Source organism: Nonomuraea sp. NPDC048901 (genome assembly GCF_040649695.1).
Classification (GTDB): domain Bacteria; phylum Actinomycetota; class Actinomycetes; order Streptosporangiales; family Streptosporangiaceae; genus Nonomuraea.
This window is the reverse complement of sequence record NZ_JBEZFW010000013.1, coordinates 171,283-286,625: the sequence shown is the minus strand read 5'-3', so window position 1 is coordinate 286,625 and position 115,343 is coordinate 171,283. Positions and strand designations below refer to the sequence as shown.

Annotated in this window: 97 protein-coding genes (2 of these 97 only partly in view); 49 read left to right on the top strand and 48 right to left on the bottom strand. The window is 70.5% G+C overall.

What is annotated here, in order from left to right; genetic code table 11:
• The 5 genes from AB0C30_RS38495 to AB0C30_RS38475 all read left to right on the top strand — a co-directional run.
• Positions 1–463, top strand: the end of a protein-coding gene (locus AB0C30_RS38495) for a PQQ-dependent sugar dehydrogenase (protein WP_357953309.1). 1,961 nt of this gene lie to the left of the window's left edge; the window shows 463 of its 2,424 coding nt (coding positions 1,962–2,424); the start codon falls outside the window, past its left edge; the stop codon is at positions 461–463.
• An 89-nt stretch (positions 464–552) separates the two neighbouring features.
• Positions 553–3,636, top strand: a complete 3,084-nt coding sequence (locus AB0C30_RS38490; RefSeq protein ID WP_357953307.1) for a carbohydrate-binding protein — start codon at positions 553–555, stop codon at positions 3,634–3,636.
• A 6-nt stretch (positions 3,637–3,642) separates the two neighbouring features.
• A complete protein-coding gene (locus AB0C30_RS38485) occupies positions 3,643–4,812 on the top strand; it encodes a carbohydrate-binding protein (RefSeq protein WP_357953306.1) in 1,170 nt (389 codons plus the stop codon).
• A 10-nt stretch (positions 4,813–4,822) separates the two neighbouring features.
• Positions 4,823–7,360 (top strand): carbohydrate-binding protein, encoded by a 2,538-nt coding sequence (locus AB0C30_RS38480; protein ID WP_357953305.1) that lies wholly within the window; start codon positions 4,823–4,825, stop codon positions 7,358–7,360.
• Positions 7,361–7,546: 186 nt separating this feature from the next.
• On the top strand, positions 7,547–9,640 hold the full coding sequence (locus tag AB0C30_RS38475; RefSeq protein WP_357953303.1) for a carbohydrate-binding protein: 2,094 nt from the start codon (positions 7,547–7,549) through the stop codon (positions 9,638–9,640).
• Positions 9,641–9,788: 148 nt separating this feature from the next.
• Here AB0C30_RS38475 and AB0C30_RS38470 read toward each other — a convergent pair whose 3' ends face one another.
• From AB0C30_RS38470 to AB0C30_RS38460, 3 genes are all read right to left on the bottom strand, one after another.
• On the bottom strand, positions 9,789–10,928 hold the full coding sequence (locus AB0C30_RS38470) for a monooxygenase (RefSeq protein ID WP_357953301.1): 1,140 nt from the start codon (positions 10,926–10,928) through the stop codon (positions 9,789–9,791).
• A 177-nt stretch (positions 10,929–11,105) separates the two neighbouring features.
• Positions 11,106–12,524 (bottom strand): aspartate aminotransferase family protein, encoded by a 1,419-nt coding sequence (locus AB0C30_RS38465; protein ID WP_357953299.1) that lies wholly within the window; start codon positions 12,522–12,524, stop codon positions 11,106–11,108.
• Between the two features lie 31 nt (positions 12,525–12,555).
• Entirely contained in the window at positions 12,556–13,179 is a 624-nt protein-coding gene (locus tag AB0C30_RS38460; RefSeq protein WP_357953297.1) for a TetR/AcrR family transcriptional regulator, read from the bottom strand.
• 115 nt (positions 13,180–13,294) lie between these two features.
• On the opposite strand from AB0C30_RS38460, the gene AB0C30_RS38455 reads away from it, so the two are divergent.
• Genes AB0C30_RS38455 through AB0C30_RS38445 form a run of 3 tightly spaced genes read left to right on the top strand, consistent with a single transcriptional unit; the run spans position 13,295 to position 15,087 of the window.
• Positions 13,295–13,939, top strand: a complete 645-nt coding sequence (locus AB0C30_RS38455; protein WP_357953295.1) for an HNH endonuclease family protein — start codon at positions 13,295–13,297, stop codon at positions 13,937–13,939.
• A gap of 21 nt (positions 13,940–13,960) precedes the next feature.
• Positions 13,961–14,179 carry a hypothetical protein gene (locus AB0C30_RS38450; protein WP_357953293.1) on the top strand — a complete coding sequence of 73 codons (219 nt, stop codon included), beginning with the start codon at positions 13,961–13,963 and terminating at the stop codon, positions 14,177–14,179.
• Between the two features lie 41 nt (positions 14,180–14,220).
• Positions 14,221–15,087 carry an SMP-30/gluconolactonase/LRE family protein gene (locus AB0C30_RS38445; RefSeq protein ID WP_357953291.1) on the top strand — a complete coding sequence of 289 codons (867 nt, stop codon included), beginning with the start codon at positions 14,221–14,223 and terminating at the stop codon, positions 15,085–15,087.
• A gap of 47 nt (positions 15,088–15,134) precedes the next feature.
• On the opposite strand, the gene AB0C30_RS38440 is transcribed toward AB0C30_RS38445, so the two are convergent.
• A complete protein-coding gene (locus AB0C30_RS38440; protein WP_357953290.1) occupies positions 15,135–17,621 on the bottom strand; it encodes an AAA family ATPase in 2,487 nt (828 codons plus the stop codon).
• Positions 17,622–17,738: 117 nt separating this feature from the next.
• On the opposite strand from AB0C30_RS38440, the gene AB0C30_RS38435 reads away from it, so the two are divergent.
• On the top strand, positions 17,739–19,544 hold the full coding sequence (locus tag AB0C30_RS38435; protein ID WP_357953288.1) for a GMC oxidoreductase: 1,806 nt from the start codon (positions 17,739–17,741) through the stop codon (positions 19,542–19,544).
• A 3-nt stretch (positions 19,545–19,547) separates the two neighbouring features.
• On the opposite strand, the gene AB0C30_RS38430 is transcribed toward AB0C30_RS38435, so the two are convergent.
• Complete coding sequence (locus tag AB0C30_RS38430; RefSeq protein ID WP_357953286.1) at positions 19,548–21,584, bottom strand: alpha-amylase family glycosyl hydrolase; 2,037 nt, start codon at positions 21,582–21,584, stop codon at positions 19,548–19,550.
• Between the two features lie 85 nt (positions 21,585–21,669).
• Between AB0C30_RS38430 and fxsT the strand changes: the two genes are divergently transcribed.
• The 6 genes from fxsT to AB0C30_RS38400 all read left to right on the top strand — a co-directional run bounded on the left by fxsT (position 21,670) and on the right by AB0C30_RS38400 (position 30,923).
• The gene (gene fxsT, locus AB0C30_RS38425) at positions 21,670–24,711 is read left to right on the top strand and encodes an FxSxx-COOH system tetratricopeptide repeat protein (RefSeq protein ID WP_357953285.1); all 3,042 of its coding nucleotides are present in this window, start codon (positions 21,670–21,672) and stop codon (positions 24,709–24,711) included.
• Between the two features lie 91 nt (positions 24,712–24,802).
• Positions 24,803–25,057, top strand: coding sequence for a hypothetical protein (locus AB0C30_RS38420; RefSeq protein ID WP_357953283.1), 255 nt, complete (start codon positions 24,803–24,805; stop codon positions 25,055–25,057).
• Between the two features lie 27 nt (positions 25,058–25,084).
• Positions 25,085–26,551, top strand: coding sequence for a S8 family serine peptidase (locus AB0C30_RS38415; RefSeq protein WP_357953281.1), 1,467 nt, complete (start codon positions 25,085–25,087; stop codon positions 26,549–26,551).
• Positions 26,552–26,785: 234 nt separating this feature from the next.
• Complete coding sequence (locus AB0C30_RS38410) at positions 26,786–27,946, top strand: FAD-dependent oxidoreductase (protein ID WP_357953280.1); 1,161 nt, start codon at positions 26,786–26,788, stop codon at positions 27,944–27,946.
• A gap of 166 nt (positions 27,947–28,112) precedes the next feature.
• The gene (locus tag AB0C30_RS38405) at positions 28,113–29,780 is read left to right on the top strand and encodes a protein kinase (protein WP_357953278.1); all 1,668 of its coding nucleotides are present in this window, start codon (positions 28,113–28,115) and stop codon (positions 29,778–29,780) included.
• 132 nt (positions 29,781–29,912) lie between these two features.
• Positions 29,913–30,923, top strand: coding sequence for a hypothetical protein (locus tag AB0C30_RS38400; protein WP_357953276.1), 1,011 nt, complete (start codon positions 29,913–29,915; stop codon positions 30,921–30,923).
• A 38-nt stretch (positions 30,924–30,961) separates the two neighbouring features.
• Here the strand turns inward: AB0C30_RS38400 and AB0C30_RS38395 are convergent, their stop codons facing one another.
• The 4 genes from AB0C30_RS38395 to AB0C30_RS38380 form a co-directional block, all read right to left on the bottom strand.
• Positions 30,962–31,576, bottom strand: coding sequence for a dTDP-4-dehydrorhamnose 3,5-epimerase family protein (locus AB0C30_RS38395; protein ID WP_357953274.1), 615 nt, complete (start codon positions 31,574–31,576; stop codon positions 30,962–30,964).
• Between the two features lie 331 nt (positions 31,577–31,907).
• Positions 31,908–33,068: an MAB_1171c family putative transporter gene (locus AB0C30_RS38390; protein WP_357953423.1), complete on the bottom strand. Its 1,161-nt coding sequence runs from the start codon at positions 33,066–33,068 to the stop codon at positions 31,908–31,910.
• 10 nt (positions 33,069–33,078) lie between these two features.
• Positions 33,079–33,591 carry a hypothetical protein gene (locus tag AB0C30_RS38385; protein WP_357953273.1) on the bottom strand — a complete coding sequence of 171 codons (513 nt, stop codon included), beginning with the start codon at positions 33,589–33,591 and terminating at the stop codon, positions 33,079–33,081.
• Positions 33,592–33,722: 131 nt separating this feature from the next.
• Positions 33,723–34,172 (bottom strand): XRE family transcriptional regulator, encoded by a 450-nt coding sequence (locus AB0C30_RS38380; protein ID WP_357953271.1) that lies wholly within the window; start codon positions 34,170–34,172, stop codon positions 33,723–33,725.
• A gap of 323 nt (positions 34,173–34,495) precedes the next feature.
• Here AB0C30_RS38380 and AB0C30_RS38375 point away from each other — a divergent pair, with 323 nt between their 5' ends.
• Entirely contained in the window at positions 34,496–35,338 is an 843-nt protein-coding gene (locus AB0C30_RS38375; protein WP_357953269.1) for a methyltransferase domain-containing protein, read from the top strand.
• Here the strand turns inward: AB0C30_RS38375 and AB0C30_RS38370 are convergent.
• Together AB0C30_RS38370 and AB0C30_RS38365 are read right to left on the bottom strand one after the other, a co-directional pair.
• A complete protein-coding gene (locus AB0C30_RS38370; RefSeq protein WP_357953268.1) occupies positions 35,335–36,825 on the bottom strand; it encodes a sugar ABC transporter ATP-binding protein in 1,491 nt (496 codons plus the stop codon). The genes AB0C30_RS38375 and AB0C30_RS38370 overlap by 4 nt on opposite strands.
• Before the next feature lie 65 nt (positions 36,826–36,890).
• A complete protein-coding gene (locus tag AB0C30_RS38365) occupies positions 36,891–37,691 on the bottom strand; it encodes a DeoR/GlpR family DNA-binding transcription regulator (protein ID WP_357953266.1) in 801 nt (266 codons plus the stop codon).
• A gap of 151 nt (positions 37,692–37,842) precedes the next feature.
• Between AB0C30_RS38365 and AB0C30_RS38360 the strand changes: the two genes are divergently transcribed.
• The 7 genes from AB0C30_RS38360 (at position 37,843) to AB0C30_RS38330 (ending at position 48,754) form a co-directional block, all read left to right on the top strand.
• The gene (locus AB0C30_RS38360) at positions 37,843–40,650 is read left to right on the top strand and encodes a PA14 domain-containing protein (RefSeq protein WP_357953264.1); all 2,808 of its coding nucleotides are present in this window, start codon (positions 37,843–37,845) and stop codon (positions 40,648–40,650) included.
• A gap of 11 nt (positions 40,651–40,661) precedes the next feature.
• The gene (locus AB0C30_RS38355) at positions 40,662–43,172 is read left to right on the top strand and encodes a PA14 domain-containing protein (protein ID WP_357953262.1); all 2,511 of its coding nucleotides are present in this window, start codon (positions 40,662–40,664) and stop codon (positions 43,170–43,172) included.
• A gap of 16 nt (positions 43,173–43,188) precedes the next feature.
• Positions 43,189–44,250 carry an ABC transporter substrate-binding protein gene (locus AB0C30_RS38350; protein WP_357953260.1) on the top strand — a complete coding sequence of 354 codons (1,062 nt, stop codon included), beginning with the start codon at positions 43,189–43,191 and terminating at the stop codon, positions 44,248–44,250.
• Entirely contained in the window at positions 44,237–45,799 is a 1,563-nt protein-coding gene (locus AB0C30_RS38345) for a sugar ABC transporter ATP-binding protein (protein WP_357953258.1), read from the top strand. Before AB0C30_RS38350 ends, AB0C30_RS38345 begins: the two co-directional genes overlap by 14 nt.
• A 41-nt stretch (positions 45,800–45,840) precedes the next feature.
• The gene (locus tag AB0C30_RS38340; RefSeq protein ID WP_357953257.1) at positions 45,841–46,779 is read left to right on the top strand and encodes an ABC transporter permease; all 939 of its coding nucleotides are present in this window, start codon (positions 45,841–45,843) and stop codon (positions 46,777–46,779) included.
• A 53-nt stretch (positions 46,780–46,832) separates the two neighbouring features.
• Complete coding sequence (locus AB0C30_RS38335) at positions 46,833–47,762, top strand: ABC transporter permease (protein ID WP_357953255.1); 930 nt, start codon at positions 46,833–46,835, stop codon at positions 47,760–47,762.
• Positions 47,763–48,109: 347 nt separating this feature from the next.
• Complete coding sequence (locus tag AB0C30_RS38330) at positions 48,110–48,754, top strand: hypothetical protein (protein WP_357953253.1); 645 nt, start codon at positions 48,110–48,112, stop codon at positions 48,752–48,754.
• A 333-nt stretch (positions 48,755–49,087) separates the two neighbouring features.
• Here AB0C30_RS38330 and AB0C30_RS38325 read toward each other — a convergent pair whose 3' ends face one another.
• On the bottom strand, positions 49,088–49,663 hold the full coding sequence (locus AB0C30_RS38325; RefSeq protein ID WP_357953251.1) for a hypothetical protein: 576 nt from the start codon (positions 49,661–49,663) through the stop codon (positions 49,088–49,090).
• A gap of 38 nt (positions 49,664–49,701) precedes the next feature.
• The gene (locus tag AB0C30_RS38320; RefSeq protein WP_357953250.1) at positions 49,702–51,171 is read right to left on the bottom strand and encodes an MFS transporter; all 1,470 of its coding nucleotides are present in this window, start codon (positions 51,169–51,171) and stop codon (positions 49,702–49,704) included.
• 136 nt (positions 51,172–51,307) lie between these two features.
• Between AB0C30_RS38320 and AB0C30_RS38315 the strand changes: the two genes are divergently transcribed.
• Positions 51,308–52,450, top strand: coding sequence for an Lrp/AsnC family transcriptional regulator (locus AB0C30_RS38315; protein WP_357953421.1), 1,143 nt, complete (start codon positions 51,308–51,310; stop codon positions 52,448–52,450).
• A gap of 61 nt (positions 52,451–52,511) precedes the next feature.
• The gene (locus AB0C30_RS38310; protein ID WP_357953248.1) at positions 52,512–54,911 is read left to right on the top strand and encodes a protein kinase; all 2,400 of its coding nucleotides are present in this window, start codon (positions 52,512–52,514) and stop codon (positions 54,909–54,911) included.
• 165 nt (positions 54,912–55,076) lie between these two features.
• Here the strand turns inward: AB0C30_RS38310 and AB0C30_RS38305 are convergent, their stop codons facing one another.
• From AB0C30_RS38305 to AB0C30_RS38290, 4 genes are all read right to left on the bottom strand, one after another.
• Positions 55,077–55,991 carry a pirin family protein gene (locus AB0C30_RS38305; RefSeq protein WP_357953246.1) on the bottom strand — a complete coding sequence of 305 codons (915 nt, stop codon included), beginning with the start codon at positions 55,989–55,991 and terminating at the stop codon, positions 55,077–55,079.
• 158 nt (positions 55,992–56,149) lie between these two features.
• Positions 56,150–57,421, bottom strand: coding sequence for an MFS transporter (locus tag AB0C30_RS38300; RefSeq protein ID WP_357953245.1), 1,272 nt, complete (start codon positions 57,419–57,421; stop codon positions 56,150–56,152).
• Positions 57,403–58,524, bottom strand: coding sequence for an MBL fold metallo-hydrolase (locus AB0C30_RS38295; RefSeq protein ID WP_357953243.1), 1,122 nt, complete (start codon positions 58,522–58,524; stop codon positions 57,403–57,405). Before AB0C30_RS38295 ends, AB0C30_RS38300 begins: the two co-directional genes overlap by 19 nt.
• Before the next feature lie 90 nt (positions 58,525–58,614).
• A complete protein-coding gene (locus AB0C30_RS38290; protein ID WP_357953241.1) occupies positions 58,615–59,403 on the bottom strand; it encodes an SDR family oxidoreductase in 789 nt (262 codons plus the stop codon).
• 94 nt (positions 59,404–59,497) lie between these two features.
• Here AB0C30_RS38290 and AB0C30_RS38285 point away from each other — a divergent pair, with 94 nt between their 5' ends.
• Positions 59,498–60,076 (top strand): helix-turn-helix domain-containing protein, encoded by a 579-nt coding sequence (locus AB0C30_RS38285; protein ID WP_357953239.1) that lies wholly within the window; start codon positions 59,498–59,500, stop codon positions 60,074–60,076.
• Positions 60,077–60,268: 192 nt separating this feature from the next.
• Here AB0C30_RS38285 and AB0C30_RS38280 read toward each other — a convergent pair whose 3' ends face one another.
• The 4 genes from AB0C30_RS38280 to AB0C30_RS38265 all read right to left on the bottom strand — a co-directional run bounded on the left by AB0C30_RS38280 (position 60,269) and on the right by AB0C30_RS38265 (position 64,361).
• Complete coding sequence (locus AB0C30_RS38280; protein WP_357953237.1) at positions 60,269–61,480, bottom strand: cytochrome P450; 1,212 nt, start codon at positions 61,478–61,480, stop codon at positions 60,269–60,271.
• A gap of 198 nt (positions 61,481–61,678) precedes the next feature.
• Positions 61,679–62,896 carry an FAD-dependent oxidoreductase gene (locus AB0C30_RS38275; RefSeq protein ID WP_357953235.1) on the bottom strand — a complete coding sequence of 406 codons (1,218 nt, stop codon included), beginning with the start codon at positions 62,894–62,896 and terminating at the stop codon, positions 61,679–61,681.
• 41 nt (positions 62,897–62,937) lie between these two features.
• Positions 62,938–63,369, bottom strand: a complete 432-nt coding sequence (locus AB0C30_RS38270) for a type II toxin-antitoxin system PemK/MazF family toxin (protein ID WP_357953234.1) — start codon at positions 63,367–63,369, stop codon at positions 62,938–62,940.
• Between the two features lie 149 nt (positions 63,370–63,518).
• The gene (locus AB0C30_RS38265) at positions 63,519–64,361 is read right to left on the bottom strand and encodes an AraC family transcriptional regulator (RefSeq protein ID WP_357953232.1); all 843 of its coding nucleotides are present in this window, start codon (positions 64,359–64,361) and stop codon (positions 63,519–63,521) included.
• A gap of 214 nt (positions 64,362–64,575) precedes the next feature.
• On the opposite strand from AB0C30_RS38265, the gene AB0C30_RS38260 reads away from it, so the two are divergent.
• Positions 64,576–64,935 (top strand): VOC family protein, encoded by a 360-nt coding sequence (locus AB0C30_RS38260; protein WP_357953229.1) that lies wholly within the window; start codon positions 64,576–64,578, stop codon positions 64,933–64,935.
• Between the two features lie 4 nt (positions 64,936–64,939).
• The gene (locus AB0C30_RS38255; protein ID WP_357953227.1) at positions 64,940–65,356 is read left to right on the top strand and encodes an SRPBCC family protein; all 417 of its coding nucleotides are present in this window, start codon (positions 64,940–64,942) and stop codon (positions 65,354–65,356) included.
• Here AB0C30_RS38255 and AB0C30_RS38250 read toward each other — a convergent pair.
• On the bottom strand, positions 65,254–66,378 hold the full coding sequence (locus AB0C30_RS38250) for an epoxide hydrolase family protein (RefSeq protein ID WP_357953225.1): 1,125 nt from the start codon (positions 66,376–66,378) through the stop codon (positions 65,254–65,256). The genes AB0C30_RS38255 and AB0C30_RS38250 overlap by 103 nt on opposite strands.
• Before the next feature lie 51 nt (positions 66,379–66,429).
• Between AB0C30_RS38250 and AB0C30_RS38245 the strand changes: the two genes are divergently transcribed.
• Both AB0C30_RS38245 and AB0C30_RS38240 read left to right on the top strand, forming a co-directional pair.
• Entirely contained in the window at positions 66,430–67,368 is a 939-nt protein-coding gene (locus AB0C30_RS38245; protein ID WP_357953224.1) for a YafY family protein, read from the top strand.
• Positions 67,369–67,379: 11 nt separating this feature from the next.
• Positions 67,380–68,150 (top strand): acyl-CoA thioesterase domain-containing protein, encoded by a 771-nt coding sequence (locus AB0C30_RS38240; RefSeq protein ID WP_357953222.1) that lies wholly within the window; start codon positions 67,380–67,382, stop codon positions 68,148–68,150.
• A 55-nt stretch (positions 68,151–68,205) separates the two neighbouring features.
• Here the strand turns inward: AB0C30_RS38240 and gndA are convergent, their stop codons facing one another.
• Complete coding sequence (gndA, locus tag AB0C30_RS38235) at positions 68,206–69,630, bottom strand: NADP-dependent phosphogluconate dehydrogenase (RefSeq protein ID WP_357953220.1); 1,425 nt, start codon at positions 69,628–69,630, stop codon at positions 68,206–68,208.
• 66 nt (positions 69,631–69,696) lie between these two features.
• Positions 69,697–70,389: an HAD family hydrolase gene (locus AB0C30_RS38230; RefSeq protein WP_357953218.1), complete on the bottom strand. Its 693-nt coding sequence runs from the start codon at positions 70,387–70,389 to the stop codon at positions 69,697–69,699.
• A gap of 85 nt (positions 70,390–70,474) precedes the next feature.
• Here AB0C30_RS38230 and AB0C30_RS38225 point away from each other — a divergent pair, with 85 nt between their 5' ends.
• Positions 70,475–71,509 carry an aldo/keto reductase gene (locus AB0C30_RS38225; protein WP_357953216.1) on the top strand — a complete coding sequence of 345 codons (1,035 nt, stop codon included), beginning with the start codon at positions 70,475–70,477 and terminating at the stop codon, positions 71,507–71,509.
• Positions 71,510–71,512: 3 nt separating this feature from the next.
• On the opposite strand, the gene ptsP is transcribed toward AB0C30_RS38225, so the two are convergent.
• The 8 genes from ptsP to AB0C30_RS38185 all read right to left on the bottom strand — a co-directional run bounded on the left by ptsP (position 71,513) and on the right by AB0C30_RS38185 (position 78,144).
• Positions 71,513–73,129 (bottom strand): phosphoenolpyruvate--protein phosphotransferase, encoded by a 1,617-nt coding sequence (ptsP, locus tag AB0C30_RS38220; protein WP_357953214.1) that lies wholly within the window; start codon positions 73,127–73,129, stop codon positions 71,513–71,515.
• Positions 73,122–73,403, bottom strand: coding sequence for an HPr family phosphocarrier protein (locus AB0C30_RS38215; RefSeq protein WP_225292945.1), 282 nt, complete (start codon positions 73,401–73,403; stop codon positions 73,122–73,124). Before AB0C30_RS38215 ends, ptsP begins: the two co-directional genes overlap by 8 nt.
• 11 nt (positions 73,404–73,414) lie before the next feature.
• Positions 73,415–74,419 (bottom strand): zinc-dependent dehydrogenase, encoded by a 1,005-nt coding sequence (locus AB0C30_RS38210; protein WP_357953212.1) that lies wholly within the window; start codon positions 74,417–74,419, stop codon positions 73,415–73,417.
• Positions 74,416–74,856 carry a PTS sugar transporter subunit IIA gene (locus AB0C30_RS38205; RefSeq protein WP_357953210.1) on the bottom strand — a complete coding sequence of 147 codons (441 nt, stop codon included), beginning with the start codon at positions 74,854–74,856 and terminating at the stop codon, positions 74,416–74,418. Before AB0C30_RS38205 ends, AB0C30_RS38210 begins: the two co-directional genes overlap by 4 nt.
• On the bottom strand, positions 74,837–75,145 hold the full coding sequence (locus AB0C30_RS38200; RefSeq protein ID WP_357953209.1) for a PTS lactose transporter subunit IIB: 309 nt from the start codon (positions 75,143–75,145) through the stop codon (positions 74,837–74,839). Before AB0C30_RS38200 ends, AB0C30_RS38205 begins: the two co-directional genes overlap by 20 nt.
• 3 nt (positions 75,146–75,148) lie before the next feature.
• Complete coding sequence (locus AB0C30_RS38195; protein ID WP_357953207.1) at positions 75,149–76,321, bottom strand: PTS mannitol transporter subunit IICB; 1,173 nt, start codon at positions 76,319–76,321, stop codon at positions 75,149–75,151.
• Between the two features lie 76 nt (positions 76,322–76,397).
• A complete protein-coding gene (gene pfkB, locus AB0C30_RS38190; protein WP_357953206.1) occupies positions 76,398–77,348 on the bottom strand; it encodes a 1-phosphofructokinase in 951 nt (316 codons plus the stop codon).
• Positions 77,349–77,382: 34 nt separating this feature from the next.
• Complete coding sequence (locus AB0C30_RS38185; RefSeq protein ID WP_357953205.1) at positions 77,383–78,144, bottom strand: DeoR/GlpR family DNA-binding transcription regulator; 762 nt, start codon at positions 78,142–78,144, stop codon at positions 77,383–77,385.
• A gap of 88 nt (positions 78,145–78,232) precedes the next feature.
• Between AB0C30_RS38185 and AB0C30_RS38180 the strand changes: the two genes are divergently transcribed.
• Positions 78,233–79,141, top strand: a complete 909-nt coding sequence (locus tag AB0C30_RS38180; protein ID WP_357953203.1) for a hypothetical protein — start codon at positions 78,233–78,235, stop codon at positions 79,139–79,141.
• Between the two features lie 15 nt (positions 79,142–79,156).
• Here the strand turns inward: AB0C30_RS38180 and AB0C30_RS38175 are convergent, their stop codons facing one another.
• Positions 79,157–79,762 carry an SAM-dependent methyltransferase gene (locus AB0C30_RS38175; protein WP_357953201.1) on the bottom strand — a complete coding sequence of 202 codons (606 nt, stop codon included), beginning with the start codon at positions 79,760–79,762 and terminating at the stop codon, positions 79,157–79,159.
• A gap of 21 nt (positions 79,763–79,783) precedes the next feature.
• Between AB0C30_RS38175 and AB0C30_RS38170 the strand changes: the two genes are divergently transcribed.
• Positions 79,784–80,647 (top strand): hypothetical protein, encoded by an 864-nt coding sequence (locus AB0C30_RS38170; protein WP_357953199.1) that lies wholly within the window; start codon positions 79,784–79,786, stop codon positions 80,645–80,647.
• Here the strand turns inward: AB0C30_RS38170 and AB0C30_RS38165 are convergent.
• The gene (locus AB0C30_RS38165) at positions 80,616–80,978 is read right to left on the bottom strand and encodes an MmcQ/YjbR family DNA-binding protein (protein ID WP_357953198.1); all 363 of its coding nucleotides are present in this window, start codon (positions 80,976–80,978) and stop codon (positions 80,616–80,618) included. The genes AB0C30_RS38170 and AB0C30_RS38165 overlap by 32 nt on opposite strands.
• A gap of 97 nt (positions 80,979–81,075) precedes the next feature.
• On the bottom strand, positions 81,076–81,615 hold the full coding sequence (gene def / locus AB0C30_RS38160) for a peptide deformylase (RefSeq protein WP_357953196.1): 540 nt from the start codon (positions 81,613–81,615) through the stop codon (positions 81,076–81,078).
• Positions 81,616–81,755: 140 nt separating this feature from the next.
• Here def and AB0C30_RS38155 point away from each other — a divergent pair, with 140 nt between their 5' ends.
• Positions 81,756–82,550: a methyltransferase domain-containing protein gene (locus AB0C30_RS38155; protein WP_357953194.1), complete on the top strand. Its 795-nt coding sequence runs from the start codon at positions 81,756–81,758 to the stop codon at positions 82,548–82,550.
• 128 nt (positions 82,551–82,678) lie between these two features.
• Here the strand turns inward: AB0C30_RS38155 and AB0C30_RS38150 are convergent, their stop codons facing one another.
• The gene (locus tag AB0C30_RS38150) at positions 82,679–83,224 is read right to left on the bottom strand and encodes a hypothetical protein (protein WP_357953192.1); all 546 of its coding nucleotides are present in this window, start codon (positions 83,222–83,224) and stop codon (positions 82,679–82,681) included.
• 11 nt (positions 83,225–83,235) lie between these two features.
• A complete protein-coding gene (locus AB0C30_RS38145; protein WP_357953190.1) occupies positions 83,236–84,210 on the bottom strand; it encodes a hypothetical protein in 975 nt (324 codons plus the stop codon).
• A gap of 142 nt (positions 84,211–84,352) precedes the next feature.
• Between AB0C30_RS38145 and AB0C30_RS38140 the strand changes: the two genes are divergently transcribed.
• Both AB0C30_RS38140 and AB0C30_RS38135 read left to right on the top strand, forming a co-directional pair.
• Positions 84,353–85,297, top strand: coding sequence for a GNAT family N-acetyltransferase (locus AB0C30_RS38140; protein WP_357953189.1), 945 nt, complete (start codon positions 84,353–84,355; stop codon positions 85,295–85,297).
• A gap of 116 nt (positions 85,298–85,413) precedes the next feature.
• On the top strand, positions 85,414–86,196 hold the full coding sequence (locus AB0C30_RS38135; RefSeq protein WP_357953187.1) for an arylamine N-acetyltransferase: 783 nt from the start codon (positions 85,414–85,416) through the stop codon (positions 86,194–86,196).
• A 63-nt stretch (positions 86,197–86,259) separates the two neighbouring features.
• On the opposite strand, the gene AB0C30_RS38130 is transcribed toward AB0C30_RS38135, so the two are convergent.
• From AB0C30_RS38130 to AB0C30_RS38110, 5 genes are read right to left on the bottom strand one after another with little or no spacing between them, the layout of a single operon-like run.
• On the bottom strand, positions 86,260–86,436 hold the full coding sequence (locus tag AB0C30_RS38130; RefSeq protein ID WP_357953185.1) for a helix-turn-helix transcriptional regulator: 177 nt from the start codon (positions 86,434–86,436) through the stop codon (positions 86,260–86,262).
• Positions 86,437–86,453: 17 nt separating this feature from the next.
• Positions 86,454–88,805, bottom strand: a complete 2,352-nt coding sequence (locus AB0C30_RS38125; protein ID WP_357953183.1) for an AAA family ATPase — start codon at positions 88,803–88,805, stop codon at positions 86,454–86,456.
• 43 nt (positions 88,806–88,848) lie between these two features.
• On the bottom strand, positions 88,849–89,586 hold the full coding sequence (locus tag AB0C30_RS38120; RefSeq protein ID WP_357953181.1) for a nucleotidyltransferase domain-containing protein: 738 nt from the start codon (positions 89,584–89,586) through the stop codon (positions 88,849–88,851).
• The gene (locus AB0C30_RS38115) at positions 89,583–90,236 is read right to left on the bottom strand and encodes a nucleotidyltransferase domain-containing protein (RefSeq protein ID WP_357953179.1); all 654 of its coding nucleotides are present in this window, start codon (positions 90,234–90,236) and stop codon (positions 89,583–89,585) included. Before AB0C30_RS38115 ends, AB0C30_RS38120 begins: the two co-directional genes overlap by 4 nt.
• Positions 90,233–92,866, bottom strand: a complete 2,634-nt coding sequence (locus tag AB0C30_RS38110) for an MXAN_6230/SCO0854 family RING domain-containing protein (RefSeq protein WP_357953177.1) — start codon at positions 92,864–92,866, stop codon at positions 90,233–90,235. Before AB0C30_RS38110 ends, AB0C30_RS38115 begins: the two co-directional genes overlap by 4 nt.
• A 300-nt stretch (positions 92,867–93,166) precedes the next feature.
• Between AB0C30_RS38110 and AB0C30_RS38105 the strand changes: the two genes are divergently transcribed.
• From AB0C30_RS38105 to AB0C30_RS38090, 4 genes are all read left to right on the top strand, one after another.
• The gene (locus AB0C30_RS38105; protein WP_357953419.1) at positions 93,167–95,041 is read left to right on the top strand and encodes an amino acid transporter; all 1,875 of its coding nucleotides are present in this window, start codon (positions 93,167–93,169) and stop codon (positions 95,039–95,041) included.
• Positions 95,042–95,209: 168 nt separating this feature from the next.
• Positions 95,210–97,066: a propionyl-CoA synthetase gene (locus AB0C30_RS38100; protein ID WP_357953175.1), complete on the top strand. Its 1,857-nt coding sequence runs from the start codon at positions 95,210–95,212 to the stop codon at positions 97,064–97,066.
• A 327-nt stretch (positions 97,067–97,393) separates the two neighbouring features.
• Positions 97,394–98,536, top strand: coding sequence for a transposase (locus tag AB0C30_RS38095; RefSeq protein ID WP_357953173.1), 1,143 nt, complete (start codon positions 97,394–97,396; stop codon positions 98,534–98,536).
• Between the two features lie 95 nt (positions 98,537–98,631).
• Positions 98,632–101,727, top strand: a complete 3,096-nt coding sequence (locus AB0C30_RS38090) for an AAA family ATPase (RefSeq protein WP_357953171.1) — start codon at positions 98,632–98,634, stop codon at positions 101,725–101,727.
• Between the two features lie 14 nt (positions 101,728–101,741).
• Here the strand turns inward: AB0C30_RS38090 and AB0C30_RS38085 are convergent, their stop codons facing one another.
• Both AB0C30_RS38085 and AB0C30_RS38080 read right to left on the bottom strand, forming a co-directional pair.
• Positions 101,742–102,899, bottom strand: coding sequence for a HAMP domain-containing sensor histidine kinase (locus tag AB0C30_RS38085; protein WP_357953169.1), 1,158 nt, complete (start codon positions 102,897–102,899; stop codon positions 101,742–101,744).
• Complete coding sequence (locus AB0C30_RS38080; protein WP_357953167.1) at positions 102,896–103,552, bottom strand: response regulator transcription factor; 657 nt, start codon at positions 103,550–103,552, stop codon at positions 102,896–102,898. Before AB0C30_RS38080 ends, AB0C30_RS38085 begins: the two co-directional genes overlap by 4 nt.
• Before the next feature lie 155 nt (positions 103,553–103,707).
• Between AB0C30_RS38080 and AB0C30_RS38075 the strand changes: the two genes are divergently transcribed.
• Both AB0C30_RS38075 and AB0C30_RS38070 read left to right on the top strand, forming a co-directional pair.
• Positions 103,708–105,129, top strand: a complete 1,422-nt coding sequence (locus tag AB0C30_RS38075) for a hypothetical protein (RefSeq protein WP_357953165.1) — start codon at positions 103,708–103,710, stop codon at positions 105,127–105,129.
• Entirely contained in the window at positions 105,126–105,731 is a 606-nt protein-coding gene (locus tag AB0C30_RS38070; protein ID WP_357953163.1) for a response regulator transcription factor, read from the top strand. The genes AB0C30_RS38075 and AB0C30_RS38070 overlap by 4 nt, the downstream gene beginning before the upstream one ends.
• On the opposite strand, the gene AB0C30_RS38065 is transcribed toward AB0C30_RS38070, so the two are convergent.
• A complete protein-coding gene (locus AB0C30_RS38065; protein WP_357953161.1) occupies positions 105,657–107,678 on the bottom strand; it encodes a histidine kinase in 2,022 nt (673 codons plus the stop codon). The two genes, AB0C30_RS38070 and AB0C30_RS38065, sit on opposite strands and share 75 nt — an antisense overlap.
• Before the next feature lie 153 nt (positions 107,679–107,831).
• Here AB0C30_RS38065 and AB0C30_RS38060 point away from each other — a divergent pair, with 153 nt between their 5' ends.
• From AB0C30_RS38060 to AB0C30_RS38045, 4 genes are all read left to right on the top strand, one after another.
• Positions 107,832–108,236, top strand: a complete 405-nt coding sequence (locus tag AB0C30_RS38060) for a hypothetical protein (protein WP_357953159.1) — start codon at positions 107,832–107,834, stop codon at positions 108,234–108,236.
• A gap of 26 nt (positions 108,237–108,262) precedes the next feature.
• A complete protein-coding gene (locus tag AB0C30_RS38055) occupies positions 108,263–109,096 on the top strand; it encodes an NAD(P)H-binding protein (protein ID WP_357953157.1) in 834 nt (277 codons plus the stop codon).
• Positions 109,097–109,257: 161 nt separating this feature from the next.
• The gene (locus tag AB0C30_RS38050; protein ID WP_357953155.1) at positions 109,258–110,157 is read left to right on the top strand and encodes a hypothetical protein; all 900 of its coding nucleotides are present in this window, start codon (positions 109,258–109,260) and stop codon (positions 110,155–110,157) included.
• 91 nt (positions 110,158–110,248) lie between these two features.
• Positions 110,249–111,136, top strand: coding sequence for a hypothetical protein (locus tag AB0C30_RS38045; protein ID WP_357953153.1), 888 nt, complete (start codon positions 110,249–110,251; stop codon positions 111,134–111,136).
• 13 nt (positions 111,137–111,149) lie between these two features.
• Here the strand turns inward: AB0C30_RS38045 and AB0C30_RS38040 are convergent, their stop codons facing one another.
• Positions 111,150–112,280 carry a UDP-N-acetylglucosamine--N-acetylmuramyl-(pentapeptide) pyrophosphoryl-undecaprenol N-acetylglucosamine transferase gene (locus tag AB0C30_RS38040; protein WP_357953151.1) on the bottom strand — a complete coding sequence of 377 codons (1,131 nt, stop codon included), beginning with the start codon at positions 112,278–112,280 and terminating at the stop codon, positions 111,150–111,152.
• 98 nt (positions 112,281–112,378) lie between these two features.
• On the opposite strand from AB0C30_RS38040, the gene AB0C30_RS38035 reads away from it, so the two are divergent.
• The gene (locus AB0C30_RS38035) at positions 112,379–113,329 is read left to right on the top strand and encodes a Ppx/GppA phosphatase family protein (protein WP_357953149.1); all 951 of its coding nucleotides are present in this window, start codon (positions 112,379–112,381) and stop codon (positions 113,327–113,329) included.
• Positions 113,330–113,385: 56 nt separating this feature from the next.
• A complete protein-coding gene (locus AB0C30_RS38030; RefSeq protein ID WP_357953147.1) occupies positions 113,386–113,622 on the top strand; it encodes a hypothetical protein in 237 nt (78 codons plus the stop codon).
• A 27-nt stretch (positions 113,623–113,649) separates the two neighbouring features.
• Here AB0C30_RS38030 and AB0C30_RS38025 read toward each other — a convergent pair whose 3' ends face one another.
• Positions 113,650–114,084 (bottom strand): ATP-binding protein, encoded by a 435-nt coding sequence (locus AB0C30_RS38025; RefSeq protein ID WP_357953146.1) that lies wholly within the window; start codon positions 114,082–114,084, stop codon positions 113,650–113,652.
• A gap of 73 nt (positions 114,085–114,157) precedes the next feature.
• Positions 114,158–114,703, bottom strand: coding sequence for a helix-turn-helix domain-containing protein (locus AB0C30_RS38020; RefSeq protein ID WP_357953144.1), 546 nt, complete (start codon positions 114,701–114,703; stop codon positions 114,158–114,160).
• A 109-nt stretch (positions 114,704–114,812) separates the two neighbouring features.
• Here AB0C30_RS38020 and AB0C30_RS38015 point away from each other — a divergent pair, with 109 nt between their 5' ends.
• On the top strand, positions 114,813–115,343 hold the 5' end (the start) of the coding sequence (locus tag AB0C30_RS38015) for an MDR family MFS transporter (RefSeq protein WP_357953142.1). The gene runs 1,041 nt beyond the window's last position; only the first 531 of its 1,572 coding nucleotides appear in the window; it begins with the start codon at positions 114,813–114,815; the stop codon falls past the right edge of the window.

Sequence of the window (115,343 nt, the reverse complement as noted above, 5' to 3'; positions counted from 1 at the left end):
CAACACCCGCGTCTACAGCTACGGCCACCGCAACCCGCAGGGCCTGGCGTGGGACTCGGCCGGGCGGCTGTGGGAGTCGGAGCTGGGCAACTCCTCCAGGGACGAGCTCAACCTGATCCAGCCGGGCAAGAACTACGGCTGGCCCACCTGTGAGGGCACCTGCAGCACCTCCGGCATGACCAATCCCAAGTACACGTGGAGTGTCTCGGAGGCCTCGCCCAGCGGCATCGCCATCGTCAACAACACCGTGTTCATGGCGGCGCTGCGCGGCCAGCGGCTGTGGCGGATCGTGCTCAACGGCGAGAACGTCTCGACGGTCAACTCCTACTTCAACGGGACGTACGGCCGGCTCCGCGCGGTGGAGAAGGTGCCGAACGCCAGCGCCATCTGGTTCGGCTCCACCAACTCCGACAACAACGGCAACGGTGACGCCGACGTGATCAGGCGCTCCAACATCCAGTGACGTACGCCCCCTCACCAGGCGGCCGCGCTTCGGCGCGGCCGCCTGCCCCCCGGAGCACACCCCCCACAGCAGCTGGAGAACCTCGCGTGATGGAACCTGACGACAGTGAGAGTAAGCCGACGCGCCGGGTGGTGCTGGGCGGCGCCTTCGGCACTCTGGCCACGGCGGCGCTGAGCGGCGCCACCGCCATCCCCGCTCGTGCCGAGGCGCGGTCGGCGCCCTGGACGCTCGACGTCCGGATGACCTCGGACGCCCAGTGGGCCGCGTTCCTGCGGGAGCAGGACCTGCTGTGGGGCAAGCTGCCCACGCTCTGGCACGAGGGCCCGTTCCTGGGCGACGGCCTGCTCGGCAGCATGATCTACAAGGAGCCGGACGCCAACAAGATCCGCTTCACCACCCAGCACGGGCGCGTCCAGGACCACCGGCCGGAGTTCGGCAGCGGGTTCGGCACCTGCCGGCTGCCCGTGGGCCATCTCACGCTCGACCCCGTCGGCACGATCACCGCCGTCGACTGGCGGCTGAGCCTGTGGGACGCCGAGCTGACCGGCACCGTCACCACCTCGTCGGGGAAGATCACGTTCACCGCGTTCATCCATGACGAGACGTTCGTGGCCAGCGCCTCGGTCACGGGTAGTGAGCAGGTCCGGTGGACCTTCCACCCGGAGGTGGCCGACAGCCCCAGGCAGGCGTCGGAGGACCCGCCGTCCGGCTACACGCACAACCCGGCCTACACGACCAAGACCACCGGCGACGTCAAGCAGGTGCTCCAGGGGCTGGCCGGGGGAGGGCAGACCGCCACCGCCTACCGGCAGAGCGGCAACCTCCTGCTGCTGTCGGTCGCCCACAGCTTCCCGTCCAACACCGCGGCCGAGACGGCCTCGCTCGGCCGGATCCAGAACGCGGGCACCTACGACACGCTGCGGGCGGCGCACCGGACCTGGTGGCACGCCTTCTACCGCAAGAGCTTCGTGTCCTTCCCAGACCAGCGGCTGCAGAGCTTCCACTGGATCCAGCTGTACAAGGTGGCCTCCGCCACCCGCGCCGGCGCGCCGGTGATGGCGACGACCGGCCCGTGGCTGGAGCCCACCCCGTGGCCCGGCGTGTGGTGGAACCTCAACGTGCAGCTGGAGTACTGGCTCATCCACGGCTCCAACCATCTGGAGCTCGACTCGGTCACCAGCACGCTCGACCAGAACCGGGCGCAGCTGACCGCCAACGTGGGCAGCGCGTACCGCAGCGACTCCTCGGGCGTGGGCCGCAGCTCGGACATGTTCGCCACCCGGAGCGTCGGCACGCCCGGCAGCGGCGCCGAGGTCGGCGACCTGACCTGGGCGCTGCACAACGTGTGGCTGTCCTACCGGCACACGATGGACGACGGGCTGCTCAGGGACACGCTGTTCCCGCTGCTGCGCCGGGCGATCAACTACTACCTGCACTTCCTGGCCAGCGGCAGTGACGGCAAGCTGCACCTGCCGAGCACGCTGTCGCCCGAGTACCCGACCGTCCCGCCGCAGGACACCAACTACGACCTGGCCCTGATCAGGTGGGGCTGTCAGACGCTGCTCGACTCGGCGGCCCGCCTGGGCGTCGACGACCCGCTGAAGACCAAGTGGCAGCAGGTGCTCAGCACACTCGTGTCGTACCCGACGGACACGAACGGCTACATGATCGGCGGTAGCACGCCGTACGCGCAGTCCCACCGCCACTACTCCCACCTTTTGATGATTTATCCCCTCTACCTGGTCAACTGGGATCAGACGGGCAATCGCTCGCTGATCGAGAAGTCGATCGTCCGGTGGCACGCCCTGACCGGTGCGCACCGGGGCTACAGCTACACCGGCGCCGCCTCCATGTACGCCATGATGCGGCGGGGCGACACGGCGCTGTCGTACCTGCTGAAGTTCTTCGACCCCTCGACGTCGTATCCGTGCCGGGCCAACACCCACTACACCGAGGCCGGACCGGTCATCGAAACGCCGCTGTCGGCCTCGCAGTCGATCCACGACCTGCTCTGCCAGAGCTGGGGCGGCGTCGTCCGCGTCTTCCCCGCGATCCCGGGCTCGTGGCCCGACGTCACGCTGCACGACTTCCGTACGCAGGGCGCCTTCCTCGTCTCCGCCGTACGGCAGGCAGGTACGACCCGCTTCGTCCGGGTCAGGAGCCTGGCGGGTGAGCCGCTCAAGCTCGACCACGGCCTGACCGGCACGGTCACCGCGGTGCTCGACGACGGCACTCCCGCCACGGTCTCGGACCTGGGCGGCGGCGTCCTGGGCATCACCCTGCCCAAGAACCGTGAGGTGCTCGTCTACGCGGGCGCGGTCCCGGACCTGGTCATCGCGCCGGTGCCGATCGCCACGCCGGGCGCCGCCTGGGGCCTGCCGGGCGCGAGCACACCGCCGCCGCCGGGCCGCTACGAGGCGGAGGACGCGACGATCTCGCAGGGCATCTTCGAGAACTCCCACACCGGTTACAGCGGCACGGGCTACGTCAACGGCGACAACGCGGCGGGCGCCTTCATCGAGTGGGCCTTCGAGGCGGCAGCGGCCGGCACGGCGACGATCAAGTTCCGGTACGCCAACGGCACCACGACCAACCGGCCGTCGGCGATCGCCGTCAACGGCACGACGGTGTTCGCCACTCGTGACTACGCGAGCACCGGCACGTGGGACACCTGGGTCACCGACACCTTCACGGTCCCGGTCAACGCCGGGGCCAACACGCTGCGGGCCACCGCCACCACGGCCAACGGCAACCCGAACATCGACTACATCGACGTGGCGACCGCCTCGGGGGGCGGCACCGACTACCAGGCAGAGGACGCCACGATCTCCCAGGGCGTCGTGGAGTCCAACCACACCGGCTTCACCGGCACCGGCTTCGTCAACCTCGACAACGTCACCGGTTCGTACGTCGAGTTCGCCGTCACCGCCGCGGCCGCGGGGCCCGCCACGCTGACGATCCGCTACGCCAACGGCACCACGGTCAACCGGCCGATGGCCATCGCGGTCAACGGCGGCACAGCCGTGAACCGCGACTTCGCCGGCACCGGGAACTGGGACACCTGGCAGACCGCCACGCTCACCGTCCAGCTCACGGCGGGGGCCAACACGATCAGGACGACCGCCACGACGGCCAACGGGGGCCCCAACCTCGACAAGATCACAATCGGATAGGAAGCCATGGACATCACCCGACGCCAGCTGGGGACCCTCGTAGGCGCCGCGCTCCTCACCCCGTACCTGCCCGCCCGCCCGGCCGCGGCGGCGGTCGCCTGGCAGCTCATGTGGGCGCCGGAGGCGTCGTCGGTCGGGCTCGGCGCGTTCGAGACGATCGAGGACGACCGCGCCGACTCCCACCCCGCCGGTCAGCCGCACATCTTCGCCGAAGGCAACAACTTCCGCTTCAACATGCACACGGTCGACCGCGACACGATGACCGACCGGCAGCGGCAGGAGGTGACCGGCACCCGTAACCCCAGCGGCTACCTGCAGTGGCTGAAGGGCGAGACGTGGCGGGTCACGTACTCGATGTTCATCCCGAGCTCGCTGAAGGCGACCACGACCTTCACCCACATCAGCCAGACGAAGATGCCGGGCACCGGAACGCTGCCCATCACCACCACCTCGCTGCGCCGGGTGAATGGCGTGCAGACCATCGAGCACACGATCTACGAGCAGGGCATCCTGGTCGGCCGGACGAACCTGGAGCCGCTGCAGGACAAGTGGATCGACGCCGAGTACGAGATCAAGATCGGCGACGGCAGCGCGGGCTCGGTCCGCTGGGTGCTGCGCGACGGGAGCACCACGCTGGTCGACGCCACCAAGACCGGCGACACGTTCCTGGGCGACCGGGTCCGCCCCAAGTGGGGCATCTACCGCTCGCTCGGCGACACCTCGGGCTCGCTGCAGAACTGCTACATGCTGCTCACCAACATGCGGGCCTACAAGCAGGTGCAGGTCACCGCGACCCGCCTGGAGGCGGAGAACGCGACGATCTCGCAGGGCGTGGTCGAGTCCAACCACGCCGGCTTCTCCGGCACCGGCTTCGTCAACTCCGACAACGTGGCGGGCGCGTACACCCAGTGGGAGTTCCAGCAGGGCACCGCGGGCCCCGCGACCCTCACCATCCGGTACGCCAACGGCACCTCCGCCAACCGGCCCATGGACGTCACGGTCAACGGCACCGTCGTCGCCTCGGGCCTGAGCTTCGCGGGCACCGGCGCCTGGACCACGTGGGCGAGCAAGACCGTCAACGCCAACCTGGTCGCCGGCGCGAACACGGTCAGGCTCACCGCCACCACCGCCAACGGCTGCCCGAACCTCGACTACCTCGACATCACCGGACCCTAGGAGCACGCATATGTCCCGTGTGTCGCGTACGGCGGTCTTCGCCGTACTCGCCCTCCTGCTCGGCCTGCTCACCGCACTGCCCGCCCGGGCCGACCTGCAACACCCGCGCCAGGCGTTCCTGCGCAACTCGATCGCCGGCCTCTTCCTGCACTGGGGCGAGCGCACCTCGCCGCAGCACACCAGCTGCAGCGGCTGGGAGGCCGACGTGACCAACGGCGGCTGGAGCGCCTCCTACTGGGTCAACGAGGCCAAGAAGCTGCACGCCCAGTACATCGTCCTGGCCACCTTCCACAGCAGGCTCGGCTACGCCCGGCCGTACCCGTCGTCGATCCCGGGCTCGTGCCGCACCACGCGGGACTTCCTGGGCGAGCTGATCGACGCCGCCGATGCGCAGGGGCTGAAGGTCATCAACTACATGACCGACGACCCGCAGTGGCACAACGAGGGGCTCAGCTCCGGCGACTGGCTCAACTCCTCGGCCTTCTCCAGCTACGTCGGCCACAACGTGGACCTGACCACCCGTGACGGGTTCGGGGAGTTCAGCTACCTGCAGTTCTTCGAGCAGATGCAGCGCTATCCGAAGCTGGCCGGGTTCTGGATCGACAACGACAACGCCTACTGGGAGAGCAACAACCTCTACGCCAAGATCTACCAGCAGCGCCCGGACATGACGATCTCGAACAACAACGAAGACACGCCGATCATGGACATGATCAGCAACGAGCAGAAGACCGGCATGTCGCCCTCCTACGACTACCCGCAGGCGGTCTACACGGCGCTGCCGAGGCTGATCGAGGCCGACTTCAAGCTGCCGACCGGCGGCCCCTGGTGGTACGGCGGGTCGGACGAGGCGGTGGACCGCAAGCTCACGCTGGGCCGGCTCATCACCAACGCCGGATCGTCGGTGAAGGCGCTGATGGCCGAGACAGCGATGGTCAACGGCAAGTTCCCCGCCCAGCAGGTGAGCTTCAACAACTTCGCCAACACCTACCTGGAGGATATCTGGGAGTCGCTCGGCGGCACCGAGGGCGGCGGCTACATGTTCGGCGGGCTCAAACCGGGCTTCTGGAACAACGGCGCCCACGGCGTGACCACGATCTCCAAGACCGATCCCAACCGGCACTACATCCACGTCATCACGCCGCCGTCCGGCAGCACGCTGTCCGTGCGTGACAACGGCTACCGGATCAGCTCGGTGACGAACCTGCGTACCGGCTCGCCGGTGACGTTCACGCAGGCCAACGGGACGCTGACGCTGAGCGGCATCTCCTCCTGGGACCAGTACGACACGGTCTTCAAGGTGATCTCCAGCGGCCGTGAGGGCATCTACAGCGGCGTCTCGCTCTCGGCGAGCTCCTCCACCAGCGGGCACGGCGCCTCGGCCGCGGGTGACGGCGACTACCTCACCTACTGGGACAGCAACGCCGCCGAGCCCGCTTCCCTGACGTTCGACCTGGGCTCGGCCAAGCGGATCCAATACCTGGCGTTCAACCAGCGGGAGGACTCGACCGTCTATCCGTCGTCCGGGTCGGCCCGCATCTCCGGCTACCAGGTGCACGTCAGCAACGACGGGTCGAGCTGGGGGAGCGCGGTCAAGACCGGCACCGTGCCGAACGCGCGCGGCGTGCAGTTCATCGACCTGACCGCCACCACCGCCCGCTACGTCCGGCTCACCAAGACCGGCCACCACGGCGTCTCCCGCTGGCGGGTGGACGAGGCGTGGGTCGGCGGCCAGTACGCGGCCGGCGGCGGCACGACACCTCCGCCGGGCCGCTACGAGGCGGAGGACGCGACGATCTCGCAGGGCATCTTCGAGAACTCCCACACCGGTTACAGCGGCACGGGCTACGTCAACGGCGACAACGCCGCCGGGTCCTACCTGCAGTGGTCCATCACCGCAGCTGCCGCCGGCACCGCGACGATCAAGTTCCGGTACGCCAACGGCACCACCACCAACCGGCCGTCGGCGATAGCCGTCAACGGCACGACGGTTTTCGCCACTCGTGACTACGCGAGCACCGGCACGTGGGACACCTGGGCCACCGACACCTTCACGGTCCCGGTCAACGCCGGGACCAACACGATCCGCGCCACCGCCACCACGGCCAACGGCAACCCGAACATCGACTACATCGACGTGGACGTGACACCGGGCGGCGGCGGAACCACCACCGACTACCAGGCCGAGGACGCCACGATCTCCCAGGGCGTCGCCGAGTCCAACCACACCGGCTTCACCGGGACCGGGTTCGTCAACTACGACAACCTCGTCGGCTCCTACGTCGAGTTCACGGCGAACGCCGAGTCGGCCGGGAACGCCACGCTGACGCTGAGGTTCGCCAACGGCACCGCGGCCAACCGGCCGATGGACGTCACGGTCAACGGCACCCTCGTCTCCGACGAGCTCGCCTTCGACCCGACGGCGAACTGGGACACCTGGACGACCAAGTCGATCACGGTCCCGCTGAACGCGGGCGCCAACACCATCCGCGCCACCGCCACCACGGCCGGCGGCGGTCCGAACCTCGATCGCGTCACGATCGGTTGAACCCCGGCCGCCGTGCGGGCGCGGACGCTTCGCACGGCGGCCGGCACCAACGGCGGCCATGGCCAAGAAGGCGCACGTAGCGGCGGCGCGCCGGCTCCACCGGAGGAGCGTTCCCCTGGACAGTCCCCGGCCCCGTACGGCGCTTGGCGCCCACCGGGCCGGCCGTACGAGCAAAGGAGAGATCCCGTGAGAGGGAGAGGGATAGTCACGGCGGTGGCGGTGCTCTTAGCGGGCTTGTTCGCAGGCCTTCAGCCCGCGGCCGCGTCCGACAACGGCCTGTCGATCAGGCCCGCCATGGGGTGGAGCAGCTGGAGCTTCGTGCGGCGCTGGCCCGATGAGACCAAGATGAAGGCTCAGGCCGACGCGCTGGTCAGCAGTGGCCTGGCCGCGCACGGCTACGTCTACGTCAACCTCGACGACTTCTACCAGAAGTGCGACTCCAACGGCTTCCAGGTCGACGGCTTCGGGCGGTGGGCCGTCGACACCGCCAAGTTCCCCAGCGGGATCAAGGCGCTGGCCGACTACGTGCACGCCAAGGGGCTGAAGTTCGGCTTCTACGTCACGCCCGGCATCGCCAAGAACGCCGTCACCGCCAACAAGCCCGTCGAGGGCACCTCGTACCACGCGCAGGACATCGCCGACACCTCGCAGACGCACAAGAACTACAACTGCAAGAACATGTACCGGCTGAACTACTCCCACCCCGGCGCGCAGCTGTTCATCAACTCCTGGGCGAACCAGATGGCCTCGTGGGGCGTCGACTACCTGAAGATCGACGGCGTGGACGCGACGACGGTCGCCGACGTCGAAGCCTGGGACAAGGCGCTGCGCCAGACCGGCCGGCCGATCAACTTCGCGCTGTCCAACAACCTGCCCATCGCCCAGGCCACCACCTGGAAGCGGCTGGCCAACAGCTGGCGTACCCAGGGCGACGTCGAGTGCTACTGCGGTCCCGGCGCCAACGGGAGCGGGTTCCCCCTCACCGACTGGTCGCACGTGTCCAGCCGGTTCACCTCGGCCGCCAGCTGGCAGCAGTACGCCGGTCCCGGCGGCTGGAACGACTACGACTCCCTGGAGGTCGGCAACGGCGACCAGGTCGGTCTCACCGCCGACCAGCGGCGTACGCACATGACGCACTGGGCCATGATCTCCAGCCCGCTGCTGCTCGGCACCGACCTGACCGCGCTCACCTCGACCGACCTGGCCATGCTGACCAACGACCGGCTCATCGCCGTAGACCAGGACGGCGTCGCGGCCGGCCGGGTTGTGAACAGTGGTGTCAACCAGGTGTGGCGTAAACGGGAATCGAACGGCGACTACATCGTGGCGCTCTACAACACCGGTACGTCCGGCAACTCCACGGTCAGCGTCACCTGGTCGCAAGTGGGCTTCACCGGCCCGGCCGAGGTCACGAACCTGTGGTCCGGCGGCTCAGAGGGCACCGTCGCCTCCTCCTACAGCGCCACCCTGCGCCCCGGCGAGACCCGTCTCATCCGCGCCCGGCCCACCGCCGTGACCCCCCACTACGAGGCGGAGAACGCGACGATCTCGCAGGGCGTCGTCGAGTCCAACCACGCGGGCTACTCCGGCACCGGCTTCGTCAACTACGACAACGTCGTCGGCTCGTACGTCGAGTACACCGTCAACGCCACCGCGGCCGGCAACGCCAACGTCACCCTCAGGTACGCCAACGGCACGACGGTCAACCGCCCGATGACCATCACCGCCAACGGCACCACGCTGACCCGCGACTTCCCCAGCACCGGTGACTGGGACACCTGGGCGACGGCCACGTTCACGCTGCCGCTGACCGCCGGGGCCAACACCATCCGCGCGACGGCCACCACCGCGAACGGCGGCCCGAACGCGGACTACATCGACGTCTCGGCCGCCACCCCGACCGGCACCGAGTACCAGGCGGAGAGCGCGACGATCTCACAGGGCGTGGCCGAGTCCAACCACACCGGCTTCACCGGGACCGGCTTCGTCAACTACGACAACCTCGTGGGCTCCTACGTCGAGTTCGCCGTCAACGCCGCCGCCGCGGGCCCCACGCCCCTGACGATCCGGTACGCCAACGGGACGGCGGTGGACCGGCCGATGGAGGTCGCGGTGAACGGCACGGCGGTGACCACCCGGTCCTTCCCCGCCACCACGAACTGGGACACCTGGGCCGACGGCACGGTCACGGTAGACCTCCAGGCGGGGGCCAACACGATCCGCCTCACGGCCACGACCGCGGGCGGCGGCCCCAACCTGGACCGGGTCACGCTGGGCTGACACCCCGACCGCGGGCGGCGGCCCCCGGCCTGGATCACGTCATGCTCGGCTGACCCGACCACGGGCGCACGCACACCGGCCTGGCGGTGTGCGTGCGCCCTACCCCCCTGCGCCCCGCTTGCGTGCGCTACGCCCCCTGGCGGGTGCTTCATGTGGCCTTCGACCAGATGGCCAGGCCCAGGCACATCTCGTCGCTGGTCCCCTCGCCCCAGACCACGTAACGCGGCTGCAGCTTGCGCAACTGCGGCAGCCGCGCGCGCAGCCCGGCGTCATGCGTACAGGTCACCCGCAGCATGTCGCCCTTCTTGAGCGTGACCGGCTTGGCCAGCACACGAAGCGCCTGGTCGTCGAAGTCGTAGTTCGGGACGTTCAGCAGCGTCCGCGCCTTGGGCGTGCCGGGGTTGAGCTCGACCTTGATGGAGCGCCCGAGCAGGTGCATGTGCCCGGCCATCGCGTGCAGCGTGATGGGCCCCGGGACAGGCCGGTCGCAGTGCTGCGTCGGCCCCGGCTTGAGCGGCCCGCACATCTTGGCCAGCTGGTCGGCCTGCTCCTCGGACCCCGGCCCGAACCTGCGCGCCACGTCCTTGACGGCGGCGGCCCGGTCGCACAGCGCGCCGGACTCCTGCGGCGTGCACGGCAGCTCCACCGGCCCCGGGAGCAGCGCGGTCTCCAACGGCTCCAGGGTCTTGTCGGTGAGCCGCAGCCGGATGCCCGACTTGTCGGACCCGGGGGTGCCTTCCACGTTCAGCGTGTTGTAGTGGATCTGCATGATGAGCTTGCTGCCGGGCGGCAACGCGTAGCCGTAGCGCGCGTCCAGCAGCGTCTCGTTGGTGCCCGGCGCCCAGTGCGCCACCCACGAGGCGTCGTCCACGCCGGCGTCACCGAAGCACGTCCACCCCTGACCGGGGGTGCTGTCGTCGAGCGTCTTCGCCTTGGCGGCCTGCCGGGGGTCTACCCGGAAGAAGATCGCGTGGTGCACGATGTCGGCGTTCTGCGGCTGGAACTGGGCTCCGGTCAGGAACGCCTGTTTCGTCAGCTTGGGGTCGATGACGAAGCACCGGTAGTCGTCGGTGCCGCCGTTGGGGGCGTGCGGCGTGTAGGGCTCCGCCATCGTCAGGGACTCGAACCGCTCGCCGTCGCGTAAGGGGGCGGCCACCGGCGCGACCTTGGCCCCATGTCCCCCGGCATGGCTCGGGTGGGCCGCCGGGGTGGCCGTGGTGGCCGTCCCGCACGAGGCGAGCAGGGCGACCACGGCGCACGAGGCGGCGATACGGGCTAGTCGAATCATGCTTCCACGGTCCCGCGTGACCCGGCGCGGGGCATCCTTCCGTAGGACGTTCCGTGTCCTTCCTTGGAATGACGGCCGGGGTCCGCCTCCCGAATACGCGGGACTGCGACGTTAGTCGCAGATCGCCGGCTCGTCAGCGGTAGATCACCGGCATGCGAGCCGCGGATCACCGGCTTGTCAGCTGTAGATCACTGACAGGAAGCGCACCAGCACCGCCTCCCGCCGGGGCGCGGGCAGCGCGTCCAGGACCGCGTTGACCAGCGCCATCTCCGGCTGCCCCGCGCCGGGCCGCAGGTCCACGCCGACCGCCGCGGCCAGCTCCGCGAAGGCCGCGTCGTCCAGTGCCTCCAGGTCGAGGTCCACGACCAGGTCGATCAGCCCGTCGGGGAGTACGGCCGGGCCGCGCGTCCGGGCGGCCGCCGCCGACTCGCCGATGACCTTCAGCAGCGCCTCGATCCCCGAGAGCGTCACCCCGGTGACCGTGATGTGCAGGTTGGCCGGGATGCCCGCGTACGACAGCTGCGGCTGCAGGTACCAGCCGCGCCGCCGCGCCTCGTCGGCCAGGACGAACACGTCGAGCTCCGACGAGGTGAACGCCACCAGCGAGCTCTCCGGATCGCCCAGCACCCGCAGCCCCGGGATCGCCGCGAGGCCCGCGCGTAATCTGGCCGTCGCCTCCAGCGTGGTCCGGCCCAGGGCCAGGTAACCGTCGCGGCCCAGAGCCTGAAGCGTGGCCCATGCCCCGCCGAGCGACCCCGCCGACCTGGAGCTCTGCACGGTGGCGTTGATGACGGTGTAGCCCGGCCAGGCGGCCGAGGCGAAGTACGCCTTCCGGCGCGTCGCCGGGTCGGCGAACAGCACGACCGAGGCGCCCTTCGGGGCGTACCCGAACTTGTGCAGGTCACAGGAGAGCGAGGTGACCCCCGGCACCGACAGGTCGAACGGCGGGATCGCCGCGCCGGCCGCCCGCAGCCACGGCAGTAACCACCCGCCCACGCACGCGTCCACATGGCAGCCGACTCCAGCGGCGGCGGCCACGGCCGCGATCTCCTCGACCGGGTCGATCACGCCCTGGGGGTACGACGGCGCCGAGGCCACGACCAGGACGGTGCCGTCGTCCATCGCCGCCGCCACGGCCCGCGCGCCGGCCTTGAACGTGACCGGATCGACCGGCACCGGCCTGACCTCGAGCCCGAGGTAGTGCGCCGCCTTGTGGAAGGCCGGATGGGCGGTGACGGGGAGCACCAGGTTGGGCCGGTCGCGCCCGGCCGCGTCGCGGGCGGCCTTCACCGCCAGCATGATCGACTCGGTGCCGCCGCTGGTGAAGATGCCGTGGCCGCCGCCCAGCAGGTCGGCGACGGCGCCGACGACCTGCCTCTCCATCTCCACCACGCTGGGGAAGGCCGTCGGGTCGAGGCAGTTGACCTCCAGCATCTCCGCGTAGGCGCGGGCCGCCGCCTCGTGAACGCCGTCCCGGCCGCTGTCGTAGACATAGGCGGTCACCTGGCCGCCCCTGACCGGCAGATCGTGCTCCTTGAGCCGGGCCACCTCGGCCAGCAGCTCGTCGGCGGTCCTCCCGGTGTCGGGCAGGTTCACACGCTCTCCTCGCATCATGGCGCCGCCGTGGTCACGGGGTTTCGCCGGGCAGTCCGAGCATGCGGTGCACGGTCAGGTGCAGGTGGGCGCGGAAGCGGCGCAGCGCCACCGTGTCGCTCCCGCCCCTGCGGTGGCCCTCCTCGTCCAGCACGCCGCCCTTGGCGAACCCGTGCACGCACCAGATCACCGACCACATGGCGTACTCCAGGTCGACCGCGTTGTCGATCACCCCGGCCGCGACCGAGGGACGCAGGGCGTCGGTCACCATGACCACCAGCGGCTGGACGTAGTGGCGTTCGAGCTCGGTGAGGTCGCTGGCGTCGGAGAGCCAGCGGTGCATCCACAGCGCCGGCACCTCGGGATGGACCACGCAGAAGTCCAGGTAGTCGTCGATCAATCGGTGAATCCCGGTGACCGGGTCGTCGCCGCCCAGGCGGCCCAGCGCCCCCTCCAGGGCGGCGCGCTCGGCTTGGTGGGCGCGCTCCATCACGGCGAGGTAGAGCTCCCGCTTGCCGCCGACGTGGTAGTTGACGGTGGCGATGTTCAGGCCCGCCGCGTCGGCGATCTGCCTGGTGGAGGTGCCGTCGAAGCCGAGTGCCGCGAAGAGCTGCGTCGCGACTTTCATGATCACGGTGACCTGGTCACTGTCTCTCATGGAACGAAACTAATTCGGCTTCCGCTACTCCGTCAATCACTTGATGGAGTCACTTTAGGTGCCATCTCAATTACTTTTCGTGACATTCCTTTGGGGTGGCTGTTACTGGTAATCCATGACCATCTTCTCAGGGCGGTTCGTGGTCCCCTTCCTCGCGACACTCCTGCTCGTCCCGCCGGCCGGCGCCGCCGCGATTGCGCGCGCGATGCCCGTCCCGATCTCGGTGGGCGAAGCCCGTACGGCGCTCGACGGCCTGACCGTCGGCGAGAGGGGCACACTCCACGGCTACAGCCACACCCGCTTCATGCCCGAATGGGCCCCGCAGCGGGGCGCGTGCGACACCCGAGAGATCGTCCTGAACCGTGACGGACAGGCCGTCCGGCGCGACGCGTCCTGCCGTGTCCTGGCCGGCACCTGGTACAGCCGCTACGACGGCAAGCTGCTCACCAGCGAGGCGAACATCGACGTCGACCACCTCGTCCCCCTGGCCAACGCCTGGCGTTCGGGCGCCGACACCTGGACCGACGCCCAGCGCCACGCCTTCGCCAACGACCTGATCCGCCCCGAACTGGTCACCGTCAGCGCCACCGCCAACATCGACAAGGGCGGCAGCACGCCGATCACCTGGCGGCCGCCGGTCATCGGCTATTGGTGCACGTACGCCCGGTCGTGGATCACCGTCAAGCGGCACTACGCGCTGCGGATCACGAAGGCGGAGAAGGCCGCGCTGCATGAGATGCTCAACACCTGCTCGGCCTGATCACCGAGATAGGGCCGGGTGATGTTCACCCGGGAGCGCCGCCACCAGGTGCGGGCCCAGCTGATCGAGCGGGCCCGCGTGGACGGCCGGATCATCGGCGCCGCGCTCACCGGCTCGGCCGCGCGCGCCCTGCTGCGTGAGCTGGCCAAGTCCCTGGCGGACGCCCGCGCGGAGGGACCCGACGTGGTGAACCTGCCGACGGGCCAGAGGCGGACCTACCCGGCGGTCAGCCGTTCGTGATCGACAATGGGGAGGTCTGAGACCAGCTGGAGGAGATCGGCATGACCATCGCCGCGTACACCGTGACCGCACCCGTCGCCGAGCACGGGGAGGGCCCCGTGTGGTCCGCTCGCTGGGGCGGTCTCCGGTTCGTCGACATGATGGCCGGCGACGTGCTGGCGCTCGACCCGGACGGCTCGGTCCGCCGCCGCCACGTCGGCGCGGTCGCGGCGACGATCCGCCCGCGCGCCGCTGGCGCGGGCTATGTGGTCGCGGCCGAGCGGGAGCTGCTGCTGGCCGACTCCGACGACCTGGACGCGCCGCTGCGCTCGCTCGGCGAGGCGTGGAGCGATTCGTCGGTACGCATGAACGACGGCGGCTGCGACCCCGACGGCCGCTTCTACATCGGCAGCATGGCCTACGACGAGACCCCGGGCCGCGGCTCCCTCTACGTGGCCGAGGCCGGCGGCGGGCTGCGCGTGGTGCTGCCGGAGGTCACGATCTCCAACGGCCTGGACTTCAGCCCCGCCGGCGACCTCGCCTACTACGCCGACACGACCACCGGGCGGGTCGACGTGCTGGACTATGACCGGGAGAGCGGGCTCACCGGGCGGCGGCCGTTCGCGGTCGTGGACCCGGCCGACGGCGCCCCCGACGGGCTCACGGTCGACTCCGAGGGCGGCGTGTGGGTGGCGCTGTGGGGCGGCGCCGCCGTACACCGCTACAGCCCTGAGGGCCGTCTCGAGGCCGTCGTCCGCCTCCCGGTACGCAAGGTCACCGCGGTCGCCTTCGGCGGCGACAACCTCGACCAGCTGTTCATCACCACCTCGGCCCTCGACGTCGACCGGGTGGAACAGCCGGCCGCGGGCGCCCTCTTCGCCGCCGAGCCGGGTGTGCGCGGCCGGCCCGTTCTGGAGTGCGCGCTCTGAACGGACGCAGTGTGCGGCCGACTCACTGCGCGGCTCTGAACGGCCCCTCAGCTTGATGAGCCCGCGCGGGCGCGGACGCCGTTGGCCAGGGCGACGCGGGACGACACGCCCAGGCGGGCGTACACCTGGCTGATGTGGTACTCGACCGTCTTGACGCTCAGCAGCAGCTCGCGGGCGATCTGCCGGTTGGTCAGCCCGGTGGCCACCAACTGGGCCACGGCGTCCTGCTGCGGCGTCAGGCCGAGGGGGGAGACCGCGTGCTGCTGCCCGCACGCCGCCAGCTCGATCTCGCAGCGTTGCGCGTAGGGCACCGCCTCCAGGCGTTCCAGCTCCCGCAGTGCCTCCTTGAGCTGTTCGGCCGCCGCTGCCCGGCGGCCGAGCCTGCGCAGGAACGACCCGTACGCCAGCAGGGTCCTGGCCCGGTCGAACGGCTCCCCGGTCTCCGCGCACGCCGCCTCGAACGCCGTCGTGGCCGCCTCGGTCTCGTGCCCCGCCGCCAGCAGCCGAGCCCGGACACCGGGAGACCCGGCCCGTACGTCACCGGCCCGGCGCAGGTCGCCCTCCGTGATGAGCGCGTCCAACAGCAGATCGCCCCACGGCAGCAGCCCACGCTCGGCGGATGCGGGCTCGGTGCCGTTGAGCAGGTCGAGTAGCGGTTTCAGCAGGGCGATCACCTCGTCCGGCCGGTTCCGGGCGGCGGCCAGGTGGGCCGCGGCGTACGCGGGGCCGATGACCGCCACCGGCGCCGTCGCGTCCCTGGCCAGCCGCCGGGCCGCCTCGGCGTGCTGTCCGGCGCGCTGCCAGTCGCCCCTGGCCGCGGGCACGAGAGACGCCACGGCGTGGGCGTGCGCCGACATCCAGCAGGGGCCGAGTTCGTCGGCGACCGCGGCGGCGAGCTGCCCCAGGGCCGCGGCCTCGTCCCACTGCCCCTGGTGGAAGTCGGCCAGGCTGCCCATCACAGCGGTGAGCAGCCTGGCCGGTGGCGAGCCCCCCAGCCCGCCGGAGTGACGCATCAGGCGCAGATAGTCGCCGGGCTCGGGGCGGCAGCTCCAGGCGTCGATCCTGGCGAGCAGCACGGGCCGCGCGCACCGCTCCCGCGCCTCGGCCAGCGCCGCCACCGCCTCATCGGTACGGCCGGCGTAGTGCGCGAGCACCCCTCGCGCGAAACGACCGTCCGCCGTGTCGACCCTGAGGGCCGTCGAGGAGCCCGCACCAGGGTCAGCATCCGACGGAGCCGTCCAGGAGGGTTCGGTGGCCGTCTCTAAGGGAGCCGTCGCAGAGGTACCTGACCGGGTGGTCGGCTCGTTGGCGCCCAGCCGTACCGCCAGAGCGTGGGCCTCAGCCGGGCGGCCGTCGAACAGGAGGGCCTCGACGGCGTCGGCGCCCGGCTCCCGGTCCAGCCGGGCCGCCTGCGCGAGCAGCCGTGCCGCCGGCCCCCACTCGCCCGCCGCGGCCCTGCGTCGCCCCGCCGCCGCGATGTCCCGCACGAGCTCCGGGCCGGGACGTTCGGCGGCCCGCAGCAGGTGCTCCAGCCGGGTGGTCTCATCCTCGGTCAGCGTCGCCGCCGCGGCGTGCAGCCGCAGCCGCTTGGTCGGGCCCATGTGCTGATAGACCGCCCCCTTGAGCAGCGGGTATGAGAAGCGGATCAGGATCCCGGCACCTGTCGGCCGCTCCACGAGCAGCCCGGCCCCCAGCGCCTCCTCCAGCGCCGAGAGCGGCGCCCCGACGCCCGCCAGCTTGGCGGCCGCACCGAGCGAAACCTCGCCCGCCGTCCGCCCGCCGCCGCCCGCCGCGATGTCGCAGGCCAGGACCGCCGCCGCCTCGACCAGCGACCGGGCGGGCTCGCTGCACCAGGCCAGCCGGGCCAGGGCGTCGCGGGCGTGCTGCCCCGGCACCGGCAGCGGGATCTGCGGGTCGGCCAGCTCGTCGAGGTCCGTCTCCTCCAGGACCTGCAGGATGTGCCGGGGGTTGCCACCCGTGTGCTCGCACAGCCGCCCGGCCGCCTGCTCGGTCAGGGGCAGGTGGGTCAGCGCGCGCACCTGCCGGGCGCCGATGCCGGTCAGCGCCAGCCGTACCGACATCTCACGGGTGAGCAGCGGCTGGAGCGAGGCGGGCTGGTACGGGTCCGGGCTGGTCAGCACGGCCAGGACGCGGGCGGGCCGCAGCCGTCGCCAGGCGAACGCGAGCGCGGTGAGCGAGACGGAGTCGGCCCAGTGCGCGTCGTCGACGGCGATCACCACCGGCCGGGCCTCCTGCAGCTCGTCGAGCCGGTCGCGGAGCCGGGCCCCCGCCTCGAACGGGTCCGCGGGCTGCAGACCGGCGATCCTGGTGAGCACGCCGTACGGCAGGACCGACTCGCTCTCCACGGCGTCGGCGGCGATCACGTGCGCCTGGTCGTCGAGGGTGGCCAGGAACCGGCGCAGCAGGGTGCTCTTCCCGATGCCGGCGGGGCCGTGGATCAGGACCAGCCCCGGCTCACCCCGGCGGGCCAGCTCGAAGCGGTCCGTCAGCGATTCCAGCTCTCGTTCTCGCATGCGCACACAGTGCTCTTGCGCGCTCGCATCTCCCTTGTCGCCGACTGCAAGCGAAGGTTAAGCGGCGCGAGCTATACCAGCATCGGGAGATTTAGCGCGACATGCGAGGGGGCTTGCATGGCTGGGGAGACGTTCACGATCGTGCTGAGGGGCGGGGCGATTCGTCCCGACGCGAGGCTGGGGGTGTTCAGCAGCCTCGACGGCTGGCGGGCCCGCGTGCCCTGCCGCTACGTGGAGGGTGCGGACGAGTGGCGGGTGGAGCTCGACAGGCCGCCCGCCGGGACGGCCGTGGAGTTCAAGTTCCACTGTGACGGGGCGTGGGAGGCGCTGGACGGCAACCGTACCGCCTGGCCGGCGGACATCGCGGCGGGCGAGCGGATCGAGACGATGACCGGCACCCAGTCGGAGCTGTTCCCGACCCGTGACGACATCATCGTCACCAACCCGCTCCCGGCCCGCCGTCACTTCGCCCCCAAGCTGGACGAGGACGCGGTGTACGACTACATCCTGGTCGGCAGCGGCATGGGCGGCGGCGTGCTGGCCCATGAGCTGACGAGGATGGCCGCGGCCAAGGGCGGGCGGATGCCGCAGATCCTCGTGCTGGAGGCCGGCGGGTACCTGTTCTCGACCCACGTCGGCAACATGCCCAGGCTGCAGAGCTCCGGCGCGGAGGCCAACCGGACCGTCTGGGGCCTGTGGTACCAGTACCGGTCGGCGCGCTACCGGACGAGTTCGTCCGGGATGCAGGTCGCCGAGGCGTTCTGCCTGGGCGGCAAGTCGGTCTTCTGGGGGGCGCTGATCCCGAAGATGGACGGGCGGGAGTTCGAGTCGTGGCCGCGCGGCGTCCGCGAGGAGCTGCGTACCGAGTGGTACGACGAGGCCACCGACCTGATGCACGGCACGCCCCCGACGCTCAGCGACTACCGCAGGACGATCAAGGAGCTGCTCCGCACCCAGATGAAGCGCTTCCGCCAGCACGAGGTGCAGGTGGCGGCCGAGAACTCGGTGGCGCACCGGCTGGGCATCCCCTCAGGGATCTTCTCGACGGCGGCGCTGCTGATGGAGGACCGCCTGCGCGACGGGTGGAACAAGAGCCTGCACGTCAACCTCAACCACGAGGTCGTCGGGTTCGGGTGGGACCGCTCGGGCGGCCGGACCAGGGTGGCGGCCGTGCGGGCCCGTGACCTGATCGCCGGGAAGGACCGGGTGTTCCGGGTGGCGGACGGCGGGCGTGTGATCATGGCGGCCGGCACCGTGGGCAGCGCCGTGCTGGCCCGCCGGGCGCAGGTCGACAACGAGTGGGTCGGCAAGGGGATCACCGACCACCCCACGTACGTCTGGAAGTTCACGCTGCCGAGCGACGCGCCCGGATACGCCGCGCACGACTCGGTCAAAATCCTGCTGCGCGGCTCGGTCGGCGCGATGCCGCTCAACGTGGTGGTGGAGATGGGTGTGGGGCTCAACCAGTACCGAGTGGACGAGGACGCCGTCCCGGCGCACGCGGACGTCTCCAGGATGGACTGCGAGATCGTCTTCTTCCCTTCGGTGCCGCTGCTCGACGGCAACACCGTCGAGCTGGACCCGGACACCGGCCGGCCGGTGATCACGATGAAACCGGTCGAGATCCCCGGTTACCTCGCCGCGGTGCGGGAGATCGGCGGCCGGATCATCCGGATCATGGGCGGCGACCCGGCGGCCTCGGAGCCGTTCGCGGCCGATCTCGGGGCGGTCGGTCACGAGGTCGGCACGCTGCGGATGAGCGAGGATCCCGGCATGGGCGTGGTCGACCCCGACCTGAAGGCGTGGGGGCACGACAACCTCTACGTCTGCGACCTGTCGGTCTTCCCGACATCGCCGGCCGCGAACCCCTCGCTGACGCTCACGGCCTTGGCGATGCGGTTGGCGGACCACCTTTCTGGTTGACCCTTAGTTGACCGGCTGGTTCGTCAGGACCAGCGCGGACGCGGGAGGCAGATCCTGCAGCTCGATGTGGCGCGAGGCACCCGGGCCGGGCAGCACGGTCACGGCCGACCTGAGCGGGTGCTTCGTCACCCCGCCGATCTCGGCCGTGTTGGCGACCACGGTGAGCTCCTGCGTGCGGGCGTTGAGGGCGCCGTCGATCTCGACGAGGGCGCCGCGCGTCTCGGTCAGGCTCGGATTGACCACGCAGACCACCTCGGTCCCGGCCAGTACGCGCGACCAGCACAGCACGTCGCCGGGCCGGGGGAGCGCGTAGCCGCCGTCGGCCCGGCCGAGCCTGCGCAGGTACTGCCGCCCGGCCCGCAGCGCCCGGTGGGCCGCCCGCGCGGCCAGCAGCATCCTGACCCGCTGGTAGACCTCGTTGTCCTGGTCGAAGACGTGGTGGCTCGTAGTGCCGTACGGGCCGAAACCCGGCAACTCCGTGTCGAACAGGTGCGCCGCGGTCGGCGACCCGCCGTCGGCGGGCCGCCCGGCGGCGCCCGCTTTGCGCGGATGCTCGGGCCCGAACATGGCCTCCCTCAGATACCGATCCCCCGACAGCTCGCGGCGGCCCCAGCCCTCACCCATGAGCCATCCCCGCTCGCTCTCCTCCGGGCCCGTCAGCCCCTGCTCGATGCCGTAGTAGAGGCACGGGATGCCCAGCGAGTACAGCAGCAGTGCCACCCCGACCGTGACCTGGCGGGGATCGGGCTCACTGTGGCCCGGCGGCGTCAGCGCGCCGAACCGGAGCTGGGGATCGATCGACAGATCGTCGTGATCGTCCACCATCGAGACGTAGACGGAACCGAGAGAGCGATGAGAGACCCCCTGTGTGGCGAACCTGCGGAAGAACTCCTCGACGGCGTCGGGGAAGGGGAAGCCCTCCCGCCCGAGCGCGACATCGCGCAGGAGCCGCCGCGTCTCGCCGGTCTCCAGGACGGCGCTCAGGTTGCGCCCGATCAGGTCCAGGTACCGCTCCTCGATCGTGTCGCCGCCGCCGACCTCTCCCACGATGAGGAAGTTCGCCTTCCCCAGCCCGTCGGCGAACTCCCTGAGCGCCCCGCAGAACAACGTGGCGTCGCGCGGCGGCACGTGCTTGAGCGTGTCGATGCGTACCCCGTCGATGTCGGTGAGCGCCATCCAGTAGGTCCAGACACGGATGATCGTCTGCAGCTCTTTGGACTGGTCGAGGTCCCGGCTGAACCAGTCGGCCCGCCGGTAGGGCGCGTCCGGCTCGTCGTCGCCGCCCTGGCCCCAGCCGAGCCCGTCGCCGCCCGCCCTGGTGTAGGCGTCGGGGTCGTGCAGCTCGCTCGGCCACACGCCGTGGTCGGGCTCGGTGGGCGCGGTGCCGTGCGGCAGGCGCCCCCCGGTGCCGTCACGCCAGGCGCCGAACGGCAGTTTCCCGTCCCGGCCGGCGTACGGCGGGCGGACCACGTACTGGGGGGAGCCGGGGGCGCCGAGGTCGTAGTCCCAGTTCTCGCCGGTGTGGTTGATGAGGATGTCGAGGATGACGCGGATGCCGTGCTCATGGGCCTTGCCGACCAGCTCCACCAGGTCCTCGCGGGTGCCGAATCTGCGGTCGACGTCCAGGAAGTGCTGGATGGAGTAGCCGTGGGGGTCGTCCGGCGCGGGGACGCCGTCCACGGTCGTGACGGGCCGCTGCTTCCACACGGGCGCGATCCACAGCGCGGTCACGCCGAGGTCGCGCAGGTAGCCGAGCTTGGAGATGACCCCCCGCAGGGTGCCGCCCTGGAAGCGGTCCCGGCCGGAGGCCGCCCACTGGTTCCACATCCACCCGGCCGGACGGGAGTTCGCCGGCCGGGCCCGGTCGACGAGCTCGCGCCCGTGCTCGCGGCCGTCGCTGAACCTGTCGGGCAGCAGGAAATAGATGACCTCGTCCCGCCAGTCGGACGGCGACGGGTGGTAGCTCTCACGCTGGGGCCAGACGGCCTCCCAAATGCTTCGGGGCGGGGCTTGGCCGATGATCTCGTCGATGTTCGCCACGGCGCCGGGCTCCTTGGCTGTGTATTCCTGCCTGTCTGCCCAATCTGAACCGGGTTACAGTCGCAGGCAAGAGGAGAGGAGAGGCGTGGACATCCGGATTCTGGGCACGTTCGACGTCCTGATCGAGGGCGACTCCGTCGCGCTCGGCGGACCGCAGCGGATGGCCATTCTCGCAGTCCTCCTCCTCCACCAGGGTGAGGTCCTCAGCTCTGACCAGCTCATCGAGTACGTCTGGAGCGGGACACCGCCCAAGAGCGCCCTGAGCGCGCTGCACGCGCACGTGTCACGACTGCGCAAGGCGCTCAACGGGGCCGACATCCTGCAGTCCTACGGCTCCGGCTACCGCGTCGTCGTCGAGCCGGACAAGGTCGACGCCTTCCGCTTCGAGCGGCTGGTCGAGCAGGGCGCCCGCGCGCTGGCGCAGCAGGACTGGGCGGGGGCCGTGGCGCTGTACAGCCAGGCGCTGGAATTGTGGCGCGGTCCCGCGCTGACGGAGTTCGCCACCGAGCCGTGGGCGCAGTGCGACGCCATCAGGCTCGAGGAGTTACGCTTCAGCGCCGAGGAGGGCAGGACCGACGCCGAGCTGGCCCTGGGACGGCACGCCGAGGCGCTGCCGCGGCTGGAGCAGCGCGTCAGTGAGCATCCGCTGCGCGAGAGGTCCGTCGCCCAGCTCATGCGCTCGCTCTACCGGTGCGGGCGGCAGGGCGACGCGCTGAACGTCTACGACCGGGTCCGCCGGATCCTGGCCGAGGAGCTCGGCGTGGACCCCGCCCCGGCGCTGCAGGCCACCCACCAGGCGATCCTGCTGCACGATCCGGGACTCGACGGCAGCCCCGCCCCGCCGCCGCGCCAGGACGCGCCGCCGCGGCGGATCATCAATCTGCCCTCGCGCAACCACGTGTTCTCCGGCCGCCAGACGATCCTGGCCGAGATCGAGGGCGCGCTGACCGAGCCGACGACGCGTCCGCCGCCCCGGGTGGTGGCGCTGCACGGGCTCGGCGGCACCGGCAAGACGCAGATCGCCCTGGAGTACGCGCACCGGCACGCCGCCGACTACGACGTGGTCTGGGAGGCCCCGGCCGCCGAGCCCGTGGCCTTCTGGAGCGTGCTGGCGGAGCTGGCGCTGCGTCTTGGCGTACGTCAGCAGGCCGACCGCGGCGAGATCCTCGCCGCGCTGGCCGAGCGCCTGGCCGGGATGGACCGCTGGCTGCTCATCCTCGACGACGTCGAGGACGGCACGCTGATCGAGGCGTTCCTGTCGTCCCTGCGGGCCGGGCACGTCATCGTGACCTCGCGCAACCCCGCCTGGGGCCAGCTGGCCGTGGGCGTGCGCGTGGGCTCCTTCTCCCGGGCCGAGTCAGTCGATTTCCTGTCCACGCGCGTGGCCAGGACCAGCGGTGCCTGGGCGCTGGCCGAACAGCTCGGTGACCTGCCCTTCGCGCTGGAGCAGGCCGCCGCCTACAGCGAGCAGACCGGTATGAAGCTGGATGAGTACGGCGATCTGTTCCGCCGCCGCGCGGATCAGCTGCTGACCCGCGACAAGGCGTTCGCCACGGTCTGGCAGCTCGCCTTCGAGCGGGTCGCGCAGGCCTCGCCGGTCGCCATCGAGCTGCTGCACCTGTGCGCGACGCTGGGCCCCGGCGGCGTCTCGCTCGACCTGCTGGACTCCATGCCCGGCGTGCTGCCGCCCGCGCTCAGGGACGCGGTCGAGGACGAGCTGGCCCTGCAGGACGCCATCGCCCACCTGCTGCGCCACTCGCTCGTCGAGCGGGACAGGGGACGGCTGCGCATGCATCCGCTCGTCAAGGCGGCGGTCTGGGCCAGGCTGCCCGACGAGGAGCGGCGTACCTGGGTGACCTGCGCCGTCCAAATCCTGAGCTCGGTCGTGCCCGCCGACGCCGAGAACCCCACCACCTGGCGTACCTGGGACAGCGTCATCCCCGACGTCATCCACCTCGGCCAGGAGGCCGACGGCGCGGACATCGCCGTGCCCGGCCTGCCGCGCATGCTCTGCGGCTCCGGCCACTACCTCACGGTACGGGCGGCGTTCGAGCGGGCCCAGGAGCTGTTCGAGCTGGCGCTGCGGCTCGTCAGGCGGCAGCCGGGCGCCGACGCCGACCTGGCGGCCGTACTGTCCGACCACGGCAACCTGCTGGAGCTCACCGGCGACGTCAACGGCGCCCGCGCCGCCCAGGAACAGGCACTGGTGCTGGCCGAACGCGCCCTGGGCGGCGACGACCCGGCCGTGGCGCGGGTCCTGCGACGGCTCGGCAACGTGCTGGTCTGCCAGCGCCGCCTGCCCGAGGCCAGGCGTACCCTCGAACGCGCCCTGGCCATCCTGACCGCCCGGCACGAGCCGGACCGCAGGGAGATCGCCCGCGTCAGCCGGGAGCTGGGCTTCGCCGCCTGGACGGCGGGCGACCTGCGCGCCGGCCAGGAATGGCTGACCAAGGCGCTGGCCACCGCGCGGACGATCCTCGGCCCCGACCACCCGGACGTCGCGCACACCCTGTCCGGGCTGGGGCTGATAGTCCAGGACACCGGCCGCCCGCAGCGGGCCGTCAAGCTGCAGGAGCAGGCCGCGTCCATGCTCACCGCCGTGTACGGCGACGAGCACCCCGAGGTCGCCCACACACTCGACAAGCTCGGGTACGCGCTGCGCCTGTCGGGCCACTTCGAGGAGGCCAGGGTCAGCCACGAGCGGGCACTGTCGATCCTGGAGTTCTGCTACGGCCCCGGCCACGGCGAGGTGGGCATGCCGCTGACCAACCTCGGCCTGGTCTACCTGGACACCGGCGAGCCGAAGCTGGCCAGGGACCACCAGGAGCGGGCGATCCAGGTGTTCAGGAACGCCTACGGCGACGACCACGCCCACGTCCACCTCGGCGTGCGCCGGCTGGGCCAGGCCATGCTGGCCGACGGCCGGGCCGCCGAGGCGCGGGACCTGCTGCGCAGCGCGCTCACGGGCACCGAGCGGGTGCTGGGGGGCGGCCATCCCGACGTCGCGGGCACCCTGCTCGACCTCGCTGAGGCGTACGAGGTGCTGGGGGAACAGGAGCCGGCCGACGCCTGCCGGGCGAGGGCCGAGCGGATTCTGGCCCGTGGCAGGAGCCCCATTCAGGGTTAGCCCTCCCATTCAGGGTTAGCCCTCCGCATTGAGGGTTAGCCCTCAGCCGTCACCTGAGGCCGGATCCGCTCACGGACCCGACTCTGGGGACATGCCGGATTTCGCGTCCCCGGGGCGCCGGGTCATCTCCGCCGAGGTGGAGCCGGTGCCGGGACGACGGCACCAGGCGGCGGCCGTGTTGAGCCGGCTCGGCCTGCGCGTTCTGCACCTCGGCCCGACGATCAGCGTGAGCGCCCCGGAAGAGGTCTGGGAGCGGACGTTCGGCCTGCCTGAGCCCGCCATCCCCCGCGAACTGCGGGGACTTGTCACAGGGATCCATCTCGCCGGGCCTCCCGACCTGCACTGACCCACTGACATGCCCCGAGGGGGAAGCATGACCACGATCATCGAACGCCGCGAGTCCACCGTCCACTTCGAGGCAGTGGTGCGGCCGCCGGGCCGGGCCTCGATGTTCGCCGAGTCGTCGGCCGTACAGGCGGCGAGTCTTGACGACCTCAGGCCGCCGCCGGACCGGGCCGCGCAGACCGCGCTCGCGTTGCAGCGCAGGGGGTTCGTCGTCCGGCATGTCGGGACGTTCTCCATCAGCGCGGAGGGCCCGCGCCGGCTGTGGGAGGAGACGTTCAACACCCGCGTGGCCGTCCGGCCGCACACCCTGCGCGGCGCGCCGGCCGCCGAGCCGGGCGATGAAGTCTCCTATCTGTCGCATGTGTCCGGGGTCCCGTTCACGCTGCCCGCCGACCTGGAGCCGCTGGTCGAACGGGCCTACCCGCAGGCGCCGCCGCAGTTCTACGGCTCGCCGCTGCCGCCCAGGGTCTCCTATCACCACCTGCGCGTGCCGGACGACGTCGGGCTCCTCCTGCGCGCCTGCCACGTGCACGAGCGGGGGGTGACCGGCCGGGGGGTGTTCGTGGCCATGGTCGACACAGGCTTCTACAAGCATCCCTTCTATCCGCATCACGGCTACAACTACAACGCCACCCTCGCGCCGGACGCCGCCCGCGTGGACCACGACGAGTACGGCCACGGCACGGCCGAGGCGGCCAACATCTTCGCCTGCGCGCGCGACGTGGACTTCGTCGGCGTGAAGATGGGCGGCAACGCCACGCTCGCGTTCAAGACCGCCGCCGACCTGTCGCCCGCTGTTCTGACCAACAGCTGGGGCTACGACCTCAACGGGCTCACCGGGCTGCCGAACTTCCTGCGGCCGCTGGAGTTAGCGGTGCTGGAGGCCGTACGGGTGCGCGGCATCACGGTCTGCTTCTCCGCGGGCAACGGCCACATCTCCTTCCCCGCGATGATGCCCGACGTCATCGCCGCGGGCGGCGTGTACGTGGAGGAGACGCAGGTCAACGGGGAGTTCAAGATGGAGGCGTCCGACTATGCGAGCAGCTTCGACAGCCTCATCTACCCGGGCCGGCACGTGCCCGACGTCTGCGGACTGGTCGGCCGGCAGCCCAGGGCGCTCTACATCATGCTGCCGACCGAGCCCGGCGACGTCATCGACTCCTCGCTGGCCGGTCCCGGCTACCCGGTCAAGGACGGCACCGCGCCCGACGACGGCTGGAGCGTGATCAGCGGCACCAGCGCCGCCGCGCCCCAGATCGCCGGGGTGTGCGCGCTGCTCAAGCAGGTCCAGCCGGGATTGTCTCCCGACCTGGTGAAGGCGCTGCTCAGGGCCTCGGCACGGGACGTCGTCGACGGCAAGAGCGGGACGGGGGAGCTCGCGGGGGAGGGCTTCGACGGGGCGACCGGGGCGGGGCTCGTGGACGCCGCGGCGGCGTACCGGCTGGCGCGCTCGGTCACGCCGCGCAGCCTGCACACCGTCCCACCGCCCGTCTGACAGACCACCCGTGACGGACCGCTTGTGACGGACCGCCCGTGACAGACCGCCCGTCCGACGGGTCGACTGTCTGACGGGCTCACCGACTGCCGGGCGGCCCTGCCGAGGGGCGGGTTCGACCGGTGGGGGCCGCGGCGGTGACGCGGGGGCGGCCGCCGCGGCCCCGATCGCTCTTCCCGGGACGCTGCGCTCGTCCCGGGAAGAGCACCGGGGCTTCGCCGGTTGCATCCGTACGTGGACGAGATCGACGTCGTGGTGATCGGGGCCGGGCAGGCCGGGCTGTCGAGCGCGTACTTCCTGCGCCGGTTCGGCTTCGAGCCGCTGGTGCTGGACGCGGGCGACGGGCCGGGCGGGGCGTGGCGGCACCGGTCGCCGTCGCTGACCATGGACAAGGTGCACGGCATCTTCGACCTTCCCGGTGTGCGGCGCTCCGATCCACCGGTGGGCACCCCGCCTGGAGCAGGTCAGGCCGCCCCGTCTGGAGCCGGTCGAGCTGACATGCCTGGGGCTGGTCGTGCTGATCTGTCCGGGGCCGATGGGCGGCGGCCCGCCGCTGTGGTCGTCCCCGAGTACTTCGCGGACTACGAACGGGAACTCGGGCTCGCCGTACTGCGGCCGGTCAAGGTGACGGCCGTGGCGCCGGGGGAGGGCGGGCGGCTCGTCGTCACCTCCGGGGCGGGGGAGTGGGCGGCGCGGGCCGTGGTCAACGCCACGGGCACCTGGACCCGTCCATACTGGCCGTACTATCCGGGCGCGCGTTCCTTCCGCGGCCGTCAGCTGCACTACGCGACGTACCGGGGACCGGAGGAGTTCGCCGGTCGGCGGGTGGTCGTCGTGGGCGGCGGGACCTCGGCCGCGCACGTGCTCTCCGAGATCGCCGGCGTCGCCGCGAGCACCCTCTGGGTCACCCGCCGGCCGCCCGTGTTCCGCCCGCTGGACGACTTCGGCGAGGACACGCGCCGCGACGCCGTCGCCCTGGTCGAGGCACGGGTACGCGCCGGGCTGCCGCCGCAGAGCGTGGTCGCCGTGACCGGGCTCGGGTACACGCCGGTCGTCCGGGAGGCGCTGGCCAAGGGAGCGCTGGAGCGGCTGCCGATGTTCGGCCGCATCACCGCCGGCGGGGTGAGCTGGGATGATGGACGGTACGTGGAAGCGGACACGATCATCTGGGCCACCGGATTCCGCTCGGCACTCGACCACCTCGCCCCGCTGCGGCTGCGCGAGCCCGGGGGCGGGATCAGGGTGGACGGCACTGAGGTGATCGCCGAGCCGCGCCTGCAACTCGTCGGCTACGGCCCTTCGGCGAGCACGATCGGCGCCAACCGCGCGGGCCGCACCGCCGCCCGGAACATCCGCCGCCTCCTCGCCCAGGCCCCCTCCGTTCCGGCGGCCTGACCTATTAACGTCCGCCGCGCCCACTCCATTACAGCTGCCGGACCTACTATGAGAAGTAGTAAAAATACCGATTGAGGCCAGTGGCCGGTAGCACTCTCGACACGGGGCGTTACCACGGGATAGCGTCGGGTTAAAGGATCTTTATCCGTCTCTGGAGGTCCCCCCGATGGATGTTCCCGGCTACACCGAAATTCGGGAACTCGGACACGGCGGGACCGGGCGGGTGATGCTCGCTTTACGCACGTCCGACGGGACGCCCGTGGCGATCAAGCATCTTGCCGCGCGATTACGCGACGACGAGCTGTTCGTCGAACGCTTCCGCGCCGAGGCCGGGCTGATCCGCGAGCTCGACAGCCCGCACACGGCCCGCCTGCTCGACTACGTCGAAGGCCACGACGACGCCTGCATCGTGATGGAGCTGGTGGACGGCATCACCCTGCGCCGCCTGTTACAGCACGCGGGCGCCACCGGCCCCGAGGCGGCGCTGGCCGTACTGAAGGGCGCCCTGCTCGGGCTGGCCGAGGCGCACCGGCACGGCGTCGTACACCGTGACTTCAAGCCCGAGAACGTGATCGTCTCGCAGGACGGCCAGAGCAAGCTCGTCGACTTCGGCGTCGCCGCCCACTCCGGCGAGAACGCCCCACTCGCCGGGACCCCCTCCTACATGGCCCCCGAGCAGTGGGCGGACGCCCCGGCGGGGACGGCGTCGGATGTGTACGCGGCGGCCGTGGTGTTCTTCGAGTGCCTGTCCGGGCACCGGCCGTTCATCGCGGACAACTTCGCCGCCCTCGCCTACCAGCACCAGCACGCCGAGCCTCCGCTGGAGGACATCGAGGAGCCGATGCGGGCACTGGTCGGGCACGGCCTGGCCAAGGACCCCGCCGAACGGCCGGAGTCGGCCGAGGCGTTCCTGGCGGAGCTGGAGGAGGTCGCCGACACCGCTTATGGCACCGGCTGGGAGGTACGCGGCCGGGCCGGGCTCGGCCTGCTGACCGTCCCGCTCGCCTCTTTGCTACCTCTGTCGCGGCCGCTGCCCACGTCGGGGAACGGCGGCACGAGCCTGTTCAGCAGCGCGCTCGCGCCGGTGACCAAGTTCGCGGTGACGGGCGGCCTGGTGGTCGCGACCGCCGCCGCGGTGGCGTCGGCGTTCGTGATCTGGAACGACGCACCGCCGGACCGCCTCGCCGGGCTCCCGCCGGTCAGCGCGCCCGCCGAGTCGGCCCTGATCCCCACGCCATCCGGTACGGCGGAGCCGTCCATCCTCACCCCGGAGCCCAGCGACCTCGCCAGCCCTCCGCCCAGCACCGACGCCGCGGATCCGGTGGTCACCGAGGACCAGACCGAGCCCACCGGTACCCATGCGCAGGAGCCCATCCGCACCCGCTCGCAGGAGCCCACCCGTGGGGCGGAGCCGACGCGGACCACGCGCCCGGCCACCTCCGCACCCGCCACTTCCAAACCGGCCACCTCCAAACCGGCCACCCAGCCGCCCACCAAGCAGGCGTCGACGACGAAGCCCGCCACCAGTGAGCCCAAGCCGTCCGCCCGTCCGGCCACCACCAGCCCCCCGGACACCCAGGCCTCCGCCCCGACCAAGGCCGCCGGGCCGCTGGTCTCGGTGTCGGTCAAGGTGTCGATCGACGTACCCGTGCTCAAGGGCAAGGACGGCCTGCTCGACGTCGACCTCGGCCTCGGGCTCGGGAGTGGCCTGCTCGGCTCCGTACTGGTCCCCGGTTCCGCGCTGCTCGGCCGCCACTGGGCCGTCCGCAGAGCCAGGAGGGCCCGCTCCTCGCACACGTCGTCCTGTCCTCCACCGGACATCGACAAGCCGTGACCCGCGCCACCGTCGGACATTTCGCCCATACCAAAATTTGCTGATTTGCCGACCGATACAGGTGATCCCCTACTATCTAGCCTCGGATAGGGGGCGTACTTCTGGGCCCCGCAGTTCGGGCGAAGGAGAAGTGTGGCGGTTGCATGCCCCGCCGACCGGCGGCGCCGTCCGATCCTCACCAAAGCGCTCACCGCGATGATCACAGCGGTGTTCCTGTTAGTGAGCCTGGCCACGCCCGGACACGCGGCCCCCAAGCCGACGATCAAGCAGCTCAAGAAGGAGCTGGCCGCCCTGGGGAAGCAGTCGGACAAGCTGATCACCGAGTACTACAACGGCCGCATCGCCCACCAGAAGGCCGAGAAGGCGGAGAAGGCCGCCCAGGACAAGCTGGCCGCCGCCCAGGCGGTCTACGACCGAGAGTCGGCCGAGCTCAGGCTGATGGCCGTCGCCCAGTACACCAACGGCGGCCCCCCGAGTCCCGCCACCATGCTCTCGGCGAACGAGGACCCCTCCGCGCTCATGAGCCGCCTCGCGCTCTCCAACCACCTGGTCGATCAGCAGAGCGCCAGGCTAAGCGGCTTCGCCAAGGTCAGGGACGACCGCAAGCAGGCCGAGGAGGAGGCGGCCGCCCGCGCCAAGGAACTCGGCGACCAGGTCGCGGACCTCGGCAAACGCAAGGACAAGGCCGAGCAGCTGATCAAGAAGATCAAGGACAAGATCGACAAGCTCTACCAGGCGCCCGGTGTCCGGCGGTCGGACGGCACCTGGGTCCCGCAGCTTCCCGGGGGCTCCGACAACATCACTCCCCGGATGCGCCTGGTCAAGACCCTGGTGAAGGAGCGCTTCGCCGTACCCAATGGAATCGGCTGCTACCGGGCGATCCAGGACGGCGGCGAGCACCCGCTCGGGAGGGCGTGCGACTTCATGCTGAGTCGCGGCGGCTCGATGCCGACGGCCGCCGAGGTGGCGCGCGGCAACGAGATCGCCGCCTGGGCGATCAAGAACTCCAAGCGGCTGGGCATCATGTACATCATCTACCGCCAGCGGATCTGGCACGCCAGGACCGGCGCTTGGCGCACGATGTCAGACCGCGGTGGCACCACGGCCAACCACTACGACCACCCGCACATCTCGGTGTACTGAACGGCGCGTCCGCTGAGGATGGGTCCGGATGTCGAGAATCATGGACAAGCATCGGCCGTCGCGTTGAGTTCCGCGTATCGGGCCTGGCAATCGCGATAGAGCGGAAGCAGCCCGCGTTCCTCGGCTTCGCGCAGGGAAGGAGCGGTTCTGTCCATGTCGGAGAGAATGAATTCGTGCTCCCGCGGCCAGGGCACGTTGAGCTCTGGGTCCAGCGGGTTGATGGACACGGTCGTGCTCGGCGAATAGAGGCTGGAGCAGAGATACCAGACGGTCACCTCCTTCGTCAGCGCGAGGAATCCGGCGGCGAGCCCTTCCGCGACGTAAAGGGCCCTCCTGCTCTCGGCGGTCAGCTCAACCGCGATGTGCTCGCCGTAGGTGGGCGAGCCGATCCTGGTGTCGAGTACGACGCAGAGCATGGCCCCATGCGCGCAGTTGAAGTAGCGCGCTTGGCCCGGCAGGCCCACCACATGGAGGCCGCGTATCGTGCCGCGATAGGACCAGGAGCAGTTGACCTGCGCCACCCAGAGTGGATGACCCACTGCTTTACGGAACGCCGGCTGGCTGAATGGTTCCAGGAAAATCCCGCGCATGTCTGGATAGATTTTCTGGTCGATCACGAAGGAGTCCGCTACGTCAAGTTCTTCGATGTGCATGCCGAAAACCTCTCCCGTAGACATGTTTCTCTGTCATGGCAATTCAAGACTTTCAGCGCGGCATTTAGCGGGCAACCCCCTAAAGCTCCCCCTAGTGCCCCTGTCCATCCTTAATGCGAGCGTATTAGCCGACCTGATCAAATGCCAATGTGTTGTCCTGTGTGCGGCTTTTCTGTGCTCATGAAGACATGCGTGGCGCATCGAAATAAGACGGCTCACTACTAATGGCGGCTGATGGCATGCCGCTATTAGTGAAATTCCGCTCCCCGCGATATTCATGAGCGCGACGGGGGTCGGAAAATAACGGCACAAGGCCGCGCATGCTCTTCGTTCAGAGCCGGGCGAAAGCCCGTGAAAGCTGGGTCAGGTGCGTCAGCTCGTCCTTCATGGCCGGTAATCCGGGGCTGAGCACCGGGTCGCCGGACGTGGCCTCACGGGTGACCGCGGGTTTCACATCACCCGCCGAAGCAGGGGAAAGGCCTGGCGCCGCCGCGGTTCTCTTCGTGGCCGCGAACGTATGGAGGGCCTGGACCACGGTTTGGGCGTGCAGGGCCGGGGTCATGCCGTCATGAAACGGCCCTCCGGTATAGGACTCCAGGACCAGCAAGGAGTCACGGATCTCGATGACATAGCGATAGAGCTGGTAGCCGGCGGAGTCGCCGACGCTGGGCGGGTCACGTCTGAGTTCGGGCATGGCCGTGGTCAGCGCCGTCCACAGAGGGCGAAGGCGACGCAGCGCCCGCCGTTGGGCCACCGACCGCAGCGGCGTGGCGAGCCGCGGCCCCCAGACGCCGATGGTGGGGCCGGCCACGATCAGCGTGGTACAGGCGAGCCCGAGGTACGTCACGGCATGCGTCGACGCGCCCGGCGGCGTCGGAAGGCCGAAGTAGCTGGTCAGCGCGGTGGCGCTCAAGTAGCCCACATAGAGGAGCCCGCCGGCGTCACCGGCCGCGACAAGCCGCAACCCGAGCCGCACATATGGCTGGTGCACATAGCGCACGTATCGCCAGGTCCGGCGGAGCGTGCCGAAAAGGCCGGCGGAGATATAGGCGAGGAAGGCCAGATAGGAACCTACGATGAGCGGGTTATCGCCGTGTACGACAAGGAAGCCCGCACCGGCGTCGTCCGGCACTCCGGAGCCGAACAGCAGGACTCCCATCACCGCGATGCCGGCCGCGGCCCATAATATCTTCGCGGTGACGCCCGGGGCCCGGCCGCCCGCCGGTGACGTCAGGTAGGTCACTGTGATCCAGAACGCGCACATGGAGGCGATGGTGAAGCTGAACACCAGCCATCGTCCGAGCCCGTTGATATGGGTGAGAGTGTCGAGCCTCGGCTGGATGTCATGAAACTGCACCAGCACGCTGAGGCTGAGCGTGACGATATGGGCGGAGTAGGCCAGGTCCACTGGCGATCGACGTTTCCGGACGAGTCGGACGGCGGCCTGCACGGCAATCGTCCATATGACGGAGGCCTCCCCCCAATACAACACATCGACCACGTCAAAATCCCCTTCCGGACCCCCACGCCTGTTCGATGTTCCGGACCACCTCGGCTATTTCAGGAGGCGGTGTGGCGGCCGGCACCGTGTAGTTGCCCGGTGCCAGCACACGTGGCGCCAGAATGAGCTCGGCGAAAGCCTCCGCCGCGTCTTCGGCCGGATCGGCGTAACCACTCCTGCACAGCACGCGTTTTATCATGTCCGGGTGGAGATCCGGCAGCAGCATGCGCTGGAGCTCTTCACTCCGCCATCCGCTGTCCTGATGACCGAGCACTAGGTGACCCAATTCGTGCAGCAGGATATGGCACTCATGCAGCGGCGACGAGCTGCGCACGTAACACAAATAGTCGGTGCCGACGGCCTTGATATAAAGGCCGCACAGCGCACCGCGACGCGCCGAGATGGGAATCATCTGGATGGGGCGGCCTCGTCGCTTCTCCAGTCGTTTGATGAAGAGTTCGAGGTCGAAGGGGTCGGGGATGACTCCTTCGGCTTCCAACTCCTTGATCGACACCTGATGTGGTGTGCGCTGCTCCCTTTTCACCGCATGCCGTCCGGTACCCTCGCCATCCCACGCCCAGTGCAAATGTCGTCGCTCATGGCAAGCAGGGGCTCAATGGTCGGTCCACCTCTCCTCCTCTTCTCCTACTTGTCGCGGTGACGTTGCTCCAGCCGGGCTGTCCGCTCGATCAGCTCCTGCACCATGTCGCGCGCTTCCGGAGAGAGCTCGAAGAAGGCACGCAGATGAGCGCCCTTCATGCCCGTGTCGCGCAGCAGGGCGAGCAGTTCGACCTGGTCGCCGATCTCCTTCGAGGCCTCGTCGTCGAAGAAATAGGCCGGCGAGACCTGGAAGAAGGCGGCGAGCGCCTCGATCAGGCGCTTGGTCGGGTTGGTGGCGCGCCCGGTGGACAGCTTCCACAACGTGGTGTGGGAGACCTGTTCGCCGGTGAGCTCCTCGATGCCGGCCGCCGCCTCGGCGTAGGAGTAGGGCCCCCGGCCGGCTGGATAGACCGTCCGGAACAAAAAGTTGATCTTGTCGGCCAGGGATGGCGAGGACGGCTCGCCTTGCGACTGCCCGGTCAACTCATCCGACATGTTCTCATCCGTCATCACTCACCGCTCGGCTTCATCAACTATATTCGCAGATCTTCTCCGGCAATGGAACCTAGTTGACAGAGGGGATGCGCGTCTGCGAGTCTCCAAGAGTACTCCTCAAAGTTGATGCAGCACAGTGGCTCATCACTTTTATGCAGTCTGATGATCGTGCGCCTGGCCATGGCTGCCCGGCGGTCAGCAGGCCCATGTCGCCGCCGTACCGCAGCGCGGCGGACCACACACCCGCGCCCTGACGCAAGTGGCCGGAACCGCGGGGGTTCTTCCTTTTCCGTTTCCATGAACCTGAGGAAGGGATCGTTCCAGTGACGCCGACATCCAGCCAGCACCAGGAAACCATCGGTCAGCTCTACGACCGGACCACAGAGATGATCGAGAAGATCATGGGAGGCAGCCTGCACAATGGCTATTGGGACGACCCCATGGATGGGGCGTCGCTGGAAGCGGCCTCCGAACGCCTGACCGAGCTGATGATCGACAAGCTGGACGCGAGCAAGGGCCGGCGGATACTCGACATCGGATGCGGCACGGGCAGGCCGGCGATAGCCCTGGCCCGGACCGCCGGGGTGGATGTCGTCGGCGTGACGATCAGCGAGAGGGAAGTGGAGCTGGGCTCCCGTCTGGCGAAGGACGAAGGGCTGGCGGATCGGGTGACGTTCCATGTGGCTGACGCGCTGGAGCTGCCCTTCGAGCCGGACTCGTTCGACGGCGCCTGGCTCTTCGAGTCACTGCTGCACATGCCGGACCAGGCGCGCGTGCTCCGCCAGGCGTACTCCATACTGCGGCCCGGCGGCGTGCTGGTCATCGCCAACCTGGTCGAGCGCGCCCCCCTTGCTGACGAGCAGCGCGGCAGACTGGAGGCCTCCTACCACGACTCCCACATTGACTCGATCATCCCGCTGCGGAACTATCCCGGCTTCATCGCGGACAGCGGACTCGCGCTGAGAGAGATCATCGACATCTCCGAACACACGATGTCTCCGACACTGCATCGCATCGTCGAGAGAATCGCCGGACTGCGTGAGGAGTTCCCAGAGTACGACGGCGTGATCGAGCCGCCGCCGTTCGTGGCCCGGCTCATCGAAACACCGGAGATAGGGTACGCGATCATCGTGGCCGCGAAGCCTGAGCGCCTGGCAGGGAGCTAAGCCTTCGCCAGGGCCGCGAGCAGGCGGTCCTCGGTCACCTCGGCGCCGTTGAGCTGCTCGCTGATCGCGCCGTCGCGCAGGACCACCACGCTGTCGCAGTTGCCCGCCAGCTCGGCCACGTCCGAGGAGATCAGCAGGATGGCCAGCCCGTCCACGGCCAGCTCGTCGAGCAGCGCCTGCATCTCCAGCTTGGTGGCCACGTCCACGCCGCGGGTCGGCTCGTCGAGCAGCAGCACCTTGGGGTGCATGGCCAGCCAGCGGGCCAGCAGCACCTTCTGCTGGTTGCCGCCCGACAGCTCGCCCGCGGGCTGCCGGGGTGAGACGGCCTTGATGCCGAGCCGCTTCATGAACGTCGCCACGATGCCGTCGATCTGCGCGTCGGAGACGATTCCGGCGCGGGACAGCCGGGGGAGCGCGGCCAGGGCGATGTTGTCGCGCACCGAGAGGGTGGGGACGATGCCCTCGGTCTTCCTGTTCTCGGGCACGAGGCCGACGCCGGCGCGGATGGCGCTTCTGATCGACCACTTGCGGGCCGCCGCCCCGGCCACGGTCACCTGGCCCGCGTCCACCGGCATGACACCCGCGATCGCCCTGGCCGTCTCGCTGCGTCCGGCGCCGAGCAGGCCGCCGAGGCCGACGACCTCGCCCGCGCGCACCGCCAGCGACACGCCGTCGAGCACGTGGTGGCGGGTGAGCCCCTTCGCCTCCAGGACGGGGTCGTCGCCTGGTTCGTCGGGCTGGGCGGCGGAGTGCGGCTCCTCGACGGGGTGGAACGGCCTGCCGAGCATGAGCGACACCAGCCGGAGCCGATCCAGTCCGGCCAGCGGGCCGGTGTGTACGACGCGGCCGTCACGCAGCACGGTGACGCGGTCGCAGACCTCGTACAGCTCCTCCAGCCGATGGGTGACGTAGACGACCGAGCGGCCCTCGTCGCGCAGCCGGGCCACCGCGCCGAACAGTGTCTCCAGCTCGGCGTGTTCGAGTGCCGAGGTGGGCTCGTCCATGATGACCAGCTTGGCGTCGGCGGTGGCCGCTCTGGCCAGGGCCACGAGCTGCCTGGCCCCCTCGCCCAGCGTGCCCAGGGGTCTGCGGACATCGGTGCGCAGGCCGTACTCGGCCAGGATCCGTCCGGCATGGGCGTTGGCGGCCGTGAAGTCGATCAGCCCGAGGCGGCCGCGCGGCTCCCGGCCGAGCAGCAGGTTGCGGGCGACGCTCATGGTCGGGACGAGGTTCGTCTCCTGGTGGATGGTGGCGATGCCGGCCCGCCTGGCCTCGGCCGGGCTGCCGAACCTGACGGGTTCGCCCAGGTAGCGCAGCTGGCCCGCGTCCGGCTGGCACACGCCGGAGAGCACCTTGACCAGGGTGGATTTGCCGGCGCCGTTGCCGCCGATCAGCGCGTGCACCTCGCCGGGGCGCACGGAGAGCGTGACGTGGTCGAGCGCGGTCACGCCCTGGAACGTCTTGAGAACTCCAGCCACCTGCAGCACGGTTGCCTCCGCCTCGATCGTGGTCGCGGCAGGAAACAATCCAGTAACAGAAGTGTCACATTCGATCAGATCCGGGCGACATGCAGCCTGACGCCCCTGCCGCTCAGTTCGTCGAGCACGTCGCCCGGGGCGCCCTCGTCGGTGACCAGGTGGTCGATCTGCTCGGCGGCGACGGTCTGCACCATCGTGTCGACGCCGATCTTGGTGTGGTCGGCCAGCACCACGACCTCCTCGGCCGCCGCGGCCAGCGCCCGGTCGACGCCCGCCACCTGCATGTTGGGCGTGGACAGGCCGCGCTCGGCGGTGAGCCCGTTGCCGGAGATGAACGCCCGGCGCACCCGCAGCCCGGACAGTGAGTGCTCGGCCGCGCTGCCCACCAGGGCCAGGATCGTGCCGCGCAGCGTGCCGCCGGTCAGCATCACCTCGATCCGCGGCGAGCCGGCCAGGACCTGGGCGACGAGCAGGGAGTTGGTCACCACGGCGAGCTCGGCGTGCCTGGTCAGGCGGCGGGCGAACTCCTGCGTGGTGGTGCCGGGGCCGATCACGATGGCGTCGCCGTCCTCGACCAGCGCCGCGGCGAGGTCGGCGATCGCGCCCTTCTCGGCGGACTCCAGCGAGACCTTGTGCGCGTAGCCCGCCTCGCGTGACAGCTCGCCGGGCAGGGTGGCGCCGCCGTGGTGGCGGTTGAGCAGGCCCTCCGACTCCAGCGCGCGCAGGTCGCGGCGGACGGTCACCTCGGAGGAGTGCACGGACTGGGCGAGCTCGCGCAAGGACACGGCGCCGTTGGCGCGCACCAATTCGAGGATGCGCTGCCGGCGTTCCGCGGCGAACACCGGCCGTCGGCCGTCGCTCTGCGTGTCGCTCACGTCCCGATCATAGTCGAATGCTCAACTCCGGCTCACCTCTGATCATATGAGAACGAATTTGATCGGAAATCTTGACCGGCTCGGTCCACGGGTGCTTATTTGGGAGCCAGACAGGGTCATAACCTGTCCGATCCTGATCGAAGGACATGCCATGCGCACCCCCGGTCTCGCCTGTCTGGTCGCCCTCCTCTTATCGCTCATCGCTGTACCCGCGCAGGCCCGGGCGCAGCCGCGGACACTGCTCGACCACGGCTCCTACCTTGAGGGATTCAACGACCCCGGCTGGTACGAGGCCAACATCCCGTTCGTCGACCTGCCCGACCAGCAGATCCAGGACGTCTACTACTACCGCTGGCGCGTCTGGAAGGAACACCTGCGCTACACCGACCCGGCGAACGGATGGGTGCTGACGGAGTTCCTCGACTGCTGCGGATACGCCGCGCCGTACCAGGCGATCAACGCCGCGGCCGGGCACCACGTCTACGAAGGACGCTGGGTGCGAGACCAGACCTACCTGGACGACTACCTCAGGTTCTGGCTGACCGGCCCCGGACAGCGCGCGCAGCAGGTCAACGCGAACGCGCCCGACTGGGCGCACGAGTACAGCTTCTGGGCCGCCGACGCCGTCCACGCCAGAGCCGAGGTGACCGGCGACTGGACGTTCGCCAAACGCCTGCTGCCCGCGCTGATCAAGCAGTACGACGGATGGAACGGCCAGTACGACACCGCCACCGGCCTGTACTGGCAACTGCCCGTCTGGGACGCCAAAGAGCTGTCGCCCGCCTCGTACCAGAGCAGCGACACCTTCAACGGCGTCAGGACGCTCCGCCCGTCGATCAACGCCTACCAGTACGGCGACGCGGTCGCGATCGGCCGCATCGCGGCCATGGCCGGCGACCAGGCGACCGCCAGGCGGTTCGAGCAGCGCGCTGCCGCGCTGAAGCGCAACACGATCCAGCGGTTGTGGGACGGCGACCGGGCGTTCTTCTACGACGTCGTCCAGGAGAACAACCCCAGGCTGAAGATGCTCGACACGCGGGAGGACGTCGGCTTCGTCCCCTGGCAGTTCGGCCTGCCGGACGCGGCACAGTCGCGGGCCTGGCAGCAGCTGCTCGACCCGCAGGGGTTCGCCGCGCCGTACGGGCCGACGACCGTGGAGCGCCGCAGCACGTGGTTCATGCACGAGACGGGGCAGGGCTGCTGCCGCTGGACCGGCCCGAGCTGGCCGTTCACCACCTCGCAGGTCCTCACGGGGATGGCGAACCTGCTCCTGGACTACCCGGCGCAGCCCTACGTCTCCAAGGACGACTACTACGGGCTGCTGCGCACGTACGCGCTCACGCAGTACCGCGACGGCAAGCCGTACGTGGCCGAGGCGCATCACCCTGACGAGAACCGATGGCTGTACGACGGGCGGAACCACAGCGAGGACTACCTGCACTCCTCCTACACGGACCTGGTGCTGTCGGGCCTGCTCGGCATCCGCGGCCAGGAGGGGGCCACGCTGCGGCTCGACCCCTTGGTGCCCGCCACCTGGGACCACTTCGCCGTCGAGAACGTGCCGTACCACGGGCACGACGTCACCGTGGTGTGGGACCGTGACGGCTCCCACTACGGACGCGGCGCGGGCCTGCGCGTCTCTGTCGACGGCGTCCAGGTACGGCAGGCGGACCGGGTACGCGCGCTCACCGTGCCGATCGGACCGGCCCGGCAGGACGACGGCGAGCGGCTGGTCAACGACGCGGCCAACCCGTTGCGCACCGGCTTCCCGAAGCCGATCGCCTCCTTCACCTCGCGCTACGACAACCCCTGGAGCGCGATCGACGGCAAGGTCTGGTTCGACGAGGTGCCGCAGAACACCCGCTGGACCAACTACACCTCCCCGAACGCGGAGGACTACTACGGTGTCGACTTCGGCGGCCCGACCCCCGTCGGCGACGTCCGCTGGTACGGCTACGACGACGGCGGGGGAGTGCGCACCGCCACCGCCTACCGCCTCCAGCAATGGACGGGCAGCGCCTGGCAGGACATCCCCGGCCAGGTCCGCTCGCCGGACAAACCCCTTGGCAACGGGCTCAACCGGATCACGTTCCCGGAGATCACCACCAGCAGGATCCGGCTACTGTTCGGCGCCGAGTCGGTCGGCGTGGTCGAGTTGCAGTCGTGGAGCCGTTCCAGCGAGGCCATGACCCTGGCCGTCACGCCCGGCGAGGTCGTCCCCGGGAAGACCGGCACCGTGACGACCACGCTGGTCAATCAGGGGCGGCAGGCGCGGGACGTGGCGGTGCGGCTCCGGCTGCCCGCGGGGTGGGCGGCCAGAGCGCTCACCGCCGCCACGAAAGAGCGCCTGCCGGCAGACGGGCGCTTGGTCACGCGATGGGAGCTGACGCCCCCGGGCGGCGGGAGCCCGTGTCAACAGGCCGCACTGAGCGCCGAGGCACGCTACACGGCCGGCGCCCGCCAGCTCACCAGGGCGCGGGCGGCACTCGACCTCGTCCCCGACCCCGTCGAGCGACACGGCCTGCGCGGCGACTATTACCTCGCCTCGGCGCCCGGCGCGTTCGACTTCGGCGAGCTCAAGGCCAGTGTCGTGGACCCGGTCATCGACTTCGCCGACCTGAACCCGGTGCTCGCCAAGCTCACCGGGCGCGAGGACGACGTCACCGTCCGGTGGAGCGGACGGCTCACCGCCGGCAGCGCCGGGGACCACACGTTCTCGATCACCGGTGACAACGGCTTCCGGCTCTGGGTGGACGGCAAGGCCGTCATCGACCACTGGGTGGACGACTGGGACATCGAGCAGACCGGCGCCCCCGTCCGCCTCGAAGCCGGCCAGAGCTACGACATCAAGCTCGAATACTTCGAGCACTTCGGCGGCGCCCATCTGCAGCTGCGCTGGCAGCCGCCCGGTGCCGGCAAGGAGACCATTCCGACCTGCTCCCTCCGCCCCTCAGCGTGAAAGGACAATCTGTGCGAAAGTCACTCGCGGCTATGATCGCCGTGCTGCTGGCCGTGTTATGGCAGGTTCCCGCCCCCGCGGGCGCCGCGGCCGAACGACATGGGCTGCGCGGCGACTACTACCTCGCCTCGGCGCCCGGCGCGTTCGACTTCGGTGAGCTCAAGGCCAGCGTCGTGGACCCGAGCCTCGAACAGGGCGACCTCAACCCCGTGTTCAAGCTGCTGGCCGGCCGGGAGGACGACGTCACCGTCCGGTGGACCGGCAAGATCCGGCCCGCCTACTCCGAGACGTACACCTTCTCGATCATCGGCGACAACGGCTTCCGGCTCTGGGTGGACGGCAAGGCCGTCATCGACCACTGGGTGGACGACTGGGACAGGGAGCAGGTGGGCACGCCCATCGCGCTGGAGGCGGGCAAAGACTACGACATCAAGGTCGAGTACTTCGAGCACTTCGGCGGGGCGAACCTGCACCTGCGCTGGCAGAGCGCCAGCCAGCCGAAGGCCGCGGTCCCGGCGGCGGCGTTCACGCTGCCGGACGGGTTCGACCCGCCCGGGCCGGCGGCCGCGTCGGTCGGCGCCTCCGGTGACCTGGCCACGCTGACGTTCGCCAAGCCCCTGAGTTCGCTGCCCACGACTCTGACCGACCACCTGGCGCTGACGGTCGCAGGCACCAAATGGCCCATAGCCTCCACGGCCCTGAAAAATCGGGACACGGTTGTGCTTAAGCTGCAATATCCGGTTCCAGCAAAGGCGGGTAACACACTCCGCGCCACCTATGACGGCACCGGCCTGAGCTACGCCGACGGCACGCCGGTGGCGGCCTTCCCGTACGCCTACGTCCTCAACGACTCCACATACATCCTCAGCACCCGCTGGTCCAAGGACGTCGACCGGAAGAATCCGCTGCCCGAGTACCCCCGCCCCCAGCTGGTCAGGGACAGGTGGCGCAGCCTCAACGGCGTCTGGCAGTTCGCCGCCGCCAAGCAGGGCGAGGCCGCCCCGACCGGCCGCGACCTGGCCGAGCGGATCGTCGTGCCGTACCCGGTGGAGTCGCAGCTGTCGGGCATCGGCCGCCACGAGGACCGCATGTGGTACCGCAGGACGTTCGAGGTGCCGCGCTCGTGGAGCGGTGACCGGCTGCTCCTGCACCTGGACGCGGTCGACTGGGACGCCACGATCTACGTCAACGGCAAGCAGGTCGGCACGCACAAGGGCGGCTACGACCGCATCACCGTGGACGTCACCGACGCGCTCAAGCGCGGCGGCCGGCAGGAACTCGTCGTCGGCGTCGCCGACCCGACCGACTCCGGCGCACAGCCGATCGGCAAGCAGCGGCTCGACCCGAGCGGCATCTGGTACACCGCCGTCTCCGGCATCTGGCAGACGGTCTGGATGGAGCCCGTCGCCAAGGACCACATCGAGCGGGTCGACACCGTCCCCGACGTCGCGGGCCAGGCGCTGCGCGTGACCGTCCAGGGCGCGGCGGGCACGGCCACCGTGGTCGCCAAGGACGGTCACCGCGTCGTGGGCACCGTGACCGGCCCCGTCGGCACCGAGCTCAGACTGCCGGTCCCGAATCCCAAGCTGTGGTCGCCGGACAAGCCGTTCCTGTACGACCTGAAGGTCCGCACCAAGAAGGACGATATTTCGTCCTACTTCGGGATGCGCTCCATCGAGCTGAAGAACAACCGCATGCTGCTCAACGGCCAGCCCGTCTTCCAGCTCGGCCCCCTCGACCAGGGCTTCTGGCCTGACGGCATCTACACCGCCCCCACCGACGAGGCGCTCAAGTACGACCTCACGCAGACCAAGAAGCTCGGCTTCAACACCGTACGCAAGCACACCAAGGTCGAGTCTGACCGCTGGTACTACCACGCCGACAAGCTGGGCCTGCTCGTCTGGCAGGACATGCCCGCCATGTTCAGGACCAGCGACAAGCCCCAGTTCGAGGCCGAGCTGCGGGAGATGGTCGACCAGCACCGCAGCGTCCCGTCGATCGTCATGTGGGTGCCGTTCAACGAGGGCTGGGGCCAGTACGACCAGGCGCGCATCGCCGACCTGGTCAAGAGCTGGGACCCCTCGCGCCTCGTCGACAACATGAGCGGCATCAACTGTTGCGGCGCCCAGGACGGCGGCAACGGCGACGTCAAGGACTACCACATCTACCCGGGCCCCGGCGTCCCCGGAAAGCCCACCGGCACCCGCGCGGTCGTCATCGGCGAGTACGGCGGCCTGGGACTCCCGCTCATCGGCCACACCTGGTCGGGCGGCGGCTGGGGCTACGCGGTCGAGCCCGACCCGGCGGCCCTCACCACCCGCTACGTCGGCATGATCCAGGAACTCCAGAAGCTGCACGCCTGCGACCAGCTCAGCGCCGCCATCTACACCCAGACCACCGACGTCGAGACCGAGCTCAACGGCCTCATGACCTACGACAGAGCCGTCACCAAGCCCGACGTCGAGCGGGTCAGCGCCGCCAACCGGGCGCTCACCGGGCAGATCAGCCCGGCCTGCGCCTGACAGGAAGGAACCCCCCATGAATCTCCGGACAGCCTGCCTGGCGCTGGCCGTACTCCTGACCGCGTCGGCCTGCGCCAAGGCGGAGGAGCCGCAGAGCGCGCCCGCCGCCACCAGCACGGCCGGGCAGCAGGTCGTGCAGAGCCCCAGCGGCACGGCCGGACCGACGTGCACGCTCGACCAGTTCGGCGGCAAGAAGTTCGACCTCAAGACGGCCACCGTCGGCTTCTCCCAGTCGGAGAAGGAGGCCAACCCGTTCCGCATCGCCGAGACCAAGTCGATCAAGGACGAGGCGGCCAAGCTCGGCATCGCCCACCTCAAGGTCACCAACGCCCAGTCGCAGTTCTCCAAGCAGATCACCGACGTGCAGCAGCTCATCGCCCAGGGCGCGCAGCTCCTGGTCATCGCGCCGCTGAACTCCGACGGCTGGGAGCCGGTGCTCCAGCAGGCCGCGGCCAAGAAGGTGCCGATCATCACGGTCGACAGGAAGATCAACGCAAAGGCGTGCAGCGACTACCTGACCTTCATCGGCTCCGACTTCTACGAGCAGGGCAAGCGGGCCGCCGACCGGATGATCGACGCCCTCGCGGGCAAGGGCAAGGTCGCCATCCTGCTGGGCGCGCCCGGCAACAACGTCACCACCGAGCGGACGAACGGGTTCAAGGACCGGATCAAGGAGAAGGCCCCCGGCATCACGATCTCCTTCGAGCAGACCGGTGAGTTCGCCCGCGAGAAGGGTCAGCAGGTCACCGAGCAGCTCATCCAGTCCAACCCCGACATCAACGGCATCTACGCCGAGAACGACGAGATGGCGCTCGGCGCCGTCACCGCCCTGAAGGGCGCGGGCAAGGAGGCGGGCACCATCAAGATCGTGTCCGTCGACGGCACCCGCAGCGCCGTCCAGGGCATCGCCGACGGCTGGCTGCACGCGGTCATCGAGTCGAACCCCCGCTTCGGGCCGCTCGCCTTCGAGACCGCGCAGAAGTTCCTCGACGGCCAGGCCATCCCCGACAAGGTGATCATCTCCGACCGCGACTACGACACGTCTAACGCCAAGGACTCCCTCGGTGAGGCGTACTGAGTTGGCAGCGGTTCTCGAGGCGAAGGGGATCAGCAAGCGCTTCCCCGGCGTACTCGCTCTCGACGGTGTGCATCTCGCCCTCCTCCCCGGCGAGGTGCACGCCCTCGTGGGGGAGAACGGCGCCGGCAAGTCCACCCTGATCAAGGTCTTCACCGGCGTGTACCATCCCGACGGCGGCGAGCTGCGCCACCACGGCGCGCCCGCCGTCTTCGGCACGCCGCTCGACGCGCAGCGCGCCGGGATCTCCACCATCTACCAGGAGGTCAACCTCGTCCCGATGATGAGCGTCGCCCGCAACCTGCTGCTCGGCCGCGAGCCACGCGGCCGATTCGGGGTCATCGACGCCACGAAGATGTACGCCGAAGCCGCCCGCGTCCTGTCCGGCTACGGCGTCGAGACCGACGTCCGGCGGCCGCTGCGAACGCTCGGCATCGGCGCCCAGCAGATGGTCGCCCTGGCCAGGGCCGTGGCCGTTGACGCCCGCGTGGTCATCATGGACGAACCCACCTCGTCCCTGGAGCCGCGCGAGGTCGAGACGCTGTTCGGGGTGATCAGGCGGCTGCGCGACGAGGGCATCGCCGTCATGTACGTCAGCCACCGGCTCGACGAGCTCTACCAGGTGTGCGACCGGGTCACCGTGCTGCGTGACGGCCGCGTCGCGCACACCGGGCCGCTGGCCGGGCTGGACCGGCTCAAGCTCATCTCGCTCATGCTGGGCCGCGACCTGAACGACGTCAAAGCGGACGGTCTGACCAGGTTCTCCCGCGACCGCCACCGCGCCGCCGACGGCCAGGAGCCACCGGCCGTCGAGGCGCGCGGCCTCACGCGGCGGCATGTCCTGGACGGGATCGACGTGTCCGTACGGCCCGGTGAGGTCGTGGGTCTCGGCGGTCTGCTCGGCGCCGGCCGTACCGAGACCGCCAAGGCCATCGTCGGCGCGATGCCCCTGGACGGCGGGCAGGTGCTCGTGGCCGGGCTGCCGCTGCGCGGCGGCTCCACCACCGCGGCCATCAGGGCGGGCGTCAGCCTGCTGCCCGAGGACCGCAAGGCCGAGGGCATCGTCCCGACGCTGTCCGTCCGCGAGAACATCGCGCTGGCCGCCCTACCCGCTCTGGCCAGGGCGGGCGTGGTGTCCGACGCGAAGATCGACCGGATGGTCGAGATCTTCATGCGGCGGCTGCGCATCAAGGCGGCCTCGCCGAACCAGCTCGTCTCGGAGCTGTCCGGCGGCAACCAGCAGAAGGTGCTGCTGGCCCGCTGGCTGGCCGTCCGTCCCAAGGTGCTGCTGCTCGACGAGCCCACCCGCGGCATCGACGTGGGCGCCAAGGCCGAGGTGCAGGCGCTGATCGACGAGCTGGCCGAGGAGGGGCTGGGCGTGCTGCTGATCTCCTCCGACCTGGAGGAACTGGTCGAGGGCGCCGACCGCATCCTGGTGCTGCGCGAGGGCGCGGTCGTCGGGGAGCTGACCGGCGACGAGGTGACCGAGGAGAGGATCATGGCAACGATCGCGGATGACCGCGCTCACCTCGACGATCGCGGAGTGACCTGATGACTGAGCTCACTTCGAAACCGGCCCCTCGGAGCGGGGGGATGGCAGACCTCAAACCGCGGATCTTCGCCTGGGTGCAGGACTACGGCGTGTACGCGGCCGTGCTGGCGCTGCTGCTGTTCAACGTGCTGTTCACGCCGCACTTCCTCGACGCCTCGAACTTCCGCACCCAGTTCGTCCAGGTCACGCCCATCGTGATCGTGTCGCTGGGCATGGCGCTGGTGATCGGCACGCAGGGCATCGACCTGTCCGTCGGCTCGGTCATGGCGCTGGCCGCCGCGCTCGTCGCCCTCTACCTGGGGTACGGCGCGCTGCCCGCGCTGATCGTCGCCGTGATCGGCGGGGCGGTCGTCGGCGCGGCGGGCGGGGCCCTGGTCGCCTACGTGGGCGTCCAGCCGATCGTGGCCACACTGGCGCTGCTCGTCGGCGTACGCGGCATCGCCAACGTCCTGGTGCCGCAGCTCGTGGAGTTCCGCAACCCGGACCTGATCGCGCTGGGCGGCAGCTCTGTGGCCGGGATCCCGGTCATCGTGCTGATCGCCGCGGCGCTGACCCTGATCGTGCTGTTCGTGGTGCGGCGCACGACGTTCGGCCGTCAGGTCGTCGCGATCGGCGGCAACCGGTCGGCCAGCGAACTGTCCGGGCTGCCGGTCAAACGGGTGCTGCTGATCGTGTACGTCATCTCCGGGCTGCTCGCCGCGCTGGCCGGGGTGCTGGCCACGGCCCGCCTGCAGGCCAGCGACCCGACGTCGCTCGGCCTGTTCATCGAGCTGTCGGCGATCACCGCCGTCGTGGTCGGCGGCACGCCGCTCACCGGCGGGCGCATCAGGGTGCTCAGCACGGTCATGGGCGCGCTGCTGATGCAACTGCTCGCGGCGACGTTGATCAAGCACAATCTGCCGCAGTCGTGGACCCAGATTGTCCAGGCGGTCATCATCCTGGCCGCCGTCTACGCCACCAGGGAGCGTGCGAACCGATGACCTCCGCTTCTTCCGCTTCATTTGCTTCTTTGCGACGTGAGCAGGTGAGCCGGGTGCTTCAGCAGCACGGGGCGCTCATGGTGCTGGCGTTGCTGGTGATCGTGGGCAGCCTGGCCTTCGACTCCTTCGCCACCGCGGGGAACGCGGCCAGCGTGGTGGTCTCGTCGTCGTTCCTGGCGATCATCGCGATCGGAATGACGTTCGTGATCATCAGCGGCGGGATCGACCTGTCGGTGGGGTCGCTGTTCGTGCTGGGCGGCGTGCTGGCGGCCTATGGGTCCCAGTACGGCCTGCTCGTGGCGCTGGCGCTGCCGCTGGGCGCGTGCGGGATCGTCGGCTTGCTGCAGGGTTTGGTCATAGCTCGCACCGGAATGGCTCCCTTTATCGTGACATTGGCGGGATTGCTGGGTGTGCGGGGGTTGATGCTCGCCATCTCGGATGAGGGCGCAACCACCTATTTGGTGAAAAATCCCGCTTTCGCGTCCTTGGGGCAGGGGGAGTTGCTCGGCCTGACGTACCCCGTGTACATCACCGCGGCGCTGGCGCTGGTCGCGATGGTGCTGCTGCAACGGACCGGCTTCGGGCAGAACGTCTACGCGATCGGCGGCAACGAGCAGGCGGCGGCGCTCATGGGCGTGCCCGTGGCGCGTACCAAGGTGACCGTGTACGTGATGTCGGCCCTGCTGGCCGGTCTCGCCGGCGCGCTGAACGCGGCACGGCTCTCGTCCGGGGTGACGATCCTGGGCATCGGCCTGGAACTGGACGCGATCGCCGCCGTCGTCATCGGCGGCACCCTGCTGACCGGGGGCGCGGGCGGGATCACCGGGACGGTGGCGGGGGTGCTGCTGCTGGGCGTGATCCAGAGCCTGATCAACCAGGTGGGGAACCTGACGTCGGCCTTTCAGCAGGTGGTCAGCGGGGCGTTCCTGGCGCTGGTGGTGGTGGCGCAGCGACTGCTGAGCAAGGCGCAGCGGCTGTCGTAGTCGGTGGCGTGGCCTCCGGGGAGTTGCGGGGGCTGTGTCCTCTCGAACCAGCGAGACGATTAAGCACTGAGGTTTTATTCACCTTTGCTTTCCCTGTCCGGGGAAGTCCCTTTCGGCGTGGCGTCGAGAGGAGACCAGTGGCGACTGTAAGCATCTTTATCGTCACGCTGGGTTGCTCAGCGGGCAGGAATGGGCCGTCTTCCGGCCAATGGGTTAGCCGCGACCGCTGGCCGCGCTCCAAAAGAAACGGTACCTCTATGTTCACGCACACTTCGAGAGCCGACGCCGTAGGCACACCGACCCGACCGGCGAAGCGGCGGGTGACAAGAAGACGGATGATGCTGTCCGTGGCAGCCCCCCTGTCCGTGGCCCTTGCCGGCATCACGACCATCCCGGCCAACGCCGATCCGGTGCCGGACCATCGGTTCCACCGCCACCACCACTTCTTCCACAAATTCCACAAGACAGTCCTGACCGACAGCGGGAACGGCTGCGAGCCGGGAACCTTCATCAGGGCTCACTCGCTGAGGCCCCACAACTTCTTCATTCCTCGCACCAGGTACACCGACGGCCCCGGCGGCTCGATGACCGTCTCGGTCCACCACGAGTATGAGGTACTCGCATTCGTGGAGGCCGACAAGATCAAGACCAAATCGCACAGAGAGTCGGTCGACACGACGGTCCGCAACACGGTCACCACCGATGAGATCGTCCGCGCCTTGGCCAGGGAGGTCACTCCGCACCTTGAGAAGAGGCACATGATCTTCACGGGCCACGACTACACGCAGGAGATCACCAAGGGCAAGTACGGAAACATGTGGTACCGCGTCTTCGGTTACCGCATCGGCTGGGGTCAGTGGGCCCGGCTCCACAACTGTGCCGAGGTCAGAATCGCCACGGGTATCGCCGACATTCCGTCGAGAATCGAAGGCTGGCGCTACTGGGAGACCGACCACCCGATTTTCCGCGGCCACAAACTCTCCGACAAGTAAGGGCCGAGCCGCCCGGGGTCTTTCCGGCCCCGGGCGCCAAAAGGCGAAGCCGGCTATCCGTTCTTCCTCTCCCCGAAGGGCAGCTATGACGGGCCGTCTTCCTCGGGTCCCCGGAGGGGTATTTCCTCCATGGGGCCCGTGTCGCGACGAGCCGTCTTCTTCTTCTCCTCCTTCGGAGGAGGCATCCCTTCAAGGGGCCTGTGCCACGACGGGCCGTCTTCTTCCTGTCCCCCGAAGGGGCATTCCGCTAAAAGGACCCCAGCCGCCACGGACCGTCACGGGCATCGGGACGGTCGTGTGGCGAACTGCCCGGGAGCCATCGTGGTCGCCGCACTAGTTGTGCTGGGGGTCTTCGGCGGGGAGGGGGATGCCGAAGTGGGCGAACAGCATCTCGAACATCCGAGTGTGCTTGGCCAGCGTCTGACCCTGCTCGGCTAGCGTTTGGGTGTGTCCGGCCAGTATCTGGCCGTGCTCGGCTAGCGTTTGGGTGTGTCCGGCCAGTATCTGGCCGTGCTCGGCTAGCGTCTGGGTGTGCCCCGCCAGTATCTGGGTGTGCCCGGCTAGCGTCTCACTGTGCCCGCCCACCACCGTGGCGAGCTTGTTGAACTTCTCGTCCAGCTTCCCGACCTTCTCGTCTAGCTTGCCGACCTTGTCGTCTAGCTTGCCGACCTTCTCGTCCAGCTTCCCGACCTTGTCGTCTAGCTTGCCGACCTTGTCGTCTAGCTTGTTGAACTTCTTGTCCAGTGCGTCGATTTTCTGCGTGTGCGTACGCTGGACTTTCAGGATCTCGTCCTGAGTCAGAAGGATCTTGGAGACCTCTGAGCCGATGATCCGGATGTCTTCTCGCTGGTTGTCCGAGCGCTCTTCGAGGCGAGTCACCCGGATCTCCAGCTCCTGGAGGGTTGTCATGCCGAGAATACTAACGGTGATCAATACATCACGCGGCGTCACAGGTCGAGATCGAGGAGGGCATCTTTACTCCCGGGATGAAGATCCTGTAACCGCGGCTCGGCCCTCGTCATAAGCGCAGCGGAGAGGAAGCTCGCCACGAGCATGCCACCCGCGACCCAGCAGGTCACCTGGATCGCGCCACCAGGAGAACCGGACATGGAGCCGTTGAGGTAGACGCTGCCCAGGACGGCGACGCCGAGCGTGGCGCCGAGTTGCTGGACGGCGTTGAGCAGGCCGGCGGCTGAGCCGATCTCTTGCGGCTTGAGCGGTTTCAGCGCGGCGGTGAAGAACGACGGGGTGAACACCCCGACGCCGAGGCCCGCGACTCCCAGGGCGCCGAGCAGCGGGGTGGGATAGGTCGTGGGGGAGGCCGCGTGGTACACGGCGATGGCGGCCACTATGCCCACCCCCAGCGTGGCGAGTCCGGCGAACATCACCCGCCGCCCGTAACGAGGAACCAGATACGCGCCCGCCATCCACGACGACACCGCCAGGCACACCGACCAAGGCGTCATGGTCAGACCCGCGGTGCGCGCGTCGGCGCCCACTCCCAGCTGCAGGTGCAGGACCACGACGAACATCAGCCCGGTCGTCACCGCGAAGAACAGGGCGGACGTCACCAGCGCGGCCGGGAAGACGCGATGCGCGAACAGGCTGGTCTCCACCAGCGAACTGCGGCCGAGCCCGGCTCGCCGTCGCTGCTGCAGGCCGAAGCCGAAGACGGCCGCCAAGCCGATGCCGATGGCCACCCAGTTTTCCGTCGACATGTGCGCCGTCCCAGCCCCGATCAGGGGGTAGACGATCAGAGCCGTGCCGAGCATCGCCAGCGCGGTGCCCGCGGGGTCGAGACCCGGTCGCCGCGGCGCGCGGTCCTCGATCAGGGTCGGCGCGACGGCCAGCACGGCGACGCAGAGCGGGACGTTGACCAGGAACGCCGACCGCCATGACGAGCCGAACAGGTCGGCCTGGGTCAGCACGCCACCGAGAATGGGCCCGCAGACAGCGGCCAGACCCATGACGGGACCGATACTGCCCAAGGCCTTGGACATCTCCTCGCCGTCGAACATGGCGCGGATCAGGCCGATGGTCTGCGGAATGATCGCCGCGGCCGCGGCGCCTTGCACGGCGCGGAAGCAGATCAGCGCGCCGACCGAGTCCGCCAGGGCGCAGGCCAGCGACGCGGCGAGGAACCCCGCGACACCGATCCGGAAGACCAGCCGCCGACCGGCGATGTCACCCAGCCGGCCCCCGGTGATCAGCAGCAGGGCGAAGGGCAAGGTGTACGCCGTGCTGAACCACTGCATGTCCGACGCCGACCCGCCCAGGTCGGCCCGGATCGCCGGCGTGGCGACCTGCACGATCGTCGAGTCCAGCAGATTCATGGCCTCGGCCACCAGCAACGCCGCCAGCGCCACCCACCGCCACCGGTAAGCCCTCCTCGGGGGCGATGACACATGTACCGACATCCCACGTTCCTCTCCAACTCCGCGAACCCGCGCCGTCGACGGGCGGGGTCCCAGCGTGAAAGAGGCCGGGTCGGTTGTTCCATCTGGAATGTATAGTTGGCGACTATCTTCCATAACTGACGGATTTGTGAGGGAAATGCTCACGCTCGACGATGTGGACCGCGGGCTGATCCACGCCCTGAGCATTGACGGGCGAGCACCCTTCGGCCGTATCGCCGAGGTGATCGGTACCTCGGCGCAGACCGTGGCCCGCCGCTATCGGCGGCTGCGCGCTGAGGCCGCGCTGCGCGTGGTCGGGCTCCCGAACCCGGATCGGGCAGGCCAGACCCAGTGGATGATCCGGCTCACCGCCACCCCGTCCACCGTGCGAGATCTTTCGCATTCGCTGGCCCGGCGAGCCGACACCTCGTGGGTCAAACTGGCCTCCGGAGGTACGGAGATCTTCGCCGTCATCCACGCGCCGAATGGTGCGCAGGCCGTACCGTCGCTGCTGCTGCACGACATCCCCCGAAGGGCCGGCATCACCGCGGTCTCCGCCCACTGCCTGCTGCACACCTACCTGGGCGGGCCGACCGGGTGGCGAGGCCGCCTCGAGACCCTCACCGAACAGCAGCAACGGCGGCTCGCACAGGCCCGCGACACTGATTCGCCAGCCCGCCGGCCATCACCGACCCATCAATCGGCCCACCCGCCATCGTCGGCCCCTCAGTCGGCCCGCCAGTCATCTCCGACTGATCGGCAGACTGATCAGTCGGCCGATCGGCTGGCCGATCAGCCGACCGATCAGTCGGACGGTCGGCCGCCGCTGGCGCGCGTCGATCACGACCTGATCGACGCTCTGCGTCACGACGGCCGGGCGACGCACGCCGACCTCGCCGCGGCCACCGGAGTGTCCCAAGCCACCGTCGCCCGCCGTCTGGCCGAACTCCGCGCCAACGAGGCGATCTTCTTCGATGTCGAGGTCGCCCCCGCCGTTCTCGGGGCCACCACCCAAGCCCTGCTCTGGATGTCCGTTCAGCCAGGACAGCTCGACCGCGTCGCGACCACCCTGGCCGGTCACCGTGAACTCGCCCTGGTGGCCGCCACCACCGGCCGGACCAACCTGCTGGCAAACGCGCTCTGCCGCAGCCCCGCCGATCTGCACGATTACCTCACCCATCGGCTGGGTGGCCTCGACGCCATTCACACACTCGAAACGGCCCCCGTACTGCACACCGTCAAGGCCGCGGGCCCACTGGTCCCGATGGGCACGCGCGCACCGTCGTCCATGCCGTACTGACACGAAATTTCCGGACAGGGCAAGTTAAGTCATTCGCAAGAAGCACGCCCATAATTTGGTCATGCCGTCGATGAGTGAGCTGAGAGCAGGAGATCCCGCCGGTCTCGGAGGTTATGAGATCCGCGGACGGCTGGGAGAAGGCGGACAAGGCGTCGTTTATCTGGGCGTCGACGAGCAGGGCGACCAGGCCGCCATCAAGTGGTTACGGCCGAACCTGGCGGGCGACGTGGTCGCGGCCGAGCGGTTCGCGCGGGAGGCGGCCGTGGCGCAGCGGGTGGCACCGTTCTGCACCGCGAAGGTGCTGGCGACCGGGGTGCATGAGGAGCGGCCGTTCATCGTCAGCGAGTACGTCGAGGGGCCGCCGCTGCGGCAGGTGGTGACCGAGGAGGGGCCGCGCGCGGACGCCGCCCTGTACCGGCTGGCCATCGGGAGCGTCACCGCGCTGGCCGCCATCCACCAGGCGGGCATCGTGCACCGCGACTTCAGCCCGAACAACGTGCTGCTCGCCGGCGAAGGCCCCCGGGTGATCGACTTCGGCATCGCCAAGGCGCTCGACGCCACCTCGACGATCACCTCCACCCCGGTGGGGACGCCCGCGTTCATGGCGCCGGAGCAGGTTCTGGGGCAGCCGGTGGGGCCGGCCGCTGACATGTTCGCGTGGGGGAGCACTATCGTGTTCGCCGCCACGGGCACCGGGCCGTTCGAGGCGGAGTCCGTGCCGGAGATCGTCGACCAGGTGCTCTACAACGAGCCCGATCTGTCCTCACTGACCGGGCCGCTGCGCGAACTCGTGGCCGCCTGCCTGTCAAAGGACCCCGCCCGGCGGCCTACCGCCGAACAGGTGATCATGCGGCTGCTGGAGCATCCCACGTCGAACCCCGCGGAACTGGAGCAGGCGGCCGCCGTGGTCAGCGGCTCCCCGTCCCGCCCCTCGCTTCCGCCTCAGCCCTCGTCCAACCCCTCGGCTCCGCCTCGGCTTCCACTCCAATCCCAGCCGCCGTCCCAGCCGGGGCCGGGGCTCCCCATGCAGCCTCCGTCTCACCCCTCGGCTCCGCCTCAGCCTCCGTTCCAGCCCCAGCCGCCGTCCCAGCCGGGGTCAGGGTCCCCCATGCAGCCCCCATATGGACAGCCCTCATACGGTCAGCCTCCGTACGCGCAGTCGGGGCCATACCCCCAAGGGCCGTACCCCCAGGCTCCGTACGGGCAGCCGGGGTCATACCCCGAGGGGCCGCAACCGCAGTCGGGGCCGTACCCCCAAGGGCCGCAACCGCAGGCGGCGCACCCGTACGGGCCACCACCCCAAGGTCCGATCCCGCAGGGCCCGTCACTACAGGGCCCGTCTCCGCAGTACGGCTCCGGCCCGCAGGGGCCGCCGCCTCGATCGGGCGGGAAGAAGAGCTACGTGGTGGCGGCGATCGCCGCGGCTGTGGCCATCGTCGCGACCGTCGTCGTGGTGGCCGTCGCGCTGACCAACCTGCCCGGCCCGCCGACCCCGACCTCCTCCCCGAGCGCCGAAGGCACGGCCACATCCGCGGCCCCGACGGTCGTTCCCACCGCGAACCTGGTCACCTCAACGCTTCCCGACACCGACGCGGTCATCTACGAGAATCCGGGCGATGCCGTCAGGCTCACCACCTACCTGGTCCGCGACGCGAAGACTCAGAACTGGATCTACTACGCCCGGGACTCCCTGGCCGGACCGTTCACGAAATATCCGGACATGTGGGAGAGCATGCTGTCGCCCAACGGCCGGTACCTGGCCCAGCGCGGCAAGAAGTTCGTCGACGGCTACGACAGCGTCAAGATCACCGACAAGGTGTCGGGTGAGGCGTTCACGGTCAAGACGTCACGCCAGCCGCTCAGCGCGTACGTGCAGGGCTGGTCGCGTGACAGCGGCCGCCTGCTGTTCAACGTCGGCAACCCGGTGAAGGGGGTCTGGCAGTCGACCGGGTTCGCGATCGTGACCGTCGCCACCAGGCAGGCCACGGTCGCCTCGCTCAGGGAGGGCTCGCTGCACGGCATCCGTTACGGCTTCGACCAGGCCGACACGGGCGTGGTGGCCCTGTCGAACGACGCCAAGCAGCAGGCGCTGCGCTTCTTCGACGCGAACGGGGTGCGGCTGCGCCGGATCCCGAACGTGGGGTCGGGTATCGCCGAGTCGCTGTTCTCGCCGTCGGGCAAGCAGTTCGTCACCAACTGCCCCGGTCTGGGCAGCGGCAACAACTGCGTCTACGACGCCCAGACCGGCACCGAGCTGAAGCGCTTCGAGTCGCCCTGCACCGGCCTGGCCACCTGGTACGACGACAGCCATCTGGTCTGCTGGATCAGGCCCGACGCGAGCGCGGAGAAGCAGCAGATACAGGTGGTCGATTTCACGGGCACCGCGCTGCGACTGCTGGCCGAGATACCGACGAACAGCTCGAACATGGACGTGATCTACACCTTCCCACGCCGGAACTAGCCCAATTCCCCGCGTGTCACCGGAACTTGCCCAGTTTCCGCATGTCACCAGAACCAGCCCTGTTCTCCACGGGTCGCTGTCCACGGGCTACACCGATGACACCGAGTGCTGGATCAGCCCTAGCGGCTGACCTACGACAAGGCGGTATGTGCGAAAAAGACAGGACTAGCGGACGCGGCCCCTGGGCCGCAGCCGGGTGCCCGGCAGGACGGGCGCGGGGAGCGGGCCGCCGTCGAACCCCTCGACGGCGCCGAACCCCTCGCCCTCCATCCACTCCTTGCGGAACGCGACGATCTCGTCGTGGTCGCGGCCGACGAAGTTCCACCACATCACGATCTCCTCGGCGAACGGCTCGCCGCCGATCAGCAGCACCCGCCCGCGCCCGCTCAGCCGCAACAGGCTGCGGCCCGGCGGCAGATAGAGCAGCGGTCCCGCCTCCAGCGGCTCGACCTCCCCGTCGAGCAGCAGCACCCCGTGCTCGAAGCCGGGGTCGAGCGGCACTTCGGCGTTCCCTTCGACGGCCACCTCGGCGCCCACCAGGGGGCTGTAGGTGGTCGCGGGCGAGGTCACGCCGCCGAGCGACCCCATGATCACCGTGGCGTCGAACCCGGTGCCGGACCGCACGGGCAGTGACGCGTGGTGCTCGAACCCGGGCCCGGTACGCCGGTCCGCGTCGGGCAGCGCCACCCACAACTGAACGCCGTGCAGCAGCGTCTCGGGCGACTCCTCCGAGTGGGAGATGCCGCGTCCGGCGGTCATCAAGTTCAGCTGGCCAGGGCGTACCTCCTGGAGACTGCCGACACTGTCGCGGTGCAGCACCTCGCCGGCGATCAGCCAGCTCACAGTCTGCAGACCGGTGTGCGGATGCGGAGGCACCCGCATCACCGCCACCTCGGGGCCGTAGGCGTCCACGAAGCACCACGCGCCGATCATGCGGCGGTGCGCGTTGGGCAGCGTCCTGCTCACCGACATGCTGCGCGGACCGCCCAGCGGCACCGCGCGTCCGGCGAGCAACTCGGTCTCACCACCGCTCTCGGCAGCGCAGCGGATCTCGTCGGGGTCCTGCTCCAGGTTGCTCACGTTATGAACTGTACGACGGCACTGTACGGCGGCATGGGTCAGCTCTCGGCGGGTGCGGCTGCGGGCACGGGGGCAGAGACGGAGGCGGAGTACGGCGGCATGGATCCGCACTCAGCGGGTGCGGGAGCGGAAGCGGTGGCGGAATATGGCGGCATGGGTCAGTTCTCGGCGGGTGCGGGAGTGGAGGTGCGGCGGCGGGCCAGGAGTGACTGCGCGATGCCCACCACGACGATCGCGAGCGGGAAGACGGTGCCGACCAGCAGCCCGGCACGGAGTCCTGAGCCGTCGCCGAGCAGGCCTTCTTGGGTGACGGCGCCGTCGCCGAGCAGGCCGCCTTGGGCGACGGCGCCCGCCAGCCACGGGCCCGCCGCCGCCCCCGCGTCGCCGAACATCGCCAGGACTCCGAACATCGCGGTCCCGCCCAATGGGAAGCGGGCGGCCGTCAGGCTGAACGTTCCCGGCCACATCAGGCTGACCGCCAGCCCGCACACCGCACACCCGATCAGGCTGAGCACCGGGTCCCGGGCCAGGGCGGCGGTGAGGTAGCAGGCGGTGGCCAGTACGCCGCAGGCGATCACGGCGGGCAGCAGGGGGATCCGGCTACCCCAGAGACCGTAGGCGATCCGGCCGAGTCCCATGAGCACCGCGAACAGGCAGGGTCCCGCGAGGTCCCCCCACACCTTGGCCACGCCCAGCCCTTGCTCGGCGAAGAGCGAGGACCACTGCGACATGGTCAGCTCGGCCGCGCCCGCGCAGAGCATGAGCAGGAGCGCCGCCGCGAAGAACGGGGTCCGCAGCAGAGCCCCGAGCCCGGTCCGGTGCTCCTCGGGCACCGTCGCGGGCAGCGGGACCCGCAGGAAGAGCACGAGGCCGGCCAGGGGTACGAGTGCCCACAGCAGCGGCAGCGCCTGCCAGGCCGCGTCGCCGATCCAGGCCAGCACCAGCGTCGTGCCCAGCACGACGGCGACCTGGCCCCAGCAGTAGAAGGAGTGCAGCAGGCTCATCCTGGCGGCCCGGTGCTCAGCCGGTGCGGGCAGGGCGTCCACCACCGGGCTGACCAGGACCTCCAGCAGCCCGCCGCCGATCCCGTAGATCACCACCGCCACGGCCAGCCCTGTGTAGGGCGACGGCAACGCTGACGGAGCGACCGCCAGCAGCACCAGCCCGGCCACGCTGAACACGTGCGCCAATGCCAAGGGCACCCGGTAACCCGTCCGGTCCACCACCTTGACCGCGATCAGGTCGGTGACGAGCTGGGTGGCGAAGTTGAGCATGACCAGGCGGCCCAGCATCTCGTACGGCACCTGATAGCGCGTCTGGAAGACGATGAACAGCAGTGGCGCCAGGTTGTTGACGATGGCCTGGGTGACATATCCGGCATAGCAGGCCCGCCGGGTGTGGTCGAAGGTGGTCAGCCCAGGGTCTCCCACCAGCCGTCGACGGCCGGAGCGCCGTCGGTGTCGACGGCCTCACCGGGGCGTGGCACCACGATCTCGACGTCGCGGGCCTTCGCCTCGCGCCACAGCCGCTCCACCGGCTCCGCCCACGGGTGCAGCGCCAGCGTGAACGTCGCCCAGTGCACCGGCAGCAGCAGCCTGCCGCCCAGGTCGAGGTGGGCGTTGACCGCCTCTTCCGGGTTCATGTGGATGTCGGGCCAGGAGGGGCTGTAGGCGCCGATCGGCATCAGCGTCAGGTCGAACGGGCCGTGCGCCGACCCGATGCCCCGGTAGCCCTCGAAGTAGCCGGAGTCGCCCGCGTAGAAGACCCGCTTGCTCGCTCCGGCCACCACCCAGGAGCCCCACAGCGTGTCGTTGCGGGTGAGGACCCGGCCGGAGAAATGGCGGGCGGCCGTCGCGATGAAGCGCAGCCCGGCCACCTCGGCCTCCTCGTCCCAGTCGAGCTCGATGATCCGGTAGGCGGGCACGCCCCATCGCTCCAGGTGGGCGCCGATGCCCAGCGGCACCAGGAACGGCGCCTTCTGCGTCGCGGTGAGCGTGCGCACGGTCCCCATGTCGAGGTGGTCGTAGTGGTCGTGCGAGATCGCGATCGCGTCGACCTGCGGCAACCGGTTCAGCGGGACGGGCACCGGGTGGTGCCGCTTCGGCCCGACAAGCTGCGACGGCGACGGCCGTCTGCTCCACACCGGATCGAACAGCACCCGACGCCCCTCGATCTCCACCAGCGTGGAGGCGTGGCCGTACCAGATCGCTCTCAGCCCGGTGGGCGACGGGTCGCCGGTCGGCGGCACGCGCAGCGGAACGGGGCCGGACGGGCGGCGCAGGTCTCTGTCCTTGGACATCTCGCGCAGCAGACCCGGGGGCGGCGCGGACAGCATGGTGGTGGATTCCGGCATCGGGTTGTAGAAGGCGCCGTCCTTGAACTGCGGGGAGCGCCGCACCCTGGCCGCCCGGTCCGGTCCCGAGGTCAAAGGCCGCACGCCCAGCTCGGCGGGTACGTCACGCAGGGCCCAGCCCGCCGCGGCCAAGGCCGCCCCGCCTACGAGAATCCGTCGTATCGTCCGCAGTCTCGCCATCGCTCACACTCCCCTGAAAGTCGGTCCACACCACTCAACTGATCGCGATATCTCCGATGTTCCCGATTTCGACGATATATCGCGATAGATTCAGACCGTCTTGATCGCGCCGCCGTCGATGACGTAGTCGGCGCCGTTGACGCTCGCGGCGTGTGGTGAGGCCAGGTAGGTCACCAGGGCGGCGACCTCCGCGGGAGCGACGAATCTACCCGTTGTCATCCCCGTGCTCGACGGCAGCCCCGCCAGGAGCTGGTCGTGCTCCAGGCCCATCTTGACGGCGAGCGCCGCGCCGTAACCGTTGGGGTCCTCCCACATCGACGTGCGGCTGGCGCCGGGGGAGACGGTGTTGACCCGCACCCCCTGCGGCCCGAATTCCTCGGCCAGCGCCTTGCCGAACGCGGTCAGCGCGGCCTTGGCCGTGGTGTAGGTGATCGGGCCGGCGTGCGGCATGCGGGCGCCGTTGGAGGAGATGTTGACCACGGTCCCGCCCTGTCGCAGCAGGCTGGGCAGGGCGGCCCTGGTGGCGCGGACGGCGCTGAGGAAGTTGAGATCGTGGGTCTGGTGCCAGTGCTCCTCGGTGAAGCCCAGGAACCCGTCCAGCTGTCCCTCGCCGCCGTCGCCGCCGCCCACGTTGTTGACCAGCAGATCGAGCTCGCCCAGCTCGGCCAGGGCGGTGCCGATCAGCTCGGCCGGGCCTTCGGCGCTGGACAGGTCGACCGCGATCGCCGTCGCGCCGGTCTCCTTCAGCTCGGGCGAGATCGTCCGTGAACCGGCCACGACCCGCATCCCCTCCGCTCGCAGCGCCGCGACGATGGCGAGACCGAGGCCCCTGCTGGCGCCGGTGACGACGGCGGTCTTGCCGGTGAGTCGCATGTCCATGGTGACGCGTGCCTCCGTAAGTGCATCGCTGATGATGCTAGGAAGGTAGCAGTTGCAACATCAGTGTTGCAACTCTGGAGTGTATGGTTGCACTGTGGAAGCGAGTCAGCAGGGGCGCGCGCTGCGTTCCGACGCCGAACGGACCGTACGCACGATCCTGGAAGCGGCCGAGCGGGTGCTCAGCAAGAATCCGTCGGCCAGCATGGAGCAGATCGCCGAGGCGGCCGGGGTCGCCCGCACGACCGTGCACCGGCGTTTCGCGTCCCGCGATGCCCTGGTCAGCGCGATGGAAGGGTGGGCCACGCGGCAGTTCGCGGCGGCGGTCGAGTCCGCCAATCCCGAGACCACGCCGCCGCTGGTCGCGCTCTACCAGGTCACGGCCAGCGTGTTGCGGGTGAAGATCGATTGGGGCTTCGCGATGAGCCGCGCGTCGTCGGACCCCGAGGTGGCCCGCGTGCACTCAGAGGTCGAGGACAGGTGCGACCAGCTGTTCCGCAAGGCGCAGGCCACCGGCCTGCTGCGGGCCGACGTGGATCCGGCGTGGGCCAGGCGTGTCTACTACGCGCTGATCCACGAGGCCGCGCAGAGCCAGGGCGACGACGCCGACACCCTGGCCACGCTCCTGGTCGACACCCTGCTACGGGGCGTCGGCACCGACCGGGGCCTGGGATAGTCGTCCCACAACGCGTCGGCACCGACCGGGGCCCGGTCGACACCTTGCCATGCGGTGTGGGCACTGACCGGGCCTGGGCTGAGAACTGGGTCGGCAGATGGCACCTGGCAGATGCTGCTGACCGCGATCCAGACCGAGCCGCCCGGCTGCTCTCACCGAGGCGGCGCCGGCGATGCGGTCGCATGTTCGGGCTCAGCTTGCTTTGACCAGCAGTCGGCGTGGCCAGTAGACGAACCCGTCGCTCCACACCACGGCCGACAGGTCCTCCTGCGCGTGCAGTCCTGGCAGGCGCGTCACCAGAGCGTGGAACGCCTCCTGCAGTTCCATTCTCGCCAGGTTCGCGCCTAAGCAGTAGTGAGGGCCATGGCCGAATGCCAGGTGCGGAGTGGACTGGGCATCGGTGAACCTCTTCACGTCGAACCGCAGCGGGTCCTGGAACACCGACGGGTCGTGGTCGGCGGCCCAAAGGTTGGGCAGCACAACCGTGCCGGCCAGGATGGTCCCGCCGGACACCTCGACGTCATCAGTGATCCGCCGGAGCATGCCGTTGGAGCCAGGTCCTTCGTGACGCAGGATCTCCTCCACCGCCGGCTCGACCAGTTCGGGATGGGCCGCGAGTTCGGCGTACTGGTCGGCGTGGCAGAGCAGGCGGAAGCTGCCCCGGACGATCATTGAGGCGGTCGTCTCGTGCCCGGCCATGATCAGCGTGAACACCATGTTGGTCAGCTCGTCCTCGCTGAGCCCATCGCCTTCATCGCGTGCCGCGATGAGCAAGTCGATCAGGTCCTCGCCGGGCTCGGTCCGGTGCTGCTCGATCAGCTCCCGCGCATAGGCCGTGAACGCGGCGAATCCCTGGGCCCGAGCGTCGGCGCTCGCGTCCGAGGCGGACAGAAACATCTCCGTCCAGCCGCGGACCTGCTCGAAGCGGTCCATCGGCACGCCGAGCAGCTCGCAGATCACCCGAGCGGGCAGCGGCAGCGCGAAGCCCGCGACCATATCGAACTCATCACCGGCCGCGTCGATCAACTCGCCGGCGATGGCCGCCACGCGGGGCCGCCAGCGTTCGATGTGCCTGGGCGTGAACGTGCCGTGCATGATGCGCCGGTATCGGGTGTGCTCCGGCGGATCCTGGTTCATCAGCGCCGCCGGGTCGTCGTCCAGGAACGTGCCGCTGACCATTCTGGGCAGGCCGGGCTCACGCAGGTTACGACTGCTGGCCGGCGAGGTGAGCACGCTGCGGACATCCGCGTACCGGACGATCATGGGCACCCGGTCACCGCTCGGCAGCGTGGCCGCCTCCATCGGCGCCTCAGCGTACCGGCGGGTCAGGTCGGGCGACGGGGTGCCGTACGGTCCAGGGGGAAGGTCCGGCCAGGTCGATGTGGTGCTGGACTGTTCTGTCAAAGCCGCCTCCGGGCGATGTCGTCGTCCAACAAGCTCGCCGGGAACGTACGAAACAAGCCGCCGACGGTCAAGACCCCAACCATGCGTGGAAGGGGTGCGTGGAGCGGCTGGCCTGGTCCTTCGGCTCCAAACCTGATCCGAGGAACAGCTCTCAGCCGTCCTGCCCGCCGTCTGGGGGCCGGATCTCGATGGGCGGGCTCAGGCGGGGATGTGCGCGTACGGGCTGATGTCGATGGGTGGGGTTTCGCCCAGTGCGAGCGCGGCGGCGATCTGGCCGGTGAACGGGCCGGCCGTCAGGCCGTACGCGCCCAGGCCCGTTGCCACCACCACCCGGTCGGTGAGCCGGTCGATGAGAGCCGTGCCCGCCCCGTACACCGGACGCAGGCCCACCCTCGTCTCCACCACCCTCGCGTCGTCCAAGCCGGGCGCCAGTCGCAGGCCCGCCGCCAGCACCTCGTGGATGCCGCCGAGGGTGACGTACGGCGAGAACCCGGCGTCCTCCACGGTCGCACCGACCACCAGTCGCGAGCCGGGGAAGCCCAGCAGGTACGGCCCGCTCCGGGGCAGCACGATCGGCCAGGAGGTGGTGTCCACGCCGTCGAGGGTGGCATGCACGATCTGCCCGCGCCTGGGGGACACCGGGATCTCCACCCCAAGCCCCCGGCACACCTCCCCGCTCCAGGCTCCGGCGGCCACGATCACCACATCCGCCTCCACGCGAACCTCGGCCGGCGACTTGAGCCTGTCGCTCGGTGCTCCCACCTCCCGAGTCGGGGACTCAAGCCTGCTTCCCGGCATCGCCGCCTCCCCGGCGTGCGGCTCCGGGCCGGGCGCGCCGGTGGTGGTGCGGAGGAGCGGATCGCCGTCGGGTGTGGTGTGGAGGAGCACGCCGCCGTCGGGGGTGAGGGTCGCGGTGCCCGTACGGAGGTCGGCGCCTTGGCGGATGGCGGCGCGGAGGAGGGCGTCACGTACCGCCCGACCGTCCACCCGAGCGGCCCCCGGCACGTGGATCGCGCTCAGACCTTCCCTGAGCGGCGGGAACAGTGCCGACGGAGCCGCCACATCCGTGATGTCCCCCATTTCTGGTGCCTCCGGATGGCGGCGCAGCAGGAGGGCGCGTATCGGCTCCAGTTCGACCGGGTCTGTGGCCACCAGCAGCGCTCCGACCCGTGCGTACCCGATGTCCTCGCCGAGCGCCGACACCAGATCCGGGTAGCGGCGAGCCCCCTCGCCCGCCAGCGTGTACCAGGCGTCGTCGTCGGGATGGTCCACCCACGGGCACACGATGCCCGCGCCGGCCTCCGTCGCCCGCCCGCTGAAAGCCCCGTCCACCACCGTCACGGACACTCCGCGCCCGCTCAGGTGCCAGGCCGCGGCCGCTCCGACGATTCCGCTCCCGATCACCGCAACACGCATGTCCCCATGATCGCAGCCAGGAGGACGCCGAACGAAGCGGGTCAGCCGCCGGCGGTCCAGCCGTACGTCTTCATGAGGTGAGCCGCCACGCGGGCGAACCGCGCACCGTCGAGCACCGCGCCCTCACGCCTGATGTCGTCCTCGTCCAGGCCGAACACGCGGTCCAGCCGCAGGTAGGACGTCTTGCCGTCGCGCCCCCACACGCCGACCTCCAGCCAGTCGGGGCCGTCGTCGCCCTGGCTGGACAGCATCATGCCCAGCAGCCTGCGTCCGGTGCGGCCCACGATCAGCAGCGGGCGGTCCTTGCCGCGCTCCGGGTCCTCCTCGTAGGGCACCCAGGCCCAGACGATCTCGCCGGGGTCGGCCAGTCCGTCGAGGTCGGGGGAGTAGGACAGGGTCGCCGCCTGGCTGAGCGAGTGGATCTCCCGCACCGCACCGCGGGCGGGCCGGGGGTCCTCACCTGAATCACGCACGCGAGGGAGCTTACGCCACCGGGCCGTCGTTGATCGAATCCGGTGCGGCTATCCGGGAATGCCACGAAATATCGGCAAACAGGAGGCGGCGATCGTGCTCAGCCTCGTCCTCCGACGGTGACAGCGGCGGGGAAAGGGACGGGGACGCGTCAACGGTCGCGACCCGGGCTCTCCGTCGGAGATCCTGGAGGAGCGAGCAGGCGGCGCAGTGCCGCGGGGGTGCGGCCGGCGTGGCGGCGGACCGTGCGGGTCAGGTGGGCCTGATCGGCGAACCCCAGCTCGGCGGCCAGCAGCGCCAGGTTCGCCGCGCCGCCCTCCAGGTGGTCGAGGGCCCGCCCGACGCGCACCCGGTTGCGGTAGTGGGTCAGGGATATGCCGAGCTCTCGGGTGAAGGCCCGGCTCAGCTGGTACGGCGAGACAGCCAGGAACTCCGCCAGCGGCAGGAGCCCATCGGCGGCGGGATGGCCCGCGGCGATGGCCTCCCGGGCACCCTCCACGATCACCTCCGAGCTCGCCGGAGCCCGGCCGCGCCGCGCCGGCACGGGGGTGAGCTGGGCGAGGGCGGTGGAAAGGAGGGGCAGCAAGGCTTCGGCGAGCTCGAAAGCCGTGTCGCCGGTGCGGGCGGCGGCCAGGAAGCGGCGGTGCGCCAGGTCGAGGCGGGCATCCACGTAAATCGTGGAGCGGGAGGGCACCACGTTGTCGCCCGCGAGCGAGCGCCACAGATCCGGCGTCACGCACAGGGAGGTGCACACGTCGCCACCCGCCGGGTGTGCGTAATGCTCCTCCTCGCCAGGAATGCCGAGATAGGCCATCGTCGGATCCACCACGGCGGCCCGCCCGTCGGCCTTGCGGCGGAAGCGGCCGCGGCGCACCAGCACCACCCGGTAGGCGGAGCTCGTTTCGGGCGGCGACCACCTGCGGTGATCGTCGTGGCAGGTCACCGCGTCGAGGGTGAACCCGGACCCGGTGCCGAGACGGACTGCTGAACGCACCTGCCGAACCCTACGCTCCGGCTACGACAATCCTGCCGCCGTCGCACCGGCACACGACGGTATGCCCAGCACCGGCGCGCAGTGCCGCCCAGCGCCGCCGCGCCGGCGGACGGAAAGCGCGGCGCCGCGGCGTGGTGCCGCCAGTCGGCGAACGCCCAGCGGTGGTGCAAGGATGTTCAAGACCCGGTCGCCCGCCCCGCCCCACCCTGGACCCATGACAACAACCATCACGGTCTCCACCGTGATCTTCGACTGCCAGGACCCGGCCGCTCTCGCCGACTTCTACGCCAAGGCCACCGGCGGCCGGATCGCCCACAGCGACGACGACTTCGCCACCGTCGAGGGCGGCCCCGTCGGGCTGGCGTTCCAGCGTGTCGCCGGCTACCGCGGCCCCGGCTGGCCCGGCGACGCCAAGCACGTCCACCTCGACCTCCAGGTCACCGACGTCGAGCTCGCCGTCAAGGAGCTGGTCGGGCTCGGCGCCGCCGTACCGGAGTTCCAGCCGGGTGGCGCCGACTGGACCGTGCTCACCGACCCTGAGGGCCACCCGTTCTGCGTCGCGGCAGGTGGCTGACCCCATGGCCGCCATTCACAAGGAAGCGATGCTCGACGTCCCCGCCGAGCGGGTGTGGGCGGTCCTGCGCGAGGCCGGCCGGGTTGACCGGCTCGCGCCCGGGTTCGTGCTCGAGTGCCACATGGAGGGCGATGTCAGGATCGTCACGTTCTTCAACGGTGCCGTCGCCCATGAGCTCATCCTGGACGTCGACGACGAGGCCCGCCGCATCGCCTACGCCATAGTCGACAGCCCGCTCGGGCTGCGGCACCACAACGCGTCCTCGACGGTGGTGGACGAGGGCGACGGCCGGTCGCGGTTCGTCTGGCACGCGGACCTCTACCCGGAGGAGGCGGTGCCCGTCGTCGCCGAGTTCATGGATCGGGGGCTGAGCGCCATGAAGAACGCCCTGATGTCCTCGGCGAGCAGCGTCGGCGCCTGAAGCGCGGCGTAATGGCCGCCGGCGGTGAACTCCGACCAGCGCACCACGTTGTGCGCGACCTCGGCGTAGCGCCGCACCGAACTGTCGCCGGGGAAGACCGCCACGGCGGTCGGCGTCCTGCCCGGCTCGGCGGGTGGCTCCCAGGCTGAGGCGCCCTCGCGGTAGAGACGCGCGGAGGAGCCCGCCGTGTCCGTGAGCCAGTAGATCGTCACATTGGTCAGGATGTCGTCGCGCGACAAGCCGCCGATGTCCTGACCCCAGGAGGCGTACGCGTCGAGGTTCCAGGCGAGCTGCCCGGTCGGCGAGTCGGCCAGGCCGTAGGCCAGGGTCTGCGGCCTGGTCCCCTGGATCATGGCGTACCCGGAGTAGTGGCGGTGCCAGCGCTCCACCCCCTTGGCCCGCTCCACCTCGGCCGCGCTCAGCCCGGCCTGGTCGTCGTTGACGAGCGTCGTGAGCGCGTTCAGATGCACCCCGACGACGTGGTCCGGGTCGAGCCTGGCCACCTCCGGGGAGATCAGCGAGCCGAAGTCGCCGCCTTGCGTGCCGTACCGCGTATAGCCGAGCCTGCTCATCAGCTCCGCCCAGGCGGCGGCGACGCGCCGCACGCCCCAGCCGGTCTCCGACGTCGGTCCCGAGAAGGCGAAGCCGGGGATCGACGGGATGACCAGGTGGAAGTCGCGGCTGAGGGGTTCGGCGACACGCGCGAAGTCGGCGAACGTGCTGGGCCACCCGTGCGTCAGCAGCAGCGGCAGCGCGTCCTCGCGGGGGGAGCGCAGGTGCGCGAAGTGCACGCGCTGGCCGTCGATCACGGTCGTGTACTGCGGAAGGGCGTTCAGCCTGGCCTCGTGTGCACGCCAGGAATAGCCGTCGAGCCAGTATTCGGCCAGCTCGCGTACCGCTGGAAGCGGTACGCCGTAGGACCAGCCGACGCCCTCCAGCGCGTCGGGCCAGCGCGTACGGCGCAGCCGCTCCGCCAGATCGGTCAACGCGGCCTGCGGGATATCGATCACGAATTTCTCCATGTCGCCAAAGCTAGGCGGCATTGCGGCCAGGATCAGGACACAATTGCCCTTGTGTTGGACACCTCCGCCAGGCTGCTCCGCCTGCTGTCCCTGCTGCAGGCACGGCGCGACTGGCCCAGCGCTGACCTGGCCGAACGGCTCGGCGTCGCGGTCAGGACCGTGCGCCGCGACGTCGAGCGGCTGCGCGGTCTCGGCTATCCGGTCCACTCCACGCCGGGTGTCTCCGGCGGCTACCGGCTGGGCGCGGGCGCCGAGCTGCCGCCGCTGCTGCTGGACGACGACGAGGCCGTGGCCGTCGCCGTCGGCCTGCGCACGGCCGCGGGCGGCACGGTGACGGGCATCGAGGAGACCTCCTTGCGCGCCCTGGCCAAGCTGGAGCAAGTACTGCCCGCCCGGCTGCGGCACCGGGTCAACGCGCTGCAGACCCACACCGTGCCGATCACCACCGGCGGTCCGACGGTCGCCGCCGAGGTGCTGACCGCGGTGGCCGCCGCCTGCCGCGACCACGAGCAGCTCCGCTTCGACTACACCGGCCGCGACGGCGTCACCACCGAGCGCAAGACCGAGCCGCTCACCCTGGTCAACTGGTCGCGCCGCTGGTACCTGGTCGGCTGGGACGTCGACCGGCGGGACTGGCGCACCTACCGCGCCGACCGCCTGCGCCCGCGCACGCCGAACGGTCCCCGCTTCACCCCGCGCGAGCCGCCAGGCGGCGACGTCGCGGCCTGGGTCGAGCGCCGGATGGGTCACGACATGTGGCCGATCCAGGCCCGCGTCCTGCTGCACGCCCCTGCCGATCAGGTCGCGGGCCGTACGGCGGGCGTCGTCGAGCCGGTCGGCGAGGACACCTGCGTGCTGACATTGCGCGGTGACGACCTGCATCTGATCGCCGTGGTTGTGGCCTTCCTCGACCTCGACTTCGAGGTACTGGAGCCGGTCGAGCTCAAGGAACGGCTGCGCGGGCTCGGGCGGCGACTCACCACCCTCTAGAATCTCATTCTGTGACGTCAGCGTTCTTCACGCGTAAGACGGGCGAGTTCGTGCCCGCTCCGCACGCCCGCAGCCCTTGGTCGCCCGACATGCTCCACGGCCGCCTGCTCGGGGGCCTGGCCGCCATGGCCGTCGAGCAGGAGTACGGTGAGGCGGACCTGCGGTTCGCCCGGCTCACCGTCGATCTGTTCCGCAACAGCCCGATGCTCCCGGTCACCGTCGAGACCGAGCTGGTCAGGGACGGGCGCCGGATCCGGGTGGCCGACGTGGCGATCCGTACCGACCAGGGCGTGATCGGCCGGGCCAGCGCCGTGCTTCTCAGGCAGAGCGAGCAGCCGGACGGCGAGCGGAACGACACGCCCGCCTGGGACGAGCCGCCGCCCGCCGGACCGCCTGTGACGGGCGGGGAGTGGGAGCCGCCGTTCGACCTGTGGCGGCTGACCGACTGGAGCGAGCCGGGCCCCAACCGGGTCTGGCTGCGCGAGACCCATCCGCTCGTGGACGACGAGCCGGTCACGCCGTTCACCAGGGTGGCGCTCGCGGCCGACTTCGCCAGCCCGCTCAGCACCGGCGGCACCGGCGGCGTGCACTTCATCAACGCCGACTACACGATCACGCTCGGCCGGGTCCCCGAGGGGGAGCTGGTCGGCGTGGAGGCGACCGGGCACCTCAGCGACGGCGGCGTCGCCACAGGGCAGTGCACCCTGCACGACGCCGCCGGGCCGATCGGCTTCTGCCTCGTGACCGCCGTGGCCAACCCGATCCCCTTGCGGACCCGCTGAAGAACAGGACGAAGCCGCTCGAAACGGGCCCGCTTTAGAACGCGGCCGCTGAAGACTACGCGGGGCGCTCGGTGCGGTCGCCGGACCAGTCGGTGTGGTAGGCGCCCTCACGGTCCACCCGAAGATAGGTGTGCGCGCCGAAGAAGTCGCGCAGCCCCTGGATCAGCGCGGCGGGCAGCCGCTCACGGCGCAGCCCGTCGTAGTAGGCCAGCGCCGAGGAGAAGCCCGGCGTCGGCACGCCGATCTGCACCGCCGTGGTCACCACCCGGCGCCAGGACTCCTGCGCCAGGTTCAGTGCCGCCGCGAACGTCGGGTCGGCCAGCAGCGTCGGCAGCGCCCGGTCGGTGTCGTAGGCGGCGCGGATCCGGTCGAGGAAACGGGCCCTGATGATGCAGCCGCCCCGCCAGATCGTGGCCATGGCGCCCAGGTCCAGGTCCCAGCCGTACTCCTTGGAGGCGGCGGCCATCTGGTCGAAGCCCTGCGCGTAGGCGACGATCTTGGAGGCGTACAGGGCCTGCCGTACGTCCTCGATCAGCTCCCGCCCGCCGACGCCCGACAGCTTCGGCCCCTCCAGGGACGCGGCGGCGGCGCGCTGCTCCGGGTGACCCGACAGCGCGCGGGCGAACACCGCCTCGGCGATGCCCGTCACCGGTACGCCCAGGTCGAGCGCGCCCTGCACGGTCCAGCGGCCGGTGCCCTTCTGCTCGGCCTGGTCCACCACGACGTCCACGAACGGCTTGCCGGTGGCCGCGTCCACCTGGTCGAGCACCTCGGCGGTGATCTCGATCAGGTAGGACTCCAGCTCGCCCTGGTTCCACTCGCGGAAGACCTCGGCGAGCTCCGCCGGGGTGGCGCCGAGAGCCTGACGCAGCAGGTCGTAGGACTCGGCGATGAGCTGCATGTCGGAGTATTCGATGCCGTTGTGCACCATCTTGACGAAGTGCCCGGCACCGTCGGGGCCCACGTGCACCGCGCACGGGACGCCGTCGACCTTGGCCGAGATGTCCTGCAGGATCGGGCCGAGCGCCTCCCACGACTCCTTGGAGCCGCCGGGCATGATGCTCGGGCCGTTGAGCGCGCCCTCCTCGCCGCCGGAGATGCCGGTGCCGACGAAGTGGATCCCCTTGTCGCGCAGGGCCGCCTCGCGCCGCCGGGTGTCGGCGAAGTGCGCGTTGCCGCCGTCGACGATCATGTCGCCCGGCTCCATCAGCTCGGCGAGCTGGTCGATCACCGCGTCGGTGCCCGGACCCGCCTTCACCATGATGATCGCCCGGCGCGGCCGCTTGAGCGAGGCCACGAAGGCGGCCAGCTCCTCCGACGGTACGAACGTGCCCTCGCCGCCGAACTCCTTGACCAGCTGCTGCGTCCGGCTGGGCGTGCGGTTGTGCACGGCCACCGCGTAGCCGTGCCTGGCGAGGTTGCGCGCCAGGTTCCTGCCCATGACCGCCAGGCCGGTGACCCCGATATCTGCCAAGTCCATATCAAGCTCCTCTGTGGGGGATACGCATGATCCAGCGGTAGAGGTTCGGCTGGATATTCCAATATTTCAGTCGCTTTGGCGTACGCCCAGCTCGTCGAGCCGATGCAGCATGTCAGCCGGATCGGAGTACACGCGGAAAGCACCCGCGCGCTCCAGTTCGTCCCTGCCGTATCCGCCGGACAGCACCCCGATCCCGAGCGCCCCCGCCCGGCGGGCGGCGAGCAGGTCCCAGACACTGTCTCCTACCACCATCGCATGCCGCACATCCACCTCCAGCAGCGCCGCACCCGCAAGGAACAGGTCGGGGTCCGGCTTGGCCCTGCGCACCATGTCGCGGGTCACCATCGGAGTGTCCTCCGGCAGGCCCAGCATGCCCAGCGCCAGCCGGGCCGTACGCGCGTAACCGCTGGTCGCGATCGCCCACGGCACACCGCGCGAGGTCAGCTCGCTCAGCAACTCGGCGGCGCCCGGCAGCGGGCGGACGGAGTCGATCTGCTCGGTGTAGGCGTCACCGTGGATCGTCTGCAACTCGTCGATCTGCTCCGCCGACAGTTTCAGCCCCGTCTCCCGCAGCAGCGCGCTCACGAACAGCCCGCCACTCATCCCGATGCGGCGATGGATGCGCCACACCGACAGGTCGATGCCCAGCCCGGACAGTGCCTGGCGCCAGGCGATGACATGCTGGTAGACGCTGTCGATCAAGGTGCCGTCGAGGTCGAAGAGGAACGCCGGTGTGGGTGCGTGCGGGAACTCCGTCATGGCTCCATGACACCACGGCCGCCATGAACGCCATCATCGCGGTGCGGCTGCCCCCCGCCCAGGCGGTCATGCCAGAGTGAGGGGCATGACGGAATATCGGGTACTCGGACATACCGGTCTCAAGGTCAGCCCTCTTTGCCTCGGCGCGATGATGTTCGGCGGGTTCGGTGAGGAGTCGGCCGAGAAGTCGGCCGACATCATCGACCGCGCCCTCGACTCGGGCATCAACTTCATCGACACCGCGGACGTCTACTCGCGGGGCCAGTCGGAGGAGTTCGTCGGCAAGGCCCTGGCCAGGTCGGGCAAGCGCGACGACGTCGTCCTGGCCACCAAGTGCCACGGTGCCATGGGTGACGGCCCCAACGAGGGTGGCAACTCGAGGCGCTGGATCTTCCAGGCCGTCGAGAACAGCCTGCGCCGCCTCGGCACCGACTGGATCGACCTCTACCAGATCCACCGCCCCGACCCCGCCACCGACATAGACGAGACGCTCGGCGCCCTCACCGACCTCGTCCGGCAGGGCAAGGTCCGCTACATCGGCAGCTCCACCTTCCCCGCGCACCAGGTGGTCGAGGCCCAGTGGGCGGCCGAGCGGCGCGGGCTCGAACGCTTCGTCTGCGAGCAGCCCCCGTACTCCCTGCTCGCCCGCGGCATCGAGGCCGACGTGCTGCCCACCGTCCAGAAGTACGGCATGGGCGCCATCGTCTGGAGCCCGCTGGCGGGCGGCTGGCTGAGCGGCCGCTACCGCAAGAACCAGGAACTGCCGGAGAGCCGCCGCGCGAGCCGGCTGCCGCACCGCTACGACATGAAGCTGGAGGTCAACCAGCGCAAGCTCGACGCCGTCGAACAGCTCGCCGTCCTGGCCGAGGAGGCCGGGCACACGCTGATCGAGCTGTCCCTGGCGTTCACGATCAGGCACCCGGCGGTCACCTCGGCCATCATCGGGCCACGCACGATGGAACATCTGGAGGGCCAGCTCAGCGCCCCCGAGGTACGGCTCAGCGACGACGTACTGGACAGGATCGACGCGATCGTGGCGCCGGGCGTCACCATCAACCCGGGCGACGAGGGCTGGCAGCCCCCGCAGCTGTCCGACGCGAAGCTCCGCCGGCGCCCCTGACCGTCACCGGGCGAGTGCCGCCAGCTCGCGGCACTCCTCCAGGGAGTGCTGGGACAGCTCCTCGCGTACGGACGGCACGCACACCGCCGCCATGGACAGGCTCGTCACCCCCAATCCCACCAGCACCGGGGCGAGCCGGGGATCGCCGGCGGCCTCCCCGCAGACGCCGACCGGCTTGCCGGCGGCGCGGCCGGCGTCCGCGCAGGCGGCGATGAGCTTCAGGAGCGCGGGCTGCCACGGGTCCAGGAGGTCGGCCAGGCCGGGGTGCTGACGGTCGGCCGCGAAGGTGTACTGGCTGAGGTCGTTGGTGCCGATGCTGAGGAAGTCCACCTCCGCCAGCAGGCGGTCGGCCAGCAGGGCGGCGGCCGGCACCTCGACCATCGCGCCGACCCGGGTGAGCCCCCGGGCGCGGGCGCGGCGGGCGAAGCCGGCCGCCTCCGCCGGGGTGGTGACCATCGGGGCCATCACCCAGGCGTCGGCGCCCGTCGCGCGGGCCGCCTCCGCTATCGCGTCGAGCTGCGTGTCCAGTACGGCCGGGAGCACCCGATCCACCCGCAGGCCGCGGATGCCGAGCGCCGGGTTCGGCTCCGGCGGCAGGCCGAGGAACGGCAGCGGCTTGTCCGTGCCCGCGTCGAGCGTGCGCACCACGACCGTCCCGGCCCGCGCGAACACCTCGGCGTAGGCGGCCACCTGCTCCTCGAACGACGGCTCCTGCTTGCGGTCCAGGAACAGGAACTCGGTCCTGAACAGCCCGACCCCCTCCGCGCCCGGCCGGAGGTCGGCGGCCGAGCCGATGTTGAGCAGCAGCTTGACCGGGTGGCCGTCGGCCGTCCTGCCGGGGCCGCTGCTGTTCGCCAGGCGCGCGCGTTCCTCCCGGTCGCTCCTGCGGAGCTCCGCCACGGCCTCGTCCGTCAGGCCGACGCCGACCTGACCGGTCTTGCCGTCGACCGAGATGACCGTGCCGTCGGCCAGGTCGGTGATGCCCGCGCAGGCGACCACGGCGGGCAGGCCGCGGCCGCGCGCCAGGATCGCGGTGTGGCTGGTCGGGCCGCCCTTCTCGGTGACCAGCGCCACCACGTCCGTGCCCAGGCCCGCCGTGTCGGCGGGGGAGAGGTCCTCGGCCACCAGGATGTACGGGTGGCCGGGGGCGGGGATGCCGGGCATCGGCAGGCCCAGGCAGGCGGCGACGGCGCGGTGCTTGAGGTCGTCCAGGTCGGCGGCCCGCTCGGCGAGGTAGCCGCCCAGGGCGGCCAGGGTCTCGCGGTGGTGGGTGAAGGCGGCGTCCAGGGCGTGGGGCGCGTCCAGGCCGTCGCGGACGGCGGCCTCGGCGTCTTCGCGCAGCATCGGGTCGTCGGCGATCATGGCGAGGGCGTCGAGGATCTCCGCCGCGTCACCGCCACCCGCGAGGGCGCCGCGTTGCCGCAGGTCGGCGGTGACCGACTCCAGGGCCTTCACTACTGCGGCGGACTCTGCGGCAGGGTCGGCGACCTGTCGGGGGCTGGGAAGTACGGGCGGCGGCGCCATGCGTATCACCGGCCCCGCGGCCCGCCCCTGACTGACCCCCAGCCCTGCCAACTCCGTATCCGGCGGGACCTCGGCCGGTCGGCCGGGGTCAGCCATCGAGGGCCCCTTCCGCGTCCAGATCCTGGGCGAGCAGCGCCACCAGCGCGTCCAGCGCGGCGTCCGCGCCCGGCGCGTCCGACTCCAGCGTCACCTCGGTGCCCTGGGTGGCGCCGAGCGACAGCACGCCGAGCATGCTGTTCGCGGGCACCGACTTCTCGCCCACCCGGATCCGCACCGGAACCCCCAGCCGCACCGCCTCCTGGACGAACAGCTTCGCGGGCCGCGCGTGCAGGCCGCTCGCCGATGCCACCGTCACCGTACGTTGTGCCATCACAACCCCCCTCAGGGCTCGATCGTGACCTTGATGGCCGCGCCCCGGCTGACGAGGTCGATCCCGTCGAGCACCTGGGACAGCGGCAGCCGGTGGGTGATCAGGTCCGCCACCGGCACCAGACCTTCGGCGATCAGCCCGAGGGCCTCGGCGTTGTGCGCCGGGCTGGAGCCGTTCGCGCCGACGATGGTCAGCTCGCGGTAGTGCACCAGGTTGGAGTCCAGGGCGATGATCGGGGCGTCCTTGGGCAGGCCGCCGAAGAAGCTGATCCTGGCCTGCCTGGCCGCCATGCGCAGGGCCTGCTCCTGGGCCGCGCCGGAGGCCGCCGCCGTGATCACCACGTCGGCGCCGCGGCCACCGGTCAGCTTGAGCACCTGGTCCACCGCGTCGGTGTCGACGACGGCGTCGGGGCGTACCAGCTCCGCCGCCATCGCCAGCCGGTCGGCGTTCACGTCCACCAGGAACACCCGCGCGGCGCCGCGCGCGCGGGCCAGCCGCACGTGCAGGCAGCCGATCGGGCCCGCGCCCATGACGACCACGTCGTCACCCGGGCCGACCCGCGCCAGTGACTGGCCGTTCAGCACGCAGGCGAGCGGCTCGGCCACCGACGCTTCGGCGAAACCGACGCCTGACGGGATGACGTTGACGCCGTTGACGGCCCGCACTTTCGCCGGGATCACCATGTACTCGGCGAAACCGCCGTCGTAGTGGTAACCCATCGACTCCTGGTTCGGGCAGACGGTGAGGCGGCCGCGCCGGCACTCCTCGCAGGTGCCGCACGGAATGGCCGCGATGACCTGCACGCGTTCGCCTGTGCCGACCACCTCGCCGGCGATCTCGTGGCCCATCACCCGGGGCGGGCGGATGTGGTGGTGGCCGTGCTTGAAGATCTTGGCGTCGGTGCCGCAGGTCGAGCAGTTGCGTACCCGGATCTTCAGCTCGCCGGGACCGGCGACCGGCTCCGGCGCGTCCTCCACGCGGATGTCCCCTGGGGCGTGGAAACGGGCGACCTTCACGATCTGAGCTCCTTCATGACTTGGCCGACCTCCGTCGCCTCACGGAGTGCTCTGGCGCGTTCGGGGTCGAGCAGGATGTCGGCGAGCGCCGCCAGCAGCTGTACGTGCCCGTCGTTCTTCGCGGCGATGCCGACGCAGAGGGTGACGGGCTCGCCGCCCCAGTCGACGCCGTCCGGGAAGCGTACGACGCAGATCGCGTCGTGCCGGACGACCTCCTTGGCGGCCGCGGTGCCGTGCGGGATGGCCACGCCCTCGCCGACGTAGGTGGAGATCGTCTGTTCGCGTTCGAGCATGGCGTCGATGTACGGCTCGGCGACCGCGCCCACCTCCACCAGGGCGCGTCCGCACCGCCTGATCGCCTCGTCCCGGTCGGCCGCGCTCTCGTGCAGGAGTACGGCGCGCGGATCGAGCAGGTCGTCACGCATCGACCGTGCCACCGTTCTTGATGGTGGCGACCAGCTTGGTCACGGCCGGGTCGCCGAGGAAGATCTGGAAGGACACCAGCACCTTGCCCGGCGCCGAGACCCTGGCCCGGGCGGCGAGCCCGGAGTGACAGACCACCACGTCGGCGTCGGCCGGGATCTCGTTGACCGGCGTGTGCTCCACGGTGACGCCGGTGTCCTTGAGCTGCTTGCGCAGCTGGCTGGCGAGCATGACGCTGCTGCCCATGCCCGCGTCGCAGGCCACGATGATCTTGTGAATGTCCTTGCTGTCGATGCTGGCCATGGTTCACGCCTCCTTGGCGACGGGCTGGGCCTGGGTGTCGCGGTCGTTCGCGCCGCTCTCCTCGACGCGGTCGGCCGTGGGTTCGGGGGCGGCGGCGGCCTCCGGGGTGTCCTCCGGCGGCTCCTCCTTCTCGCCGCGGCCGAAGCCGAGCAGGAGCGAGGAGACCGCGAACGACACGGCGGTGGCCACGAGGATGCCGGCGATCACGCCCAGCCAGCCGCCCTTCGGCGTCACCGCCAGGTAGGCGAAGATGCTGCCCGGCGAAGGAGTCGCCACCAGCCCTGCACCGGTGATCATGAAGGTGAACACGCCGGCCGCGCCGCCCGCGATGACCCCGAGGATGAGGCGGGGCTTCATCAGGACGTACGGGAAGTAGATCTCGTGGATCCCGCCGAAGAAGTGGATGATCATCGCGGCGGGCGTGCTCGGGCGCAGCGGGCGCGGGCCGAACAGCAGGAACGCGATGAGCAGGCCGAGCCCGGGGCCCGGGTTCGACTCCAGCATGAACAGGATCGACTTGCCGTGCTTGACGGACTCGGCGACGCCGAGCGGCCCGAGGACGCCGTGGTTGACGGCGTTGTTGAGGAACAGCACCTTGGCGGGCTCGATGAGGACCGAGGCGAGGGGCAGCAGGTTGTTGACGATGAGCCACTCGACCGCGTTGCCCGCGGCCGTGGTCACCACGCGGACGACCGGCCCGATGGCCAACATCCCCACGATGGCCATGGCGGCGCCGACGATGCCCGCGGTGAAGTTGTCGACGAGCATCTCGAAGCCGGACTTGGTCCGGTCCTCCGTGAACTTGTCCACATATTTCAGGATCAGGGCGGTGAGTGGGCCGATGATCATGGCGCCCAGGAACATCGGGATGTCCGACCCCACGATGACGCCCATCACCGCGACCGCGCCCACCACCGCGCCGCGTTGCCCGTGGACCATCCGGCCGCCGGTGTAGGCGATGAGGATGGGCAGCAGCGTCTTGATGATCGGGTCGACCATCGCGCCCAGCGCCGCGTTCGGCAGCCAGCCGGTGGGGATGAACAGCGCGGTGATCAGCCCCCAGGCGATGAACGCGCCGATGTTCGGCATGATCATGCCGGCCAGGTGGCCGCCGATGCGCTGGATGGTGGCCTTGGCCCCGGTCCCATAGACCGGGGGTGTGTAGGTTTCGGCCATTGGACGTGCTCCTTCGGGGGGATGAGCAGGTTCCTGGTATGTCGAAGTCGGGTCGGCGAGGGCTTCCAGGAGGGGGTCAGGTGGGGTCGGCGGGGGATTCCAGCGGGCGGGTCAGGACGGGCGGGCCGGTGCGGACGCCGTCGGGGCGGATGTCGGCCGGTCCGGGCATCCGGCTGCCCGGCAGGCACACCGCCGCCGCGCCCCAGGCCAGCGCCTCGACCAGGGCCCGCTCGCCGTGCCCGCCGCCGGCGAGGAAGCCCGCCAGCATGGCGTCCCCGGCCCCGACCGAGCTGCGCGGCTCGGTCACCGTGGCGTGGCCGTACCAGATGCCGCCGTCCTCGACGAGAACCGCGCCGTCGGCGCCGAGGCTGGCCAGGACCGTACGCGCGCCCGCCGCCCGGAGTTTGCCCGCGGCCTCCACCACGTCGCCGAGACAGCGGATCGGCATGCCGGTGGCGGCGGCCAGCTCCTCCAGGTTCGGCTTGACCAGGGCGGGCCCGGCGGCCAGCGCGTTGGCCAGCGCCGGGCCGCTGGTGTCGACGGCGACGTGGATGCCCGCGCCGGCGAAGCGGCGGCAGAGCCTGGCGTAGACGTCGGCGGGCACCTCCGGTGGCAGGCTGCCCGAGGCCACCACCCAGTCGGCCTCGTGCGCGGCGGCCAGTACGGTGTCGGCGATCGTGTCCAGCTCGCCGGGGGACAGGGCGGTGCCGGGTTCGTTGATCTTGGTGATGGTGCCGTCGGGCTCGGCCAGGGTGACGTTCGACCGGGTCGTGCCGGTCACCGGGACCGTCACCATGTCGAGCCCTTCGAGGGTGAGCAGGCGGACGAGCTGCCTGCCCTCGTCGCCGCCGAACGGGACCACCGCGCGCGAGGCGACCGCGTTGGCGAGCAGCGCGCGCGAGACGTTCACGCCCTTGCCGCCGGGGTCCAGGCGGGCGGCGGCGGCCCGGATGACGGCTCCCCGGTCGAGCGAGCCGATCTCGATCGTGCGGTCCAGGCTGGGGTTGAGCGTCAGCGTGAGGATCATGGCCGCCACCCTCCGCCGAGGTCTCTGTAAGGGGTCATGCGCGGACCACCTCCGGGCCGGCGGCGGACAGGTCGGCGGCCAGGGCGAGGTCGAGCCCCGCGTCGGTGATCACCACGTCGATCTCGCTCAGCTCGGCGAAGCTCGCGAGGTAGGTGTTGGTGAACTTGGTGTGATCGGCCAGCAGCACGCTGCGCTCCGCGGCCGACACCATCGCCCGCTTGATCGCCGCCTCCGCCGGATCGGGCGTGGTCAGGCCCTTGGCGACCGAGCAGCCGTTCGTCGCCATGAACGCCACGTCCACGTGCAATTGGGACAGCGGCCGCAACGCCCAGTCGTCCACGGTGGCCAGCGTCCGGCCGCGCAGCCGGCCGCCGAGCATGATGACGCTGATGTTGGCGCGGGCGGCCAGCGCGGTGGCCAGCGGCGGTGAGTTGACCACGACCGTGAGCTCCCGGTCGGCGGGCAGGATCTGCACCAGGCGGCCGGTGGTGCTGCCGGCGTCGATGATGACCGAGCCGTCCTCCGGCAGCTCGGCCAGGGCGGCCTTGGCGATGCGTTCCTTCTCCGCGGTCATCACCTCGTCGCGGGTGGCGAGCGCGGGCTCGAACCCCATCCGCTCCACGGGAATCGCGCCGCCGTGCACCCTGCGCAGCACGCCCGCCCGCTCCAGCGCGGTCAGGTCGCGGCGGATCGTCTCGGTGGTCACGTCGAGCTCGCCGGCCAGCGACACCACGTCGACACGGCCCGCGGCGCGGGCCCTGCGAAGGATCTCCTGCTGCCGCTCCTCGGCGTACATGATGTTGATTCACCGCCGTTTCAATGTGGTTTCATCTGTGTTTATACCCGACTCTGTTGGAAGGTCAAGACTCTGGTAGGTATGTCGGATGCGAACCAAGCCTTGGGCCGCCGTCGCGGTAGCCTTACCTCTCGCCGTGGCATGCGTCGCCGGGCCGCCGGCGGCCGCGTCCACCGATGGCGTCAAGCCTCCGACGGTGCCGGCCGGTACGACGGCGTCGTGGCTGGTGTTCGACAGGAAGGCGGGCAAGTTCGTCGCCACCCGCAACGCGCACCGCAAGTTCCGCTCGGCCTCGGTCGTCAAGATCCTGATCGCGATCGACTACCTGGAGAAGCGCAAGAGCGTCCCCGCGGCCGACGCCCGGCTGCTCAAGGTCATGCTGCGCTCCAGCGACGACGGCGCGGCCACCACGTTCTGGAACCGCGGCGGCAAGGGCGCGATCGTCCAGCGGATGGCGCGCAAGCTCGGCCTGTCCGACACCGCACCGCCGCCCGCGTCCAAGCCGGGGTTCTGGGGTTACACGTCGCTGAGCGCGTACGACATCGTGCGGACGTACCGCTACCTGCTCGACACGGCGGCGCCCGGGGTGCGGGAGACGATCCTGGGGCACCTGCGCAACTCCACGCCGTGCGGCACCGACGGCTTCGACCAGTACTTCGGCATCCCGCGCGCGGTGCCCAAGCCGTGGGCGGTCAAGCAGGGCTGGTCGGGGTTCGGCGAGGTCGCGCCCACCAAGTGCGGCACCGGCGCCTCGGTGAACCCGGTCCCGCTGCGGGCGCCGGGGGCCGACCTGTCGATCAGCGGGGTCGCGTCACGGGCCACCGGGTCCGGCGTGCCCGACTACGGCCGTCCGGTGCTGCACACCACCGGCCTGCTGGGCAAGGACGACCGGTTCATCATGGCACTGCTCACGGCGCACCCCGTGGGCGGCACCTGGAGCTCCTCGGTCAAGCGCATCACCGGGCTGACCCAGAGCCTGTACCGGAGCGTGTCCTAAAGACCGGAGTGCGTCCTAAAGAAAGGTGAACATCCGGACGCCCGGCTCCAGCGGCCTGGGCGGGCCGGTGTAGCGGTGCACGCCGACGCCGTAGTGGCCGTCGCTGTCCAGGTGGATCCGCTCGAACTCGTCCTGCTCGAACCAGTCGCAGATCGTCGTCAGCAGGTCGGGTTCGTGGCGGCCCCTGGTCCAGATCACGGTCGCGCCGGGCGCGCAGAGGCGGGGGAGCGTGGCGACCGTACGCCGGATGTCGGCGTCACTGATGTTGCCGAAGATCCCGCAGACGAGAACCAGGTCGGCGGGCACGGCGCTCGCGTAGGCGTCGGTCAGCGCGGCGTCGCCGCACACCACCTCGACGCCGTCCGGCGCGTCACGCTCGGCGATCCGGGCGTTGTGCTCGTCGAGCTCCACCAGTCGGGCGCGTACGCGGTCCCGGCGGGGGTGGCCGGCGAGCACGGGCAGCAGGTCGCGGCCCTGTCCGGCGCACAGGCTCACCACCCGTTCGGCGCCGGCGTCAAGGGCGAGCCGGACGCGTTCTCGTACCACGGCCAGCCGCCGGCTCAGGGAGGAGCCGGGCGTGTCGTAGTGGTCGTGCCAGGTAATCCAGTCGCGCTCACTCATGATCACGATCATGCTTGGGTGATGGGTGATGAATCAACGGCTTTGCGGCGGGTCCTCAGCAAAGCGGGCGGTCCCGAGATCCTCGACGTGCTGGCCGAGCGGCTGTCCGGCGCCGACCTCACCACACTGCTGCTCGAAGTCATGCGGGTGCGGGCGAAAGGCCTGACCCCGGCCGATGTGCTGCGCCGCTACACGACCGACCGGTTCGTGGGGCCGGCCACGGTGCCGTTCGAGCGCGTCCGCCGGGCCGAGGACGCGGTGCTGTCGGTCGTACCGGACGCTTTCGAACTGCTCACGCTGGCGCCGGTCGCGCCGCTCGGGGCGCACTCGGCGCCGGCCACCGTGGACCAGAACAAGGTGATCACCACGATCAGGAACACCGAGGTCGCGGCCGACCCGACGAACGCCCTCGCACTGGAGGCGTCCGTCCGGCGGCGCCGCTCCACCGGTCCGGTACGGCTGGCCGCGTTCCAGCGCGTGGTGCGGGCGCAGCACTTCGCGGGCGCGGGGATGTCCGCGCACTTCGGCCTCTTCGCGCTGGTGTCGGGCGACCGGGACACGGGGAACCTGGCGTTCGAACGCCGTCATCTGGCCGAGCACCTGGGCGTGCTGACGGACGCCGTCCGGGCGTGCGGCATCCCCGAGCCGGAGGTCCGCCTCACCGTCCTCCACCCTCGCTTCGCGCGGGTGGCGGACGGAATCGGCGCGACGGACGACCTGGACCGGCAGTCCGGGCGGGGCTACTACACAGGGCTGTGTTTCAAGATCTACGCGGACGGCGTGGAGCTGGGTGACGGGGGCTTCGTCGACTGGACGGCCCGCCTGCTCGGCAACCGCAAGGAGCGCCTGCTGATCAGCGCGTTGGGTGTTGACCGGCTGAGCTGATGTAGGCGGCGTAGACCTTTTTCGGGACCGCCAGCCGCCACGCCTCGACGACCAGCTCCCGCATCTCGTCGGCGTCGATGGCGGCCAGTCGCGCGACAACCCAGTTGAACCGCATGTCGGACTCGCCGGGCAGCAGGAACTTGTCCGGCTCGGCCGCCACCAGGGCGGCCCGCTCCTCCTTGGGGAAGCCGAAGCCCATGAGGGTCTCGTCGCGGGAGAAGGCGACGTAGACGATCGAGCCGACGCGGAACTTGATCCGGTCTCTGATGAGATGCTCCGACGAGCGCGGGAGCGTGATCGCCAGCCGCCGCACGTCCTCCACCGTGATCACATCGCCACCGTAGTCCATTTCCGCTTTAGTCCACTTTTCGCGGGCAGCCCACTTTTCGCGGGCAGCCCACTTTCCGCGGGCAGTCCCCTTTCCGTGGTTACCTCACGGCGCGGGACTCCTCGTACGCCGCCAGCACCTGCTTGCGGCGCTTGGCCGGGAGGCGGTCGATGTAGAGATAGCCGTCGAGGTGGTCCGTCTCGTGTTGCAGGCAGCGCGACAGCATGCCGGTGCCCTCGACCGTGACCGGCGCGCCCTCGGCGTCGAAGCCGCGCACGGTGGCGTGGTCGGGGCGGGGGAGCGGGGCGTACTGGCCCAGGACCGACAGGCAGCCCTCCTCGCCCGCGTCGAGGTGCCGCTCGCCGAGTCCGGGCAGTTCGAGCGATGGGTTGACCACGACGCCCTTGTGCCGGTCGCCGTTCTCGTCGGGGCAGTCGTAGACGAACACCCGCAACGCCACGCCGATCTGGTTGGCGGCCAGGCCCACGCCCTCCGCCGCGTACATGCTCGCGAACATGTCCTCCACCAGCGCCGCCAGCGCTCCGTCGAACCGGGTGACCGGCTCGCAGGGCGTATGCAGCACCGGGTCTCCCACCTGAACGATCGGCCGGACCTCTCCCACGACCAGTGCCCTTTCCACATGCGGATGTGTCGCCACAAAGTGTACGAGCGACCAGGAGATGATCAGCACTCAATGTTGCTCATATAATGAGACATATATTCTTGAATTGTGAGATAGAGGCTATGGTCGTCCTACCGAGGCGAGACGAAGGAGTTTCGATGGACGCCGTCTACACCCATGGCCACCACGAGTCCGTGCTGCGCTCCCACCGCTGGCGCACCGCCGAGAACTCGGCCGCGTACCTGCTGCCCCACCTCAAGCCCCAGATGAAGCTGCTGGACGTGGGCGCCGGGCCCGGCACCATCACGGCCGACCTGGCCGGCCGGGTGGCGCACGTGACGGCGTCCGAGGTGAGCGCGGAGACGCTGGAGCTGACCAGGGCCGGAGTGGGAGCCGTGGGCAACGTCGAGTTCGCCGTCGCCGACGTGCACGCGCTCGACTATCCCGACGCCACGTTCTGCGTCGTCCACGCCCACCAGGTGCTGCAGCACGTCGGCGACCCCGTACGGGCGCTGCGGGAGATGCGGCGGGTGACGAAGCCGGGCGGCCTGGTGGCGGCGCGTGACAGCGACTATGCCGCGTTCGCCTGGTACCCGCTGCTGCCGGAGCTCGACGAGTGGCTGGCGCTCTATCAGCGCATCGCGCGGAGCAACGGCGGCGAGCCGGACGCCGGGCGACGCCTGCTGTCGTGGGCCAGGTCCGCGGGCTTCGACGACGTCACCGCCACCTCGTCCACCTGGTGCTTCGCCACGCCGGAGGACCGAGCCTGGTGGGGCGGGATGTGGGCCGACCGGATCAAGCAGTCCGCGATGGCCGAACAGGCGCTCGCCACGGGCGCCGCCACGGAGGAGGACCTACGGCGGTTCTCCGAGGGCTGGCTGAAGTGGGCCGCGGCCGACGACGGCTGGATCTCGATCACCCACGGCGAAATCCTCTGCCGCATCGCACGCTAGCCCGTTCTCTCCCGACGGGCCGCGTGCCTCTTCCCTCCCGAAGGGGGTGTCCGTCCTTAGGGACGTCAGCCACGACGGACCCGTCACAGGGAGAACCAAACCCGAGGGGGACCTCGGTGGCCCCGGCGCTAAAGGCTGGAGGTGCGGGCCCACTGCGGGTCGCGGTAGAGGACCACGTCGGCGCCGTCCAGCAGCTCGTCAGGAGCCGACAGCATGGTGATCTCGCCCGCCGCCTGCAGCCGTAGCAGCAGGTCGCGGACCCGTGGCCCCACCGGCATGCGGCCGGGCGGGAGTCCGAGGCCCGATCGGACCGCGTCCGCGACCTCCGACAGGTGGAACGGCCCGCCGAACTCCGCCACCACACCCCGCACCAGGCTCATGGTGATCATCTGTTCGGCCTCGGCGTGGGCCAGCTCCCAGACGATCTGCTCCCTGCGGCGGCCCGTGGCCGCGCAGGCCGTGCAGGGGCGCATCAGGCCACGCGAGAGGCCGGGCAGGATGGCGGGCACCAGGCCGGGCAGCACCGGCTGCTCCGCCGAGCCGAGGCAGACGGTGCACTGGTTTGTCTCGGAGGCGTGCAGCTCGGCGGACATGAGGTCGGGCAGGTCAGCCTCGCAACCGCAGGAGTACGCGCCGAGAACGCCGGTCCGCGGGCTGATCGTGTGGTTCGTCATCTCGGGAAACCCTACCCTCGGACGTCCATCAGGCCGTGCCGGCGCAGCGCCTTGCGGGCCGCCGCCACCACCCGCTCGTCCGGATGGTGGTCGATGAACACCTGCAGCACCCGTTCGGTCCAGGGATGGTCGCCGAGGGCCAGGAGGGCGATCGTGCCCGCCTGCTCGTCCTTCTCCATGCCCTGGGAGACCGACTTGATGACCTCGGCCGCCTCCCCGCCGAACTCCAGCAGCGCCGCCGCCATGTCCACGAACGCCCACGCGATCTCCTCGGGCGTCGGCGGCCGTTCCTCGCGGCCCAGCCGGGCGGCCACGACGGCGCCCAGCCTCGGCGCGCCGAGCAGCCCGTCGAGCGCCTGCGTGCCCGCGTCGCCCAGCCCCGTGGCGAGCAGTTCCACGCCGACGGCCCGGCTCAGTGGGCTGACCTCGCTGAGGGCGGCCGCGATCTCGGCCGCCGCCTCGCCCTGATCCCGGCCGGCCAGCCAGCCGGCGAGCTCCTCGTCGCGCTCCGGCTCCGGGTAGGAGCGCAGGCCGTACAGCAGCGCGCCGGCGTCCCGGCCGGCCAGCGAGCCCATGACCGGGATGTCCTGCCCGGTCGCCTCGCCGATCACCAGCCCGGCCGCCCAGATGCCGAGCGGGGTCAGGGTGCGCGGCGGCGCCTGGCGTACCAGGCCCAGGTCCGTCAGGACGGAGGGCACCTCGTCGGTCAGTGGGCCGCGGCCCAGATAGAGGCGTACCACCTCCATGAACAGCGTCTCGTCGGTGCTCAGCGTGCGGCGGCAGACGTCCGCCCACACCTGGAGCACCTTGTCGTCGGAGCCGTCACGCAGCGCCTCGGCCGCGTCCGGCGCGAACGCCGGATGAGCGGAAGCGTCGGCGTCGCCGGTCGCCAGAGGAGTCTCGCGTACGGCCGCCACCAGCTCGTCGTCGGCCGGCAGCCGGACGGGAGGCTGGAGCGGAAGCGTGTCGTCGTCGTAGGAGCCCACGTCCTTATCCTGTCGGAACTCGCCTTACATTTGCGATAAAGTCCCCGCTGACCGCGAAAAGTCCGGAAGAAGGGAGGCGTCGAGATGGTCCGTGGTATCCGGACGCTCTCCGCGTCCGCTGGTGTAACTTTCCGGAGGAATCGTGCTTTCTGCCACAACGCTTTTCCGCTCTACGGTCGAGGCTGACCTCGACCGACTGCTCGACTGCGCCGTCGATGAGCCCATCAGCTGGGCCGACCCCGACCGGCTGCTTCCCTTCCTCGAAACCGGCCATTACCGCCACGACCGCATCTGGGTCGCGGAACAGGACGGCCGCATCCTCGCCCGCGCCGTCTGGTGGGGCTTGCCCGACGATGACCGCCCGCTCGCGCTCGACTGCCTCTGGGTCCACCCGTCGGTGCCCGACCGCGTGGAACTGGCCGCCGAGCTGCTGCGACACGCCCATAAGGGGTACGGCGACGCGCCCGCCTATCACGTGTTCGTCGCGAACGGCTGGCGGGACGACCCGAAGGTCACGGCCGCCATCGACTGGCGGTGGCGGGCCGGGGCCCTGGCCGGGCTGACCGACGAGCTCGAACGGCTCAGGTACGAATGGACGCGGGGCACGCCGGTGCCGGAGGCGTCGGACCGGCTGGTGTTCCGGGCGGAGGACGACGACGAGGTGTTCGTCGAGGCGTTCAGCCGCGTGGCCGTCGGGACGCTCGACCACCACACCCGGCAGGCCCTGGCCACTACCGACCCCGAGGCGCAGGCCCGCGAGGACGTCGAGGACTACCGGAGCATGCCGGGCGACAGGGGCTGGTGGCGCCTGGCGTACACGCCGGACGGCGACCTCGTCGGCGTGGCGCTGCCGTCGGCCAACGCGGGCGGGCCCGTGGTCGGCTACCTCGGCGTGGTGCCCGAGCACCGCGGCCACGGCTACGCCGACGACCTGCTCGGCGAGATCACCCGGCTGCACGCCGAGCGGGGCGCCGAGCGGATCGTCGCCGACACCGACGCCGTGAACGTCCCGATGGCCAGGGCCTTCGAGCGGTCCGGCTACCACAACTTCGCCGTCAGACTCATCCTGTCGGCGGGAGCCGCCTGACCACATGAACACGTGATCCGGTGGCGCCGCCGGTCCGGTGAACACGGGAGCCGGCGCCGTCTGATCACGTGAACACGTGATGGTGCGCGGGCCGTGGCGACCGGCAGAGTGGAGCCATGACGTGGAACATCGAAAAGCTCGATCTTGACACCTATCTGGCTCACGTCGGTTACGACGGCCCGCGCGACCCCACCGGCGAGACGTTACGCGCCGTCCACCGCGCGCACGTCCTGGCCATCCCGTTCGAGAACCTGGACGCGGTGCTCGGCAGGGGCATCTCCCTCGACCTCGGGAGCTTGCAGGACAAGATGGTGACGGGCGGGCGCGGCGGCTACTGCCATGAGCACAACCTGCTGTTCGCCGCCGTGCTCGAACGCCTGGGCTTCCCCCTGACCAGGCACCTGGCCAGGATCCGGCTGGGCCGCCGCCACCTGCCGCGCTCACACGCCACGCTGACCGTCGAGGCGTCGGGCGCTCGCTGGCTGGCCGACGTGGGTTTCGGCGGCGACGGGCTGGTGGAGCCGCTGCCCTTCGCCGACGGCGCCACGGCCGAGGTGGGTCCGTGGCGGTGGCGTCTCGGCAGGGACGACGACTTCTGGGTGCTGCATCATGGTGACGTCGAGCTGTACGCCTTCCGTGAGGACGAGCCGCACTACCCGAGCGACTTCGAGGTGGCCAACTATTACGTCGCCACGAATCCGCACTCGCCGTTCGTCCACCATGTCCTCGCCCAGCGCACCACGGCGGACGCCCGGATCCGGGTCGAGGACCTGCCCCCCGCGAGTACGGCGCGGGAGCTGGCGGCCGCACTGCGCGACCGGCTGGGCATCGACATCGTGGAGTCGGACGCGGCGCAACTGCTGCCTCGGCTGGCGAGCCGACCCGCGGCCGATTCGTGAACGAGGGATCGTGCCCCCTTCATGCGCCGGGGTCGTGACCGTTTCCTGAGCCACAGGGTCGTGTCATGAGCCAGGGTCGTGGCCGAGGGCGGCCAGCACCTTGCGGGTGAGTTCGACGCGGCTGTTCACGCCCAGCTTGGCGAAGGCGTGCCTGAGGTGGCTGTCGACCGTGTGCGGTGACACGAACAGGGCCGTGGCCACCTCCCGGTTCGTCAGCCCCTCAGCGACCAGCCGGGCCACACGTACCTCCGACGGAGTCAGCGCGCGGCCTTGAGCGACGGGACTCCGGGATTGCGGTCGGCGAGCTCCCGCACGCGGGCCGTGACGCGCGGGATCGCCCGCAACCGCGCCGCGGCCTGCGGCTCCTGGAGAATGAGGTACGGCAGCGTCCCCGCCATCTCATCGACCCAACCGCTTCCTTGCGCCGGGCCGGTGGCCTGACGGAACAGGCCGATGCGCCACCGCAGCTCGTCCCGCACGAGTCCCGGTTGGTCGCCGGCGAGACGACGTCCGTGCTCCAGGTGGGTACGGCCGTTCGCCACGTCGTCCCGCGACAGCGCCAGGTACCCGAGTATCCCCAGCAGGGCCGGGACCAGCGCCGGCGCCGACAGCTGTTCGGCCACCCGCAGCCCGGCCTCCGCCTCGGCCGCCGCGTCGGCCAGCTGCCCCCAGGCCAGCAGGAGCTCGGCCCGCAGCCGGTGGCGCAACGGCATCGACCACGCGGTGCCCAGCGCCCCGGACCGCCGCTCCACGACGGCGTAGGCGTCGTCCGCCTCCTCGAACCGATCCAGCGCCACCAGCGCCGCCCCCAGCCAGAGCCGGGGATGCCTGTGCGCCACCTCCCCGCCGGCCGCGTCGGCCAGCCGTACCGACTCCTCGGCGTACGCCAGCGCGGCGGCGAGCTCGCCCCGGAACAGGGCCACGGTCGAGCGCGCCTGCAACCCCACCACCTGCCCGAACGGCTCCCCACCGGCCACCGCCTCGGCCGCCGCCAGGTCGGCGGCGTCGATCCGCCCGGACATCATGAGCGCGTGAGCCTGTACGGCCAGCAGCCGCGCCCGCGCCGCGACCGGCACTCCCGGCCGGGCCAGCACCCGCGCCGTCCGCGAGATCACCGCCCGGTCCTCTCCCGCGTGTTTGAGCGCCTCGGCCAGCCCCAGTACGACGTCCGCCTCCTGGGCCGCGCCCAGCTGACCGGCACCGTCGGCCAGTTGCCGGGCCTCGCCCAGCCGTCCTGCGGAGGCCAGCAACCGCACCGCCCCGGCGACCAGCCCGGATACCGGCCCACCTGGCGAGGTCGGCTGATCGCCCGTGACGGCGGCGTCCGGGACGCCTGCCAGGTCGAGGGCGCGCAGCATGAGGTCGGCGGCGGCCGACGGGGCGGTGGACTTCATCTCCTCGGCGGCGGCCCGCAGCTCGCGGATCGCGGTCGTGTCTCCGTGCCGGGCGCCGTGCAGGAGGTGCTCGGCCAGCTCGGCCGGTGGCCGCCCTTCCTCCCTGAGCACGGTCGCCGCCTCCCGGTGCAGCGCGGTTCTGACCGGCGTCGAGAGCCCGCCGTACACCGCCTCCCTGATCAGATCGTGCCTGAACCCGAGCCGCTCACCCTCACCCGTCAGCGCTCCCGCGCCGACGGCCTCCTCCACGGTGGCCAGCAGCCCGACCGGTGGCACGCCGAGCAGCCCGGCCGCCTCATGCACCGAGAACGGGCGCCGGAGCACCGCCCCCACCTCCAGCAGCCTGCGGGCCTGCGGCGACAGGTCGCGCAACCGCCGCTCCACCGCCGCGACGAACCGCTGCGGAAGACCCGTCGCGACGAACCGCTGCGGAAGCTCCGGCGCGAGGAACCGCAGGGGAAGCCCCATCCCTGCCGCGCCGGGCCCGTCCGGCGCCCCGGTGATCGCGGCGCGCCCGTCCGCCACCGTGACCCGCCCGTCCGCCCGCATGGCCGTGAGCACCTCTTCTAGCAGGAACGGGTTGCCGCCGGCGGCTTCGGCCAGCTCCAGCACCGACGGGCCGGGTTCGGCGCCGAGGAGGCGGGCACTGAGCTCGGCGGACTCGCCGGGAGTGAGCGGCGGCAGCGACAGCCGCCGCGCGCCCTCGGCGATCAGCCGGTCGAGGGCCTCCTGGGCGGGCAGGGGACGGCGGGCCAGCAGCCAGGTCACGGGGGACGAGCTCAGCCCGGGGACGAGCAGTCGCAGCGCCAGGCAGGTCAGCTCATCGGCCCACTGGGCGTCATCCAGCACCACCATGAGCGGCCGATCCCGGGTGAAGCGCTCGATCGCGTCACCGAGCCGCTCAATCTCCCGGAATCCGCCGGGCCGCGACGGCGGCGTGTGGATCTCCCGGAACCCGCCGAGCCGTGACGGCGGTGTGAGTGTGCCGGGCAGGACGGTGAGGGCGGTGAGCAGGGTGGACAGCGGCGCGACGCGATCCAGTTCGGTGGCGTGCCCGGCGCCGATCGCCAGCCCGCGCGAGCGTCCCAGCGCCATCGCCGCCGCCAGCAGGTGGCTCTTGCCGATCCCCGCCACCCCGTCGACGATCACACAGCCGCCCGACGGCAGGATCTCCTCGATGTGCCGGAGCGCGTCGCCTCTGGTTTCCCCCGTCACGACGTCGTCCTCACGCGGTACCGAGGAACGTCCGGACCAGTCCTCACGCGGTGGCGAGGCGCGCCCGGACCACGAGGTCGTGCATGGCGTCCCGGACCGTGGCGGCCTCCGGCAGCGGTGAGGAGTCCCTGGCCGCCTCCAGCTCGGCGGTCAGGCGCGTCACGTCGTCGCCCGCCGTGCTCACCCCCGGCGCGCGGCCGTGCTCGGTCTCCCGCTTGGCGGCCACCAGGTCGGGCAGATACGCCGGGACGTACGCGAACAGGTGGGTCAGGTCGGCGTCCAGCTCACCGGTGCGCATCAGGTGGATGCCGGTGGCCAGCACACGGAAGGTGTAGAGCAGCGGCTTGAGCTCCCCGTTCTTCTCGAACAGCCGCCACTGCGTACGCGCGAACCCCAGATAGTGGTGGGCGTGATGCCGCGTCAGGCAGCCGGGCGCCAGGTCCGTCAGCTCCTGGTGCAGCGGAGAGGAGGACACGACCAAGGGGGAGAGGAGCTGTTCCAGGACGTAGCCGTTGCGGTTCAGCAGCAGCCCGCAGAACTTGGCCAGGTCGTGCGTGACCAGGTCCACCTCGACGCCGTCGCGCGTCCAGGTCCGGTCGAGGGTCGCTGGTCCGGTACGCAGGCCGACGACCTCCCGCAGCGGCAGCAGGTGTACGCCCCGCAGGTCCACGTCCGAGTCGGCCGAGGGGAAACCGTAGAGGTGCGCGCCGCTGATTGTGGCGAACACCAGCGGGTACGGCTGCTCTTCGGGGATCTCCGGCAGCCAGGCAGGCAGGTTCACACGCGCTCCCGGGACAGGTGGGCCCTCCGTACGGCCACGAGATACGTCTCGACGGACGCCCGGTCCGGCGCCGCGGGCAGGACGCCGACCGCGTCGGCCAGGTCGCCGGTCAGCTCGGCCCGCCAGGCGGCGATCTCCGCCCACGCCACCTCGCCCCGCTTGATCGCCAGCAGCCGGTCGCGGTAGTCGCCCACCTGGATCAGGGGCTCGCCGTGGCGTACCAGGTGGCGGCCGCTCAGCAGCAGCCTGATCAGGTGCATCGCCTGCTTCCACTTCGGCGCGGCCGGGTCGAGGCGGCGGAACTGGGCGTCGGCGTACCGGGTGAACGACTCGTGCGCCCGCCGCGACAGGAACGCCCCGCGCAGGTCGCGCAGCCGCCCGCCCTCCGGCGTGAGCACCTCCGTGAGGGGAGACCACAGGCACTCCAGGACCGTGGGGTTCGCGTCGAGGGCGAGCCCGCAGAAGCGCTCGACCTCCCACGAGAACTGCTCGGGCAGCGGCCCGTCGCGGTGCGTCACCGGCTTGTCCAGCCGCCAGAACGCCTCCGTCGGCACCACGAACACGCCGCGCCGGTCGGTGTCGGACTCGGCGGTGTCCAGACCGTAGGCCCGCGACCCCACCACGACCGAGAGGATCAGGTCTTCGCTCACGTGGCCACTTTCACAGGGTCGGGGGACAGGCCGGCCAGCAGGTCGGCCGCTCCAAGCCGGTGTACGTCACCGAGGCCGTCCGGGTGCAGCGCGTACGCCGCGCAGCCGCTGGGCAGGGGCAGGTCGCCCTGGACGAGCATGGCGAGCTCGACCCCGTCGAACGACGCGGGCCGCCCGACGGCCGGGGCGTCGGCGCGGGCCATCAGCCGGTCGGCGAACGCGGCCACGTCCTCGCCCGGCCGCCGCTCGTAGCGGACCAGCTCGCCCTGGCGGTTTCGGACGAGGACCTCGGCGGCGCGCGCGGCGGCGTGCCAGCAGCCCACCTCCCACAGCGTCACCCGGTGCGTGAACGCCTGCTCCAGCGCCGCGCCCAGCAGGCTCAGCTCGTCGGCGCTCCCGTCCACGCTGTGCCCGTAACCGGCGGCGCCCAGGTTGAAGTCCGCCCACCGCATCGTCCGCGTCCACAGGTCGGCCACCAGCGGCACCAGGATCTTGGCCTGCCCCGTCAGATCGAAGCGCTGCCGGACGGCCAGCGGGTCGAACAGCCCCTTCGGCTGCTCCATGAACCCGGCGAACCCGCGTACCAGATCCTCGAACGGCACGTCGTTGTAGCTGAAGACGACCGGCACGAGGTAGCGGCCGCGCAGGGCCCGTACGTTCACGTCGATGAACTCCGAGGCGCCCAGCGGCTCGGGCGCCGACGTCAGGTCGCCCGAGTGGGTGACGGCGATGCCCAGCCGCAGGTTCGTGTAGTCGCACAGCCCGACGAAGGCCCAGCGCTCGTCGAAGACGGCCACGGACAGGTCGAGGTCCACCCGGGTGTCCTTCGGCTCGGCCCAGTGGAGGAAGAACCGGAGCCGCTCGCCGCCGGGGATGGGCTGGACGCTGCCGCGCGGCAGCTGTACCAGCGCCTTGACCGCCGTCCGCTCGGACGTCGGCGCGATCAGGTCGGCCAGGCCCTCGTCCAGCAGCACCCGCCGCAGCGGGGGGAGCGCGGCGGCGCGGCGCAGCAGCTCGGCGGCCAGCGTCCGCTCGGCCTCCAGCACGACCTCGTCCGGCAGCGGCGGCCGGTCGTCGGGCCGGGTGTGGAAGCGCGCGGTGCCACCGCGCGGCAGGAACAGCCGCAGCCCGCCGGGCGGCGTCCGCAACTGCCCCAGGGCGGCGAGGAGCACCCCGGGCGCGACCCGCGTCGCCACACCCGCCAGCCCAGTAGACGTCGCCACGCCCGCCGGTCCGGTAGGCGTCGCCACGCCCGCCGGTCCGGCGGCGGGGGTGTCCGCCTCTGCCCGGCCGAGGGTCTCCAGCAGGCCGGGGGAGAGGCGGAGCAACTGCGACAGCCGCCGCATCAGCTCGCCGGGCCGGTGGACCAGCAGGTCGGCCGCGTCGGAGTGGCGGCCGTCGGCCAGGGCCGTCTCCACACGGCTCGCGAACGACGTGGCCACCAGCCGCCCGTCGCGCACCCGCAGCACCCCCGGCCGCCGCGCGGCCAGCTCCAGCAAGGTCCGCCCGAAGGCCGTCTCCGAGTCGAGCCGGGTGCCGCGCAGGGCGGCGAAGGCCAGTGCGGCGTTCGGGTAGCGGGCGTGGTGCTCGTGGGGGTGCAGCACCTCGGCCATGCGCTTCCACTGCTCGCCGTACCGGAACAGGTCCTCGATCGCGTACGGCATCGCGTCCAGGCACGACAGCAGGGTCCGGCGGACGGCGCGCGGCAGCGACACGCGGCGCCGCGGGCGGATCCGCAGCCCTGGATCGGCGTCCATCAGCACGTACAGCAGCCGCAGCACGTCCGTGGCCGTCTCCAGATGGTTGCGCAGCAGCTCGTCGGGGGCGCCGCGGCGCAGCGCGACGGCGAGCACGACGGCGCGCGTCTCCTTGACCGGGACGCTCTCCGGCAGCCAGTCGCCCGACTCGGGCCAGAACGCCTCCAGCAGCGCCTCCAGGTCGGCCCGGTCGTGCGGCGGCATGGGGGTGCGGCGGGTCATCAGGTCCACGGCCACCTCACGGCAGGCCGCCGCGGGGTCGTCCGCGAGACGCAGCAGGCCGGTGGCGGTGACGGCGGCGCGGTCGACGCTCGCGCGTTCCTCCGACGGGAGCAGGAACGGGTCGTCCGGGTCGACGCGCCGGTGGCAGATGGGGCAGGCGCTGAAGTCGGCCCCGTCCCAGCACGAACGGCACACCAGGTGCGCGCAGGGCGCCACGGCGTGGACGGTGCCGACGTTCCCGCACAGGACGCACGGCCGCTCCGGCTGCTGCAGCAGCAGCGAGAACACCCGCCGCACGTAGAAGTCGCCGGTGTCCCTGGGCACGCTGTCCGGAAATTTCCGGAACAGGGGTACGTGCGAGACCGCCGCGCCCAGCTCACCCCGCAGGCCGTGCAGCAGCCGCCGCCCGACGCGCGTCAGCTCGTTCGACGACAGCGCCGCCAGCGCCCGATACAGCTCCGCCGACACCAGGAAGCCCAGCTGCAGCAGCTCGAACTCCAGCGCCGCCACCCCGGACCGCACATCGGCCCGCGTCATGCTCAGGGACTTGGGCAGCTTGCCGACGGCTTCGGGCATGCGCGGATCGGCGGCCAGCAGCGCGGGCGCGACCACCCGCGTACGGCGCAGCAGGATCTCGGCGGGACCGTTCATGGAGGCACCTCCGATGCCCTAGAGACCGCGGAGCGACCCTTCGCATTGAGAGAGGCCGCGTGGGAGCACCGCGCGACCTCTGGAGAGGTGGAGAGCGGGCGCGCTGGAATCATTTGAAAGATGAAGAAGGAAGCACGCCCAAAGAGCCACCCCGGTGATCCACGGTACCGGCACAAATAGCCAAATGTCCGCCGAATTTCCAGTCCGGCAAGGCCCGACATGCGCGAGAGCCGCTCCGATGGATAGGGTCTCCGAATTCGACCAGGACAGAGTCCAGGAGAGAAGGGCCGACCGGTGACCATGCGGAGCTGGCTGCTACACGGGCTGCAGCCGACGTCCGGGATGCACGACGAACATCCCGGCAAGCGTCACTCCTGGTGGCAGGTCATGTGCCTCACAGGTGTCGACTACTTCTCCACCCTCGGCTACCAGCCGGGCATCGCCGCGCTGGCCGCGGGCGCGCTGTCGCCGATCGCCACACTGATGCTGGTGGCGCTGACGCTGTTCGGCGCGCTGCCCACCTACCGCGTGGTGGCGGCCGAGAGCCCCAACGGCATGGGCTCCATCGCCATGCTCGAACGCCTGCTGCCGAGCTGGTGGGGCAAGCTGCTGGTGCTGGTGCTGCTCGGGTTCGTGGCGACGGCGTTCATCTTCACGATCACGCTGTCGGCCTCCGACGCGACCGCCCACATCCTGCAGAACCCGTTCTTCCCCGACGCGCTCGCCGGTCAGCAGGTGCCCATCACGCTGCTGCTCATCGCCGCGCTCGGCGCGATCTTCCTGCGCGGGTTCAGCGAGGCCATCGGGCTGGCCATCGCGCTCGTGGCCGTCTATCTGGCCCTGAACCTGGTCGTCGTCGGCACCGCCATAGCCCAGGTGCTGTCCCGCCCGGAGCTGGTGGGCGACTGGCAGGACGCGCTCACCGCGGGGCACTCCAGCCCGCTCGCGATGATCGCGTTGTCCGCCTTCGCGCTGCCCAAGCTCGCCCTCGGCCTGTCCGGGTTCGAGACGGGCGTCGCCGTGATGCCGCAGATCGAGGGCGACCTGGAGCAGCGCGTCAAGGGCGCCAAGCGGCTGCTCACCACGGCCGCGTTGATCATGAGCGTGTTCCTGGTGTTCAGCGGGTTCGCCACGGCCGTGCTCATCCCGCACAAGGAGTTCGAGGAGGGCGGCCGTGCGGCCGGGCGCGCCCTGGCGTATCTGGCGCACGAGTACCTGGGCGACTGGTTCGGCACCCTCTACGACATCAGCACCATCGCCATCCTCTGGTTCGCGGGCGCCTCGGCGCTGACGGGCCTGCTCAACATCGTGCCGCGCTACCTGCCCCGCTACGGCATGGCGCCCGACTGGGCGCGGGCCGTACGACCGCTGGTGCTGGTGTTCACCGCGATCTCGTTCGTCATCACGATCCTGTTCGGCGCGAACGTCGAGTCGCAGGGCGGCGCCTACGCCACCGGCGTGCTCGCGCTGATCCTGTCGGCCGCGGTCGCCGTCACCATCTCGGTCGCGCGCGCCGGGCGGCGGGGCGCGGCGGCGGCGTTCGGCCTCATCTCGCTGATCCTCACCTACACCTTCGCCGCCAACGTGATCGAACGCCCCGACGGCCTGTCGATCGCGGTGTTCTTCGTCGTGGCGATCATCGTCACCTCGATCATCTCCCGCGCCACGCGCTCCACCGAGCTGCGGGTGACGGGGGTGGCGCTCGACGAGGAGGCCAAGCGGCTCATCGACGAGCTACCGCCGGGCGAGCTGCGCATCATCGCCAACGAGCCCGACGCCCGCGACGAGGCCGAGTACGCCGAGAAGGACCGCGAGACGCGCCAGTACCATCACCTGCCCGACGACGAGCCGATGCTGTTCCTGGAGGTCACGCTCGGCGACACGTCGGAGTTCGAGTCCGACGTGCTGGTGCGCGGCGAGGTGCGGCACGGCTACGGGGTGCTGACCGCGACGAGCGCGGCGGTGCCCAACACGATCGCCGCGATCCTGCTGCATCTGCGCGACACGTCCGCCCGCCGTCCCCACGTGTACTTCCACTGGGCGGAGGGCAATCCGGTGCTGGCGCTGCTGAGATACCTGCTGTTCGGCGGGGGTGACGTGCCGCCGCTCACGCGTGAGGTCCTGCGCCAGGCCGAGGAGGAGCCCGGCCGCCGCCCTCAGGTGCACGTCGGCTGATCTGTTACGGCACAGCCGCACCCACCGCCACCCGCCGCGCTGGGCGGGTGGCCTCCAGGAATACGGCCGCTGAACCCGCACGGGGCCGGGCGCCGTTACGCGCGTCTTCTTGGCCGTGGCTTCCGTTTGCGCTTGCCATCGGGGGTGAGGCGCTGATCTGATCGGATTATGAGTGCTTATGATGCGGTCTACCAGCGGAGCATCGTGGAGCCTGAGGCGTTCTGGGGAGAGGCCGCCCGGGACATCGAGTGGGATGTGGCCCCCACGATCGTCTTCGACAAGGGGCGCTGGTTCGTCGACGGGCGCCTGAACACCTGCCACAACGCCGTCGACCGGCACGTCGCCGGCGGACGGGGCGAGCAGGCCGCGTTGATCTACGACAGCCCCGTGACCGGGGTGGTGCGGAGCTTCAGCTACGCCGAGCTGCTCGACGCGGTGTCCCGGACCGCCGGGATGCTGCGTGACCTCGGCGTCGTCGCCGGGGACACCGTGGTGATCTACATGCCGATGGTGCCCGAGGCGGTGATCGGGATGCTGGCCTGCGCCCGGCTCGGCGCCGTGCACTCCGTGGTGTTCGGCGGCTTCGCCGCCAATGAGCTGGCCGTACGCATCGACCACGCCAAGCCCAAGGTCGTGCTCTCCGCCTCCTGCGGGATCGAGCCGACTCGGATCGTGCCGTACAAGCCGCTGCTCGACGCCGCCCTGGAGCAGGCCGGGCATCGGCCGGCGCGGTGCGTGATCCTCCAGCGGCCCGAGTCGCCCGCCGACCTCGCCGAAGGGCGGGACCTGGACTGGGCCGAGACCGTACGCGACGCCGCGCCCGCCGGCTGTGTGAGCGTGGCGGCCACCGATCCGCTCTACATCCTCTACACCTCCGGCACCACCGGCGTGCCCAAGGGCGTCGTCCGCGACAATGGCGGGCACGCCGTGGCGCTGCACTGGAGCATGGCCAACGTCTATGGCGCCGCGCCGGGCGAGGTCTACTGGGCGGCCTCCGACGTGGGGTGGGTCGTCGGCCATTCCTACATCGTCTACGCGCCGCTGCTGGCCGGGTGCACGACCGTGCTGTACGAGGGCAAGCCGGTCGGGACACCTGATCCGGGCGCGTTCTGGCGGGTCGTGGCCACGCACGGGGTACGGACGCTGTTCACCGCGCCGACCGCGCTCCGAGCCATCAAAAAAGACGATCCCTCCGGAAATTTCGCGCAAAAGTGGGATTTGTCGGGTCTGCGGTATCTGTTCATGGCCGGGGAGCGGCTCGACCCCGACACCTACCACTGGGCGTCCGACCTCCTCGGGATCCCGGTCATCGACCACTGGTGGCAGACCGAGACCGGCTGGCCGATCGCGGCCAACTGCGTCGGCGTCGAGCCGCTGCCGATCAAGCCGGGCTCGCCGACCAAGGCCGTGCCCGGCTGGGACGTACGCGTCCTGGACCCAGAAGGGAAGGAGTGCCCGCCCGGGGTGGAAGGCGCGGTCGCGATCAGGCTGCCCCTGCCACCCGGCGCGCTGCCGACGCTCTACCGGGACGACGCCCGCTTCGCGGAGTCGTACCTGTCCCGCTACCCCGGCCACTACCTGACCGGCGACGGCGGCTTCCTCGACGACGACGGCTACCTGTACGTCATGGGACGCATCGACGACGTCATCAACATCGCCGGCCACCGGCTGTCCACGGGCGCGATGGAGGAGGTCATCGCGGCCCACCCCGACGTGGCCGAGTGCGCGGTGATCGGCGTGGACGACGCGCTGAAGGGTCAGCTCCCGCTCGGCTTCGTGGTGCTCAAGGCGGGCGCCGACCGTGATCCGGACGAGGTCGAGCGCGAACTGGTGGCCCTGGTCCGCGAGCGCATCGGCCCGGTCGCCGCCTTCCGCCGCGCCGTCGTGGTGGCCCGCCTGCCCAAGACCCGGTCCGGGAAGATCCTGCGCGCCACCATGCGCGACATCGCGGCCGGCCGCGACTACCGCGCCCCCTCGACGATCGAGGACCCGGCGGCCCTGTCGGAGATCGCCGACGCTCTTTGACCCATTCCGCCTAAACGCTCATTCCGCCTAAACGCTCCCTCAGGGCCATGGAACGCGCCATCATGGGAATTCCTCTGCTCTTCAGCGGAATCTGGCTTGGAAACCGGGCGGTTACGTCCGAGAGGAAATGACAGCGTGGGAGGGCCTGCTGGCCCGGGCGGTGTCGTGACGGCTGGTTCATGTGAGTGGATCAGTCTGGCCGTGCGCCGATATCTGGGCATGAAGACCAAATGGGCATGGAGGCTGCAGACGACGGTGCGTCCCCTGCGAATATCGGGATTGGGTTCCCATCGCGGTGATCTGGACCGGACGATAATGTGTTCGATTGTGAGGCTGGTGGTGCGGGTGAAGCTGCTGCCGACGCCTGAGCAGGCGACGGCGCTGGAGGCGACCCTGCGCGCGGTCAACGCGGCCGCCTGCCAGGTCTCCCGCCAAGCCCACGCCCTGCGCACCTTCCGCAACTACGACCTGCGCAAGCACACCTACACGCAGATCAAGGACGGGTACGGGCTGGCCGCCCAGGCCGCGCAGCCCGTCATCAAGAAGGTCGCCGACGCCTACGCCACCCTGCATGCCAACATCCGGGCCGGCAACCTGGGCAAGGTGGGCTCTGCCCGCCGGGTACGGGCCGAAGCCACGCCGATCGCCTTCCGCGCTGAGGCCGCCCAGCCGTTCGACGACCGCTGTCTGTCCTGGCAGATCGACGCGCGGACGGTGTCGATCTGGTCGGTGGCCGGCAGGCTGAAGAACCTTCAGTTCGCCGCGTCGGCCGAACAGCTCAAGACCCTGTCGGCATACCGCAAGGGCGAGTCCGATCTGCTCTACCGGGACGGCATGTGGTTTCTGATCGCGACCTGCGACGTGCCCGATGCCCGCCTCAAGGACCCGGAGGCTTTCCTGGGGGTGGATCTGGGCATCGTCAACATCGCCACCACCAGCGGCGGGGTCCGGCACAGCGGCAAAGCTCTGAACGCGGTCCGGCACCGCCGGCGCGAGTTGCGCCGCCGGTTGCAGGCCAAGCGCACCAAGTCCGCCAAGCGGTTGCTCAAGCAGCGCCGCCGCAAAGAAGCGCGGTTCGCCGCCAACACCAATCATGTCATCGCCAAGCAGATCGTGACCGAGGCAGAACGCACCGGCCGAGGGATCGCTCTGGAAGACCTCCAGGGCATCCGGGACCGGGTACGGCTACGCAAGCCCCAGCGGGTCACGCTGCATTCCTGGAGCTTCCACCAGCTGGGAGCGTTCATCGGCTACAAGGCGGCCCGGGCCGGCGTCGCCGTGATCCACGTCGATCCGGCTTTCACCTCCCAGCAGTGCTCCTCGTGCGGGCATGTGGACCGCAACAACCGGCTCGATCAAGCCTGTTTCTCGTGTACGTCGTGCGGCTTCGCTGAGCACGCAGACGTCAACGCAGCCCGCAACATCGCCGCACGCGGCGTTACGGGCTGGGCAGTGAGTCACGCTGCCTGACGCGGACCAGACCGTCGAAGCCATCGACGGCGAGGAGCTGCAAGCTCGGTCGCTTACGGCCGAGAGGCTGACAGACCGTGATGACGGAGACCGTGATGACGGAGACCTTGAGCTACGCCGACGCTCTGAAGATCCTCGGCTGCAAGGACAGCAGGCTCGTCAAGGTGATCGACTTCGCCGCGACGGCCGCGCTGACCGGATGGGCGCTCGCCGGCGGCGCCGACCTGGCGCTGGGCCTGCGCGACCTGCAGGAGGACGCCGTCCGTTACGGCAACGACGTGGTGCGGCGGGTGCCCGAGTGGCGCGGCGGCGCCGGCCGGTTCGCCCGAACCCAGCGGCTGGCCGCCGTGCACGCCGTGGTGATCGTCTCGGCGTACTTCGAGGCGCTCGGCCGGGCCAGCCTGCCGTTCGGGCTGGACCGGCTCGACCGGGACCGCGCGGCCGGCGGTACCCGCGCGGCGGCGTTCGCCGAGCTGGTGGAGAAGCTGCTCACGCGGCCGCTGCCCATGCCGGAGCCGTACCGCCCCTACGCGGAGACCCGTGAGGCCGTCGAACGCCACTACGGGCGGATGTCGGAGGCCGTGGCCGGATATGTGCGCGAGATGGCGGCCTGGGAGGAACTCTCGGCCGACGAGCGCGCCCGCGTCCCTCTCATGCTCGTGGAGGGACCGTCGGCGCACGCCCTGCGGATCTATGACGAGGACTACCGCTCGCTCACGCTCGACAGCCCCGAGTTCCGGATGTGGAGCCTGGTCACCGAGAGGCAGGCGTTCGCCCCCGGGCTGTCGCGCGTGGCGCGGCTGCTGGCGGAGCTGGCGCCGCCGCGCGTGGGCGACCGGCCGATGATCCACCTGGTCAGGATGGCCGCCGCCGCGCTCGACCAGTCGCTCATGGCCGTCGGCAGGGCGCCGGACGACGTCACGCTGCCGCTGCTCGGTGAGGGGTACATCAGCCCCCGGTGCAAGGTCGCGGAGATGACGCGCGAGTCCGAGCCGGCGGCGAAGAGCTGGTGGAAGGGCCGGTTGGAGCTGCCCGACGCGGAGGCGTTCCTGGTGGGACACCTCACCTCGCCACACGCCACCCAGGCGCCCCTGGTCGTGCTGGGCGAGCCGGGCTCGGGCAAGACCAAGCTGACCGAGGTGCTCGCCGCCCGGCTGGCCGCCTCGGAGTTCCTGCCGATCAAGGTGGAGTTGCGCGATGTCGCCGCCGAGTCGTCCGTGATCTCGCAGATCGAGCAGAGCGTTTCCCCCTTACTCCGCGAGAAGGTGAAATATCGGGACTTGGTGGAGGCGGCGGAGGGGATGCTGCCCGTCGTCATGCTCGACGGGTTCGACGAGCTGCTGCAGGCCGCCGGCACCAATCGCTACGACTACCTGGAGCAGGTCCAGGAGTTCCAGGACGAGCAGTCCAGGCATGGCCGTCCCGTCGCGGTGATCGTGACCAGCCGGACCGTCGTGGCCGACCGGGTCCGCTTCCCCGAGGGCGTGCTCACGATCGAGCTCCAGCCGTTCGAGAAGGAGCAGGTCCGCCAGTGGCTGGAGATCTGGGCGGAGACCAACCGCGCGGTCCTGTCCAGGCGCGGCAGGACGCCACTGCCGGCCGACGTCGCGCTGGCCCAGGGCGAGCTGGCCAGGCATCCGCTGCTCCTGCTGCTCCTGGCCATCCACGACGCCACCGAGAACGCGTTGCAACGCGACGAGGCGGTCCTCGGCCGCGGCCGCCTCTACGAGTCGCTGATCAGGGACTTCGCCTACCGTGAGCTCCTCAAGGACCCCGAGGTGCGGGAGCTGCCGGCCGCCCGGCGCGGCGGGCTGGTGGACCGGGAGCTGGTGCGGCTCGGGGCCGTGGCGCTGTCGATGTTCGTCCGCGGCCGGGCGGTCGTCTCGGAGAGCGCCCTCGACCGGGACCTGCCCGCCTTGTGCGGGGCGCCGGGGGAGGAGCGGGACGACGAGGGCGGCTGGGCGCGGCGGGCGACCGAGCGGTTCTTCTTCGTGCACGTGAACGACCCAGGCTTGGCGCACGCGAACTCCACAGGCCCAGCGCATGGGAACGAGACAGGCGGCACTCAGGGTTATGAGTTCCTGCACGCCACGTTCTGTGAGTTCCTGGTGGCCTGGCTGGCCGTGTACGCGCTGCGCGACCTGATCAGGCGGCACGGCCACGACGAGGAGCTGGCGGGCCAGCTGGTCGACGACGACCTGCTCTACGCGATCACGTCGTTCTCCTGCCTGGCCGAGCGGGGGCCGACGGTCGGCTTCGCCATGGAGCTCATGGGCGCGCTGCCGGCCGAGGTCCGGGCCAGGAGCGTGACGCTGCTCAGCGCGCTGCTGCGCGAGTCGCTCCACGAGCGCCCGCGCCGCTCCTTCCTCGCCTTCCGCCCGGTACGCCATCCCGTGCCGCGCCGCCTGGCTGCCTATTCGGCCAACCTCACCCTCCTGGTGGTGGCCGCGTCGGACAAACCGGTCAGCGTCGCGGAGCTGCTCGGCGACTCGGGGGACTTCGCCCGGTGGACCTCGTACGCGCATCTCTGGAAGAGCCAGCTGGGCGGGGAGGGCTGGACCGGCCTCATCGGCGCCATGCCCGCCCGCCGCGTCATGGACGGCGGCAAGCGTGACATCCGGCTCGGCGGGAGCGGCGAGTCGTGGGAGTTCGAGGGCGCGGGCTGGTGGTTCGGCCGCCCGCGGCCCGCGGCGCGTACCAGGGCGCTGGGCCGCTACAAGTCCTACGCCCTGCTGGAACGTCCCTACCTGCTCAACGTCGACGCCGACCTGCTGACCGACTCGCTGCGCGCCGACGACGAGACGCACCCGAGCCTGATCGTCGTGCAGCGGGGGTCCGGTCAGGTGGTCAGCTGCACCCGCCTGGTCGAGGAGGTGCTGATGAACCGGCCGTCGAGCGTCGAGGCCCGCGTCGCGCTCTACGCCGACGCGATCGCGGCGGTCACCGCGTTCCACACGCTCGAGAACCGGCGGCTGCTCGACCTGGTGCTGCGGGCGCTCGCCCTGGAGGGATCGGCCATGCCCTTCCAGGACCGGGCCGGCCTGCTCAGCGGGCTGGCCGGCGACGGCGTCGACCCGGCGCTGTGGCGGCCGCTGCTGGAGTCGATGTTCTTCGAGCGGTCCGACAGCTGGGAGCTCCTCCTCCGGGCGGGCGTTCCGGAAGCGGTCATGCGCGAGGTGCGCTCGCCCTAACCGCCCTAACCGCCCTAACCGGCCGACCGGTCCAGGGGCAGCTCGACCGTGATCGTCAGGCCGCCCTCCTCGCGCGGCCGGGCGACGACCGTGCCGCCGTGGGCCTCGGTGATGACGCGCACGATCGACAGACCGAGGCCGCTGCCCCGGTCGGAGCGCAGCCGGTCGCCGTGCAGCCGCCGGAACGGCTCGAAGATCGTCTCGATCTCGTACGACGGCACGTGCAGGCCGGTGTTGGCCACGACCAGCTCCACCTGCTCGGTACGCCGCCGGGTCGTCACCCACACCTCGCCCTTGGGCTGGTTGTGCCGGATCGCGTTCTCCACCAGGTTCTGGACCAGCCGCTCCACCAGCACCGCCTCGCCGGTCGTCGGCGCGGCGTCCAGCAGCCGGTGGATCGTCACCTCCCGCTCGGCCGCCTCCTCCGCCGCCTGGTCCAGCACGTGCTCGGCCACGTCCGTCAGGTCGAACGGGCGCTTGTCCAGCACCGCCTGCTCGCCCTCGGTCAGCGCCAGCAGCCCGTCGATGAGCCGCTCGTGCCGGGCGTTGACCAGCAGCAGCGACTCGCCGAGCCGCTTGACGTCGTCGGTGGCGTCGGGCCGCCGCACCGCCACGTCGACCAGCGTCCGGTTGATCGTCAACGGGGTGCGCAGCTCGTGTGAGGCGTTGGCGACGAAGCGCCGCTGACCGTCGAAGGAGCGGGCGAGGCGGCCGAGCATGGTGTCGAAGATGAGGGTCAGCTCCTTGAGCTCGTCGCTCGGCCCCTCGTAGTCGATCCGGCCGGTCAGGTCGTGGCTCTGAGCGACTCGGCGCGCGGTCTCGGTGACCGACTTGACCGGGTTCAGCACCCATCCGGCCGCGCGCCAGCCCAGACCGAACGCGCCGCCCGTGACGGCCAGCACCGCCAGCGCGCCGATGTTGCGCACGCTGGTCAACGTGTCACGCTGGTAGGCCGCCTGGACCTGGAGGACCCGGTCTCGTGCCACCTCGTAGTGGATCTCGTATCTGTCGTAGCAACAGCCGCTGCGCACGGTGATGGAGTTGGGGGTGATGAGATCGGCGCGGTAGGAGAGGTTCGACCGTACGAGGAAGTAGACGGCCGTCAGCAGCAGGCCGCCGCCGATGAGGAACACCCCCGCACAGGCCAGGGCGAAACGCAGACGGACGCTCATGGAATGCGATACCCCGATCCCGGCACGGTCTCGATGACCTGCGGCTCGCCAAGCTTCTTGCGTAATTTCATCATCGTGGTCCGCACCGTGTTCGTGAACGGATCGATGTGCTCGTCCCACACCTTCTCCAGCAGTTCCTCGGCCGAGACCACCGCGCCCTGCGCCCGCAGCAGCTCGGCCAGCACCCCGAATTCCTTGCGCGCCAGCGGCACATAACGCCCCTCGCGGAACACCTGCCGGTGCGCCCAGTCCAGCCGCACCCCGGCGCGTTCCAGCATGGGCGGGTCGGCCCGCCTGGCCCGGCGGCCGAGCGCGTGCACCCGCGCCACCAACTCCTCGAACGCGAACGGCTTGGGCAGGTAGTCGTCGGCCCCCAGCGACAGCCCCGCCACCCTCGCCCGTACATCCCCGGCGGCGGTCAGCATCAGGACTCTGACCGGCCACCCCCGCTCGACCACCGCCCGGCACACCTCGTCGCCGTGCACCAGCGGCAGGTCCCGGTCCAGGATCAGCACGTCGTAGTCGTGCACGCCGAGCCGCTCCAGCGCCCCGTCACCGTCGTAGGCCACATCGACGGCCAACGCCTCCCCCCGCAGCCCCTCGGCGATCGAATCGGCGAGCATGCGCTCGTCCTCCGCGACCAGAACACGCAATGTCGCCCCCATGAAGATCGAAAGTCCCGACAGTCTGCTCCAGCCTGCATAACGCGGACATAACCACTTTTGGTGACGCTCAGGTTAGCGCCGACTCGGTGGACTGCCCTCCCTACGGCCGGGACTCGCCCGGCCTCTCACGGGGGAGAGATGTCATGGTTGCCGCTCTTGTGGCGCCCGCGCGGCCCCGCCTGGCCGATCCCGTCTCGGGGAAGACGGGTCACCGCCTGTTCGGGGTCGTCCTGGTGCTGGCCGCGGCGCTGCGCGTGCTGGTCATGCTGGGGTACGACACCGCGCAGGTCTACTGGTACGACTCGTTCACCTACCTGAACACGGCCGTGCACATGAAGCCGCAGGGCGCCTTCCACCCGGCGGGCTACTCGTGGTTCCTGTGGCTGCTGCGCCCCTTCCACAGCGTCGAGCTGGTCGTCGGCGTACAGCACGCGATGGGCCTGGGCGTCGGCGTGCTGATCTACGTGCTGCTGCGCCGCTGGTCGCTGCCCGGCTGGGGGGCCGCGCTGGCCGCGGTGCCGGTGCTGTTCGACCCGGCGTTCCTGCGGCTGGAGCACGCCGTGCTCTCGGACCTGCAGGTGATCTTCCTCGTCATGTCCGCGCTCACGGTGCTGATGTGGCGTCAGGAGGTGTCGTCGCGGGCCGCCGCGCTGGCGGGGGCGCTGCTCGCGCTGGCCGGACTGACCCGGACCGCCGCGGTGCCGCTGCTCGCCCTGGCCGCGCTCTACCTGCTGCTGCGCCGCACCCCGTGGCGGAAGATCGTCGCCCTGGTGGTCGCCGGGGCGCTGCCGCTGCTCGCCTACGCGGGCTGGTACGCCCAGTATCACGGCAGGTTCGCGCTCAGCGGCTCCGACGGCGTCGCCCTCTGGGCCCGCACGATGACGTTCGCCGACTGCTCGATCATCAAGCCGCCCGCGGCGGAGGCCAGGCTCTGCCCGAACGGCACCGTCGTCGACGCCGCCTCCGAGTACGTCTGGGCACCCGGCGCCGCGCTCAACCGGCTGCCCGGCGACCGGTTCGCCTACAACGACCTGGCCAGGTCGTTCGCCCTGAAGGCCATCGCCGCGCAGCCGCTCGACTATCTGCGCGAGGTAGTCAAGGACACCTCGCTGGCCTTCACCTGGGAGCCGGTGGCTCACCCCAAGCGGGTGGGCGCCATGTCGAACTTCCCGCACGGCTCGTGGGGGCTGCCGGAGGAGCACGCCCTCATCGGGCAGGTGCGCAAGGAGTATGACCCGGCCATCCGCGGCATGAGCTCGGTCGAGCCGTTCGGGTCCATCCTCGCCGCCTACCCCTACCCGTGGTTCCTGCACGGCACGCTGTTCGGCGTGATCCTCCTGGCGGGGGCGGCCGGGGCGATCGGCCGCCGCCGTCCGGCCCTGCTGCCGTGGGCGTTCGCGATGTTCCTGCTCGTCGCACCGGTGGCGGCACTGGACTTCGACCATCGCTACGTGCTGCCCGCCATTCCGATCGCCTGCGTGGCCGCCGGGCTGGCCGTACACGGGCTACCTCGGCGGCGGCGGAATCGCGCGGCGGGGAGTGAGCGGATTACCGTACCGGTGTGATCCGGATTCTGATCGCGGAGGACATGCACATCCTTCGCGAAGCGCTGGTCGAGCTGCTGTCGCTCGAGGACGACATCACGGTGGTGGCGGGGGTCGCCTCGGGTCTGCAGATCGTCTCCGCCGCGCTGGAGCACCGGCCCGACGTGGCCGTGATCGACATCGATCTGCCGGGGCTGGACGGCATCTCGGCGGCTGCCGAGCTACGTGGCCGGCTGCCCGGCTGCCGGGTGCTGATCTTGACGGCGCTGGCCAAGCCGGGCGTCCTGCGCCGGGCACTCGGTGCGCAGGTCGCCGGATTCGTCCAGAAAGACATCCGCCCGGCCGAGCTGGCCGCGGCGATCAGGATTGTCGCCGCCGGGGGACGGGTGGTGGACCCGGCCCTGGCCCTGGTGGCGCTGGAGGCGCCGGAGAGCCCGCTCAGCCAGCGGGAGACCGAGGTGCTGCGCCTGTCGGCCAGCGGGGCCCAGCCCACCGAGATCGCCGAGCGGCTCTTCCTGACCTACGGCACGATCCGCAACTACCTCACCTCAGCCGTCACCAAGCTGGGTGCTCGCAACCGGGTGGACGCCATCCGGATCGCCACCGAGTCCGGCTGGATCTGAGCTGAGTCCGGCTGGGCCTGAGCCGAGTCCGGCCGCATCTGACCCGAACTCGGCGACCACCTCGAACCTGCCGCCGGGCAGGCGCACCGCCGTCAACCGCCCGCCGGCGCGCTGCGCCAGGCTGCCCAGTCCGGAGCCGTGCCGCCCCGGCTCCGGCTCCGGCTCCGGCGACGTGGACGGTTCGGTCCGCGCGACAAGCCGGGCGCCGTCGTTGACGACGCGCAGTCGTACGAGCCCGTCCGCGCCGGAGATGGTCAGCTCACACGTCCGGGCCCGGCTGTGCCGCAGGACGTTGGTGACGGTCTCGCGGAGCGCGGTGGCCACCGCCGTGTCGACCTCGGCCGGCAGCGGGCCCGTCGTGACCCGTGCCGTCGCCTCGATCCCGGCGGCCGTCAGCACCTCACGCGCCGCGTCCAGCTCGGCCGCCAGCCGCAGCTCGACCCGGTCGCCGGCGATGGACCCCAGCTCCACCAGCGCCTGTTCGACCAGCGACACGAGCGAGGCGAGCTCGGTCCTGGCCCGTCCGGGGTCCGTGTCCAGCAGCCGCTCGGCCAGCTCGCCCTTGAGGGCGACCGCCGACAGGCTGAACCCCAGGACGTCGTGCAGGTCCCGCGCGACCCGGGTCCGTTCCCGCCGTACCGCGGCCTCGGCGAGCTCGTGCCGGGCCCGGTCCAGCACGGTGATCAGCCCGGTGAGGCGCCCCAGGCTGTACGCCAGCCACGCGAGCATGACGTGACCACCGAAGTTGGCCAGCGCGTTCAGGATGCCGGTGCCGGCGGTGATGCTGTCGTACAGGAGCCAGGCCAGATGCCCGGCCAGGACGGCGCCGGCGATCGCCCACGATCGAGGCGGTCGTACGGTGAGCAGTACCTTGCCGGTGAAGAAGCTCAGCACGCGGTCCCAGGAGCCGGGAATGACCGCGAGGGGCAGCAGGAACAGCAGGCCCTGCACGACGAACGTGACCCGGGTCTGCGGCAGCACCTGCAGGACCACGATCCCGATGAGCCCGAGCAGCGCCCAGGCGACCGTCGGCAGGGCGGCGTGCTCCCAGTAGTAGAGGTTGATCAGCACCAGCACGCACTGGATGAGCAGCACCGCGAGCAGGACGAACCGCGCTAACCGGGGTGACTCGATCCGCGCCGCGGGCTCGGCGATCGGCTCGGCAGGATAGGCACCGGCCGTCGCCCGCACCTCCGCCAAGGTACGCCGAGCGAGGGCAACGCCCTCACGGATGTCCTGCCGGGCGAGCTCCATACCCTCGCGGATGTCCCGCCGGGCGTCCAACGGCTCTTCCCCGGCCGCATGGCCCACCCGGAACGCGGCCGCTTCCCCCATCGGGAACGCGGCCGCCTTCCGCATGCGAAACGCGATCGCCCGCAGTTTCCCGCCCAGGACGTTCCGCAGCTCGCCGTCCAGTCGCAGGCGCTCCCTGACCAGGGCCAGCCGAGCCAGCTCTCCTTGGGTGTCGTGCAGCCGGCGTGCCGTCCCGACGAGCGCGGCGAGGCTGAACACGATGAGGGCGTCGTCCGCCGTGACGATCACGAACCAGATCGAGTCGTAGACCCCGTACCCGAGCAGCGCGGCCGTCGTGCCGGTGGCGGCCAGGACGAGGGCGAACAGCGGCCAGGCCGGCCGCGGCGGGAGCACGCAGAGCACTGCGGCGGCCACCGTCCACGGCATCCAGTCCCACGCCGAGCCGATCACGAGGAAGGGCAGCAGGTAGAGCAGCACCACTGCCGCCAGCAGCCCGTACCGACCGGCCGGGCGCCGGTGCCGCGCGAGGAGCGCGATCAGCGGCGGATACGAGGCCATCGTGAGCAGCGACGCGAGCGGGGCGGCGTCGCGCGACACGCCGCTGATCGTGCGGATGTAGACCAGGATGCCGACCGAGGCCCACAGCATGCCCTGGGCGACCCGCAGCGGGAGTTCGTCAGCGGTCCGTGCCAACCCGATCTCCCGATGAACTATGCAAAATGCATAACCGCCTGATTACAGGGACACTATCGGCGCTTTCTCGGCCGCTGTCACTCTATGGGGGAGATCACCGGACATTACGGGCGCCATGACCTGGGTCATGGCCGTACAAGGGCAGGGAGCCTGATGGAGCCCACCAAAGTCTTGCCGATCATCGCGATCGCCTCGCTGGTCACGGTCGAGTTCGGCGGGCACGCGCTGCTGCGCTTCATCACCACCGATCGCGACAAGCTGGGTGAGTTCCGCGAGCGGTTCTTCCGCGCCGGCCACGCGCACGCCGGAGTGCTGCTGCTGCTCTCCCTGGTGTACCTGCTGTACCTGCCCCGCGCCGGTTTCTCCGACGGGCTGGAGTGGCTGGCCGGCGGTGTCCTGCTGGCCGGGGTGCTGGCGCAATCGGGTGGATTCTTCCTGCATCTGGCCGTCGGCGAGCAGGGTGCCCGCTCGTCCGGCACGATGGTCACCCGAGCCGGGGGCCTGCTTCTCGCCGCCGCGCTGATCACCCTGGCCGTAGGCCTCGCCGGTGGGGCGTAGCACAAGTCGATGACCTGATGGGAGACATGATGATCTTAGTGACCGGCGCCACCGGCAATGTCGGATCGGCACTGGTGTCCGCTCTGGCTCAGGGCGGGCAGCGGGTACGCGCGCTCGTACGCGATCCGCGGGCCGCCACGCTGCCGCCCGTCGTCCAGCCCGTCACCGGCGACCTGAACGAGCCCGGCAGCCTGACCGATGCCCTGAACGGCGTGCGAGGGGTGTTCCTGCTGCCGGGATACGCGGACATGTCAGGACTGCTGGCCCAGATACGGCGGGCGGGGGTGGAACGGGTCGTGCTGCTGTCGGGCGACTCGGCCGGGCAGGCGGACATGAGCAACGCGATCTCCCGCTACATGGCGCTGTCCGAGCAGGCCACGCGGGAGGCGGGTGTGCCCTGGACCTTCCTGCGGCCCAGGGCGTTCATGTCCAACGCGCTGCGCTGGCTGCCGCAGCTTCAGGCCGGTGACCTGGTGCGCGTACCGTTCGCCGGGGTGGCGGCCGCGACCATCGACCCCGCCGACATCGCGGCGGTCGCGGCCCTGGCGCTGACGGGCGACGGGCATGAGGGCCGGATCTACGAGCTGACCGGCCCGGACTCGCTGCTGCCCGCCGACCAGATCGCCGTGCTGGCCAAGGTGCTGGGCAGGGACCTGCGCTGCGAGGGCCTGCCGGACGAGGAGGCGCGGGCGCAGATGGAGGCGACCATGCCGGTCGAGTACGTCGACGCCTTCTTCAGCTTCTACGCCGACGGCACACTCGACGAGTCCCAGGTCCTGCCGACCGTTCAGGAGGTGACGGGACACCCGCCCCGCACCTTCGAACAGTGGGCGCGGGCCCACGCCGACGCCTTCCACTGACCCCGCCCCCTCGTCCGGGTGCTGTCGATCATGGAAGTGATCGGTGGGCGCGACCGGCGGTTTCCTCGACTGTCCCCCATGCGAGGCTGCCGCTCCAGCGAAATGTTACGTAGTATCCGGACATCACGAGCGTTGGGGGCGCCAGGGTGCCGGGACAGAGCGTGGGTGTGGTCGTCGATCCGGGAGTACCCCCGGAGGTCGCCGGAATGCTGCGTGCGAACGCCCCGCTCCTGTCCAGGATCCGAGCAGGCTGGGTGCCTCCTGCCGTGCAGCCGGTCGAGCGGCGCTGGCCGTCGAGCCTGGCGCTGCTGGCCGCAACGCCCCTGGTCGTCGCGCTGATGTCCGCGCTGCTGGCCTCCCCGGTGAAGCCGATCGGCTTCGTGCTGCTGGGCGGCTTCGTCTTCGTCGTGCTCGTCAAGATCGCCTCCATCAACGAGGTGCCGTTACACGACCGCCCCTACGAGCGTGGCGTCTACGAGCGTGGCGTCTACGAGCGGGCCCGCTGGTACGACGGGCGCTACCTGCTGGCCGACGACTTCGACGCGGAGGCCAAGGTGGTGCTGGCCAGGGCGCAGCGGGCGATCGGCGCCGTGCTGCGTTCCCACGTCAACGCCGAAGGACTGCTGGACGACGCGCGCAACGCCGTGATGCTGCCGGAGCAGGAGTGGGAGATCGCCCGGCTGCTGGCCAAGCTCTCGGCCCTGCGCGGCGAGCACAAGGAGCTGCTGGCCCGCGGCATCGCGCCGGAGGTCGCGGCGGTGATCGAGCCGCTGGACCGCGCCCTGGTCACCAGCGAGGCCGCGGTCGTGGCGCGTGTCGAAGCGCTGGAACGTTACGCCGGGCACGTCGCCGAGGCCGAGCGCGCCTACCACGCCCGCGGCCAGATCGAGGAGCTGCGGGCCCGGCTGCCGCGCTACGAGGAGCTGCTGGCCGAGTCGGGCGCCGACGCGCTGGCCGTACCCGAGATCGAGAAGCTCGCCGAGGACGCCGACGACCTGGAGCGGCTGCTGCGCAGGAGCGTGAGCTCGGCGCACGAGGCGTTCCGCCACCTGGAAGGCTGACCCCGGAACAGCACGTGAGCAGGCGGTTACGTCTTGTCGTATGACACGTTCCAGCACCTATCCCGGTGACAATCCCATAAAATCCGTTTTTGTGGCGGATGTGGTGGTCGATCCAGATGTCCCGGAGGATGACGCCCAGCTGATCACGGAGAGCGAGCATCTCCTGATCCGCATGCGGCGCGGCTGGGCGCCCGACCCCCTGCCGTCCAGGGCATCCGGCAAGGCCGGGCGCGTGGCCCTCGCGGCGATCACGTTGATGGTGCTGTCCCTTCTGCTGTCCGGGCCGCACACCTACCGGGCGGGCGGCCTGCTGCTGCTCAGCCTCATCGCCATCCCCGTCCTGCTCGTGGTCTTCCTGCGCAAGGACCTCGACGAGGACGAGGAGACGGCCGTCGACCGGGAGACCTACGAACAACTGCGCTGGTACGAGGGCCGGTACGTGCTCGCCGCCGACCTCGACGAGTCCTCCCGCAGGCTGCTCGCCCGGGCCAGGCGGGCCGTCGCCACCGTGACGCACTCGGCGGTCAACGTCGAAGGACTGCTGGACGATGTGCGCAACGCCGTGATGCTGCCCGCCCAGGAGTGGGAGATCGCCCGGCTGCTGGCCAAGCTGTCGGCGCTGCGGACCAAGCATCGCGAGACCATGTCGGAGGTGAACTCGCCGGAGGTCGCCGCCGTGGCCGAACCGCTCGCCCGGGCGCTCGACAGCAGCGAGGAGGCCGTCGTGGCCCGGGTGGAGGCGTTGGAACGGTACGCCGCCAACGTGGCCGACGCCGAGCGCGCCTACCGGGCCCACCATCAGATCGAGGAGCTGCGGAGCCGGATCCACCAGTATGAGGAGCTGGTCTCCGAGTCGGGCGCGGACGGCTTCGCCGTACCGGAGATCACCCGGCTCGCGGAGGACGCCGACCAGCTGGAGCGGGCGCTGCGGCGGAGCGTGCGCTCCGCCCACGAGGCGTTTCGCTACCTGGACCCCTGAGAGCTATCCAAAGCTACTGGACGTGCGCGGCCTCCATCAGCACGTCGCACAGAGCCTCGGCCGCGTCGACCCGGCCCAGCTTGCGCGCCGCCTCGGCCATCGTCGCGCGCAGGCCCGGATCGGCCAGCAGTGGCATCAGCTCGGCCAGCAGCTGCTCGCCCGTCGGGTGCGGCTCCAGCAGCGCGCGGCCCGCGCCCGCGGAGGCCAGGTAGCCGGCGTTCTTGCGCTGCTCGTCGCCGCCGGTCGGGATCAGCGGGATCAGCACCGACGGCCGGCCGATGGCGGTCAGCTCCGACACCGTGCCGGCGCCGCTGCGCGCGATCACCACGTCGGCCGCGGCGAACAGATCGGGCAGCTCCGAGCCCACGTACGGCACCGGGTGGTAGCGGTCGGCCAAATCCGGCGGCAGCGCGGTGGCGCGCATCTGGTCGATCCACGCGGGCCCGCACTGGTGCACGATCTGGGCGTGCGGCAGCAGCCGGGGCAGGATCTCCGCGATCAACGTGTTGATCTGCTTGCTGCCCTGCGCGCCGCCCGTCACGTAGATCAGCGGCACCTCGAACGTCAGCCCGAACAGGTCGTACGCCGCGGCCCGGTTGCCCTGCAGCAGCTCCGGCCTGATCGGATTGCCGGTCACCACGGCCTTCGCGCGCGCCGACGGCGGCAGGTATTCGAGCGACGACTCGTGGGACAGCGCGATCCGCGTCGCCAGCCTGGCCAGGATCCGGTTGGCCAGCCCCACCACCGTGGTCTGCTCGTGCATCACCAGCGGGCGGCGGATCAGCTTGGCCGCCACACCGATCGGCACCGCCACGTAACCCCCGGTCGACAGCACCACGTCGGGCAGGTAGCGGGCGGCGTGCCCTATCGCCTGGACCACGCCCACCGGGATGCGGAACACGTCGGCGACGTTGGTGCCGAGCTCCTTGAGGTTGGGCCGGCGCCGCAGCTTTCCGGTGGTGATGGCCTTGAACGGGATGCCGTGCTCGGTGGTGATCCTGGCCTCCAGGCCGTTGGCCGTCCCCACCCAGAGCACATCGTACGGCACCTGACGTCGCTGAACGGCCGACAGGGTCGTCAGGGCCGGATAGGTGTGACCGCCGGTGCCGCCGCCGGTGATCAACAGTCGCAGGGTTCGTGACATGCGATCAGACTAGGGCCCCGGCGGGAAAGGTCGTCGCGCCGCACGGTCACTTAGGGCTCGGCTTCGCCGTACAGGCGGTTGACCGGTAGCGTTTCCTCATGCGACTCGGCGTGCTGGACATCGGCTCGAACACCGTCCACCTACTCGTCGTGGATGCGCACCGCGGCGCGCGGCCACTGCCCGCCTACTCGCACAAGGAGGAGCTGCGGCTGACCGAGCACCTCGACGAGCGCAACGAGCTGTCCGCCGAGGGCATCGAGCGGCTCGGCGAGTTCGTCGAGGAGGCCCTGCGCATCGCCGAGGACAAAGGCGTGGAAAACTTCCTGGCCTTCGCCACCTCGGCCGTGCGCGAGGCCGCCAACGGCGAGCACGTGCTCGCCCAGATCAACGACCGCTGCGGCGTGCACATCGAGGTCCTGTCCGGCAGCGACGAGGCCAGGCTGACGTTCCTGGCCGTGCGGCGCTGGTTCGGCTGGTCGTCGGGGCGGCTGCTCGCCTTCGACATCGGGGGCGGCTCGCTGGAGATCGCCGCCGGGGTCGACGAGGAGCCCGACGTCGCCGTCTCGCTGCCGCTCGGCGCGGGGCGGCTCACCCGCGGCTGGTTCGCCTCCGACCCGCCGTCCGCCGACGAGGTCCGCAACCTGCGCAGGCACGTACGCGCCCAGATCGCCCGCACGGTCGGTGACATCGTCCGATACGGCGAGCCCAACCGGGCCGTGGCCACCTCCAAGACCTTCAAACAGCTGGCCAGGATCGCCGGGGCCGCGCCCACCAGCGACGGCCTCTATGTCTCCCGGTCGCTGTCGCGGCAGGACATGGCCGAGTGGGCCGTCAAGCTGACCACCATGAGCTCCGCCGAGCGGGCCGCGCTGTCCGGTGTGTCCGACGGGCGGGCCGCGCAGCTGGCCGCGGGGGCCATCGTGGCCCACGCGACCATGGACCTCTTCGAGGTCGACCGGCTGGACGTCTGTCCCTGGGCGCTGCGCGAGGGGGTCATCCTGCGCCGCCTCGACATGCTGCCCAGTCGGCCGGATGTGACGTCGAGGTAACCGCGATCTACCCGAATCTCGCGCATAAGTGCCGGTTCTCGGGGCATCTCCGGCTGATGTTGGCAGTGCTCAGCACGATCGCCTCGCTGGTGATCGTCCTCATCCTGGCGTTCCTGGCCGTCTTCCTCATTTCCGTGGCCGTCCTGCTCGCGCTCGCGCTGATGGCGGGATCGACGGCCCACAAGTCCGAGGTACGGCCGGTCATGGGAGGGCTCGAGGCACGGTTGCGGGGGACGACGATTGGGAGAACACGATTGGGGAGGAGGGGTGAGCAGGTACGACCGTCCGCTTGAGCGTGGGGCCGCGCTTCGGAAGCCCGTTCAGTTGGCGATGAAGTGCGGCCCCGCCGCGCCCGGCGCGAAGCGCAGGCGCTTCTCCAGGCACACCACAGACCCGTCCTCGTGCCGGTTGGTGAAGCGGATGTCGTCGGCCAGTGCCCGCATGATCTGGATCCCGCGGCCGGACTCGGCGTTGGGCGCCGCCTCGCCGTTGTTGGGTGGCGGGTCGAAGCCGCCGCCCATGTCGATCACTCTGATGACGCAGAGCTTGTCGTAGACCCCCGCGCTCACCACGTACTCGTCGCTGGGGCCCGCGTGTCTGACGACATTGGAACACGCCTCGGTGAGCATGAGCTCGATGTCGTCGCGGATCTGCGGCTCCACCCCCAATGACCTCAGTGTGCCGTCGAACATCTGTCTGATCAGGGGGACGCTGGCCGCATCCCTGGGCAGCCGGAGCGCTATCGTGGCCTCCACCGCACCTCCTCCGTAGTCCTTCGGATGCGTCAGTGGCCACTCCTCTGCCCATTCAGACCCGCCCCAATCGTCCCTACGGTTCCATGAGGCGGAGCGCCACCTCCATCGCGGCCTCGCTGATCTCCTCTTCGGTCAGCTTCTCGTCCTGCGCCATCCACTTGCCGGCGTGCAGCGTGAACAGCGCCATCGAGCGGCTGATGCGCACGGCCAGCGGGTCGCCGGGATCGGTGATCTCGGAGGTCAGCTCCAGCATCACCTCGCGCATCCGAAGGATCTTCGGGTGATCGCGCAGCGCCGTCTGGTTGCGCTCCATGAAGCGGGCGACCTCGAGGTAGCGCTCGTTCGTCAGCTTGTCGGCGTAGCGCAGGAGCAGCTCGCGGCGCGTCTCCGGCGTGTTCGACCGGCTCCTGAACCAGGCCAGGAGCTCCTCCATGTCCGCCACCCGCAGGTCGGCCAGGCTGGCGACGATGTCTTCCTTGGTCTTGAAGTGGTAGTAGAGCGCCGCCTTCGTCACGCCGAGCTCCTCCGCGATCTCTCGCAGCGAGGTCGCTTCGTAACCCTGCTCGATGAAGAGCTTGAGCGCGATCTCTTGGATCCGGCTCCGCGTGTCTTCCCGCAATGTGCACCTATTTCGACTTGTATCGACTTGACCGTCGGCAAGTAAGGTTTCTAGCTTATTCTATGCTTGCCGGTCGGCAGGTAAGCAAGGACGTCCAGTGGGGGTGTGTATGGCGGAAACGGTCGCACGACGGCGTGAAGTCATGGTGGTCCTGCCCGGGCTGATGCTCGCGATGCTCCTCGCCATGCTCGACAACATGATCATGGGTACGGCGATGCCGCGCATCGTCGGCGAACTCGGGGGACTGACCCATCTGTCATGGGTCGTCACAGCCTACGTTCTCGGTACGACGGTCTCCACCCCCATCTGGGGAAAGATCGGCGACCTGTACGGCCGTAAGACCATCTTCATGATCTCGATCGTGATCTTCATGATCGGCTCCATGCTCTGCGGGATGGCGGGCTCCTCCCTGCTCGGCGGCCCCGACGGCGGCATGGCCGAGCTGATCGGGTTCCGCGCGCTGCAGGGTCTGGGCGCCGGCGGCCTCGTGGTCAACGTGATGGCCATCATCGGCGACCTGGTGCCGCCTCGCGAGCGAGGCCAGTACCAGGGCATCATGGCGGGCGTCATGTCGCTGGCCATGATCGCGGGCCCGCTGGTGGGCGGCTTCATCACCGACAACCTCGACTGGCGCTGGGCC

Bases quoted from the DNA above. Each gene is read 5' to 3' on its own strand.
- AB0C30_RS38415 (WP_357953281.1), top strand. From the start codon at position 25,085: ATGACCACGATCATCGAACGCCGCGAGTCCACCGTCCACTTCGAGGCA.
- AB0C30_RS38170 (WP_357953199.1), top strand. From the start codon at position 79,784: ATGGGTGATGAATCAACGGCTTTGCGGCGGGTCCTCAGCAAAGCGGGC.
- AB0C30_RS38195 (WP_357953207.1), bottom strand. From the start codon at position 76,321: ATGGCCGAAACCTACACACCCCCGGTCTATGGGACCGGGGCCAAGGCC.
- AB0C30_RS38450 (WP_357953293.1), top strand. From the start codon at position 13,961: ATGTTCACCCGGGAGCGCCGCCACCAGGTGCGGGCCCAGCTGATCGAG.
- AB0C30_RS38215 (WP_225292945.1), bottom strand. From the start codon at position 73,403: ATGGCACAACGTACGGTGACGGTGGCATCGGCGAGCGGCCTGCACGCG.
- AB0C30_RS38060 (WP_357953159.1), top strand. From the start codon at position 107,832: ATGGAGCCCACCAAAGTCTTGCCGATCATCGCGATCGCCTCGCTGGTC.
- AB0C30_RS38275 (WP_357953235.1), bottom strand. From the start codon at position 62,896: ATGCGTGTTGCGGTGATCGGGAGCGGAATCGTCGGAGCGGCCGCGGCC.
- AB0C30_RS38490 (WP_357953307.1), top strand. From the start codon at position 553: ATGGAACCTGACGACAGTGAGAGTAAGCCGACGCGCCGGGTGGTGCTG.
- AB0C30_RS38030 (WP_357953147.1), top strand. From the start codon at position 113,386: ATGTTGGCAGTGCTCAGCACGATCGCCTCGCTGGTGATCGTCCTCATC.
- AB0C30_RS38155 (WP_357953194.1), top strand. From the start codon at position 81,756: ATGGACGCCGTCTACACCCATGGCCACCACGAGTCCGTGCTGCGCTCC.
- AB0C30_RS38395 (WP_357953274.1), bottom strand. From the start codon at position 31,576: ATGCACATCGAAGAACTTGACGTAGCGGACTCCTTCGTGATCGACCAG.
- AB0C30_RS38175 (WP_357953201.1), bottom strand. From the start codon at position 79,762: ATGAGTGAGCGCGACTGGATTACCTGGCACGACCACTACGACACGCCC.
- AB0C30_RS38480 (WP_357953305.1), top strand. From the start codon at position 4,823: ATGTCCCGTGTGTCGCGTACGGCGGTCTTCGCCGTACTCGCCCTCCTG.
- AB0C30_RS38460 (WP_357953297.1), bottom strand. From the start codon at position 13,179: ATGAGAGACAGTGACCAGGTCACCGTGATCATGAAAGTCGCGACGCAG.
- AB0C30_RS38185 (WP_357953205.1), bottom strand. From the start codon at position 78,144: ATGTACGCCGAGGAGCGGCAGCAGGAGATCCTTCGCAGGGCCCGCGCC.
- AB0C30_RS38035 (WP_357953149.1), top strand. From the start codon at position 112,379: ATGCGACTCGGCGTGCTGGACATCGGCTCGAACACCGTCCACCTACTC.
- AB0C30_RS38255 (WP_357953227.1), top strand. From the start codon at position 64,940: ATGGCCGCCATTCACAAGGAAGCGATGCTCGACGTCCCCGCCGAGCGG.
- AB0C30_RS38055 (WP_357953157.1), top strand. From the start codon at position 108,263: ATGATGATCTTAGTGACCGGCGCCACCGGCAATGTCGGATCGGCACTG.
- AB0C30_RS38180 (WP_357953203.1), top strand. From the start codon at position 78,233: ATGCGAACCAAGCCTTGGGCCGCCGTCGCGGTAGCCTTACCTCTCGCC.
- AB0C30_RS38200 (WP_357953209.1), bottom strand. From the start codon at position 75,145: ATGGCCAGCATCGACAGCAAGGACATTCACAAGATCATCGTGGCCTGC.
- AB0C30_RS38225 (WP_357953216.1), top strand. From the start codon at position 70,475: ATGACGGAATATCGGGTACTCGGACATACCGGTCTCAAGGTCAGCCCT.
- AB0C30_RS38340 (WP_357953257.1), top strand. From the start codon at position 45,841: ATGGCAGACCTCAAACCGCGGATCTTCGCCTGGGTGCAGGACTACGGC.
- AB0C30_RS38090 (WP_357953171.1), top strand. From the start codon at position 98,632: ATGACGGAGACCTTGAGCTACGCCGACGCTCTGAAGATCCTCGGCTGC.
- AB0C30_RS38290 (WP_357953241.1), bottom strand. From the start codon at position 59,403: ATGGACATGCGACTCACCGGCAAGACCGCCGTCGTCACCGGCGCCAGC.
- AB0C30_RS38150 (WP_357953192.1), bottom strand. From the start codon at position 83,224: ATGACGAACCACACGATCAGCCCGCGGACCGGCGTTCTCGGCGCGTAC.
- AB0C30_RS38380 (WP_357953271.1), bottom strand. From the start codon at position 34,172: ATGTCGGATGAGTTGACCGGGCAGTCGCAAGGCGAGCCGTCCTCGCCA.
- AB0C30_RS38420 (WP_357953283.1), top strand. From the start codon at position 24,803: ATGCCGGATTTCGCGTCCCCGGGGCGCCGGGTCATCTCCGCCGAGGTG.
- gndA (WP_357953220.1), bottom strand. From the start codon at position 69,630: ATGGACTTGGCAGATATCGGGGTCACCGGCCTGGCGGTCATGGGCAGG.
- AB0C30_RS38325 (WP_357953251.1), bottom strand. From the start codon at position 49,663: ATGACAACCCTCCAGGAGCTGGAGATCCGGGTGACTCGCCTCGAAGAG.
- ptsP (WP_357953214.1), bottom strand. From the start codon at position 73,129: ATGGCTGACCCCGGCCGACCGGCCGAGGTCCCGCCGGATACGGAGTTG.
- AB0C30_RS38310 (WP_357953248.1), top strand. From the start codon at position 52,512: ATGCCGTCGATGAGTGAGCTGAGAGCAGGAGATCCCGCCGGTCTCGGA.
- AB0C30_RS38455 (WP_357953295.1), top strand. From the start codon at position 13,295: ATGACCATCTTCTCAGGGCGGTTCGTGGTCCCCTTCCTCGCGACACTC.
- AB0C30_RS38135 (WP_357953187.1), top strand. From the start codon at position 85,414: ATGACGTGGAACATCGAAAAGCTCGATCTTGACACCTATCTGGCTCAC.
- AB0C30_RS38445 (WP_357953291.1), top strand. From the start codon at position 14,221: ATGACCATCGCCGCGTACACCGTGACCGCACCCGTCGCCGAGCACGGG.
- AB0C30_RS38075 (WP_357953165.1), top strand. From the start codon at position 103,708: ATGGTTGCCGCTCTTGTGGCGCCCGCGCGGCCCCGCCTGGCCGATCCC.
- AB0C30_RS38250 (WP_357953225.1), bottom strand. From the start codon at position 66,378: ATGGAGAAATTCGTGATCGATATCCCGCAGGCCGCGTTGACCGATCTG.
- AB0C30_RS38040 (WP_357953151.1), bottom strand. From the start codon at position 112,280: ATGTCACGAACCCTGCGACTGTTGATCACCGGCGGCGGCACCGGCGGT.
- AB0C30_RS38230 (WP_357953218.1), bottom strand. From the start codon at position 70,389: ATGACGGAGTTCCCGCACGCACCCACACCGGCGTTCCTCTTCGACCTC.
- AB0C30_RS38315 (WP_357953421.1), top strand. From the start codon at position 51,308: ATGCTCACGCTCGACGATGTGGACCGCGGGCTGATCCACGCCCTGAGC.
- AB0C30_RS38470 (WP_357953301.1), bottom strand. From the start codon at position 10,928: ATGATTCGACTAGCCCGTATCGCCGCCTCGTGCGCCGTGGTCGCCCTG.
- AB0C30_RS38440 (WP_357953290.1), bottom strand. From the start codon at position 17,621: ATGCGAGAACGAGAGCTGGAATCGCTGACGGACCGCTTCGAGCTGGCC.
- AB0C30_RS38350 (WP_357953260.1), top strand. From the start codon at position 43,189: ATGAATCTCCGGACAGCCTGCCTGGCGCTGGCCGTACTCCTGACCGCG.
- AB0C30_RS38405 (WP_357953278.1), top strand. From the start codon at position 28,113: ATGGATGTTCCCGGCTACACCGAAATTCGGGAACTCGGACACGGCGGG.
- AB0C30_RS38110 (WP_357953177.1), bottom strand. From the start codon at position 92,866: ATGAACGGTCCCGCCGAGATCCTGCTGCGCCGTACGCGGGTGGTCGCG.
- AB0C30_RS38105 (WP_357953419.1), top strand. From the start codon at position 93,167: ATGCGGAGCTGGCTGCTACACGGGCTGCAGCCGACGTCCGGGATGCAC.
- AB0C30_RS38320 (WP_357953250.1), bottom strand. From the start codon at position 51,171: ATGTCGGTACATGTGTCATCGCCCCCGAGGAGGGCTTACCGGTGGCGG.
- AB0C30_RS38260 (WP_357953229.1), top strand. From the start codon at position 64,576: ATGACAACAACCATCACGGTCTCCACCGTGATCTTCGACTGCCAGGAC.
- pfkB (WP_357953206.1), bottom strand. From the start codon at position 77,348: ATGATCCTCACGCTGACGCTCAACCCCAGCCTGGACCGCACGATCGAG.
- AB0C30_RS38100 (WP_357953175.1), top strand. From the start codon at position 95,210: ATGAGTGCTTATGATGCGGTCTACCAGCGGAGCATCGTGGAGCCTGAG.
- AB0C30_RS38295 (WP_357953243.1), bottom strand. From the start codon at position 58,524: ATGGCGAGACTGCGGACGATACGACGGATTCTCGTAGGCGGGGCGGCC.
- AB0C30_RS38435 (WP_357953288.1), top strand. From the start codon at position 17,739: ATGGCTGGGGAGACGTTCACGATCGTGCTGAGGGGCGGGGCGATTCGT.
- AB0C30_RS38085 (WP_357953169.1), bottom strand. From the start codon at position 102,899: ATGAGCGTCCGTCTGCGTTTCGCCCTGGCCTGTGCGGGGGTGTTCCTC.
- AB0C30_RS38485 (WP_357953306.1), top strand. From the start codon at position 3,643: ATGGACATCACCCGACGCCAGCTGGGGACCCTCGTAGGCGCCGCGCTC.
- AB0C30_RS38360 (WP_357953264.1), top strand. From the start codon at position 37,843: ATGCGCACCCCCGGTCTCGCCTGTCTGGTCGCCCTCCTCTTATCGCTC.